Origin of the sequence: Mangrovimonas sp. DI 80 (genome assembly GCF_001975575.1) — a bacterium.
GTDB lineage: Bacteria > Bacteroidota > Bacteroidia > Flavobacteriales > Flavobacteriaceae > Mangrovimonas_A > Mangrovimonas_A xylaniphaga.
In genome coordinates this window covers 288,357-403,699 of record NZ_MSDT01000004.1, presented here as the reverse complement: position 1 = coordinate 403,699, position 115,343 = coordinate 288,357, and the positions used below count along the sequence as shown (strand labels likewise).

Annotated in this window: 101 protein-coding genes and 1 riboswitch (2 of these 102 cut by a window edge); of the genes, 57 read left to right on the top strand and 44 right to left on the bottom strand. The window is 38.2% G+C overall.

Annotated features, from left to right (window positions below; genetic code table 11):
* The 6 genes from BKM32_RS09635 to BKM32_RS09610 form a co-directional block, all read right to left on the bottom strand.
* On the bottom strand, positions 1 to 927 hold the 5' portion of the coding sequence (locus BKM32_RS09635; RefSeq protein WP_076663610.1) for an acyltransferase. It extends 204 nt beyond the left edge of the window; only the first 927 of its 1,131 coding nucleotides appear in the window; it begins with the start codon at positions 925 to 927; its stop codon lies beyond the left edge, outside the window.
* A 1-nt stretch (position 928) separates the two neighbouring features.
* Positions 929 to 2,065 (bottom strand): acyltransferase, encoded by a 1,137-nt coding sequence (locus BKM32_RS09630; RefSeq protein ID WP_076663609.1) that lies wholly within the window; start codon positions 2,063 to 2,065, stop codon positions 929 to 931.
* Between the two features lie 199 nt (positions 2,066 to 2,264).
* Positions 2,265 to 3,218 carry a MoxR family ATPase gene (locus BKM32_RS09625; RefSeq protein ID WP_076663608.1) on the bottom strand — a complete coding sequence of 318 codons (954 nt, stop codon included), beginning with the start codon at positions 3,216 to 3,218 and terminating at the stop codon, positions 2,265 to 2,267.
* 1 nt (position 3,219) lies between these two features.
* Entirely contained in the window at positions 3,220 to 4,629 is a 1,410-nt protein-coding gene (locus BKM32_RS09620) for a peptidylprolyl isomerase (protein WP_253187444.1), read from the bottom strand.
* 1 nt (position 4,630) lies between these two features.
* Positions 4,631 to 5,485 carry a peptidyl-prolyl cis-trans isomerase gene (locus tag BKM32_RS09615; protein WP_253187443.1) on the bottom strand — a complete coding sequence of 285 codons (855 nt, stop codon included), beginning with the start codon at positions 5,483 to 5,485 and terminating at the stop codon, positions 4,631 to 4,633.
* Entirely contained in the window at positions 5,486 to 7,471 is a 1,986-nt protein-coding gene (locus tag BKM32_RS09610; RefSeq protein ID WP_076663605.1) for a peptidylprolyl isomerase, read from the bottom strand.
* Positions 7,472 to 7,679: 208 nt separating this feature from the next.
* Between BKM32_RS09610 and BKM32_RS09605 the strand changes: the two genes are divergently transcribed.
* The 8 genes from BKM32_RS09605 (at position 7,680) to BKM32_RS16665 (ending at position 13,943) form a co-directional block, all read left to right on the top strand.
* Entirely contained in the window at positions 7,680 to 8,135 is a 456-nt protein-coding gene (locus BKM32_RS09605) for an SRPBCC family protein (protein WP_076663604.1), read from the top strand.
* A complete protein-coding gene (locus tag BKM32_RS09600) occupies positions 8,128 to 8,367 on the top strand; it encodes a hypothetical protein (protein ID WP_076663603.1) in 240 nt (79 codons plus the stop codon). Before BKM32_RS09605 ends, BKM32_RS09600 begins: the two co-directional genes overlap by 8 nt.
* Before the next feature lie 10 nt (positions 8,368 to 8,377).
* Positions 8,378 to 10,255: a M1 family metallopeptidase gene (locus tag BKM32_RS09595; RefSeq protein ID WP_076663641.1), complete on the top strand. Its 1,878-nt coding sequence runs from the start codon at positions 8,378 to 8,380 to the stop codon at positions 10,253 to 10,255.
* Positions 10,256 to 10,358: 103 nt separating this feature from the next.
* Entirely contained in the window at positions 10,359 to 10,784 is a 426-nt protein-coding gene (locus tag BKM32_RS09590) for a hypothetical protein (RefSeq protein WP_083702148.1), read from the top strand.
* A gap of 208 nt (positions 10,785 to 10,992) precedes the next feature.
* Positions 10,993 to 11,958, top strand: coding sequence for a hypothetical protein (locus BKM32_RS09585; protein ID WP_076663602.1), 966 nt, complete (start codon positions 10,993 to 10,995; stop codon positions 11,956 to 11,958).
* 139 nt (positions 11,959 to 12,097) lie between these two features.
* Positions 12,098 to 12,439 (top strand): hypothetical protein, encoded by a 342-nt coding sequence (locus tag BKM32_RS09580; RefSeq protein WP_053978374.1) that lies wholly within the window; start codon positions 12,098 to 12,100, stop codon positions 12,437 to 12,439.
* 164 nt (positions 12,440 to 12,603) lie between these two features.
* The gene (locus BKM32_RS09575; protein WP_076663601.1) at positions 12,604 to 13,860 is read left to right on the top strand and encodes an NAD(P)/FAD-dependent oxidoreductase; all 1,257 of its coding nucleotides are present in this window, start codon (positions 12,604 to 12,606) and stop codon (positions 13,858 to 13,860) included.
* Positions 13,797 to 13,943: a DUF4035 domain-containing protein gene (locus tag BKM32_RS16665; protein ID WP_371328832.1), complete on the top strand. Its 147-nt coding sequence runs from the start codon at positions 13,797 to 13,799 to the stop codon at positions 13,941 to 13,943. Before BKM32_RS09575 ends, BKM32_RS16665 begins: the two co-directional genes overlap by 64 nt.
* Here the strand turns inward: BKM32_RS16665 and guaB are convergent.
* The 9 genes from guaB to BKM32_RS09530 all read right to left on the bottom strand — a co-directional run bounded on the left by guaB (position 13,936) and on the right by BKM32_RS09530 (position 21,891).
* Entirely contained in the window at positions 13,936 to 15,408 is a 1,473-nt protein-coding gene (guaB, locus tag BKM32_RS09570; protein ID WP_076663600.1) for an IMP dehydrogenase, read from the bottom strand. The genes BKM32_RS16665 and guaB overlap by 8 nt on opposite strands.
* 72 nt (positions 15,409 to 15,480) lie before the next feature.
* Positions 15,481 to 16,158 (bottom strand): Insecticidal toxin complex protein, encoded by a 678-nt coding sequence (locus BKM32_RS09565; protein ID WP_253187442.1) that lies wholly within the window; start codon positions 16,156 to 16,158, stop codon positions 15,481 to 15,483.
* A 79-nt stretch (positions 16,159 to 16,237) separates the two neighbouring features.
* On the bottom strand, positions 16,238 to 17,542 hold the full coding sequence (locus BKM32_RS09560; RefSeq protein WP_076663599.1) for a DUF3570 domain-containing protein: 1,305 nt from the start codon (positions 17,540 to 17,542) through the stop codon (positions 16,238 to 16,240).
* Positions 17,543 to 17,544: 2 nt separating this feature from the next.
* Positions 17,545 to 17,757 (bottom strand): DUF4266 domain-containing protein, encoded by a 213-nt coding sequence (locus tag BKM32_RS09555; protein WP_171971859.1) that lies wholly within the window; start codon positions 17,755 to 17,757, stop codon positions 17,545 to 17,547.
* A complete protein-coding gene (locus tag BKM32_RS09550; RefSeq protein WP_076663598.1) occupies positions 17,754 to 18,731 on the bottom strand; it encodes an FAD:protein FMN transferase in 978 nt (325 codons plus the stop codon). The genes BKM32_RS09555 and BKM32_RS09550 overlap by 4 nt, the downstream gene beginning before the upstream one ends.
* Before the next feature lie 8 nt (positions 18,732 to 18,739).
* Complete coding sequence (locus tag BKM32_RS09545) at positions 18,740 to 19,177, bottom strand: thioredoxin family protein (RefSeq protein WP_076663597.1); 438 nt, start codon at positions 19,175 to 19,177, stop codon at positions 18,740 to 18,742.
* Positions 19,178 to 19,339: 162 nt separating this feature from the next.
* Complete coding sequence (locus tag BKM32_RS09540; RefSeq protein ID WP_076663596.1) at positions 19,340 to 20,203, bottom strand: hydroxymethylglutaryl-CoA lyase; 864 nt, start codon at positions 20,201 to 20,203, stop codon at positions 19,340 to 19,342.
* Positions 20,204 to 20,254: 51 nt separating this feature from the next.
* Positions 20,255 to 20,872 carry a LysE family translocator gene (locus BKM32_RS09535; RefSeq protein ID WP_076663595.1) on the bottom strand — a complete coding sequence of 206 codons (618 nt, stop codon included), beginning with the start codon at positions 20,870 to 20,872 and terminating at the stop codon, positions 20,255 to 20,257.
* Positions 20,872 to 21,891: a quinone-dependent dihydroorotate dehydrogenase gene (locus BKM32_RS09530; RefSeq protein ID WP_076663594.1), complete on the bottom strand. Its 1,020-nt coding sequence runs from the start codon at positions 21,889 to 21,891 to the stop codon at positions 20,872 to 20,874. The genes BKM32_RS09535 and BKM32_RS09530 overlap by 1 nt, the downstream gene beginning before the upstream one ends.
* A 121-nt stretch (positions 21,892 to 22,012) precedes the next feature.
* On the opposite strand from BKM32_RS09530, the gene pepT reads away from it, so the two are divergent.
* Positions 22,013 to 23,251, top strand: coding sequence for a peptidase T (gene pepT / locus BKM32_RS09525; RefSeq protein ID WP_053978365.1), 1,239 nt, complete (start codon positions 22,013 to 22,015; stop codon positions 23,249 to 23,251).
* A 77-nt stretch (positions 23,252 to 23,328) separates the two neighbouring features.
* Positions 23,329 to 23,922, top strand: a complete 594-nt coding sequence (locus BKM32_RS09520) for a YdeI family protein (protein ID WP_076663593.1) — start codon at positions 23,329 to 23,331, stop codon at positions 23,920 to 23,922.
* 77 nt (positions 23,923 to 23,999) lie between these two features.
* On the opposite strand, the gene yajC is transcribed toward BKM32_RS09520, so the two are convergent.
* The 4 genes from yajC to BKM32_RS09500 form a co-directional block, all read right to left on the bottom strand.
* Complete coding sequence (gene yajC / locus BKM32_RS09515; protein WP_053978363.1) at positions 24,000 to 24,281, bottom strand: preprotein translocase subunit YajC; 282 nt, start codon at positions 24,279 to 24,281, stop codon at positions 24,000 to 24,002.
* 3 nt (positions 24,282 to 24,284) lie between these two features.
* Entirely contained in the window at positions 24,285 to 24,767 is a 483-nt protein-coding gene (locus BKM32_RS09510; protein WP_053978362.1) for a DUF1573 domain-containing protein, read from the bottom strand.
* A gap of 68 nt (positions 24,768 to 24,835) precedes the next feature.
* Positions 24,836 to 25,780 (bottom strand): transcription antitermination factor NusB, encoded by a 945-nt coding sequence (nusB, locus tag BKM32_RS09505; RefSeq protein ID WP_240472309.1) that lies wholly within the window; start codon positions 25,778 to 25,780, stop codon positions 24,836 to 24,838.
* A 112-nt stretch (positions 25,781 to 25,892) separates the two neighbouring features.
* A complete protein-coding gene (locus tag BKM32_RS09500; RefSeq protein WP_076663592.1) occupies positions 25,893 to 26,996 on the bottom strand; it encodes a Glu/Leu/Phe/Val dehydrogenase in 1,104 nt (367 codons plus the stop codon).
* A gap of 136 nt (positions 26,997 to 27,132) precedes the next feature.
* On the opposite strand from BKM32_RS09500, the gene BKM32_RS09495 reads away from it, so the two are divergent.
* Together BKM32_RS09495 and BKM32_RS09490 are read left to right on the top strand one after the other, a co-directional pair.
* Positions 27,133 to 28,890 carry an ABC transporter ATP-binding protein gene (locus BKM32_RS09495; protein WP_076663591.1) on the top strand — a complete coding sequence of 586 codons (1,758 nt, stop codon included), beginning with the start codon at positions 27,133 to 27,135 and terminating at the stop codon, positions 28,888 to 28,890.
* Between the two features lie 76 nt (positions 28,891 to 28,966).
* Positions 28,967 to 29,368 carry a PUR family DNA/RNA-binding protein gene (locus BKM32_RS09490; protein WP_053978359.1) on the top strand — a complete coding sequence of 134 codons (402 nt, stop codon included), beginning with the start codon at positions 28,967 to 28,969 and terminating at the stop codon, positions 29,366 to 29,368.
* A gap of 101 nt (positions 29,369 to 29,469) precedes the next feature.
* Here the strand turns inward: BKM32_RS09490 and BKM32_RS09485 are convergent, their stop codons facing one another.
* The 3 genes from BKM32_RS09485 to BKM32_RS09475 are packed head-to-tail and all read right to left on the bottom strand — an operon-like array spanning position 29,470 to position 31,749.
* Complete coding sequence (locus tag BKM32_RS09485) at positions 29,470 to 30,501, bottom strand: 1-acyl-sn-glycerol-3-phosphate acyltransferase (RefSeq protein ID WP_253187441.1); 1,032 nt, start codon at positions 30,499 to 30,501, stop codon at positions 29,470 to 29,472.
* Positions 30,498 to 31,409: a bile acid:sodium symporter family protein gene (locus BKM32_RS09480; protein ID WP_076663589.1), complete on the bottom strand. Its 912-nt coding sequence runs from the start codon at positions 31,407 to 31,409 to the stop codon at positions 30,498 to 30,500. The genes BKM32_RS09485 and BKM32_RS09480 overlap by 4 nt, the downstream gene beginning before the upstream one ends.
* A gap of 4 nt (positions 31,410 to 31,413) precedes the next feature.
* Positions 31,414 to 31,749, bottom strand: coding sequence for a tRNA-binding protein (locus BKM32_RS09475; RefSeq protein WP_053978357.1), 336 nt, complete (start codon positions 31,747 to 31,749; stop codon positions 31,414 to 31,416).
* 127 nt (positions 31,750 to 31,876) lie between these two features.
* On the opposite strand from BKM32_RS09475, the gene BKM32_RS09470 reads away from it, so the two are divergent.
* From BKM32_RS09470 to BKM32_RS09455, 4 genes are all read left to right on the top strand, one after another.
* On the top strand, positions 31,877 to 32,437 hold the full coding sequence (locus BKM32_RS09470; protein ID WP_053990294.1) for a thioredoxin family protein: 561 nt from the start codon (positions 31,877 to 31,879) through the stop codon (positions 32,435 to 32,437).
* Between the two features lie 62 nt (positions 32,438 to 32,499).
* Entirely contained in the window at positions 32,500 to 35,289 is a 2,790-nt protein-coding gene (locus BKM32_RS09465) for a sugar-binding domain-containing protein (RefSeq protein ID WP_076663588.1), read from the top strand.
* Positions 35,290 to 35,327: 38 nt separating this feature from the next.
* A complete protein-coding gene (locus BKM32_RS09460) occupies positions 35,328 to 35,855 on the top strand; it encodes a DUF1572 domain-containing protein (RefSeq protein ID WP_253187440.1) in 528 nt (175 codons plus the stop codon).
* Between the two features lie 104 nt (positions 35,856 to 35,959).
* Positions 35,960 to 36,718, top strand: a complete 759-nt coding sequence (locus BKM32_RS09455; RefSeq protein WP_076663587.1) for a DUF6090 family protein — start codon at positions 35,960 to 35,962, stop codon at positions 36,716 to 36,718.
* Positions 36,719 to 36,720: 2 nt separating this feature from the next.
* Here the strand turns inward: BKM32_RS09455 and BKM32_RS09450 are convergent, their stop codons facing one another.
* From BKM32_RS09450 to BKM32_RS09440, 3 genes are all read right to left on the bottom strand, one after another.
* The gene (locus BKM32_RS09450; protein ID WP_171971858.1) at positions 36,721 to 39,990 is read right to left on the bottom strand and encodes a T9SS type B sorting domain-containing protein; all 3,270 of its coding nucleotides are present in this window, start codon (positions 39,988 to 39,990) and stop codon (positions 36,721 to 36,723) included.
* 122 nt (positions 39,991 to 40,112) lie between these two features.
* Positions 40,113 to 41,342 carry a glycosyltransferase gene (locus tag BKM32_RS09445; protein ID WP_076663585.1) on the bottom strand — a complete coding sequence of 410 codons (1,230 nt, stop codon included), beginning with the start codon at positions 41,340 to 41,342 and terminating at the stop codon, positions 40,113 to 40,115.
* Positions 41,342 to 41,818 carry a heme-binding domain-containing protein gene (locus tag BKM32_RS09440; protein WP_076663584.1) on the bottom strand — a complete coding sequence of 159 codons (477 nt, stop codon included), beginning with the start codon at positions 41,816 to 41,818 and terminating at the stop codon, positions 41,342 to 41,344. The genes BKM32_RS09445 and BKM32_RS09440 overlap by 1 nt, the downstream gene beginning before the upstream one ends.
* A gap of 37 nt (positions 41,819 to 41,855) precedes the next feature.
* Between BKM32_RS09440 and BKM32_RS09435 the strand changes: the two genes are divergently transcribed.
* From BKM32_RS09435 to BKM32_RS16470, 3 genes are all read left to right on the top strand, one after another.
* On the top strand, positions 41,856 to 42,419 hold the full coding sequence (locus BKM32_RS09435; protein ID WP_076663583.1) for an adenylosuccinate lyase: 564 nt from the start codon (positions 41,856 to 41,858) through the stop codon (positions 42,417 to 42,419).
* Between the two features lie 106 nt (positions 42,420 to 42,525).
* Positions 42,526 to 43,869 (top strand): adenylosuccinate lyase, encoded by a 1,344-nt coding sequence (gene purB / locus BKM32_RS09430; RefSeq protein ID WP_076663582.1) that lies wholly within the window; start codon positions 42,526 to 42,528, stop codon positions 43,867 to 43,869.
* 16 nt (positions 43,870 to 43,885) lie between these two features.
* Entirely contained in the window at positions 43,886 to 44,062 is a 177-nt protein-coding gene (locus tag BKM32_RS16470) for a hypothetical protein (RefSeq protein ID WP_157503292.1), read from the top strand.
* 74 nt (positions 44,063 to 44,136) lie between these two features.
* On the opposite strand, the gene BKM32_RS09425 is transcribed toward BKM32_RS16470, so the two are convergent.
* From BKM32_RS09425 to BKM32_RS09410, 4 genes are all read right to left on the bottom strand, one after another.
* Positions 44,137 to 44,682 (bottom strand): DUF4252 domain-containing protein, encoded by a 546-nt coding sequence (locus BKM32_RS09425; protein WP_076663581.1) that lies wholly within the window; start codon positions 44,680 to 44,682, stop codon positions 44,137 to 44,139.
* A gap of 4 nt (positions 44,683 to 44,686) precedes the next feature.
* Entirely contained in the window at positions 44,687 to 45,259 is a 573-nt protein-coding gene (locus tag BKM32_RS09420) for a DUF4252 domain-containing protein (RefSeq protein WP_076663637.1), read from the bottom strand.
* Positions 45,260 to 45,323: 64 nt separating this feature from the next.
* Entirely contained in the window at positions 45,324 to 45,815 is a 492-nt protein-coding gene (locus BKM32_RS09415) for a hypothetical protein (protein ID WP_076663580.1), read from the bottom strand.
* Positions 45,802 to 46,311, bottom strand: a complete 510-nt coding sequence (locus BKM32_RS09410; protein ID WP_076663579.1) for an RNA polymerase sigma factor — start codon at positions 46,309 to 46,311, stop codon at positions 45,802 to 45,804. Before BKM32_RS09410 ends, BKM32_RS09415 begins: the two co-directional genes overlap by 14 nt.
* 245 nt (positions 46,312 to 46,556) lie before the next feature.
* Here BKM32_RS09410 and BKM32_RS09405 point away from each other — a divergent pair, with 245 nt between their 5' ends.
* Complete coding sequence (locus BKM32_RS09405; protein ID WP_076663578.1) at positions 46,557 to 47,996, top strand: S41 family peptidase; 1,440 nt, start codon at positions 46,557 to 46,559, stop codon at positions 47,994 to 47,996.
* Between the two features lie 47 nt (positions 47,997 to 48,043).
* Here the strand turns inward: BKM32_RS09405 and BKM32_RS09400 are convergent, their stop codons facing one another.
* Together BKM32_RS09400 and BKM32_RS09395 are read right to left on the bottom strand one after the other, a co-directional pair.
* Positions 48,044 to 49,123, bottom strand: coding sequence for a YncE family protein (locus tag BKM32_RS09400; RefSeq protein WP_076663577.1), 1,080 nt, complete (start codon positions 49,121 to 49,123; stop codon positions 48,044 to 48,046).
* 3 nt (positions 49,124 to 49,126) lie between these two features.
* Positions 49,127 to 50,962, bottom strand: a complete 1,836-nt coding sequence (locus BKM32_RS09395) for a TonB-dependent siderophore receptor (RefSeq protein WP_076663576.1) — start codon at positions 50,960 to 50,962, stop codon at positions 49,127 to 49,129.
* Positions 50,963 to 50,993: 31 nt separating this feature from the next.
* A riboswitch (cobalamin riboswitch) is annotated at positions 50,994 to 51,218 on the bottom strand.
* 54 nt (positions 51,219 to 51,272) lie between these two features.
* Between BKM32_RS09395 and BKM32_RS09390 the strand changes: the two genes are divergently transcribed.
* From BKM32_RS09390 to BKM32_RS09370, 5 genes are all read left to right on the top strand, one after another.
* A complete protein-coding gene (locus tag BKM32_RS09390) occupies positions 51,273 to 52,433 on the top strand; it encodes an ABC transporter substrate-binding protein (RefSeq protein ID WP_371328831.1) in 1,161 nt (386 codons plus the stop codon).
* A 31-nt stretch (positions 52,434 to 52,464) separates the two neighbouring features.
* On the top strand, positions 52,465 to 53,457 hold the full coding sequence (locus BKM32_RS09385) for an iron ABC transporter permease (RefSeq protein ID WP_253187447.1): 993 nt from the start codon (positions 52,465 to 52,467) through the stop codon (positions 53,455 to 53,457).
* 13 nt (positions 53,458 to 53,470) lie between these two features.
* A complete protein-coding gene (locus BKM32_RS09380) occupies positions 53,471 to 54,265 on the top strand; it encodes an ABC transporter ATP-binding protein (protein ID WP_076663574.1) in 795 nt (264 codons plus the stop codon).
* 130 nt (positions 54,266 to 54,395) lie between these two features.
* Positions 54,396 to 56,123 carry a hypothetical protein gene (locus BKM32_RS09375; protein WP_076663573.1) on the top strand — a complete coding sequence of 576 codons (1,728 nt, stop codon included), beginning with the start codon at positions 54,396 to 54,398 and terminating at the stop codon, positions 56,121 to 56,123.
* A gap of 79 nt (positions 56,124 to 56,202) precedes the next feature.
* Positions 56,203 to 57,591, top strand: a complete 1,389-nt coding sequence (locus BKM32_RS09370) for a DNA recombination protein RmuC (protein ID WP_076663572.1) — start codon at positions 56,203 to 56,205, stop codon at positions 57,589 to 57,591.
* A 93-nt stretch (positions 57,592 to 57,684) separates the two neighbouring features.
* On the opposite strand, the gene BKM32_RS09365 is transcribed toward BKM32_RS09370, so the two are convergent.
* The 3 genes from BKM32_RS09365 to rpmH form a co-directional block, all read right to left on the bottom strand.
* Positions 57,685 to 58,074 (bottom strand): T9SS type A sorting domain-containing protein, encoded by a 390-nt coding sequence (locus BKM32_RS09365; RefSeq protein ID WP_076663571.1) that lies wholly within the window; start codon positions 58,072 to 58,074, stop codon positions 57,685 to 57,687.
* Positions 58,075 to 58,150: 76 nt separating this feature from the next.
* Positions 58,151 to 61,003, bottom strand: coding sequence for a carbamoyl-phosphate synthase large subunit (gene carB / locus BKM32_RS09360; RefSeq protein WP_076663570.1), 2,853 nt, complete (start codon positions 61,001 to 61,003; stop codon positions 58,151 to 58,153).
* A 103-nt stretch (positions 61,004 to 61,106) separates the two neighbouring features.
* On the bottom strand, positions 61,107 to 61,268 hold the full coding sequence (gene rpmH, locus BKM32_RS09355; RefSeq protein ID WP_076663569.1) for a 50S ribosomal protein L34: 162 nt from the start codon (positions 61,266 to 61,268) through the stop codon (positions 61,107 to 61,109).
* Positions 61,269 to 61,434: 166 nt separating this feature from the next.
* Between rpmH and BKM32_RS09350 the strand changes: the two genes are divergently transcribed.
* Both BKM32_RS09350 and BKM32_RS09345 read left to right on the top strand, forming a co-directional pair.
* Complete coding sequence (locus BKM32_RS09350; protein WP_076663568.1) at positions 61,435 to 61,998, top strand: hypothetical protein; 564 nt, start codon at positions 61,435 to 61,437, stop codon at positions 61,996 to 61,998.
* A gap of 181 nt (positions 61,999 to 62,179) precedes the next feature.
* Positions 62,180 to 62,860, top strand: a complete 681-nt coding sequence (locus BKM32_RS09345; RefSeq protein ID WP_123812093.1) for a hypothetical protein — start codon at positions 62,180 to 62,182, stop codon at positions 62,858 to 62,860.
* A gap of 7 nt (positions 62,861 to 62,867) precedes the next feature.
* On the opposite strand, the gene cls is transcribed toward BKM32_RS09345, so the two are convergent.
* From cls to BKM32_RS09330, 3 genes are read right to left on the bottom strand one after another with little or no spacing between them, the layout of a single operon-like run.
* A complete protein-coding gene (cls, locus tag BKM32_RS09340) occupies positions 62,868 to 64,328 on the bottom strand; it encodes a cardiolipin synthase (RefSeq protein ID WP_076663566.1) in 1,461 nt (486 codons plus the stop codon).
* Positions 64,325 to 65,266 carry a lytic transglycosylase domain-containing protein gene (locus tag BKM32_RS09335; RefSeq protein ID WP_076663565.1) on the bottom strand — a complete coding sequence of 314 codons (942 nt, stop codon included), beginning with the start codon at positions 65,264 to 65,266 and terminating at the stop codon, positions 64,325 to 64,327. The genes cls and BKM32_RS09335 overlap by 4 nt, the downstream gene beginning before the upstream one ends.
* 48 nt (positions 65,267 to 65,314) lie before the next feature.
* Positions 65,315 to 65,977, bottom strand: a complete 663-nt coding sequence (locus BKM32_RS09330) for an alpha/beta hydrolase (RefSeq protein WP_076663635.1) — start codon at positions 65,975 to 65,977, stop codon at positions 65,315 to 65,317.
* A 203-nt stretch (positions 65,978 to 66,180) separates the two neighbouring features.
* Between BKM32_RS09330 and BKM32_RS09325 the strand changes: the two genes are divergently transcribed.
* Positions 66,181 to 66,477, top strand: coding sequence for a GNAT family N-acetyltransferase (locus tag BKM32_RS09325; protein ID WP_171971857.1), 297 nt, complete (start codon positions 66,181 to 66,183; stop codon positions 66,475 to 66,477).
* A gap of 56 nt (positions 66,478 to 66,533) precedes the next feature.
* Here the strand turns inward: BKM32_RS09325 and BKM32_RS09320 are convergent, their stop codons facing one another.
* Positions 66,534 to 67,052: a hypothetical protein gene (locus tag BKM32_RS09320; protein WP_076663564.1), complete on the bottom strand. Its 519-nt coding sequence runs from the start codon at positions 67,050 to 67,052 to the stop codon at positions 66,534 to 66,536.
* A gap of 105 nt (positions 67,053 to 67,157) precedes the next feature.
* The gene (gene mtaB, locus BKM32_RS09315; protein WP_076663563.1) at positions 67,158 to 68,483 is read right to left on the bottom strand and encodes a tRNA (N(6)-L-threonylcarbamoyladenosine(37)-C(2))-methylthiotransferase MtaB; all 1,326 of its coding nucleotides are present in this window, start codon (positions 68,481 to 68,483) and stop codon (positions 67,158 to 67,160) included.
* Between the two features lie 321 nt (positions 68,484 to 68,804).
* Between mtaB and BKM32_RS09310 the strand changes: the two genes are divergently transcribed.
* Complete coding sequence (locus BKM32_RS09310; protein ID WP_076663562.1) at positions 68,805 to 70,397, top strand: ABC transporter substrate-binding protein; 1,593 nt, start codon at positions 68,805 to 68,807, stop codon at positions 70,395 to 70,397.
* Here BKM32_RS09310 and BKM32_RS09305 read toward each other — a convergent pair.
* Both BKM32_RS09305 and BKM32_RS09300 read right to left on the bottom strand, forming a co-directional pair.
* The gene (locus BKM32_RS09305) at positions 70,394 to 71,572 is read right to left on the bottom strand and encodes a GlmU family protein (protein WP_076663561.1); all 1,179 of its coding nucleotides are present in this window, start codon (positions 71,570 to 71,572) and stop codon (positions 70,394 to 70,396) included. The genes BKM32_RS09310 and BKM32_RS09305 overlap by 4 nt on opposite strands.
* 151 nt (positions 71,573 to 71,723) lie before the next feature.
* Positions 71,724 to 71,975 (bottom strand): type B 50S ribosomal protein L31, encoded by a 252-nt coding sequence (locus tag BKM32_RS09300; RefSeq protein ID WP_053978329.1) that lies wholly within the window; start codon positions 71,973 to 71,975, stop codon positions 71,724 to 71,726.
* Between the two features lie 159 nt (positions 71,976 to 72,134).
* Between BKM32_RS09300 and BKM32_RS09295 the strand changes: the two genes are divergently transcribed.
* The 11 genes from BKM32_RS09295 to purL all read left to right on the top strand — a co-directional run bounded on the left by BKM32_RS09295 (position 72,135) and on the right by purL (position 86,339).
* Positions 72,135 to 72,665, top strand: a complete 531-nt coding sequence (locus BKM32_RS09295) for a DUF4199 domain-containing protein (RefSeq protein ID WP_076663560.1) — start codon at positions 72,135 to 72,137, stop codon at positions 72,663 to 72,665.
* A gap of 43 nt (positions 72,666 to 72,708) precedes the next feature.
* On the top strand, positions 72,709 to 73,656 hold the full coding sequence (locus BKM32_RS09290; protein ID WP_076663559.1) for a glycosyltransferase family 2 protein: 948 nt from the start codon (positions 72,709 to 72,711) through the stop codon (positions 73,654 to 73,656).
* 97 nt (positions 73,657 to 73,753) lie between these two features.
* The gene (locus BKM32_RS09285) at positions 73,754 to 75,481 is read left to right on the top strand and encodes a phospho-sugar mutase (RefSeq protein ID WP_076663558.1); all 1,728 of its coding nucleotides are present in this window, start codon (positions 73,754 to 73,756) and stop codon (positions 75,479 to 75,481) included.
* Complete coding sequence (locus BKM32_RS09280) at positions 75,481 to 77,307, top strand: ABC transporter ATP-binding protein (RefSeq protein ID WP_076663557.1); 1,827 nt, start codon at positions 75,481 to 75,483, stop codon at positions 77,305 to 77,307. Before BKM32_RS09285 ends, BKM32_RS09280 begins: the two co-directional genes overlap by 1 nt.
* A gap of 292 nt (positions 77,308 to 77,599) precedes the next feature.
* Positions 77,600 to 78,142, top strand: a complete 543-nt coding sequence (locus BKM32_RS09275) for an RNA polymerase sigma factor (protein ID WP_053978324.1) — start codon at positions 77,600 to 77,602, stop codon at positions 78,140 to 78,142.
* A gap of 31 nt (positions 78,143 to 78,173) precedes the next feature.
* Positions 78,174 to 78,689 (top strand): hypothetical protein, encoded by a 516-nt coding sequence (locus BKM32_RS09270; protein ID WP_076663556.1) that lies wholly within the window; start codon positions 78,174 to 78,176, stop codon positions 78,687 to 78,689.
* Positions 78,686 to 79,129: a hypothetical protein gene (locus BKM32_RS09265; protein ID WP_076663555.1), complete on the top strand. Its 444-nt coding sequence runs from the start codon at positions 78,686 to 78,688 to the stop codon at positions 79,127 to 79,129. Before BKM32_RS09270 ends, BKM32_RS09265 begins: the two co-directional genes overlap by 4 nt.
* A gap of 192 nt (positions 79,130 to 79,321) precedes the next feature.
* Entirely contained in the window at positions 79,322 to 80,536 is a 1,215-nt protein-coding gene (locus tag BKM32_RS09260) for an RsmB/NOP family class I SAM-dependent RNA methyltransferase (RefSeq protein ID WP_076663554.1), read from the top strand.
* Positions 80,537 to 80,554: 18 nt separating this feature from the next.
* Positions 80,555 to 81,643 (top strand): endonuclease, encoded by a 1,089-nt coding sequence (locus BKM32_RS09255; protein WP_076663553.1) that lies wholly within the window; start codon positions 80,555 to 80,557, stop codon positions 81,641 to 81,643.
* A gap of 57 nt (positions 81,644 to 81,700) precedes the next feature.
* On the top strand, positions 81,701 to 82,561 hold the full coding sequence (locus tag BKM32_RS09250; protein WP_076663552.1) for a fructosamine kinase family protein: 861 nt from the start codon (positions 81,701 to 81,703) through the stop codon (positions 82,559 to 82,561).
* A 112-nt stretch (positions 82,562 to 82,673) separates the two neighbouring features.
* Positions 82,674 to 86,339, top strand: coding sequence for a phosphoribosylformylglycinamidine synthase (purL, locus tag BKM32_RS09245; RefSeq protein ID WP_076663551.1), 3,666 nt, complete (start codon positions 82,674 to 82,676; stop codon positions 86,337 to 86,339).
* Positions 86,340 to 86,638: 299 nt separating this feature from the next.
* Here the strand turns inward: purL and ppdK are convergent, their stop codons facing one another.
* Complete coding sequence (ppdK, locus tag BKM32_RS09240; protein ID WP_076663550.1) at positions 86,639 to 89,365, bottom strand: pyruvate, phosphate dikinase; 2,727 nt, start codon at positions 89,363 to 89,365, stop codon at positions 86,639 to 86,641.
* A 464-nt stretch (positions 89,366 to 89,829) separates the two neighbouring features.
* Between ppdK and BKM32_RS09235 the strand changes: the two genes are divergently transcribed.
* The 15 genes from BKM32_RS09235 to BKM32_RS16370 all read left to right on the top strand — a co-directional run bounded on the left by BKM32_RS09235 (position 89,830) and on the right by BKM32_RS16370 (position 110,522).
* Positions 89,830 to 92,544 (top strand): phosphoenolpyruvate carboxylase, encoded by a 2,715-nt coding sequence (locus BKM32_RS09235; protein ID WP_076663634.1) that lies wholly within the window; start codon positions 89,830 to 89,832, stop codon positions 92,542 to 92,544.
* Positions 92,545 to 92,732: 188 nt separating this feature from the next.
* Positions 92,733 to 93,137: an ester cyclase gene (locus BKM32_RS09230; protein WP_076663549.1), complete on the top strand. Its 405-nt coding sequence runs from the start codon at positions 92,733 to 92,735 to the stop codon at positions 93,135 to 93,137.
* A gap of 184 nt (positions 93,138 to 93,321) precedes the next feature.
* Positions 93,322 to 93,945, top strand: a complete 624-nt coding sequence (locus BKM32_RS09225; RefSeq protein ID WP_076663548.1) for a bifunctional 2-polyprenyl-6-hydroxyphenol methylase/3-demethylubiquinol 3-O-methyltransferase UbiG — start codon at positions 93,322 to 93,324, stop codon at positions 93,943 to 93,945.
* 117 nt (positions 93,946 to 94,062) lie between these two features.
* The gene (locus BKM32_RS09220) at positions 94,063 to 95,811 is read left to right on the top strand and encodes a TrkH family potassium uptake protein (RefSeq protein WP_076663547.1); all 1,749 of its coding nucleotides are present in this window, start codon (positions 94,063 to 94,065) and stop codon (positions 95,809 to 95,811) included.
* Positions 95,812 to 95,822: 11 nt separating this feature from the next.
* Positions 95,823 to 96,506 carry a TrkA family potassium uptake protein gene (locus tag BKM32_RS09215; RefSeq protein ID WP_053978314.1) on the top strand — a complete coding sequence of 228 codons (684 nt, stop codon included), beginning with the start codon at positions 95,823 to 95,825 and terminating at the stop codon, positions 96,504 to 96,506.
* 570 nt (positions 96,507 to 97,076) lie between these two features.
* Entirely contained in the window at positions 97,077 to 98,012 is a 936-nt protein-coding gene (locus BKM32_RS09205) for a mechanosensitive ion channel family protein (protein WP_371328830.1), read from the top strand.
* 155 nt (positions 98,013 to 98,167) lie between these two features.
* On the top strand, positions 98,168 to 99,544 hold the full coding sequence (locus BKM32_RS09200) for a cytochrome ubiquinol oxidase subunit I (RefSeq protein WP_076663544.1): 1,377 nt from the start codon (positions 98,168 to 98,170) through the stop codon (positions 99,542 to 99,544).
* A gap of 12 nt (positions 99,545 to 99,556) precedes the next feature.
* Complete coding sequence (gene cydB, locus BKM32_RS09195) at positions 99,557 to 100,594, top strand: cytochrome d ubiquinol oxidase subunit II (RefSeq protein WP_076663543.1); 1,038 nt, start codon at positions 99,557 to 99,559, stop codon at positions 100,592 to 100,594.
* 302 nt (positions 100,595 to 100,896) lie between these two features.
* Positions 100,897 to 102,666, top strand: coding sequence for a long-chain fatty acid--CoA ligase (locus tag BKM32_RS09190; protein WP_076663542.1), 1,770 nt, complete (start codon positions 100,897 to 100,899; stop codon positions 102,664 to 102,666).
* A 112-nt stretch (positions 102,667 to 102,778) separates the two neighbouring features.
* Positions 102,779 to 103,228, top strand: coding sequence for a MarR family winged helix-turn-helix transcriptional regulator (locus BKM32_RS09185; protein ID WP_076663541.1), 450 nt, complete (start codon positions 102,779 to 102,781; stop codon positions 103,226 to 103,228).
* Between the two features lie 6 nt (positions 103,229 to 103,234).
* Positions 103,235 to 105,643, top strand: coding sequence for a 3-hydroxyacyl-CoA dehydrogenase/enoyl-CoA hydratase family protein (locus tag BKM32_RS09180; RefSeq protein ID WP_076663540.1), 2,409 nt, complete (start codon positions 103,235 to 103,237; stop codon positions 105,641 to 105,643).
* Between the two features lie 38 nt (positions 105,644 to 105,681).
* On the top strand, positions 105,682 to 106,029 hold the full coding sequence (locus tag BKM32_RS09175) for a four helix bundle protein (RefSeq protein WP_076663539.1): 348 nt from the start codon (positions 105,682 to 105,684) through the stop codon (positions 106,027 to 106,029).
* A gap of 38 nt (positions 106,030 to 106,067) precedes the next feature.
* Positions 106,068 to 107,258 (top strand): acetyl-CoA C-acyltransferase, encoded by a 1,191-nt coding sequence (locus tag BKM32_RS09170; RefSeq protein WP_076663538.1) that lies wholly within the window; start codon positions 106,068 to 106,070, stop codon positions 107,256 to 107,258.
* Positions 107,259 to 107,333: 75 nt separating this feature from the next.
* Positions 107,334 to 109,136 (top strand): acyl-CoA dehydrogenase family protein, encoded by a 1,803-nt coding sequence (locus BKM32_RS09165; protein ID WP_076663537.1) that lies wholly within the window; start codon positions 107,334 to 107,336, stop codon positions 109,134 to 109,136.
* Between the two features lie 111 nt (positions 109,137 to 109,247).
* Positions 109,248 to 110,522, top strand: coding sequence for a DUF6265 family protein (locus BKM32_RS16370; RefSeq protein ID WP_123812092.1), 1,275 nt, complete (start codon positions 109,248 to 109,250; stop codon positions 110,520 to 110,522).
* 3 nt (positions 110,523 to 110,525) lie between these two features.
* On the opposite strand, the gene BKM32_RS09155 is transcribed toward BKM32_RS16370, so the two are convergent.
* The gene (locus BKM32_RS09155; protein ID WP_076663536.1) at positions 110,526 to 112,325 is read right to left on the bottom strand and encodes a glycoside hydrolase family 15 protein; all 1,800 of its coding nucleotides are present in this window, start codon (positions 112,323 to 112,325) and stop codon (positions 110,526 to 110,528) included.
* Positions 112,326 to 112,417: 92 nt separating this feature from the next.
* Here BKM32_RS09155 and BKM32_RS09150 point away from each other — a divergent pair, with 92 nt between their 5' ends.
* Together BKM32_RS09150 and BKM32_RS09145 are read left to right on the top strand one after the other, a co-directional pair.
* Entirely contained in the window at positions 112,418 to 114,628 is a 2,211-nt protein-coding gene (locus BKM32_RS09150; protein ID WP_076663535.1) for a bifunctional alpha,alpha-trehalose-phosphate synthase (UDP-forming)/trehalose-phosphatase, read from the top strand.
* Between the two features lie 11 nt (positions 114,629 to 114,639).
* Entirely contained in the window at positions 114,640 to 115,215 is a 576-nt protein-coding gene (locus tag BKM32_RS09145) for a YdeI family protein (protein WP_076663534.1), read from the top strand.
* On the opposite strand, the gene BKM32_RS09140 is transcribed toward BKM32_RS09145, so the two are convergent.
* Positions 115,212 to 115,343, bottom strand: partial view of a sigma 54-interacting transcriptional regulator gene (locus BKM32_RS09140; RefSeq protein ID WP_076663533.1) — the 3' portion only. 1,335 nt of this gene lie beyond the right edge of the window; only the last 132 of its 1,467 coding nucleotides appear in the window; the start codon falls outside the window, past its right edge; its stop codon occupies positions 115,212 to 115,214. The two genes, BKM32_RS09145 and BKM32_RS09140, sit on opposite strands and share 4 nt — an antisense overlap.

Genomic DNA, 115,343 nt, shown 5'->3' with positions numbered 1-115,343 from the left:
AAGTCCGTATGACAAAACGCTCAGTTTTGTAATCACTCTTTTTAGAGAGCCCTTACCTTTTATTTGTATGACAAATGGAAAACATAGTAATAAAGCAATGGCCACGAACGGCAAATAAAATACATTAAAAAAGAATTGGGAATTTTCTGGACTTAATGCTGCATAAGAAATAACAGCATGCATTCCTAAAAAAAATAGTATTCCTACAACCAAACTATAGACTCTATAATTTTGCCATTCACTTTTAAAGTATGTGGCTATATACACTGCCAAAAAACCATAATAAATAGCATCAATTCTATAGACAACTACTTTTCGCAATGCTCTACTCCACTCCTGTCCAGATTCAAGAATATTATTGACGTGAAAATAATATCTGGAAATTGTGATTCCTATTATAATTAGTACCGTAATAAAAAGAAACAGCAAATGTTTAGGAACTCGTTTTACTAAGACAATGCTAAAATATAAAAGTAATGGCCCTATTACATAAGCAAATTCCTCTATTGATAAACTCCACGATTCTGTGAAAAAATCTTCTTGTGGAGAGGCAAAATTTTGCAAGAACAAAAAATAGCAGCCAACACCCTTTATAATTTCACCATAAAAAATATAGACCAAAAATATATTTATAACTAAAATGAAATAATAATTGGGTAAGGTCCTAAACCAACGTCTTATCCAGAAATAAACAAAATCTTTAAGCTGTATTTTATTGGAGTTTATCTGCTTTAAAATAATGCCACCAATTAAAAAGCCACTTAAAACAAAAAATAAATCAACGCCTATCGTTCCAAAAAATCTAATGGCCGTAAGCAACGTGTTTTCTTGATTAGGATAAAGTAATAAAGAAGAATGTGAAACTAATACTAATAAAATAGCTACTGCCCTTATAGCATCCAAGCCAAAAATTCTCGACTTCTCCATGCTACCTTACCAGCTTAATTATTGTTCTTTTATCCCGTAAGTCCATCATAGGTTTTTCATAATATCTGTAAACCATATAAGCTACCAAAATAGTAATTGCCAAATAACCGCTACAATATAAACATAGCTCAATACGCCCCAAACCTTCTGTAGACACAAAATGCTTTAGCAGCTGCATCACTACGGAATAATGCAACAAATAAATGCTATATGAAATTATGCTAATAAAGGTAATGGCCTTCAAAAATATATTCCTAGCAGTTTTAATACTACTCATTAAAGGAAGCGTAAGCATAATGGCAATGCTATTAATTGGTAAATAAAATACATTCCAAAACAGAGGATATACCTCTATAAATATCTGTTTCCAGGATAGAATTACATTCAGTCCTAAAAATATACTTACGCCAACCCCAAACAGAACATTTTTATACTTGTTCCAAAAGTTTGGGTTAACCATTGATATAAAAGCCGCCAATACCCCATAATAAATAGCATCAATTCTGTACACCACTACAGCTTTTAAATTTAAATTCCAAGACACCATATCTACTGTTGGCCCCTTCATATAGAACCACAATTTGGTGAGGGAGAAAAATAGAATAATCCCAATAGTAGCAATTAAAAAGAAGGACGATTTGCTAACGCCTTTAAAACTTCCAACTATTACATATAAAATCCCTGGACCTAAAATATAGGCAAACTCTTCCACTGACAAAGTCCATGATTCGTTAAAAAAGAAGGGAAGTTCCCAAGCGAAATTTTGAAGAAAAAAGCCATATTTCCATACATTATTGGGCAATTCAAATCCTAAAAACAAGGCAATGGCAATATTGAGAAGAAGAACTAAATAATAATTAGGTAAGGTTCTAAACCAACGCCGGATCCAAAAATAACATAAACTTGCTCTATTAATATCTTCCAAAACAAAGCTATGGTACATCAATCGGCCAATCAAAAAACCACTTAACACAAAAAATATTTCGACACCAATAAAACCAGACAACCCCATGATATTGGAGAGTAATTGGGAAGTCTCAGGAAGTATCCATTTGATATGAGAAAACACCACCAGCATTATTGCCAAGGCTCTCATAAGGTCCAACCCAAAAATTCTTTTCTGGTAATTAATGTCCATGTAAAAGAAGTGCGTTTCTATGGAGTTAAAGTTTGAATTTACACATAATTTTCACTTTAACAAGTCAACTTTTTAACACCTCGTTCCTATTTGCGGTATAGACACTTCACACAAAAGCATAATCTTATAAGAAATAAGGCTTTTCGTGAATAGAATTATAAATACTTATAGAAGAATATACTGAAACCTTTTCTAAAAACTAAAACAAACTCTCTATAATTCGTTCGTCTGTGATCCCTTCGGCTTCGGCTTTGTAGTTTTTGATGATACGGTGTCTTAGTATCCCATTTGCAACGGCTTGTACATTTTCAATATCAGGAGAAAATTTTCCTTGGATTGCTGCGTGTGTCTTGGCAGCTAAAATCAAATTTTGCGATGCTCTTGGACCTGCTCCCCAATCCACAAACTCTTTTACCAATTCTGAAGCAGTTGATTCGTTTGGTCTGGTTTTTGCCACCATTCCCACGGCATATTCAATCACATTGTCCGCTACGGGAATTCGACGAATAACACTTTGGAATTTGATGATTTCCTCGGCTGTAAACAAAGCGTTTACTTGAGGTTTGTTGTCTGAAGTGGTTACTTTTACAACTTCTACCTCTTCCCTAAAAGAAGGATATTTTAAATTAATGGCAAACATAAAACGGTCCAATTGGGCTTCTGGCAAAGGATAAGTTCCTTCCTGTTCAATTGGGTTTTGTGTTGCCAACACAAAATAAGGCAGGCTCAATTTGTAGTGGTGTCCTGCAACCGTCACCGCACGCTCTTGCATCGCCTCTAAAAGGGCTGCTTGGGTTTTAGGTGGTGTTCTGTTGATTTCGTCTGCCAAGATAATATTGGCAAAAATTGGCCCCTTGATAAATTTGAAATGGCGATTTTCATCCAAAATCTCACTTCCTAAAATATCACTAGGCATTAAGTCTGGTGTAAACTGTATACGTTTGAAATCTAAACCTAAGGCTTGTGCAATGGTATTTACCATCAAGGTTTTTGCCAATCCAGGCACTCCCACCAACAGGGAATGACCTCCAGAGAAAATGGAAATCAAAATTTGATTTACCACTTCATCTTGACCAACAATTACTTTTGCAACTTCACTCTTTAAGGCTTTGTATTTTTTTACAAACTGTTCTACAGCTGCTACGTCAGACATATTATTTTTCTTTTTTTAACCAATTACTGTTAAACTCGCAATCTCTGTATTCACCATTAATTTTTATATAAGTTTCCTGAATTTTCTCTTCAGTCCACTTATCAATGGCTTCATATTGCTTTTGTTGTTCTGCTAGGTTTTTAATTTTCAAATAATCTCTGGCAAAATCTGCTTCATGTTCATCTATTCTATCTGTTACCGTCAAGATTTTAAATTTAATACGGTTTACACGATCTTCATCCTGAAGCACCAAACTCACTTCTCCATCTTTCAAATTTTGAATTTGAGAATATAGTTCTGGATCCATTTTTGTTAACTCAAAATTATGATCCTGTGTTCTTGGGTTGATCAATTGTCCTCCGTCTTGCTTGGTTTCCTTCTCATCACTGAATTCTCTTGCGGCATCTGCAAAAGACACTTCACCATCTACAATGCGCTTTCTTACAAGCTCTATTTCATCCTTAGCTTTCTTAATAGATTCTTCAGTTATCTCTGGACGCAGTAAAATATGTCTTACCTCATAAATCTGTCCTCTAATTTTTTCAAGATAGATGATATGGTATCCAAACTCTGTTTCGAAAGGTTCGGAAATTTCACCTTCCTGTAATGAAAAGGCAACTTCTCTAAACTCCTTTACCATTTGAGGATGCTTTTTATTCAATTCGTATTTTCCTCCATTTTTTCTAGAGGCAACATCGTCTGAATAAAACACAGCTTTGGTTGTAAAACTCGCACCGTTTTCAATAACGTCGGCTTTAAATTCCTTAAGCCTGTTAATTACCTTTTGCTTTTCTTCTTCAGAAACTTCTGGAATCACTACTATCTGACCTACCTTTAGCTCCGTACCAAATATCGGACGCTCATCTTTAGGAATCCCATTAAAATACTCACGCACTTCTTCTGGAGTCACTTCAATATCAGCAACAATCTTGTTTTGCATCTCAAATGCCAACTTTCCATTTTTGTTGATGATGAACATTTCTTCCCTTAAACTCTGCTCGCTGTCCTTATTGTAGAATTTTAACAGTTCATCCATAGACCCGTTGGTCTGCTCCAAAAACGCACTAATCTGCTGCTCGATGTTGGAACGAATTTCCAATTCATTCACGGTGATACTATCCTGAATAGCGTGATGTGTGTACAGCTTATCCTCCAACAATTTCCCAAACAACTGGCATCTGGTAATGTCTGCGGTAGATACCCCTCTAGCCTGCAACTGAACAAACTCCTTATCGATATCTGAATCTAAAACTACAAAATCTCCAACCACAGCAACCACACCATCCACTTTTTTCCGTGCGCTAGGGTCTATGGTTAGCTCCTTTTTTTCTACTTCAGGTTCTTCTATGACTTCCTGTGCATTGCCCGCCCCGTATGACATAAACGCCAAAGTGGCCAGCATAAATTTCATATTAATTGAAGATTTCAAATTGTTTGTTTTTAATAGCATCTTTGGTAATATCTTTTTCCAGCTGTTTAATGAGTTCCAATTTCCTTTTGTTCATTACAATTTGATTAATGGTTGGCTTGACGTATTCCAAGGGTGCATAATCATTTTGCAAAAGGACATCATTTATTTGCATCAAATATAGGTCTAATGAATCTTTGAGCTGTAAAAAATTAGATTTTTTTAACAGTTCTTTTTTATTCTCAGCGTATAACACAGGAACCTTGTTGATGACTTGGGAAACTTTCACCCAAACTGAATCGTTTAGCGTGTAGGACTTAAATTGAATGGAAATAGAGTCCAAATAACGTTTATCCTCATCGGTGTAACGTTTAAAGCGTTTCTCAATATCGTCCTTATTGATAGCGTTTTGCGCAATTTTAATGTAACGCAACTTCAACAACTCTTCATTAAGCTTAAAGGTTTCCTTGTTTAGATCATAAACGTTTTGTGCCTCTTCTGAAGTTACTGTAGTGTCAATATTTCTTTTCACCAAGGCATCCAAATAGGCTTTGGTAAAAAGATCTTTTTTGTACTGCGATACCAACTTGTTAAAATCCTGTTGCATTTTCTCTGGAAGGTTGGTTTGTGCCCCATCTACCAACAACAACTGTGTTGCCCATCGGTTGATAAACCCATTAACTAACAACGCACTATCCTCAGGAGGTGTGCCTTCTGCCACCAAGCCTTCTAAATCCTCTTTGTAAAGGTAAGATTCATTGACCCGGGCAATAGGAATCCTGTCGTCTGCCTTTTTAAACATATCGCAAGAGAAGACTGCAAGCAGCAACAGCAGTATGATGATACTGTATTTATTCAATTAATTCAGAATTTGAGATTTCACTTTAGCCAATACTTCTTGATCTATTTCAACATTGTAACGCTCATGCAAAGTGTTCAACCAGTTTTCTTCAATGTAATTCTGATAATCACTCACCACACTTCCTCTTGCCTCTTCAAAAGTTTTAGGACCTTTGGGATACACTTCCTCTACAAGAGCGACATGATAGGAATCGTTGAATTTATAAATCGAAGACACGCCTTTTTTGAATTCAAAATCCTCCGGAAGTGCTTGATGGGTAGTATCCATGATTCCTTTTGTAAAAATAACCTTTTGCTCGCTCTCAGTATTCAATTTAGCACTGATTTCTTCAACCGACTTATGCTCTTCCAATAAATCCTCTACTTTGGAAATGTCTCTTTTTTTAGCCGCCGAAGCCACCACCGCATCTGCCCTAACCGGCCAAACGTAATCTGCTTTATGAGATTCGTAATAGTTTTTCAACCCAACGGTATCTTTAGAAGCTGTGTTCCAAACTTCCTTTTCCATAAGGTCAAACAACAACAAACCATCTCTATATTCTCCTAAAATAAAGGCAAACTCTTCATCTTCAAACTCAAGATTACGCTCACGGTAGTCTATAAGTTTGGCTTCCAAAAAGGCCGCGTACTCAGCTGCAACCACTTCGGCATTGGCCAATTGCTTTCCAAAGTATTTTCTTTGAGAAGATACTAAATAATCCCCAAACTCTCCATAAGTATAGTCTTGTTTCCCAATGGTGATAAAGGTTTTATCCTTAGTGAAATCTGCGGGCAAAGCCCAACCGTTTTGGAAATAATCAGGGTTGATCAATCCTTCAAAATATGTCAAAGCCTCTTGGTTGTCCTTAACATTATAGCGTTGCTTTAAATTATTGGTTAGCGCCGTATTGATTATAGCCGAACGTGAATCACGCTTTACGCGCTGCTCCAATTCCAACTTAATGGTATCAAATTCTGGATTTCCTTTTTTGTCAATCAGTTTCACAATATGCCACCCAAATTCAGTTTTGAAAGGCTCTGAAATCTGTCCGTTTTCAGTCAAGCCAAATGCCACTTCTTCAAATTCAGAAGAACTTAACTGTCCTCCTTTAAACGACGGCAACAACCCTCCTTTAGCGGCTGAACTTTTATCGTCGGAAAACTGTTTTGCCACAGCCTCAAAGGACTCACCTTGCATGATTTTTTTGTAAAGCTCATTGATACGTACTTCCGGATCTAATGAATCATCCTTTTGAACTTTAGACACCATAATGTGCTCTACAGTTACCTCTCCACGAGAAGGACGCTTGTCCTCTACCATCACAATGTGGTAACCAAAACGCGTTCTGAACGGCATAGAAATATCGCCAACTTTAGTATTGTAAGCCACCGTTTCAAAATTATAAACCATTTTGAAAGCTGAAAAATACCCCAACTCTTCAGCGTAGGTTTCATGTCCCTTATAATTGATTTCCCTTGAACCAGGTGCCTTGTATTTTGTGTTCAATTCGTTGAAAACCGTTTCAAAACCATCTTTCAAGGCTCTTTCTCGCAAGGCCAACAAATCGTTGTAAACCTTCAAAGTATCACGCTCTGCTTCTTCTACTCGAAATAAAATATGCGAAGCCTTAATGTCGTAAGACATACGCTCATAAGCCTCCTTTACCAAAGCATCGGTTACCTTATTATCCGTAAGAAAATTTTTGGTCAACTGTTTTTTGTAATTACCAAACTCCCTTTTATACTGGGCATTGTCATCAAGCCCCAAACGCTTGGCTTCCTTGATTTTCAACTGATAGTTTACAAAAAGTTTTAAATATTCATCTACATCCTTTTGCGATTCGTCCTTTACCAAATCAAGGTTTTTATTATAAACCCTAATGAATTCCGAAGCCTTTACAGGATCTCCATCAACAGTAAACAATACATCATCACTTGTGGTTTGCGCACTCACAAACCCCGATACAAATAAAGAAAGGACTAAAAACTTTAGTTTTAATTTCATAGTTAAAATCAATTGGTCAATTGCAGCAAAAATAACATATTTAGCATATTTAGCAAGCTGCTTTTATGAAACGGCTGTATTCTGCAATTCGTATAAAAATGCTTTCTCTTCTCTTGTTAAAATTTCTCCATTTTCAGTTGAAAACCAGAAAAACAAATCGATTTTCAAAATATCATAGTATATTTAATTCTTAAATAAATTGCTAACAATGAAGTACTCCACAAAAATTACCGTGGCCTTACCGTTGAATGAATTTCTGCATAAATTCAACAACACCGAGAACATGAAGCATTGGCAAAAAGGCCTTATTGCTGCCGAACATATTTCGGGTACCCCAGGAGAACTTGGTTCCAAAATGAAGTTGATTTACAAATTGGGCAATCGAGTGATGGAACTTATTGAAACCATTACGCATGCCAATTTACCTTACGAATTGCATGCTACCTACACTACTCATGGTCTGCACAACATACAGGAAAACTATTTTAGTCAAACCGAAGAAGGCCATACCATTTGGACTTCGGATAACGAATTTGTGCCCTTAAGCTTTACCATGAAATTAATGACCAAATTTATGCCCAGTGCTTTTAAAAAACAATCGTTGCAATACATGGTAGATTTTAAGAACTTTGCCGAAAAAGGAACTTCTGTAGCCAATGCGTAAATTAAAATTAATCTGGGACTTCCGTGGGCCAGCCGCCCTTAAGACCGCCCAACACCATGAAATCCATTTAAAAGAGTATATTCGCATGCAAAATCTGGATATCGAGATTACGGGTGTTGAAACCTTATCTGATATGCATTCCATCGCTTTTTTGGTGATGGACGAGTCCCAGATGAAACCTATACGAGATGCACTTAAACCCCACCGTGGCCAAGTGTACCAAAATCAATAATTACCAAAACATGAAATATCCCCTTATTTTTCTATTTGCCATAGCATTGTCATGCTTTAACTGTGCTAGTGAAAAGGAACCTATTGAAACCAAAACTTTTGTAGAGGAGCCTCATTCCTTTGCCATCCCCAACAAGGCCTACATCAACCATTTAGATTTAGACATTGAAGTTGATTTTGATACGCAAACTCTAAAAGGATCGGCTAGTTATGACATTACCAACAACAATGTGTCTGAAATTGTTTTAGACAGTAAGTTTTTGAATATTAAAAGTGTCGAAGCTGATGGCAAAGAAACTTCATTCCGTTTGGGTGATTTTGATGAATTTCTGGGGCAAGCACTTCATATAGATATTAAGAACGATACGAAAACCATCAAAGTGTTTTATGAAACCACAGAACGCACCGAGGCACTGCAATGGTTGGATCCACAGCAAACTGCCGACAAAACCCACCCGTTCCTGTTCACACAAGGTCAGGCTATTTTAACCCGTACTTGGATTCCTATTCAAGATAGTCCGCAAATACGCATCACTTACAACGCCAACGTAAAAGTTCCAAATGAACTAATGGCAGTGATGAGTGCCGAAAACCCAAAAGAAAAAAATCCCGAGGGATCATATCATTTTCAAATGAAACAACCAATCTCTCCTTACTTGATAGCACTTTCCGTTGGAAATTTAGAATACAGAGCCATTAGCAACCGTACAGGGGTATATGCCGAAACCTCTATGATTGATAAGGTTCAAAATGAATTTTCCGAAATGGACAACATGCTCAAAGCTGCCGAAGCTCTTTATGGCACTTATGCTTGGGAACAATTCGACGTCATTGTATTGCCTCCTAGTTTCCCTTTTGGAGGCATGGAAAACCCAAGACTTACTTTTGCTACGCCTACCCTAATTGCGGGAGACAAAAGTTTAACTTCAGTAATCGCCCATGAATTGGCGCATTCTTGGTCCGGGAATTTAGTAACCAACTCCACTTGGAATGACTTCTGGCTGAATGAAGGCTTTACGGTGTATTTTGAAATAAGGATTATGGAAGCCCTTTATGGAAAGGAACGTGCAGATATGTTGGCCTTGATTGGACGTCAGGATTTGGAAGATGAAATTGAAGATTTGAAAGACACTCCAGAAAGCACACAATTAAAATTGGACTTAAAAAACGAGAATCCAGACGATGGCATGAACAGCATTGCATATGATAAAGGGTACCTATTTTTAAGAACCTTGGAAGAAACTGTTGGCCGAGATAAGTTTGATGTGTTTTTGAAGAGTTATTTTACAACCAATGCCTTTACAACACTAACTACAGAGGATTTTGTAAACTACCTTAACACAAAGCTACTGGAACCAAATAACCTCAAGTTCAATACAGGAGAATGGATTTATAAGCCTGGAATTCCTTCCAATGCGGCAGTAATTACTTCAGATAAATTTGACAATGCAGAACGCACTCTAGAACAATTTCTAAAATTGAATGAAGTAGATACTGCCTTGACCAACAATTGGACCACACAGGAATGGGTACATTTTATTCGCAATTTCCCAGAAACCATCACGCCAGAACAAATGGCGCTTTTAGACAACGCCTTTGACTTTACAAATTCTGGCAACTCCCATATTGCCATGGTTTGGTTTGAACAGTCCATCATTCACGATTACAGAGGTAATGATGTCGATAAAAATATTGCATCCTTTTTAACCCAGGTAGGTCGTAGATGGTATGTAGAAACCTTGTTTAAAGCCTATAAAAAAGCTGACAAAGTTGAGGAAGCTTTATCCATCTACAAGGAGACACGTGGCAATTACCACTCAGTTACGGCTAGTACCATAGACTTGTTGTTGAATTATACATCAGAAGACACAACATCACAGGTTGAATAGGTATGAGGAATTTCATTTTAAAGCAAAACTTTACATTCTCTTAACATTGAAATTGAAAGCTTCCTAGCTTTAAATAGTAAATTTACAGTTCAAGTTAACCAACATGAGGCTGTTAGCCATTCTAGCAGCCAAATACCGATTAACGACAAACTATATGAAACTGCAACATACCGAGGATTTCTTAAGGAAATTCGACTACGATTACCTCCGTCAGGATAATCAATTGATTGTAAAAATGGAACCTTCCCAACAAGTCTCCATAGATTTCTCCAATCCACAACAACCGGTTATTACCAATGAACTTACAAGATGGAATTTTTTGACCGGTGTTTTCAACATGCGAATTAAAAACGCTGTCCTGCTCAATTTTGCATTAGGGGTGATTTTAAGTTTACTATTAGCCACCCAAAATTTAGAGACAGGAATTTCCGTGTTTTTAATTTATACCATTTGGATTTCATTTTGGGCAGCTCATTACCTTTCCAAATCAAACACCTTAAAAGAAAACCTAAATCATTGGAATAACTAACTGGTTTATTCCATAAACCTGTATTTTACTTTTTTCCTACTATTGTAAGAAATGCATTTCGTCGATGATTTTTGAGCCAACCTGTTATTCCTCTGCTTTTTAACTCATTACATCAAATATAAATCTTCAGAATTACAAAAATCAATTCATTTGTTTGTAAAATCCTAACAAACAATAGTGTTTGCTAGTAACCTTAACTAAATGAATCATGAAGAACATGCCCAAAATCAACCAGTTCTTAGGGTGCTGTATGTTGGTTTCTATCCTAATGTTTTCCTGTCAATCTGAAGAATTACAGGACAACCAAATCCCTGATAACACACAATCCTTAAGCTTAGAAAAGCTAAGTTCTGTAAAGAACATCACCATGAGCACTTCTGCCATGCGTGAAGCCTACGTAGACTGCGAAACTACTTGTATTGTTGCCGGTAGCGGCAATTACTTTGTAATGGCAGACTCTGACTTTTATGAGAACGGTAACGGCAATGGATATAAAAGAAAAGAGATAAGTTATGAAGCCTATAATACCGAAACACAATTTATAATTGATGTTTATTATCAGTACACAGGAAATGCAAATTTTGATTCCTCAATAGAAATCGAAATAACTGATGTTACTATTAACGAAGAACCACAAGTAGTCAATATTTCTCCAATAATTCAAGATAATCTGGAAGGTGGAGAAATTGTATCTCTGATATACAATTTACCAATGGATTGGGAAGCTTGTGATAAAATATCATTTAGTGTTAAACAAGAAGGTCTTTCTGATGATCTTACATTAGATGCTACCTATTCTTTAATAGGTATCTGCCCTTGTGAAGAAAGCTTTAGCTATGAGGATTTAGGAGACAACACATATGTATTCACCTATTCCAACGTTGAAGCTATGGAAAATGCTGTTGTTCAATTTACTTGTCCTCACATTGTGGATTTTACACCATTAGATGGTAAAGAATATTCCGTTAATCCTGGCAATGGTCCTGGAGCGCCAACGGTTCTAACCTGGATTGGCGATTTGGAAGCTTGTTCAGAAACTACATTCGCTATTATTTTTGATGCGGACTGTAATCAAAACAATGCGAATTTTGCCAATATTTTCACCGACTTTAAAGTGAATGGAGACTCTAAAAAAGGAGAGGCTTCCAACATAAAATTTATTTGCCCTGAATAAATTCAGTACAAACTAAAATCTTCAAAGCCCTATCCTTATGTATAGGGCTTTTTTAATATCTAAAATTCATTTATACAATTTAATTCCGTAATTTTAAAAGACATAGATATTCACTCCCAAACCACAAAATTTATACTTCATGAATGATTTTGTTACCAATTGGACCAAAGACGAATTAAAGGCATACATCATGATTTTTTGTTCCCATGCCGATTTCAACGAATCCAAAGCTGAAAAAGCATACATAAAATCAAAAATAAAGGATTTAGACCTTCAGCAGATCCATCGTGAATTTGACAAGGACAACGACTATCAAAGTATTCAGAAAATTAGGTCCTCACTTTCTTCCCTTAATTACAATCCAGAAGAGCTGGAAACCTTAATAACAGAAATCAAAGAACTTTTTATGGTCGATGGCCATATTGACACCTTGGAACACAATCTGCTATTAGGATTGAAACACATTCTAAAAGATCCATAAATCGCAACTTTTTCAGCAAAACAGCTTACTATACGCACCTTAAACCATAAAATATTTGCATTTTGAAAAAAGAGCTTTGCAATGTTATTTTTATGTTATCAAATCTTCTGTAGTTTGGCCGTAGCCAATATCTTTGTAGGTACATTCAGATCATCCATTACATCATGTCCAATAAAAAAACCGTCATCATTGTTGGAGGTGGCTTTGCTGGTTTAGAACTTATCAACCAACTTGGCAACTCCAACTATAATGTAATTTTGGTAGACACCAACAATTACAATTTCTTTCCACCTCTACTCTATCAAGTCGCCGCTGGGTTTATGGAACCTTCAGCTATTAGTTATCCTTTCAGGAAAATATTACGCTCAAAGCCTAACGTTAAGTTTAGATTGGGTTCCTTGGAAAAAGTTGTCCCGCAGGAAAACAAAATAATTGTTAGCAACGGTGAGCTTTACTATGATATTTTAGTGATGGCCACTGGAGCCGAAACCAATTTCTTTGGCAATAAAAACATTGAAGAATACAGTTTGCCAATGAAAACCATTAGCGACGCCTTAGCCTTGCGAAATGTGATCTTCACCCGATTGGAACGCGCCACACGTCTTGAAAAAAGAGAAGACCGAAAAAAATTGCTATCCTTTGTCATCGCTGGTGCAGGTCCTACTGGAGTGGAACTTTCCGGAATTTTTGCTGAAATGCGCGCCCACATCCTTACAAAGGATTATCCAGAATTAAGTATGGACGACTTAGGTGAAATTTATCTCATTGACGGTCAAAATGCCGTATTGGCTGTGATGTCTGAAAAAACCCAAAAATACAGCTACAAAAAGCTGGAAGAACTTGGGGTAACCATCAAACTGAATACTTTAGTAAAGGACTTTAAGGATGATATTATATCCTTATCAGATGGCACAGAAATACATAGTCGAAACCTAATATGGGCGGCGGGAATTTCAGCCAAAACCTTTGAAGGATTTACCTCAGAAAATTATGGTCCTGGAAGACGTTTAAAAACCAACGCCTTCAATTTGGTGGATGGTTATGACAATATCTATGCGATTGGCGATTCTGCTTTGGTTTTAGGAGATCCCAACTATCCAAAAGGACATCCGCAATTGGCCCAAACAGCCATTCAACAAGCAAAGAACCTAGGCAAAAATTTATGTGCAACTACCGAATGGAAACCTTTCACCTATAAAGATCTGGGCTCAATGGCCATTATTGGACGCAACAAAGCCGTTACCGATGGCCCTGACCAAAAGTTTTTCTTTAAAGGATTTTTGGCTTGGTGTATATGGATTTTCGTCCACATCATGTCTTTGGTGAACTTTAGAAACAGAATGCGTGCCCTTTACGATTGGATTGGATATTACATCAACAAAGACCAATCTTTCCGAATGATTATCAAACCAAAAAAATAGTTCACAAACTATACTATATAAATAGAAAAAGCGCGATGAATCCATCGCGCTTTTTGTTTTATAGAATTGCCCTTACTATCTAGAATAGTTAGGAGCTTCTTTTGTAATTGTTACATCGTGAGGGTGGCTCTCATTGATTCCTGAAGCTGTGATTTTCACAAATTGTCCTTTTTCCTTTAAGGTCTCAATGTCCTTAGCACCGCAGTACCCCATTCCTGCGCGTAAACCTCCAATAAACTGGTGGATGCTCTCTACCAATTCACCTTTGTAAGGTACACGTCCTACGATACCTTCTGGCACCAATTTTTTGATATCATCTTCCACATCTTGGAAATAGCGATCTTTACTACCTTCTTTCATAGCTTCAACAGATCCCATCCCTCTGTAAGACTTGAACTTTCTTCCTTCGTAAATAATGGTTTCACCTGGGGATTCTTTAGTTCCTGCCAATAAAGATCCTAGCATTACACTATCAGCACCTGCTGCAATCGCTTTAGGGATATCTCCTGTATAACGGATACCACCATCGGCAATTACAGGAACTCCTGAACCTTTTATAGCTGCAGCAACCTCCAAAACAGCCGAAAACTGAGGGAAACCAACTCCTGCAACTACACGTGTAGTACAGATAGAACCAGGTCCAATTCCTACCTTAACAGCGTCCGCTCCTGCTTCTACCAAATATTTAGCAGCTTCTCCAGTTGCAATATTTCCAACAACCACTTCTAACTGAGGGAACTTTTTCTTTACTTCTTTCAATACCGCTACCACACCTTTGGTATGACCATGGGCTGTATCGATAATAACCGCATCAACACCGGCATTTACCAAAGCTTCCGCTCTTTCAACTGCATCCCCAGTTACACCAATAGCAGCTGCCACACGCAAACGACCGTATTCGTCTTTGTTGGCATTTGGTTTTTGGGTTAGCTTGGTGATGTCTCTAAAGGTAATCAACCCAGCCAATTTATAATTGTCGTCTACAATAAGTAGCTTTTCAATTTTATGTTCTTGCAAAATAATTTCGGCATCTTTCAAAGAGGTTCCCACTCCAGCAGTCACCAAGTTTTCACTGGTCATTACCTCAGAAATAGGACGGCTGTTTTTGTGTTCAAAACGCAAGTCTCTATTGGTCACGATCCCCTTTAAGGTACCGCTTTCATCCACGATTGGAATTCCTCCAATACTGTGTTCTTTCATGTATTGTTTTGCATCTGCAACTTTAGCCGTCAACGGAAGCGTTACAGGATCGATAATCATCCCATTTTCAGCACGCTTTACACGTTTAACTTTAGCAGCTTGTTGCACGATAGTCATGTTTTTGTGCAAAACACCAATACCCCCTTCACGTGCCATAGCAATAGCCATTTTACTTTCAGTTACGGTATCCATAGCAGCGGATACAATAGGTACATTAAGGGTAATGTTTTTGGTAAATTTTGTTTGAATGCTAACTTCTCTAGGTAAGACTTCAGAAAAGGCTGGGACTAGAAGAACGTCATCGTAAGTTAATCCTTCTCCCACAATTTTATTTTGATGTGCTATCATGATGCAATTACGGTTATAATTGCGTGCAAATATACGATTTTTAATGACATTAAACTTTTAAATGAAGTTAAATTATGGATAATACACTTTGCAATATTCTCTTAGTGTATGCAAGGCATATTCGTAGCGTTTTTCTTCCAACAAAATATCTCCTTTAAATCGGATTTGCCTAGGTACAACCATAGCATAAAACCCCTTTCCTTCGGCCATACGCTCTATGGTTTTTAAAGTGGATGGATCTACATTTTCATAGATTTCCTCCAACCACACATATTGTTCTTGTTGCAGAATTTGTTCATCCCAAACAAGTGCTTCCTTTCCTTTACATATATCTTCTGAAAAATAGAGTTTCCCTAAAGTTTCAAATGCACCGTAAAAGGCTGCTTCACTACCCAAGTAAGCATATTTCTCGATATCCTTTTTCATGAATATTTTATACGGAAATGCTTTGGTCAATCGTAATTTATTAGAAATAAAATGTGCCATTTTTGGCCAGACTACTTCATGTCCCTTTGCATCTAAAGCCTCATATAACCATTTATAAAAGTCTGTCCGTTCCCGAATGGTTTCATACTCTTTTGACAAATTATGTTTCAAGTTGAATGCATTCGCTCGTTGCCAAGTTATGGTATTGTGGTGCCTATCGGCTGTCAACCAATCGGAAGGAGCTAAAGAATCATTTCCGGTTATCTTTTCATAATCTTTAATACAAGACCATTCCTTGGCCAGAACAGTATTTCCTAGTACCAAAAACAGGATAATAAGGCAATAGTTAAAAGTCTTTTGTAGTATCAATTTGAGCTTTGATAAAACCTAAAGATACTTATTTCTAATCAATCAAAAACTTAAATCCAGTAGAGAAAATATTGGCCGAAAGTCCATCACTTCGCTTGTAGTATCCATACCTAAAATCGATACTTTTTAGTCCTGCTTTCCAAATGTGGAAAGAGGTAAAAATGTCGGTATAGTTGAACCCAACGCCGAACTGGTTACTGTTGAATTTTGAAAGGTCATAGTCTGAAGTATAAAACTCTTCGGTTGACAAATGTGCTTCATAAGGCGCAAAATAATCTGCTGCAGTTTGGGTATAATACCTATAAATTGGATACACCGTGAATTTATCGCCAATCTTGTAAGGTAGTTCAACACTGGCTGTATGTGAAGTAATTCCCCAATCATCCGAATAAAAACGGTAATAGGTTCTCAAGGTCAATTTCTCATTAAAGAAATAATTCAATCTTCCGCCAATAGGAATTTTGAATCTACTATCAGGCAAGCGTTCCACGTCATCGGCCAACTGAAAATCATCAATGAAGAAATCAGGCTGATCTGCAAAATAAACACGTTGGTGAGGTGTAGAAAGTAGTCCCTGTTGCAACACAATATCCATAAAAACGGAAGCTTGCAGATTTTTAGTGAGGATTTGCGAAAAACTTAAAGACAAACTATAAGAATTCCTACCAAGGTCATTGAACTTTTCGTATTTAAAAGGATCATAGGTTCCTGGCCCAACAATACCAGGATGAGAAAACCCTCCTCGCAATTCAATAGGATATTGAGGATTCCAAGTATCCAAAAACACATTGGCCTTCACGCCTACTTCGGTGTTTTTTTCATTGAACAAACGCGTATAATTTCCTCCAAAACCAATAGAAAAATAGTCGAACTCCGAAGCCACACTTAAATTAGCGCCTACTATTTTATTTCTATCATCGGAAGAATGGGCATAACTAAAATTTCCATTAACCCATGTATCAGATCTTGAAGCTCCTGAAGAATCCGAAAATGGACTGGCAGGTTTGTTGGAATCGAACGGATTGATGTTACTGGAAGATGCCGAAGTGTAGGCTGAAATTCCAGCATCCACGGTCAATACATCGTCACTGTTCAACGGAATGGCCACCACAAATGTTGGTGTAATATCCGTTAATTTTTCATCCCCAATTCCTCCGGAAACGGCCGCATGTTTCCCATCCTGAGCATAATAACTCATCAAAAAATCAACTTCGGTGGTTTCCAACACCCTTTTCTTATAAGTTGATGTGGGTTCAGTTTGCAATGTATCTGCTGACTGAGTTTGAGAATATCCAACAGCCACCAAAAGGAGCAAGAGTATGAGACTTATTTTTTTCATATCTAATTACATCCACAGCCTCCACCTGTTTTCCCTCCGTTAGCACCGGAAGAGCCTTCTCTGTACAACTGAAAATTGGTTTCAAAACGTTCTGCTTTTCTTGCCGACAAAGCCATTTCTGGGTCATTGATATTGACCTTTTCATATTCCTTTACCGCCGTGCAAGAGCTTAATGAGAGCATCAAAAACCCCATTAAAGACATGTACTTTATCATTGTTTTGGTTTTATTAAATTGGAGTAAAATATATTTCCCTGTTCATCTATAATGATGCATTCCACACCGTTCAACTGGTTGATAAAATCCAAACCGACTTCCTTCCCCATCACAAATACGGAAGTTGCTAAGGCATCGGCCAATTCAGCTTTTGGAGCCATCACACTCACACTTATAATCCCCGTGCTGGGATAGCCCGTCCTTGGATCGATAATATGAGCATATCTTACCCCATTGAATTTTACAAACTTTTCATAATTACCAGAAGTAACAATAGCCTGATTGTCCATTGGCAACATGGCAAACACCTTATCCTTGTTCAACGGGTTTGTAATGGCAATATTCCAAAGTTCGCCATTGGGTTGCCTTCCCCATGTATTCATATCTCCCGAGGCATTTATGATTCCAGCTTCCACACCAAGATCCTTCAAGAGTTGTTTCGCCTTGTCGGCAGCATATCCTTTTCCTATCGCGCCAAAGCCAATTTTCATTCCTTTGGTATCAAGAAAAATGGAGATATTGCTTTCATTCAATTTGATATGCTGATAACCAACTTTAGACACAGATTGGGTAATTTCCTCTTCACTTGGCATGGTTTTCATACCGCCATCAAACTTCCAAATTTTGTCCATCGAGGCATAGGAAATGTCAAAAGCACCTTGTGTGAGTTTTGATATTTCAATGGCGCGTTTAATTAAATCGAACAATTCCCTATCAACTTCTACTGGCTGTATCCCTGCATTGGCATTGATTTTTGAGGTTTGGGAATTGGAATCCCAAGAAGATATCAACTTTTCAATTCTAGAGATTTCTTCAACCGCCGCATCAATGTAGCCATCTGCCTGTTCTTGAGTTTTGGCTACCACAGAAATGTCAAAGCGACTTCCCATTAACTTCAAAGTACGTTTAAAGGTAGACTGTGCCGAAGAGAAGACAAAGGTGAAGAAAAAGCCGATGATGAAAAGTCGTTTCATTGGAAAACCTATTTCATGAAGCCTATCAGTTTTTCAACATAGGCTTCTGGAGTCGTCTTTTCGTAGCCTGTTTCTCCCAGCACTTTCCCATCTGGAGACATGACCACTACAAAAGGGAAAAAACCTTTTTTATTGTAAGTTTCAGCCAATCGTTTATTCTGTTCCTGAAGGGCTTCGTCCAATTGGTTCTGTTTCTTTCTAGGGAAATCGGCTCTTACAAGAATCGCCTTTTCCGAAGCAAAGGATTTGAACTGCTCCGTTTCCAAAATTTGTTTTTCCAACTTGATACAAGGAGCGCACCAATCGGAACCGGAGAAAATCAATACAATGGATTTGTGTTCTTTTGCGGCTTGGGATTTGGCAGCCTCAAAGTTGGTCTGCCATTCTTGCGAAAACATGCTATTTACTCCCAAAATAAATAACACCAGCAATGTTAACTTACGCATAGTAACTTAATTGTGTTTGTTAAACAGGATTAACAACGTAAAGTAATGCGCTTTATTTCAATTTGGAGGTAACAATGGTTACAATTTTAAGCAATTAAAATTGAGTTTAAATAAGAATTATAACTGCATAAGAAAATGACGGGCAGGTATTTGATGAAAAACCTAGTGATAGTATTTGAAAATTTTTGTGGCCTCGTTATGGGCACTTTCAAAACTCATGGCATTGAGGTTGGATTGCTTTTTAGCCGTAAAATAAGACAATAATTTTTCCGTAGGCATATTTCCTGTAAGCTCGTCTTTTGCCATTGGGCAACCACCAAAACCTTGAATGGCCCCATCAAAACGTCTACACCCCGATTTAAAAGCTGCATCAACTTTTTCGAACCAAGTGGTAGGCGTGGTATGTAAATGAGCGCCAAATTCTATGTTGGGATATTGTGGTATTAAATGGGAAAACAGATACTCAATACTTTCTGGATTGGAGCTTCCAACAGTGTCGCTTAACGACAAAATGTTCACTCCCATTTGCGATAAACGTTCCGTCCATTCGCTTACAATATCTACATTCCAAGGATCTCCATAAGGATTTCCAAAGCCCATACTAATATAAACCACCACTTCCTTGCCTGCGTTATTGGCAATATCAAGAATCTCATGTAAGGTCTCCACAGACTCCGCAATGGTTTTATGCGTATTACGCATTTGGAAATTTTCTGAAATGGAAAACGGATAGCCCAAATATTGGATTTCCGGATGTTGGCAAGCATCCATTGCACCGCGGGTATTGGCGATAATGGCCAATAGTTTACTGTTGGTATTGCTTAAATCTAAACGCGATAACACTTCGGCGGTATCTGCCATTTGCGGAATGGCTTTGGGGGAGACAAAACTTCCAAAATCGATGGTATCAAAGCCTACCCTAAGCAACGACTGAATATATTGAACTTTCTTTTCGGTTGGAATAAAATCCTTAATGCCCTGCATGGCATCTCTAGGGCATTCTATAATTTTAACGTAGTCGCTCATAAAAGTCAAAGATAGTAAAGTTCATGGTCTACTAAAACGTTTTCTTATAAACTAGATTAAAATGAAAATGGCGATTCCCACAAAGACAATAATCTGCAGCCATTTCAACACCAAGCCTGTATTTTTATGATGAATAAGATAATTTGAAATAGCTCCTGAAAGAATGGCTATACCGGCAAAAATCACCAAGGAAACGCCCATAAAAATAAATCCCAACACATAAAATTGCCAAACGGTTGAAAGACTATCACTAAACAAAAAACCTGGAAATAGGGCTAGAAAAAACAAAGACACTTTAGGGTTGAGAACATTCATAATCACCCCTTGTTTGTACAATTGAGACACACTCTTTTTAGGAATGCCACGGGAGTTCAATTCCAATGCCGAACTGCTTTTATAAACCTTATAAGCCAAATACAATAAATACCCCGCTCCAAACAATTTGATGGCTAAATAGATATAGTCGTTTTCCTTAATCAAGGTAGACACTCCAAAAGCCACCAAAGTGGTATGTACTATACATCCCGAAATCAATCCAGCCACAGTAGCCAAACCATATTTTTTGCCATGGGCAATGCTTTGCAGCAACACATAAATATTATCCGGTCCTGGCGAAATTGCCAAGGCCGAGGTTGCCACTACAAACGATATCAGGATATCAACATTCATTAAGCGCGATTTAAAATCGCTTTGTTGATTTTGGAAATCAGTTTTGGACCTTCATAAATGAAGCCTGTATACAACTGTACCAAACTAGCACCTGCATCCAGTTTTTCAAGAGCATCTTCTGCGGAATGAATCCCTCCAACACCAATGATCGGGAATGCCTTATTGCTTTTTTCAGAAAGAAAACGAATCACTTCTGTAGATCTTTGTGTTAAAGGTTTTCCACTTAAGCCTCCGGTTTCTTCTTTGCTTTCAGATTTCAACCCTTCTCTTGAAATGGTCGTATTTGTTGCAATAACACCTTCAATTTTGGTATCCTTCACAATATCGATAATGTCCATTAATTGCTCATCACTTAAATCTGGAGCAATTTTAAGTAGAATTGGTTTTGGACTCGACTTTTCAGCATTGAGGTCTTTCAAGGTTTTTAAAATATGCGTCAAAGGCTCCTTATCCTGAAGCGCTCTTAAGTTTGGTGTGTTTGGAGAACTTACATTTACCACAAAGTAATCCACATAATCAAACAGCGCATTGAAACAGATTTTATAATCCTCCACCGCAGTTTCGTTTGGGGTCACTTTATTCTTTCCAATGTTCCCTCCTATCAACACTCCTTTATTCTTTTTCAAGCGTTCTACAGCTTCCTCAACACCTCCATTGTTAAATCCCATTCTATTGATGATAGCAGAATCTGCTTTCAAACGGAACAAACGCTTCTTAGGGTTTCCAGGTTGTGCTTTTGGCGTTAAGGTTCCTATTTCAATAAATCCAAATCCTAAATCACCTAGCTCTTTATATAATTTGGCATCCTTGTCGAAACCGGCCGCCAAACCAACTGGATTTTTAAATTTCAACCCAAAGAGTTCGCGTTCCAATCGTTTATCTTCAACAAGATACAAGCCTCTAAAGATGCTTGGTACCAAAGGAATTTTATGAAGAATTCGAATTAAGGAAAATGTGAAATGGTGAATTTTTTCCGGGTCAAAAAGAAAAAATAACGGTCTAACGATAAGTTTATACATAATTACAAGCTTGGACTGCAAAAATACTACGCAAATGACAAATAACCTTACTATTCATTTTAGAAATTAGTAGTATTTTTGAAGACTTTATTAACATTGATTTTCATTAAAATACCCTCTCATGATAAACAAACAACACCTTATAGACAGATTTATAAGTTATGTAACGGTTGACACAGAATCGGATCCTGCATCTGAAACCACTCCAAGTACCGAAAAACAATGGGATTTGGCCAATGCCCTAGCCCAAGAACTTAAGGATATTGGAATGACCGATGTGACTATTGATGAGAACGCTTACATTATGGCAACCTTGCCAAGCAACGTAGACCATGAAGTGCCTACCATCGGATTTGTATCGCATTTTGATACGTCTCCTGACTTTACTGGTGCCAATGTAAAACCACAGATCATAGAAAACTACGACGGTAAGGACATTGTTTTAAATGCTGAAAAGGACATTATCCTGTCTCCTTCCTATTTTGAAGACTTATTGCAATACAAAGGTCAAACCTTGATTACTACGGATGGAAACACCCTTTTGGGCGCTGATGACAAGGCTGGTATTACCGAAATTGTTTCGGCTATGGAATACCTTATCCAACATCCAGAAATAAAACACGGTCCTATACGTGTGGGCTTTACTCCAGATGAAGAAATTGGTAGAGGCGCTCATAAATTTGACGTTGAAAAATTTGGAGCTGAATGGGCTTACACCATGGACGGGAGCCAAATTGGTGAGTTGGAATACGAAAACTTCAACGCGGCAGGAGCCACTGTGAAGGTAAAAGGAAAGATTGTGCACCCAGGTTACGCCAAAGGAAAATTGGTTAACTCCATGTATATTGCTACCGACTTCATCAATTCCCTACCGAGACTTGAAACTCCAGAACACACAGAAGGCTACCAAGGATTTTTCCACTTGCATGGCATGGAAGGGAAAGTTGAGGAAACCGTTTTGAAATACATCATTCGTGACCACGACAAAGGACATTTTGAAGCCCGTAAAGAAGTGATGCAAAAATTGGCCAACGAAATCAATTCTGAATACGGAAGAGAAGTCATTGAAATTGAAATCAAGGATCAATACTTCAACATGAAGGAAAAAGTAGAGCCTGTTATGCACATTGTTGACATAGCCGAGGAAGCCATGAAGCAATTGAACATTAAACCTCTTATCAAGCCTATCCGAGGTGGTACAGACGGGTCGCAATTAAGCTATATGGGCTTACCTTGTCCAAACATCTTTGCCGGAGGTCATAACTTCCATGGACGTTACGAATATGTCCCTGTGGAGAGCATGATCAAAGCTACAGAAGTGATTTGCAAAATTGCAGAACTTACTGCATTGAAAAAATAAGATTGAATAAAATTGTCTAATTTAGTAAACGGGAACCCAAAAAGTTCCCGTTTTTATTTTCTCAATTCTTATCTATTATGGCAAAAGCTACTTCTGTTGAAGCTTATATTGAAAACTCCAATTTCCCCGAAGCTTTGAATCTTCTAAGGGAGATCATCACTTCCACTGAAGTGGAAGAATCCCTAAAATGGAATGCTCCTGTGTATTCCATCGGTGGTAAAAATGTTATTGGATTGGGGGGTTTTAAAAACCATTTCGGCATATGGTTTTTCAACGGTGTATTTTCAAAAGACGAGAAACAATTGTTGGTCAATGCCCAAGAAACAACCAAAGCACTAAGGCAAATGCGATTTGAAAGCTTTGATGACATTGATAAAAATGCAGTGCTTTCTTATGTCAAAGAAGCCATAGAAAACCAAAAATTGGGAAAAGAACTCAAACCTGAGAGAAAGGGAAAAACTGTTGAAATCCCAGAGGAACTTAAAAGCCTTCTTGACAATAGTTCGGAATTGGAACAACACTTCAATGCGTTATCGCCAGGCAAACAACGGGAATATTGCGAGTATATAGCAAGTGCCAAAAGAGAAGCCACTAAACAAACCCGATTAGATAAAATTACCCCAATGATTCTACAAGGTATTGGACTGAACGACAAATACAAAAATTGCTGATTTCCATATAAGGTTATAAAAAAAGAGCCACTTCAATGAAGTGGCTCTTTTTTCTATGTTGTAAAGACGTTTTTTAATTACGCCTTTTCTTGAACTTTTTTACTCATTTCCATTGAAATGGCAGAACGCTCAAATTTTATTTTACCAGCTAGAGTTTCGATAACGCAACTATTGTCTTTATCATTCAGTTCAACAATCTTACCGTGCAAACCGCTTTTGGTAATTACCTTGTCTCCCCTTTTTAGTTCGTTAGCAAACTTCTTTTCTTGTTTAGCTCTTTTCATTTGCGGCGCAATCATAAAGAAATACACCACCGCAAACATGGCTATAAAAGGTAAAAAATTCTGTAAACCTTCCATATATTAGTGTGCTGCTGCTGGCTTAGCTGCTTCGGCAGCTGGGTCAGCTTCGATAAACGCTTTAATTTTAACCATTTCCTTACCTTTTTCTGTGTTGGTAGTCAAGGTAATAGTCTTAGAAATTTGGTTTTTCCCTTTACCGTTGAACTTCACTGTAAACTCAGCAGATTCTCCTGGTGCTAAAGGCTCTTTACTCCAGTCTTGAGGTACTGTACATCCACAAGTACTTTTGATGTTACTTACAACCAATGGAGCTTTACCAGTATTAGTATATTTGAATTTAGTTTCAACAGGAGTTCCATTTTTAATGGTACCAAAATCGTGCTCTGCTTCCTCGAAAGAAATTACAGGTAGGTCTCCAGCTACAGCATCTCTTTCTGCAGCAGCTGCTACATTTTCACTATTTACTTTACTTGCTGCATCTTCTTTACATGAAGTAAAAGCTACTAAACAAAGAGCGCTTAAACTTAATATCACTTTTTTCATTGGGATAAAATTTAATTATTAGTATTAATTGTTCCTTTTTGAGCGGTAAATGTAGTAATTATTTCTAATTACATCAATCCTCTCCCAATTTTATTTAATTTGTCCTCAGCCGTGTACTCCTTGACAATCTTATCTAAAATACCATTGATGAAGATACTACTTTTAGGTGTAGAATATTCTTTGGCAATTTCCAAATACTCATTGATGGTCACCTTTACAGGAATGGATGGGAACTTTTGAAACTCGCAAATGGCCATTTGCAACAATACGGCATCCAAACTAGCAATACGCTCTGTATCCCAGTTTTTGGTTTTCTTGGCAATGTCCTTATTGTATTTGGACACATTAAGCAGAGTTTTCTTCAATAAGTCTACTGCAAAATCCCTATCATCCAAATCTTTGTATAAATCTGGAGTGAAATAGGTATCAGGACTGTCCTTTTTCACTTTCCTTAATAACTTAAGGATGCTGGTATTTACTATTGGTAAATCGTCTACCCACGTAAGCTTCTTGTCCTCAAAATAGTCGTATAACTTTTCGTTAGGGGCAATAATATCTGAAAAGATGTTTACCACCAACTCTTTATCCTCCTTAAAGCTATCAACTGGTGAAGCCATGTATTCCTTATAAAGGTCACTTTCCAAAATGGCCTTGAAGATGATCTCTACATATTCAAAATCCAAATACCAATAGTTCAACTTTCTAGCCTCGATTTCGTCGGACAATTCTTGATTGTCTCTTAACGCATGCAATAGGCGGTTATTGACAAACTTGGAATTTGGGTTCCTTTCTTCGTCAGTTGCAAGAAGTTTCTTTTGGGTTTTGTTAAGATGGTCTTCGGCTCTTTTGTGAGTTTCTATCAGCAGTGCTAGGATTACCAAGTACAAGTCGTACATACTATCCAAGCTTTGAAGCAAAAATCGTTCATCCTTCTTTATGTCATCACTTTCGGTACCATTAAAAGCATAAATGGTTTGCATCACCTTGATACGGATATGTCTTCTGTTAAGCATATATAAGAACCTTTTATAAAAAATTAAAAGAGGCGAAAGTGTTGATTCTTTCGCCTCGCAAAAATACTATTATTTATTCATTGCTGAAACTAAAAAAGGAATTGGCTCGCAATTATTTTGCGTTTTCCTTTTTACGCGTTTCAATACGTTCTTGAGCAATTTTTAAAGCTGCCTCATGAGTTGTGATTTGGGTAGCTTTTGCTTTTTCAAGAATTTCCAATGTTGTATTGTAGATGTTTTCTGTTTTACGGATGATTTCTGGTCTTCCGTAGTTTTCCAATTCAGCATAAACGTTGATGATTCCACCTGCATTGATCAAGAAATCCGGAGCATAAACAATGCCACGCTCTTGTAACAACTTACCGTGAACACGCTCTTCTGCTAATTGGTTGTTAGCCGCACCTGCAATAATTTTTGCTTGAATACGGTTGATCGTCTCATCATTAATTGTGGCTCCTAAGGCACAAGGTGCATAAATATCCATGGCTTCGCTATAGATATCTTCTCCTGTGTAAATGGTCGCTCCATATTTTGAACTCACCATTTCCAAACGCTCAGGACTGATGTCTGTAATGGTTACTTTAGCGCCTTCATTCACCAAATGCTCCACCAAAGCTTCCCCTACATTTCCAATTCCCTGTACAAACACGGTTTTGTCTTCCAATACATCCGAACCAAATTTAAATTTGGCTGCAGCCTTCATCCCCATAAACACACCGTAAGCCGTAATAGGAGAAGGATTTCCTGCTCCGCCTTTGTCTTCTGAAATACCGGTTACATAAGGCGTTACTTCTCTTACAAGGTCCATGTCTGAAGTTGCCATTCCAACATCCTCTGCAGTGATGTACTTACCGCTTAAGGAATGTACAAACTCACCAAACTTTTTCATAAGCTCAGGAGTTTTTTGGGTCTTGGCATCCCCGATGATTACTGCTTTACCACCACCAAGGTTCAACCCAGTGATTGCAGATTTATAGGTCATCCCTCTAGACAAACGCAATACGTCGTTTAAGGCTTCCCATTCATTGCTGTAATTCCACATTCTTGTCCCTCCCAAAGCAGGTCCTAAAACTGTGTTGTGAATACCAATTATTGCTTTTAAACCAGTATCTTTGTCGTTGCAAAATACCACTTGCTCATGGTTGTCAAAAGATAATTGACCAAAAACCGGATCGACTTTCGAAAGTTCATCAGAACTTATAACGTCTGAAATCATGTAAATTGAATTAATTAAAATACGTTCTTAGCACCTCTAAAAACGCGTGCAAAATTAATCCATTATTGAATTATTAGCAAAAAATAATCGTAAAATAAAACTATCTTAAAAAAAGCTTAACAGTTCTGTTTTTTCAATGAAAGAATTACAACATCTCAATAAATACTTTTACAAATACCGCTATAAACTACTCGCTGGAATTGTTATCACCATCATTGCCCGTATTTTCTTATTGTTCACCCCTGAATTGGTGGGCTCTTCTGTAGATATCATCGATGAATATAGAAAGGGACTTGTTTCAGATATGTCCGTGGTAAAAAAAGAACTTCTAGTCAACATTCTTTACATTGTTGGAGCGGCCATTGTTGGAGGTGTTTTCACCTTTTTAATGAGACAAACCATCATCAATGTGTCGAGATACATAGAATATGATTTAAAAAATGAAGTGTACCGCCAATACCAACGTCTCTCTTTGGATTTCTACAAAAGTAATCGTACGGGAGATTTAATGAACCGTATAAGTGAAGATGTTGGAAAGGTTAGGGAATATGCAGGGCCAGCAATCATGTACAGCATCAACACCATTACTCTGTTTATAATTGCCCTATTTTTAATGTTTAAGTCGGCACCAATGTTGACTTTATATACCATCATTCCTCTTCCTGTGCTTTCCTATTTCATTTATATTCTTAGCAAAGCCATCCACAAACGCAGCACTATTGTGCAAGTTTGGTTATCTAAACTGAATACCTATGCTCAGGAATCCTTCAGTGGGGTTAGTGTTATCAAATCGTATGGCATTGAAGAGCAGATTTATGAAGGGTTCGATAAACTTTCAGCAGAAAACAGGCAAAAAAATATCGACCTGACCAAAGTCCAGGCCTTGTTTTTCCCGTTGATGATTTTGCTTATCGGCCTTAGTAACATCATCGTTATCTATATAGGTGGAAAACAATATATTAACGGAGAGATTGAAAGTTTGGGAGTTATTGCCAAGTTTATCATTTATGTGAACCTGCTTACTTGGCCTGTAGCCACCGTAGGTTGGGTGACTTCTGTGGTACAAAGGGCCGAAGCTTCACAAAAGCGCATCAATGAGTTTTTAAAACTAGTGCCTACTATAAAGAACAATACCGACAAACATGCCGATATTCAAGGTAATATTGAATTCCAGGAAGTCTCCTTTACTTATCCAGACACCAACATTCAAGCTTTAAAAAATGTTAGTTTTACTTTGAAAAAAGGGGAATCCCTTGCCATTTTGGGGAAAACTGGTTCTGGTAAATCCACCATTTTGGACCTTATCGGAAGACTTTATGATATTGATTCAGGTACGATTCTTATTGATAAAACGCCTATCGACCTTGTTAACCTTACCGATTTGCGTGATAGTATTGGTTATGTTCCTCAAGATGCTTTTTTGTTTTCGGACACAATCCAGAACAATATCAAGTTTGGAAAAGAAGACGCCACAGACGAAGAAGTTATTGCCGCGGCTAAAAATTCTGACGTACACAAAAACATTATTGGCTTCTCTAAAGGCTATGATACCATTTTAGGAGAACGAGGCATCACTTTATCAGGAGGGCAAAAACAACGTATTTCCATTGCAAGGGCAATCATAAAATCGCCAGAAATTTTGTTGTTTGACGACTGTCTTTCAGCTGTTGACACCGAAACTGAAGAGAAAATCCTCAAAAATCTTAAGCGCGTTTCCAAGGACAAAACTACCATTATTGTAAGCCATAGAATTTCCTCTGCAAAGAACGCCGATCACATTATAGTTTTGGACAACGGCGAGATCATTCAAAGGGGCAACCATGAAACTCTCTTAAATTCAGAAGGTTACTATAAAGACCTTTATTTAAAGCAGCTCACGGAAAAAGAAATATGACAAATTGTTGGTTTCTTAGCATTTTTTTTAGATTTTTGAGACATTAATAGGAACTAATTTTTTAATATAAAATCTTATGAGTGACCAAGGAATGATGGAAAAAGAGGAAATTTTTTCGAAAGTATTACGAGCAGGAAGACGGACATATTTTTTTGATGTAAGAGCAACCAAAGCGGGAGATTACTACCTAACGATTACAGAGAGTAAAAAATTCACCAATGAGGATGGATCTTTTCACTACAAAAAACATAAAATTTACTTATACAAAGAAGATTTTGCTGAGTTCAACGAAATCTTAGGAGAAATGATTGATTTTGTTATTGATGAAAAAGGAGATGAAGTAATTAGCGAGCGTCACCAAAAAAACTTTAAAAAAGACGATTACTATTCTAACGACGATGTAGAAGAAGGAGGAACAAGCTACGAAACATCGGCTTCTACAGGAAGTTTCACCGACGTCAACTTTGAAGACATATAATCATTCGATTTTTATAAAACTCTTAAAAAGCGCTACCGAAACGTAGCGTTTTTTTTATTTGCATCACTATCAAATCAATTGATTTAGTTTCTAAAAAACTCCTATAACTTGACTGCTAGAAGGGCTATAAGCAATATGCCCACGAAGTATACACCTGCGATTGGCGTTCCCAAAAGTCCTCCAACCAACAATGTGGTCAAAATTAAATACAATGGAATTAAGGTAATGGCCACTGCAAAACGAAAAGTGGATACAAATTCCCGTTCCTTGATTTTAGGAAGCAAAGCACGTTTCCAAACCAAATATGTTGGTAACAGGACACATTTTAAAAGGCCCATAAAAAAGTGCTTCGGCAATCCATCTTGTCTTCCCGTTTGCAAGTTCTTGGCATCAAAATTACTTGAGATGTATTGATTAGCAGCTATAGGATTAAGAAAATCGACATTGTTTTCTTCTAACCGTTGCAAGGTGTTTTCATAATGTTCTGAATCGATATGCGTGGTCAGCGCACACAATTCTTCATGAACTCTTGTTTTAATCTGTTGTGCCATATTAGGGCTCTTCATGGTGTCTTTGGAAGTAACTTCAATAGTTTGCCCAAAATTTAAAAAGACCCCATTGGCATAGCCTTCTGCATTTTCGTAATTGATACCAACCGGAATCAAAGACAATTTTGTGTCTGGATAGCGTTCCAACGTTTCAAAAACAATTCTTGTAAACCCTTTGCTTAAGGGACGAACCATTCGTTTTAAATTGTGGTTACCTTCAGGAAAAATCGTCACCGCATTATCAGAATGCAGTAATTTGGAACAGGTTTTAAATATTCCGTCATTTTTTGAAATGGTATTCCATCCATCTCGAACCCTATAGACGGGCAACATCCACAGGCTTTTTAAAATTTTTGCCACCAGAGGATTGCTGAAAACGCTGGCCCGGGTTAAAAAATATACAAAACGTCCATTTTTCACCGCAATAATTAAGGCATCCATTAAAGCGTTTTGATGGTTCCCCAAAAAAATAACAGCTTCATCCTTGGGAATGGATTCCTGCATTGCAACAGAGATTCTTCTGTAATAAAAAAAGAGCCCCAGTTTTATATAACTTCTTACTAAAAACAGCCAAATCTTGTTCAAACCACGCTAATTTTAGAAGACACTTTAGACCAGTATAACGACAAGGCCAAGCCCGAAATGATATGCCAAATACCCCAAAAAGCCGCCATGATGGCCATACCTCCAAGCCCATTGAAGAACGTAAATATCAAGAGTAGCCCCAATCCAGAATTTTGGATGCCAGTTTCAATAGCAATGGTTTTCTGATCTTTTGTAGACAATCCAAAGAATTTGGCAATAACAAATCCCGTAAAAATAGCCAATAAGTTATGCCCAGAACCAATATAAACCACATGCGAAATGTAATTATTGAAAACGTCCAAGTTGTTTGAAAAGGCAATTACCACAATTGCTATGAACACAATGATGGAAAGCGGTTTTAAGAATTTCGAAAGTTTTTCAGCCAATTTTACGTTTTTATAGCGCACCGCCATCCCCAATATCAACGGAATTCCCAAGAGCAACACTACCAATTTCAACAATTCAAAAGGTGCTACTTCAACCGTCTTTAAAATCTCCGCTGTGGGTGGATATAAATTCCCATACAACTGAAAATTTAATGGGGTCATGATGATGGCCATTAAAGTTCCCAAAGCTGTTAAACTTACTGATAGTGCAGAGTTCCCGTTAGACAAATGAGTCATAAAATTTGAAATATTTCCCCCTGGACAAGCCGCCACCATCATCATTCCCAAAGCAATACTAGGTTGCGGGGTCAATATTAAAATTACCAAAAAAGTTAAAAAGGGTAAAATGATAAATTGAGAAAGCACCCCTACAAAAATAGACTTAGGTTGCTTAATGACATTTTTAAAATCGTCTATGGAAATTCCCAAAGCCACGCCAAACATGACTACGGCCAAAGCTATATTGAGCACCCATAAATCATCATTATTAAACTGGATTTGGACAGTATCTAATTCTTGCATATGCTTAAGCTACAGAGGAACCATTTGTCACACGGTCTTCGGGATTCAATAATACTACATCCTTCCCGTTCACCGCTCCCAATAACAAACATTCGCTCATAAAATTGGCTATTTGCTTTTTAGGGAAATTAACAACGGCAACAATCTGCCTGTTCAATAGTTCTGATTTTGTGTATAAGGAGGTGATTTGGGCCGAAGATTTCTTGATTCCCAAGGCTCCAAAATCGATAGTAAGTTGATATGCCGGACGATGTGCTTTTGGGAAATCATTCACTTCAATTATGGTACCAACACGAAGGTCCACTCTTGCAAAATCCTCAAAAGTTATGGCTTTGTTCATCCGGCAAAAATACAAACATATTTTAAATAACCTGCTGTATTGTTTATGAACATGTTATACAAATGCAAGCCCGCTATCCTTTCAGTTTGGCTAATTTTTGAGTAATTTTGAGTTTAATTCAATTGTTATGGCCAGAACACCTTCAAACATGCTCCCTTTGGGCACCACAGCTCCTCAGTTTACACTTTATGATACCGTAAGTGACACCAATCTTTCACTCGATGATATAAAGGGCGTCAAGGGCACAGTTATTATGTTTATCTGCAACCACTGTCCTTTTGTAAAGCACGTCAATGCTGAATTGTCTAAAATTGCCAAGGACTTTACCCCAAAAGGGATTAATTGGGCTGCGATTTCGAGCAATGATGTTGACAATTATCCAGAGGATCACCCTGACTTAATGAAGGAAACAGCCATTAATGAAGGGTATATTTTCCCATACCTATATGATCAGACACAAAAAGTAGCCAAGGATTATGATGCTGCCTGTACCCCAGACTTTTATTTGTTTGATGATAATTTAAAGTTGGTTTACCGAGGCCAATTGGACGATTCAAGACCTGAAAACGGTATTCCGGTAACAGGAAAAGACCTTAGGGAAGCCATAAATGCATTGTTGAGCAATTCTCCTATTTCAGACAAGCAAAAACCAAGTATTGGCTGTAACATTAAATGGAAAAAAGCTTAATAAAATCACTTAACCTACATTCAATTAACCACAACCACCAGCCATTTTAGGCTTCATATCTTATGAAATACGCATATCTTATCCTACTCTGTGTGATTTGCTTTAACTGCCAAAACACATCCACTCCAACACAATACAGACATACATTAAATCTGGAAGGTTCATGGCAATTTGCCTTGGATACGGCCAATGTTGGTACTTCCGAAAAGTGGTTCTCAACAGATTTAAAAGACAAGGTTACCTTACCGGGAACTACAGATTCCAACAAAAAAGGCTTTGTTAAGACAGATACCACCACAATGCACCTCAACCGTCCTTTTACTTATGAAGGTGCGGCTTGGTATAGAAAAAAGGTGATCATTCCTGAAAATTTCAAGGAGCAGCATATTACTTTGTTTTTGGAACGCACAAAGCCTTCAAATGTTTGGATTGACAGCACACTTGTTGGGTCTTCACAATTATTGCAAGCTCCTCAACAGTTTGATGTGTCTTCCTATTTAAGTCCCGGGGAGCATTATATCACGCTTCAAATCAATAATGATTTAAAATTAACACCCTACGGCAACGTACACATCTATACGGATGACACCCAAACCAATTGGAATGGAGTTATTGGAAAAATGTACCTGGAAGCCTCTGCCCAAACCTATATTTCCAACCTACAGGTATTTCCAAATATTGAAAAGAAAACAATGGATGTCGCCATTGAGGTAGAAAATGGCTCAGATCAAGTTTCACTAGAACTTTTAGTGGAGAGCACCAACAATGGCGTAACTACACAATTACAACCTCAACAATTCATTCTTACCAACAAGTCCAAAAATACGGTGAGCTATGCCTTTGAAAACGACATTGCTTTATGGGATGAATATGAGCAACCACTTTACAAAGTAACAGCCATTATTTCCAACGAAAACACCAAAGATGCGCAATCTGTAACTTTTGGAATGCGCGATTTTAAAGTTGACGGAAGACATTTTGCCATCAATGGACGCCAAACATTTTTAAGAGGAAAGCACGATGCAGCCGTGTTTCCAATTACAGGTCACACACCTATGGATGTGGAATCTTGGCGAAAAATCTATAAGATTGCTAAATCTTACGGCATCAACCATTACCGTTTCCACACATACTGTCCACCAAAAGCAGCCTTTACTGCGGCAGACCTAGAAGGTATGTATCTTCAGGCCGAACTTCCATTTTGGGGAGGTTTGGAGTCTGATACTATTGCTGCCCAATTGAAAGCCGAAGGAGAAGCGATGTTGAAATCCTATGCCAACCACCCATCGTTTGTCATGTTTTCCCCCGGAAATGAAATTTGGAGCGGGCATGACAATGTTGAAAAACTAATGGTGTCTTTAAAAGATTACGACGGTCGTCCCCTGTACACCATGGGTTCTAACAATAATATAGGCTATGTCCCTCCTCGTGACTATGCCGAGTTTTTTGTAGGGGCTAGAACTCCTTTTGATGGCGATGCCAACAAAGCTCACACAAGATTAACACACGCCTTTGCCGATGCCAAGGATGGCGGGATTTTGAACACACAAACACCATCAACAAATTTCAATTTTGATTATTCGGTATCTCGTTTGGAGCTTCCAATTATCAGTCATGAAATTGGACAATACCAAATCTATCCGGATTATCAAGAAATTAAAAAATACACGGGTGTTTTAAAGGCTTGGAACCTTATTGAGTTTAAAAACAGACTTAAAAAAGCTGGTATGCTAGATTTGGATAGTGCCTTTCAAAAGGCTTCAGGTGCTTGGTCGGCTATTTGCTATAAGGCAGAAATGGAAGCCGCGCTTCGCACAAAAGATATGGCAGGGTTCCAACTTTTAGACCTTCAAGATTTCCCTGGTCAAGGAACAGCTTTGGTTGGTATTTTGGATGCTTTTATGGACAGTAAAGACGTGGTGACTCCTGAAACATGGAAACAGTCCTGCAACGATGTGGTTCTGCTACTTGAATTCCCTAAATACACATGGACGAACAGTGAACATTTCACAGCTCAATTAGATGTTGTTAACTATTCCAACAAGGCGATTACTGAAGGCGTGCAATGGAAAGTTGAAAAAGAAAATGGCTTTGTCATGAACCAAGGCAATGTTAGCGCAACATCCATTTCCAATGACGGGTTATCCAAGTTAGGAAAATTAAGTGTTGACTTGTCAAACATTGAAAAACCTGAAAGATTAAACGTTTTGGTGTCCATTCCCAATACGGAATACAGCAACTCCTATCCTATTTGGGTGTATCCTTCCAAAGAGAATATTGAAGTACCCACTTCTATTTCCATTGTTGAAGACTTGAATACATCTGCTTTGAACCACCTAAAAAACGGCGGTACGGTTTTGTATTTCCCAAAAACATCATCTGTTGAAAAGAACAGTTTCCCTGGACACTTTCCTCCTGAATTCTGGAACTATGGCATGTTCAAGAGCATTAGCGAATCCAACAAAAAACCCATTTCTCCTGGAACACTAGGATTACTTATGGATCCAAAACATCCAATATTTAATGCTTTCCCTACCGATTTTCATACCAATTGGCAATGGTTTTCAATGATCAAAAACAGTAATTCTCTGATATTAGATAATACATCCAATGATTATCGTCCGATTGTTCAAGTAATTGACAATTTGGAACGCAATCACAAATTAGGCCTCATTTTTGAATTTAAGGTTGGTACAGGAAAACTGCTGGTTTGTATGGCCCAATTGAACAAAATTGCAGACAAACCAGAAGCACGTCAATTATACCAATCCATTCTCAACTATATGGAGTCTGAAGATTTCCATCCGTCCTATGAAATATCTGCAGAAGAATTGACTTCTCTATTTCATTAGAAAACAACTAAAGGTTACCATCAATTTTGTATTTTTAAATGTCCTGTTTTTTCGAATTGGACTTAAAAAACCTGATGGTAACCTTTACTTTTATGGAACGCTCAAAACAAATTGCCAATCGGTTTAGGGAGGTGATCCTTTCTGGGGATTGGATTGCGAACACCAATTTAAAATCACTACTCTCCGATGTCAATTGGCAAATGGCCATCACACCTGCTGGGCAACTCAACACTATAGGTACTCTGGCCCAACACATCCACTACTACATTGCTGGCACTCTAAATGTTTTACAAGGAGGAGACCTTTTGATAAAGGACAAATTCAGTTTTGATTTCCCTCCTATAACTTCTCAAAAAGATTGGGAACAACGACTGAAAATAATCTTTGAAGATGCAGAAACCTTTGCTCTTGAAGTTGAAAAACTCTCCTCGAAGGATCTAGATAAAGTTTTTGTAAAAGAGGCCTACGGAACCTATGAACGTAATATTGAAGCCATCATAGAACACAGCTATTATCATCTTGGGCAAATTTCATTGTTAAAGAAATTAGTTTCTAACCATATTTAGCGTTCCCCCATTGTTTTTTTCCAACTAAGAATTCAAGCCATTTAAACGTTTCATTCAATTTTGATTAAATTAGTTGCTTATGTCTATCATTTCATTAACCAACTATGCTGAGATTCTTTAAAAACATCAGAAGAACACTTCTGGATAAAAATAAATTGGGGCAGTATTTAAAATATGCCTTGGGAGAAATTCTTCTTGTCGTTTTAGGGATTCTAATTGCGCTTCAAGTAAACAACTGGAATCAAGACCGAATTGAAAAACAACATACCTTGGATTACCTAAACGACTTGACAGTTGACATTGCATTGGATTTGGAAAACCTAGAGGACCACATCCAATTTCTGGATGATATGAGCAATAGAAAAAGAACACTTTTAAAGCAGATTTCGCATGAACATCTAAAAATGGATACCATTATCAAATTAGTCATGCCCATTTACCTCACCAAACCCATTATTGACAGAACCTACCAAAAATACAACTCCACAAACATTTCCAAACTTATTGACAATAAAGAGCTTTACAACAATATCAACACCTATTACTCCACGGTAAAAAACAGATATCTTACCCATGTTGTTTGGGATGAAAAATATACTTTGGAAGAAGCTGAGTTTTGGTATTACAATGATGAATTTGAAAGCCGATACCTAGATGAAGATTTGCCGTTTCTCCACAATGACTCCATTCAAAAAGCAGTTTTGGAGGCTCAATTAAAATCTGTAAAGGGGAGAAATTTACTCCGCACTAGTCTTTTCAGAAAAAAGCGCATCAAGACCTATGTGGTGGAAGTGAAAAATCGTGCACAGGAACTATCCAACGATATCAAGGATTATCTAGAAGCATCCGGCTATTACAACTAAACCTATCTTAAAAGGCTAAAATGCCCTCTTAAGGTTCTAGTTTGCCCATTTAAACGTATCAATTGAGCTTCAAACCAATAATCGGAAGTTGGCAATGCCATTCCATTAAAAGTCCCATCCCAACCCGTTCCTGAAGGCTTGATTACGGCCATAAGCTTTCCGTATCGATCAAAAATATTAACAGTAGATTTTTCAGAATAGGCTTCATTAAATCCTTTAATATTCCAAACGTCGTTATAGGTATCTCCATTCGGACTAAAAAACTTCGCATAACCTACCACAAATATCTCCAATTGGGCAATGCCGCAACCATTCTTATCACGAACATACAAGATATGTTCTCCTGCAGCAACCCCATCAAAATAAGGGTTGTCCTGGAAACCAGACAACTCATCACCCAACGCATATTCATAATCCCCTACACCCAAACCATTGGGATTTATAGAAACGGTATTATTATTTGAAAAATCCTGAATTGTTACATCTTCTATATCCAATTCTGCAACCGAAGATTCTATGACTGTTACCACACTCGGTTCCGATTGACAACCATATTCCGAAGTCGCAACTACCGAGTACATTCCTCCCAAAGCAACAGTAACCGAAGGTGTATTAGAAATAACTGTACCACTGCTATCTGTCCATTCATAGGTGTAACTACCATTAGGGTTTGTCACCATCAAGGTAACAGGATCTCCTTCCAAACAATAAATGACTTCTTCGTCGGTATCAAATTGAGGCAAAGTATAGACTTCCAACATCAAGTGAGGTCCAATCCCAAAACAGTCACCATTGTCATCGCTTTCAACCCGAACATACAATAATTGCGCATCAGGAGTTTCGTTTGTATAAGGTACAGAGGCATCAATTTCATTTTGTTCCAGTTGGGCATCTGCTAGATTTTGATAGTAATGAACACTTAAATTTTGTCCTGCTGGAAATTGGTCCAAAAACACTTGAGATATCTGGCTTAAATCGAATTCATAGAAACCATCACCATCGTCATCACAATACTCTAAAGTTTCCATATAACCGTCCTGAAACGAAGTTGTGGACACCTCTAATGTAATGGTTGAAACCCGAAAACACCCATTTGCGGAAACAACCCTTGCATACACTTCTTCCGAAACAGAATTATTGAATGGCACAGGATTAACCGCCTCAATGCCATCATTGGCATCGTCTAAAGTCAGGTGATACGAAATCTCAAAAGCTTCTGAACTTCCGTCAACCAAAACTTCATTAATTTCATTCAGGTTGAAATTAGTATAGCCATCCGCCAATCCGTCTTCATCACAATTTTTGAAGATCAAACTAGAGACAACGTCTGGCAAAGCATTCACCTGAATATCAAAACTCCCTTCCGAATAACACCCATCCTCCTGCAAATTGGTAACTCGAACATAAATAGTTTGAGTATTGGCAACTGTATTTTCAAAGTTGTCAGGAGCCGTGATTTCCTGAGAAAATGCCGCATCCAAAAAATATGAGAAACCATACTCTGAAGCCGGGGCTCCATCCAGAATCACAGATTCATTTTGGGTTAAATCGAAACTTGAAATACCATTAGTATCATCGCCATCCAAATTGGAATCACAAACTTCCAAAACCGATATATCATTTGGTACCTGAGGCGTTTCAAAAAGAACTACTGTCACCATAGTACGAATAGAACTTTCGCAACCATCAATAGTTTGGGAGGCATAATAGCTCATGCCATTCTCTAAGTTTTGTGAAGTAGCTAAAGGCGTCCCACCTGTTTCAGTGGCATACCATGTAACGGTAGTTCCTTCAACTTGTAAATCTGCAATAGTAGTATTCTCCAAAGTACAGAAAACCTGTTCCGCATCCGCAACTGGAGATGGAGTATCTTGAACCGTCAAGGTCACGGGAACTCTATTTTCACTTATACATCCGTTATATTGAGCTTCGGCATAAAACGTCGTGGAAACAGTAAGTTCTGGTGTTGTAAAGGAATTTCCTGTCCCCACTACATTACCACCAACCATGGCATCATACCAAAAAACAGTTCCTTGGGAAGGGGTTGCGCTAAGTACGCCACTGCCCGATCCACCACAAATAATAGCTTCACTATAATCTGTTATGGTAGGAATTTCAACTACCGTAGCAACAACAGGCTCTTTAATTCCATTAGGACATCCGTTAATGGAAGCCAATACATAATAAGTGGTTGTTACTGAAATTTCTGGCGTTGCAAAGGTCAATCCAGAAGCAATAGAAGTCCCATTTGGATCATCAAACCACAATACGGTTCCTCCTGAAGAAACGGCTTCCAATTCCACGGAACCCGAACCACAAACCGTAGCCCCAACAACATTCACAATTTCAGGAATGGTAATTTTGGTACTCGCTGAAATATCCACTTCCGGATCGCCCGGCATGCCTCCATATTCAATTATATAACCCTTTGGCTGATAATCTCCCGAAGTATCCCCTGCATTTGGCAAATCGTTCCAAGATCCTGGAACACCAACTCCCGGAGCCGTGACATGGGCATAGTCTTCATTGTTTAAATTATTGGGCTCTCCTGTGTTCCAAAAAGCATAATTGGGTGTGGAACCATTTGCTGTGCCATTCCAAAAAACGGTACCTGCCTCTGGCCCTGTCATCCATTTCCAGGTTCCTTCGGACTCTACATCACTTCCACCTATCCATCCAGCTCCAGCAGCTTGCTCTCCTGATAATTGTGCTTCTTCTGCAGACGTTATGGTGGCCAAATACCCTTGAAGCCCATAATAGGTACTGCTTTCCGCAGCAGCTTTTGCCGCAGTCCACGTGATTCCTAAATTTGGAACATACTCATAATAATGCCCGGTAGAGGGTAAAAAGTTGGCATCTCCAACGGTAAATGAGAAATACTTTTCCCCAGACACATTGGCCGTGTTGCTTTGGTACATTACATCACTAACAGCCGCAATCAAATCGGTATAAGTTGGCTCTAAAGTTCCCACTCCACTCAAGGTCAATTTTCCTTGATTGGCATCCCAACTTGTAGAAATGTTAGGGTGACTTCCTGTTAACACTAAATTATCAATACCTTGCTGATAGCCCGTAGATATTTGAATGTAGAGTGCCTCTACACTAGTATCGTCGGGATCGACAATATCAAAACTGGTGACAATGTTAATTTGCGACAAGGGGCAGTAATCCTGATCGCCTTCGGCTTCAATGGAAGGAGGCACATTACCTTGGGCAGCACAAAAAATAGGTAGAAAAACTAGGAATAGGAATATATGTATTTTTGGGATCACAAATGCTTTGTAAAAATTTACTGTAAATTTACATTAAAAATTCAGCAATTATCTCATCCCTAAAATAAGATTTAAGCAAAAACCATTAAAAAATATGGAAAAGTCTCAATGTTGTAAAAAATCTATGCATTTTTAGCCTCTATCCATTTGCTCATAAACTTGGTACTTTGCATACTGTGGTGTAATAACATGGAGCCAATAAAATTTTGTTGTCTGTGAAGAGGTAAAGTTTTTAATAGTTCCTCTACCCGATTCATTAAAGGCATTTCAAATTGGGATTTCATAAATCGCTTCCGTAAACATTCAAAACCTTGTTCTTGGCTCTGCTCCCAGAACAACTTATCATTGTACAAACACACTGCTTGGTCTGCAAATTCTTGAGGTGTTCCTGTAATAAAACCATTGGGAGGCAATTGGCCAAACATCCCCTCCGCCGCAATTGGGCTCATCACACAAGGTGTTCCGTTTAACATAGCATCTATTAATTTCCCCTTAAGTCCCGCGCCAAATTGTAGAGGTACCAAACACACTTTAGCACTTTGCATAACCTCATCGACTTCGGGAGCTACACCTTTTATCAAAAAGCCTTCTTTTTCATTATGTAACTGAAACACTTTTTGGGAGGGATAGGCGCCATAGACCTGTAATTCTGCTTTAGGTAATTGCTTTCTTATCAATGGCCAAATAGCAGTTTTTAAATGCAACACCATATTGTAATTAGGCTCATGTAAAAAATTACCAATACTCACAAAATGTTGTCGTTCCCGAAACGTAGGTAAACTTCTTAAGGTACCTTCTTGGATTTCATCGAGAAGAAACGGTAAATAATACAATAATGAAGCATCTATTTTGAAGGTATTGGTAAGCAAGTTCATTTCTACTTCTGAAATGATTAAACTTAAATCACAGCGATAGATACTGGCTATTTCCCTTTTGGCTGTATCATTGTACAGATAACTATTATCAAATTCCTTTCCTTCTTTTAAAGCTTGATGCCTTCCTCGGCGCAGGCAATGCAAATCTTCAGTATCTAAAATGCGTAAAGCGTTTGGGCATTGTTCCGCTACACGCCAACCGAATTGTTCCTCAGCCAAAAACCGATCGAACAACACAATATCGGGATGCAATTCCTTGACAAAAGTGTCAAAACTTGAGCTGTTCAGCTCTATGGCTTTTACTGTAACACCAATGCTTTCCAAATCAAAAGCATTATCGGTTTTGGCCGTTGCCGTTGCGAAAGTCATTTGGTAATCCTGATGTAGAAAACTAAAAATTAATTGCATCATTCGGCTTCCCGCTGCCGAACTTTTAGGTTCAGGCCACACGAAGCCGATAATAAGCAGTTGTTTCATTAATCGTTGCTGGTAATTTGAGCTTGGTATTGGGTGCGCAATTGCTTGGCCCAAGAGTTAAGAGTTGCTATTTGCGCTTCGGTAAGATTGGCTTCACCATGCGTCCAAGTATAGGATGGCAATGGCATTTTGCCTTCTTCAACTTCTTCTATCAATTCATCCAATTTATGATCCTTTTTCTTCACAGAATAGTCATTCCAAGCAGAGAAATTCAAATGTTTCTTACCATCTTCTACATGCTCTCCCATCCAAAAATTCACTGGCGTAATATTGTTATACCAAGGATACCTAGTTACATCACTATGACAGTCATAACAACTTTCCTTTAAAATGACTTTTACATCTTCCGGAGGATTGGTTTCAGTTAAAAAAGGCTCCAAAGAAGCAAGGTCTCCCTCATTCTTTTCAGGACCAAAAAACTGAGCCACAACAACAAGGACTAAAAGTACCAATAAGATTTTCTTGAATATTTTCATTTTAGTTATTTTTAGGATTTAAAAATAGCAATAAATAGTGACTTCAGCTCAACTCTACGACGAATTAAATTTTGTCAACCATTCCCGCGAAAAGCGCTTGTATTATGCCAATTTGGTAATTTCTAACCCTACACTTATTCCTAAATTATTGGATATTTTGTTTATGGTAGATGACAAGGTTTCGTGTAGGGCCGCTTGGGTATTGGAGTTTGTAGGTGGAGAAGATTTGGAGGCTTTGATTCCATTCCTAGATAGGTTCACGGAAGATATGGGCAAAGTGCATCTGGATTCGGCTGTAAGGCCTGTAGCCAAAGTATGTGAATACCTGATTAAAGCCTATTACGACAAAACTCCAAACCGTATCCAAACCGAATTATCCCCAACCCATAGGGAACGCATTATTGAAGTCTGCTTTGACTACATGATCAATGATCAAAAAATTGCTCCAAAGGCCTATGCCATGCATACCCTTTTTCTGTTAGGCAAGGATTACGATTGGATCCATCCGGAACTTGCAATGATCTTGGAACGCGATTTCCAATCACAAAGTGCTGGATATAAGGCACGCGCAAGGCATATTCTCAAAAAAATAAAATCTTAGATTTTGTAAAGAAAAGCCCTTCCAATTCTTCCAAAAACTTCATAATCTGCACTTCGGTCTTACACCTAAAAAGATTATCTTTGCAACTTCTAAAAAAACATACATCATGTCTTTATCACCATTAAATGCCATCTCTCCAATTGATGGGAGATACCGAAGTAAAGCAGAAGCGCTTGCTCCATATTTTTCTGAAGAAGCGCTTATTAAATATCGCGTTCAGGTAGAAATTGAATATTTTATCGCGCTTTGCGAAATCCCACTACCACAACTTGCCGATTTTGACACTACGCTATTTGATAAGTTAAGAGCTATTTACCTAAATTTCTCATCGGAAGATGCTCTTAAAATTAAAGACATTGAAAGCATTACCAATCACGACGTTAAGGCTGTTGAATATTTTATCAAAGAACAGTTTGACGCTCTTAACATTGCCAAATACAAGGAGTTTATCCACTTTGGATTAACGTCTCAAGATATCAACAACACGGCTATTCCTTTAAGCATCAAGGAAGCTATGAACGACGTTTACGTTCCTGAATATTTTAGTGTTGTAAACAAATTAAAAGAACTTGTAGAGGAATGGGCAGACATCCCTATGTTGGCGAGAACCCACGGTCAGCCAGCGTCTCCCACGCGTTTAGGTAAGGAAATTAACGTATTTGTAGTACGTCTTGAAGAGCAATTGGCCTTGTTGAACGACATCCCAAGTGCGGCTAAATTTGGCGGGGCAACAGGAAACTACAATGCCCACAAAGTAGCTTACCCAAATATTGACTGGAAAGAATTTGGAGGGGAGTTTGTACAGAAGAAATTAGGCTTGTATCACTCCTTCCCAACGACTCAAATTGAGCATTACGATCACATGGCGGCCCTTTTTGATACCTTGAAAAGAATCAACAACATTTTGATTGATTTGGACAGAGATATCTGGACGTATGTGTCTATGGACTATTTCAAGCAAAAAATCAAAAAAGGAGAAGTTGGAAGTAGCGCAATGCCGCATAAAGTTAACCCAATTGATTTTGAAAACTCTGAAGGAAACTTAGGAATTGCCAATGCCATTTTTGAGCACTTGGCAGCTAAATTACCTATTTCTCGTCTACAAAGAGACTTGACCGACAGTACGGTTTTACGTAATGTTGGAGTTCCTTTTGGACATACGCTTATTGGATTTAAATCGACCTTAAAAGGATTGAACAAACTCCTGTTGAACGAGTCCAAGTTTGCTGAAGATCTAGAAAACAACTGGGCGGTGGTTGCTGAAGCTATTCAAACTATTTTGAGAAGAGAAGCCTATCCAAATCCTTACGAAGCTTTAAAGGGCCTTACCAGAACTAATGAAAAGATTACTCAATCCTCTATTTCAAATTTTATTGATACCTTAGAGGTGTCTGAAGAAATCAAGGACGAATTAAAAGTAATCACACCATCTAATTATACTGGTATTTAATTTGACTTAACAGATTATGAGCAGAAATGTCCTATCCGTAATTTTTACTGCTGTGATTGCTGCTGGATTTTTTATCTCGGGGCTTTTTGACATTTTGGACAATTTCATGATCAAACTATTATTGTTTATCAGTTTTGGAGCATTCATCGCCTATTTCTGTGTGATGATTCTTTCTGATAAACAATCAAAATAAAATAGTATTACATCTATAAATAAAAAATCACCTTGAAATCAAGGTGATTTTTTTATGTGTTATTTTTTGTTCTTCTACTTGAACATTTCTGCAAACTTCCCAATTTCGGCATCTCCCAAATCTGCATTTTCCAACACCGATGACAATTTCATGATTTTGTTGATGTTCATGTTATCTCCCAAAACTCTAATAATGGCAAATCCTTTGTCGTCGGAATCTCCAAAAAGCACCAATTCATCTATATTGGTTTCCTCTCCAAGATACTTTACTACAAAATGTCCGTCTGTAGAATTTCCTCCTCTAATAAGCTCTTGGTATTTAGGATCCTTTAAAATGGTCTTTACCTTTGCTACTTCAGTTTCGTATTCCGTTCTGTTGGAGTCGGACACTACAAACGCCAACATATTCAATTTATCAACCGACTCATAGGCTTCTTTCTGCTCTTCGGTTAACGACGTTTCTTCTATATTCAAAAAACTAGTTGGAACATCTATAGAGGTAAAACCTGGTTTAAGTTCATTGTCTACGTAATAGGTTTGCAACGTTGGTCCTTGGCGACAGCTTAATAAAGCTATAACCAAGGCTACCAACCAAATGCTATTTTTGATTGATGGTATCATAATCTTAATTTTTCTTACCTGCTTTTTCTAAATGCTCACCTCCAGGGACATTCATGCCATTGGTCATTTTTGAAATTTGACGCAAATCGATATCTCCAGTAAGAGACAACAACACTGTTTCCACTTCACGCTTCTCACCGTTTATAGTGATATCCGCGTCTTTAGTGTATTCTGTAAGTCCGTTGATAAACATCAACAATTCCTTAACGTGGTTTTCATCCTTTCCTTCCTTCACATAGAATTTTACAGTTTGGTCTCCATCTTTAATTCTCATTAGTTCTTGCAAACTGGAACTTTTAAGATAACTGTTTACTGTTGCATTCATATCTTTGGAAACCTCCATATTATCTGTAGTAAATACTTTTAGACCTGTAATTCTTTTGGCCATATCCATAAATTGTTGAGCTTCTGGATCGTCCAAATCTACATTGACACTAGCCAACATGCTGAACATTTTTTGATTGATAATGACAGAAGTAACCCCATCTTGATCTTCATATTTATCGAAAATACTCTGACCGAATGACAGCACTGGCAATAATACCAAGGCTACCATTATTATTAAACTCTTGCCCATAGTATGTGTTTGGTTTACGTATGTGCTAAAACGCGCTAATTTTTTCATAATCTTGTTTCTTTTTCTAATTACTTAGGTTAAAAATCTTGTTTGTTGTTTCTGAAAACTCTCCTACGTAGTTCATAGACTCCACACCTTTTTCCAAATTTTGGGAGACAAGGCTCAAAGCGTTTAAACTACTTGCTCCTTTGTTAAACTTTGTAGACACTAGGTTGAGAGCTTCCACTGTTTGGTTGTAGGCCATTAGCTCATCATGGCTAAGACTCTCCAACCCTTGTTTTGTATCGGTAAGTAAATACACCGACACCATAAGAACTGCTACTGCCGCGACCGAAATCCATCTATACAATTGATATTTCTTAGGTTTTAATGGAACGTCCTTGGTAAACTGCTCTTGTTTTGTAGCGTCAAAATACTGGAACATTACCTTGTACGACTCTAATTGTGGTGGCACATCCTCTTGAGCAAAATAGGCCTTTAACTGCTCTTCTTCTCTCAAGCTGGTCTCACCATTATCGTACTTTTCCAGCAACCGCTCTATACTATTTAATACCATAACTGTGCGTATGTGTTAATTTTTCTCTTATTGTTTTCCTTGCCCTAGACAATGCCACTCTAATGGCGGTTTCATTCATGTCTACAACTTTGGCAATCTCACTAAATTCATACCCCTCAATATCTCTAAGCTGTATGATAATTTGTTGTTGTTCGGGCAACTCTTCAATGATTTTGGATACCCAACTCATGCTATCCCTTACTTCAACTTCCCTTTGCAACGCCACATTGTGATCTTGGTAATTGCTATGAACAATTTTTAGGTTTTGTGCCTGTTTGGACTTTAAACGATCCAAGCAAAAGTTTTTGGTCATGGTCATAGAAAATGCCTCTATATTTTTATACTCCGCCATTTTCTGTTTGTTGTTCCACAGCTTGACAAAAATCTCTTGAGTGGCATCTTCGGCTTCTTCCCGAGATACCAACAAGCGCTTTGCCAGTCTAAAAACCTTATCCTTTAAAGGCATTACAATATGTACAAAATCACTCTGTGTCATTGTTTGGTTTGGTCAGTCGAAAACGTTCTATTATCGCTTTCTATCCTTACGACGATATACCTTATTTTTTGTTACAGCGTAAAAACATATTTTTTCTTGAATACTGTAATCTCCTGTGTTTATTGACATTCAGAAAACAAAACACGTTATAAATTATTTTTTTAATTCACCATAATGTAAGTAAATTTAGAGCTTATTAACCTACTTTGAAGCTTATTTGATAAGCGACATCAAAAAAATAACCTATGAAGTTTTTAAAATTGAGCCTTTTGGCATTGGTCCTTTTTACAGCCACAAGCTGTTTTGACGATATGGATGACACCATTAGTTCTTCTACAACTAATGTCAAAGATTTCGTTTGGAAAGGCATGAACTTTTGGTATCTCTATAAAAGTGAAATCCCTGATCTTGCAGACAACCGCTTTGCTTCCAATGAAGAATACAATAATTATCTCAACAATTTTTTGACGCCCGAAGAATTGTTTGAAAGCTTGATTTACCAACGTGAAACCGTTGATAGATTTAGTGTTATTGTGGATGATTATATTGCTTTGGAACAAAGTTTCGATGGCACTTCCTATAGCAATGGGCTTAAATATACGCTTTATGAATTCCCAGAAAATTCTTCAAATGTCATTGGAATCATTAAAATGGTTTTAAATGACAGTGAAGCTTCAGCTGCGGGTGTACAGAGAGGGCAAATATTTAATTCGGTTGACGGTACGGTTTTGAATATAGATAATTACAGTCAACTTTTAAACCAACAAAGTTACACTTTGGGCTTTGTAGACTATAATGATAATGGCACTCCAGAAAATGAGGATGACTTTGTAGAATCTAATGGCCAGACCATAAGCTTAACCAAAGTGGTCTATAATGAAAACCCTGTTTATATTTCCAGTATTTTGGAAGTGAATGGAGAAAATGTGGGCTACTTAATGTACAATCGATTTAATAATAATTACGATAGCCACCTAAACAATGCTTTTGCCGAATTTCAAGCCAGCAATGTGCAACACCTAATTATGGATTTCCGTTACAACCCAGGTGGTTCTGTAAATACAGCTTCGCTTTTGGGAAGCATGGTGACAGGACAGTTTTCAGGCGAAAACTTCTCAAAACTTATTTACAACAGCGACCTTCAATCTCAAAATTCTACTTACGAATTTAAAGATAGCTTTAATGGTATTGGCATTAACCATCTTAACTTGAGCAAAGTATACATAATCACTTCTGCTCGTACAGCTTCGGCAAGTGAGTTGGTCATTAATAGTTTAAACCCTTATATAGATGTTGTAGTGGTGGGGGACGAAACAGTTGGAAAAAGTCAAGCCTCTATTACAGTGTACGATTCACCAAACTTTACGGCTCAAAATAGAAATCCTACACATACTTATGCCCTACAGCCTTTGGTTGCACAATCTATCAATTCACTTGATGAAGCAGTGCCTTCCAGCGGATTGGTTCCTGATATTGAAGTCATTGAAAGCGCTCTAAACTTGGGGGTTTTAGGAGACGTAAACGAACCGCTTTTGGCAGCCGCTTTAGCTGACATTCAAGGAAGTTCAGGAAGATTTGCGCCTTCGATTGAAAAACCTTTCTTAAAACCAATCGATTCTGACTTAGACAAGAATCCTTTTGAAGACTTTATGTATTTGGATGACGACCACTCTCCTTTTAAATAAAAAAATGGCCGCTAAATAGCGGCCATTTTTTATACAATATTATCTTTTTAGTTGAAGTAAACCTTAGAAGCCGCAAGACCAACTTCGATGGTATTGGTTAAGTTCCCTGTGGCCAAGTCATAAATTAACAAATCACTCAAAGAAGCAAAGTCTTTAGCATCCGTTATATAGGCCATTCCGTCTTTCACATTAAATCCGTAGGGTGACATTGCGGTTATATCTACAATTGCGGTTGTAGGTAACGCAGTATCATTTTCCGACATTTCAAAAATTTGCCCTCCCATTTGGAAGTAAATAGTTCCATTGGCATAACTCATCAAGTTTGGACTGTTACCTTCTTCAAAAGGAATCTCAAAAACTACTGTATTATTTGAAGGATCTATTCTAGTGATTGCACCTTGAGTATACCCTACTACTGCCCAGTTCTCATCATAAATTGTAGCACCTTCCGAAAGGACAATTAAATCTCCAGAATCACTCATCAAGATTTCATCTGGAGTATCATAAACTTCAATGGTTTCCACCGAATTATCAGCAGTATCTATTACCGACACAATGTTATTTATGGAATATCCACCCTTATGAGTCACAAACAATTTATCTCCAACAGCAATAATTTGCTCTGGACCTTCACCTACAGGAATCATGGTTTCTACAGAATTAGTAGCCAAATCAATAACGGCTACAAAATCATCATCACCAATGAATCCGTCTCCCCAATTGGTTACATACCCCTTACCATTAGCAAAGGCTATAAAACGCGGCAATGACAATCCTGAAGTTATGGTCACGTCTTTTTCAAACGTAAATCTATCTACAACATTAATAGTGTTGTTATCCGTTACAATATACCCTTTACCGTCGTGGAAACCCATTGATTGTACATAAACGCCTAATTCTTCCGAATTGACACCATAAAAAATGCTGTTTTCTGAATAACTGTAATCGTTGGCCACAAAGGAAACCGATCCAGAAAGACTTCCTCCTTCGGCCAATACCAAGATCCCATTTTCATATTGTCCTTCTTCAATAGGAAGTGTAACGGAGTCATCATTATCACTGCTACATGAGGTTAAAAATAGCCCTACAGATAAAGAAAGAGCTAAAAACTGAAATATATTTTTCATGTTTTAAAAATTAAAGTTTATGTAAAAGTTATAGTTGATACCAGGCATGTAGCGATTGGCCACACTTTGGTAATTTTTGTTCATTATGTTTTCAACTTGTAATCCAACAACCCAGGATTGGGAGTTTCCAAATCCGTATTCCAAACCTGCATTATGCAACCAATAACTATCCACAACATACCTAGGATTGTTGTCAGAAAGTATAAACACCTCTCCCGTAAATACAGATTGCCAGTAAACACTTAGTGCTTTATATTGATAGCCTACACTTCCAAATGCTTTATGGTATGGCACATAAGTCAACTGTTTTTTGGTTTCCTGATCTTCCGATTTTGTATAGGAATAATTAGCATTGAATGAAAATTCATGATCCCTAATACCCCTTTGGTATTCCAATCTAGTCTCCAATCCATAAGCCTCTACATGGTCTGTATTGATAGGCTTCCAATTGGAACCATTAGGCAACCATCTGATCATATCGGTTATGTCATTATAAAATCCAATGACTGAAAACGAACCATTTTTAAAGGAGATATTGTTCCCTATTTCGAATTGATAAGAAGTTTCAGGATCCAAATTAGGGTTGGCACTTCCCGCCCAATACAAATCGTTATAAGTAGGGATTCTATAATTTTTGGAAGCGTTCAGATTAAGTGTGTTTACCTTGTTGAACTCGTATTGAAGTCCCAAACTAAATAACAGGGGACTGTCGTAATTTTGAGTGATTTCCTTCCTTAAAGTAGCTTCATAAAAGAACTTTTTAATGGCCTGCTTCCACAATAAACTTCCGCCTGTAATGGTACGCTCATTTTCATGAATGCTGGAGCCTTCTCCATTGGTATGAGTAACGTCCAACACGCCTTGTAGATACGTTTCTTTGGCAATTTTATATCCCAGTTGGTACTTTCCGATAAGGGATTTTGCTTCACCAAAAGTATAAGCATCCGAAGCTATATTTCCAAAATACTTAAACCGTTCTGTGATATAGGCCAGCTTTACATTAGACCTAAAACCTCCAAAGAACACATCCCATTCCAACATATTTCGGGTATTGAAATCTTTGTATTTCGTTGGAGTTTCTGAAGGACTCTGCAAAGAAAAATGTCTATCACCATCAAACACATAGCTATAAAACTTCAAAAAGCTTTTGTAACTCAATTTATAACCTATGGTTGCAGAAAAACTGGTGTTGTAAAACTCTCCATTCAAGTTAGACTTTTCACTATCCACAAAGTCATAATCGTTTTCAGAACTTGTTCTACTCAATGAGGCATTTACACTCATTCGGTCATTGGAATACCCAGATTGATAAGCCAAATCCAAGGTTTCAAAGCTTCCATAACGAGCAAACAATCTATTGCTAAATCCTTCATTGAAATGCAGCACGTTGTTCAAGTGAATAGAACCTCCTATGGCACCACTCCCGTAAAGCACACTTCCTCCCCCACTTCGCACATCAATCTCATCAAAATTTCTAATATTGATGGTATTAAAATCCGTCTGCCCGTTAAACTGCGAATTGATATTGATGCCATTCCAAACTACTGCCGTTTGCTGCGCCGTAGTTCCCCTAAATGCCGCCGAAGACACCATTCCCAACCCATTTTCCTTGAAGTAAATGGAACTATTGAAATTTAAAACATCGGTTAAAGAGGAAGCACTTCGCACCAAAACACTGTCCTTAAGAGTAGACACCGATTGTGTATTGGAAAATGTTTTCAAATAAGTATCAGTCTTTACAACTATTTCATCTAATTGTTGCAAAGAATCCAATGACGTTTGTGTTTGGCCAGTGTAAACTGCCAGGAGAACCGAGATGTATGTAAAAACCTGTTTCATAGTGTTAAAACTTTTTTTCCCGAAAAGTTTTATATCTAGTTATGAAATTGGCAGGTCTCCTGACTTGCATTTTACTGTTTTACCTTCCCAGTTTTCACCAGTGGTTATGAAGTGAACAGTAACTCTTTTTCAAAAGAGATGCCCAATTAAAGTTGGACACTATGCTTACAGTTGCGGGAACAGCTCTGGACTTACACCAGATTCCCTTTTAATCCGTACAATTAAGTTTAACGGAACCAAAATTCTCTGCAAAAGTAAACAATTCCCCGAATGTTTTACTATAAAGCACAAATAATCCTATTTTTGACATGTGAAAAAATTGAAGCTTGTGAGACCTGTGTTTCTATTACTATTTTGTTTGGGCCTGTTTGGCTGTAAACAAGACAAACAAACCATTCCCAATCAAAAAATGGATGGAAGCCGCTCGCAATTCAAGTATGCCAAAGGGTTTTCAATTGTTCACAACGAAAACTTCAAGGTACTCACTATTACAGATCCTTGGCCTAATGCCAGCAAGCAATACAGATATGCCTTAGTGCATAGAAACCTTTTACCTAGTATCACCTTTGATGCTAATTTGTTCGATGCCATTATCCCGATTCCTATAGAGCGTATGGTAGTAACTTCTACTACGCATATTCCTGCTTTGGGATTATTGGAAGAGGAAACTTCTCTTATTGGATTTCCAGGTACGGAATATATTTCTTCCCCTAAAACTCGAAAACTTATTGATGAAGGCAACATTAGTGAACTTGGAAAAAACGAAAACCTGAACACTGAAATTTTATTGGAACTACAGCCAGATGTAGTGATTGGTTTTGGTATTGATGGAAACAACAAAACATTTGAAACCATTAAAAAAGCAGGGATTCCCGTAATTTACAATGGCGATTGGGTTGAAAGTTCGCCCTTAGCTAAGGCTGAATGGATCAAGTTTTTTGGAGTACTCTATAATAAACAGAAAGCTGCTGATTCCATATTCAACCAAATAGAATCAGACTACTTGAAGGCAAAAGAACTTGCTGCCAACGTTAAGGAACAACCTAGCGTTTTAAGCGGTGCCATGTATAAGGATGTGTGGTATTTACCTAGCGGAACGAGTCCAGAAGCCCAATTGCTGAATGATGCCAATGTTAATTATTTATGGAAGGACACTCAAACAAGTGGAAGCCTAGCCTTAAGTTTTGAATCGGTATTTTCAAAAGCAAAATCAGCCGATATTTGGTTGAGCCCTTCCTATTACAACTCCATGGAAGCTTTGCGTGAAGCCAATCCTCATTACACCGAATTTGATGCGTATATCAACAAAAAAGTATACTCCTTTGTTAACACGATGGGACCAACTGGAGGTGTTACCTACTATGAATTAGGTACGTCAAGACCCGACCTTGTTTTAAAAGATCTCGTAAAAATTTGCCACCCAGAGCTATTAGAAGACTACCAACCTCATTTTTTTAAACCTCTTGAATAGCACTTCTAGTTCATATAAACTTCCGTTTACAATTTTGGTTTTATTATTAGCCATATGTTTTGTGGTAAACATTACTTTGGGATCGGTTTCAATTCCGTTAAAGGAGATTTTCAATAGCCTTTTTGGAAACATCGAAAATCAATCTTGGCAATACATTATCCTCAATTTTAGATTACCCAAAGCCATCACAGCTATTTTAGTAGGATCTGGTTTGGGTATCTCAGGCTTGTTGATGCAAACCCTGTTTAGAAACCCCTTGGCAGGTCCATTCGTACTGGGAATAAGTTCTGGAGCAAGCTTGGGAGTTGCCCTTGTCATATTGGGAGCTGGGACTTTCGGGGGCTTTCTCTCGACGTTTTTAATTTCTAAATGGAGTATTGTTATTGCTGCAAGTTTAGGAAGTTTATTGGTGCTTCTAGCGGTATTGGCCATGTCCGTAAAAGTACGGGATACCATGGCTATTTTAATTATAGGATTGATGTTTGGGAGTATTACTGCCGCAGTTGTAAGCGTGCTTTCCTATTTTAGTTCTGCAGAGAAATTACAACAGTATATCTTTTGGGGTTTTGGTAGTTTAGGAAATCTTTCTTGGAATGAACTCCTAGTATTCTTCTGTATTTATGCTTTGGGGCTACTATTAAGTGTTACCTCTATAAAAGCTTTAAACACGCTGTTATTGGGAGAAAACTACGCCAAAAGCTTAGGACTAAACATCAAACAAAGTAGATTGGTCATTATTTTTGCCACAAGTCTTTTAGCGGGGACCATTACAGCTTTCGCAGGCCCTATCGCTTTTATAGGACTGGCAATTCCACATATGGTACGCCAAGTTTTCAATACTTCAAACCATAAAATATTATTGCCTGCCGTATTTTTGCTGGGAGCTATCATCATGCTTATCTGCGATAGTATTGCACAATTGCCGCATAGTGATTTTACCCTTCCAATTAATGCCATCACTTCTTTAATTGGGGCGCCTGTGGTAATTTGGCTCTTGGTGAGAAAACAAAAAATGATGTTCTAATTTAATACAATAAGTGGCCTTAGATACGCAACATATCATTCTTTCTACAGACAACCTCTCCATTGGATATAGTTCCAAAAAGACCCAGCATGTTGTGAGATCAGGAATCAATTTGGAATTGAAGAAAGGTCAACTTATTGGCCTGGTGGGCGCCAATGGAATTGGGAAATCCACTTTATTAAGAACCCTCACCAAGGTTCAGAAACCCTTATCTGGGCAAATTCTGCTTAATGGAAAAAATCTGTCTCATTATACGCCTGTAGATTTGGCCAAAACCCTAAGTTTGGTACTTACCGAGAAAATTGCTTCCAAGAACCTTTCAGTTTTTGAATTGGTAGCATTGGGTAGACATCCCTATACCGATTGGATAGGAAACTTGAATGAAACCGATATTGCCATTGTCAACAAAAGTCTTACTCAGATTAATATAGCGGACCTTAAAGACAAAAAGTGTTTTGAACTGAGTGATGGACAATTTCAAAAAGCCATGATTGCAAGAGCCCTTTCCCAAGACACCGATTTAATCATTCTGGATGAGCCCACTACCCATTTGGACATGTACCACAAAGCCTATATCCTGAAATTATTGCAGAGATTGGTAAAAGAAACCCAAAAGACCATTCTGTTTTCTTCTCATGAAATAGACTTAGCTATTCAGCTGTGTGACTCCATGATTGTCATGACCAATTCTGAGGTTACTTTGGACGCTCCAAAAAACTTAATTTCGAAAGGAATCTTTAACGAATTGTTTCCAAAAGATTTAATCACCTTCGATCTTGAAAGCGGAAGTTTTAGGGTGAAGAAATAAAAATCTTTCATTATTCTTATAATTTCATTACATTTAGAAAACTATAAACCAACGTTTTAAATCTGCCTTATTAATTTTCATCTACTTGTTTGGGTAATTTCTTTGCATCTAATTTTTATCCTCAATAGTCATGAAAACTAAATTAATTTTGTTGGTGTTTTCTTCCTTAGCCCTTATTATTACCTTTTTTTATTTCAACAACACCGAAGAAACATACAACTACCCTGACCAAGTTGGCCTTAACGCCATAAGTTGTACTCCAGCCAATTTTATGCTGGAAGATGTCGATTTCAGCAAGCCCATCTCCCCTCTTTTTGAAAATTTGGGGGACCATACCTATACCGTAAGTACCAAAAATGAATTGGCCCAAAAGTTCTTCAATCAAGGATTGCGTCTTACCTATGGTTTTAATCATGCTGAAGCACATCGTTCGTTCTTGGAAGCCTCCCGTCTTGATCCCAATTTAGCAATGGCCTACTGGGGACAGGCCTATGTTTTAGGCCCAAACATCAATGATCCCGCTCCAGACGATGACAGAAAAACCAAAGCCAATGAGGCTATTGCCAAAGCTGTTGAACTTTCTGGTAACAGCACCAAAAAAGAACAAGATTTAATCAACGCTTTAAATCACCGTTACGCTACCGACCTCTCTACAGAGGTTGAGGATTTAAATATCGCCTATATGGATGCCATGTCCAAAGTGTCCAAAACCTACCCAAATGATGCGGATATACAAACACTGTATGCCGCATCGGTAATGAATACGACTCCTTGGAATTATTGGGATAAATCCGGAAAACCTTCTGCCAATATTCCTGAAGCAAAGGCCGCTTTGGAAAAAGCCATCCTACTAGACCCTGACAACCCTGGAGCCCATCATTATTACATCCATATGGTTGAATTACCAAATCCTGATTTAGCTGTTCCCAGCGCAGAAAAACTAGGGTCCCTAATGCCTTCTGCTGGACATATTGTACACATGCCCTCCCATATTTACATCAGGGTTGGTCGCTATAAAGATGCCGTAACCACAAACCAAAAAGCAATTTTAGCAGATGAAGACTATATTTCCCAATGCTATGCACAAGGCATGTACCCGTTAGGCTACTACCCGCATAACATTCATTTTTTATGGTCGGCTTCAAGTTTATTGGGTGCAAGTGAAATTGCCATTGATGCCGCAAAAAAAACAGCAGAAAAAGTCCCTGTTGGCGAAATGAAAGACCTTCAATTTCTACAGAATTTTGCTTCCACACCACTATTGGCCTACACTAGATTTGGCAAATGGAATGATATCTTAACGACTCCAAAACCAAATGACAACATCAAACACTTATCACTTATTTGGCATTATTCCCGAGGAATTGCCTTCATTAAAAAACATAACATTGAAGAAGCCCAAGAAGAATTGGATGCCATTTCCCTATTGATCAAAGATCCAGAAATGGAAACCAATCTCGCTACCGGATTTGACTCTGGGACTACCATAGCAAAACTAGCCTACGAGGTGGTTGCAGGCGAATTGGAAGCGGAAAAAGGGGACTTGGATAAAGCCATCTCTCATTTAGAAAAGGCTGTGGAAATGGAAGATAATTTGGTTTACAACGAACCTTCCGAATGGCATATCCCGCCACGCCAAAATCTAGGTGCCGTTTTAATGAAAGCTAAAAAATATAAAGAAGCTGAAAAGGTTTACAAAAAGGACCTAGAAATTCTGCGCCAAAATGGCTGGTCGTTAATGGGACTGCACCAAAGCCTTATAGCCCAAGGAAAAACTGAAGAAGCTCAAACAATTTTAAATGAATTCAACCAAGCTTGGAGTGAGGCCGATATAAGAATAACAACATCTGTATTGTAAGTTTGAGATCAAGATTTCTTTAAGGAGGAAATACAATCTTCCAAGTAAAAATTTATCTTTGGACAAACTTCAATTTTAAATGAACGACAATCTAACTCTCATTCTAGTCATTGCAGGATCGGCTGGAATTGGCACTTATGTTGGCATGACCTTTACCAAATTGAAAAGTAAAGGTGAAAAAAGCACTCTGGAAGAGCGCAATGCCAACCTTGTTCAGCAATTACAGGATATCAAATTATTATCAGAAACTGAGCTCCAAAAACAATCGGAGCAATTTGGCATACAACTGAATGAACTAAAAACCTCCGTTTCTAAAATAGAAGAAGAGCGTGAAGACATTCGTCGTGAAAAAGAATTTCTGAATACCGAATTGGCGAGAAGAAATTCTGAATACGAAAATCTTCAGCGACTCAACCTTAAACGTGAAGAAGAACTTGAAGAACGCCAACAACAACTCCGAAAAGATTTTGAACTGTTGGCCACAAAAATCCTTGATGAAAAATCTGAAAAGTTCACCATTCAGAATAAGGAAAACATCAAGAATATCTTGAATCCACTTCAAGAAAAAATACATCTTTTTGAAAAGAAAGTTGAGGACACCCAAAAGGAAAGCATCAGCATGCACTCTGCTCTTAAAGAGCAGTTGTTAGGCCTAAAGGACCTTAACCAGCAAATGACCAAAGAGGCTACCAACCTTACCAAAGCTTTGAAAGGAGACAGTAAAATGCAAGGAAATTGGGGGGAATTGGTTTTGGAGCGCGTTCTTGAAAAGTCTGGTTTGGAAAAGGATCGAGAGTATTTTGTTCAGCAAAATTTCACAAGAGAAGATGGTACCAGAGTGCTTCCTGATGTGGTATTGCATTTACCGGACAATAAGCGTATGATTATTGACAGTAAGGTATCTTTAACAGATTATGAGCGTTTTGTAAATGCCGATGAGGAACACCGTCCGCAATTTTTAAAAGCCCACGTAAATTCTATCAGACGCCACGTAGATCAGCTATCAGAGAAGAACTATCACGACTTGTACGACATGGAATCACCAGACTTTGTACTTCTGTTTATTCCTATTGAACCTGCTTTTGCCGTAGCCATCAATGACGACAATTCCCTTTATAACAAAGCCTTTGAAAAGAATATTGTTATTGTAACACCATCTACGCTGTTGGCTACTTTAAGAACCATTGACACGATGTGGAACAATGAGAAGCAACAGCAAAACGCTATTGAAATTGCGAGACAGGCTGGAGCACTTTATGATAAGTTTGAAGGTTTGGTAAAAGACCTTACCGGAGTTGGAAAAAAATTGGACGATGCCAAGAAAGACTATTCTTCGGCCATGAATAAATTGGTGGATGGACGAGGCAATTTAATTACCAGCGTTGAAAAATTGAAAAAATTGGGAGCCAAAGCCAAAAAAGCACTTCCTGAAGCTATTATTAAGAGAGCCATTTCGGATGATGAATAAAAGTTGGGCTCTTAACTAGATTCCAACTTTCAAAATACTATAATAAAAAAAGCCACCTTTTCAGGTGGCTTTTTACTGGGACTAAGTAGTCCTTTATTGTTTTACAAACCTTCTGGTCTGTTTAAAATTGTCTGTTGAAACCTTTACAAGGTACACACCACTATTCCATTTTGACACATCAATTGAAGCGGTCAACGAATTCAATTCTTGACTGTACACTTTTTTTCCCAACACATCAAAAATACTCACTTGGGCGTTTTGCAAGCCCTTTGGCAAGCGAATATTCAATTTTGTAGATGCAGGATTTGGGGAAATCGTGAACTCCAAATTGTCATCCTGCAGCGCATTTAAAACTAGCATACTTTCAGATGTAAACTCATCTGGCACAGCTACTTCAAAATTGCTTGCATTATGTGCTTCAACACGATAAAACGTTAGTAGTGTGAGACATAATATTTTAAAACCTAGTAATTTTATTCTCATAATCTCATCCTATGTTAATACTAAATTACTAATTTTTTGAATACACCTACTTACCTTTCATCGAAAAAATGGTGAATTATTTACTCAAGTACATTTTTCTTCTTGAATATAGATTGTAGAATTCATCATCCTTCAAGCTATCGATAAACAAGATGCTTTCTCCTGTACTCTTCATTTCTGGTCCCAATTTTTTATTCACCTTCGGGAATTTGTTGAAAGAGAATACTGGTTGTTTGATGGCATATCCTTCCAATTGTGGATTGAAATCAAAATCAGTTACTTTTTTCTCACCCAACATTACTTTGGTTGCAAAGTTTACATATGGTTCACCATAAGCCTTTGCAATAAATGGTACCGTACGCGATGCTCTTGGGTTCGCTTCAATGATGTATACCGTATCATCCTTAATCGCAAATTGAATGTTGATCAATCCAACTGTATTCAAGGCCAAAGCAATCTTCTTGGTATGATCCTTAATTTGTTGCATTACAAATTCACCTAGGTTAAACGGTGGCAAGGTAGCATTACTGTCTCCTGAGTGAATTCCACAAGGCTCAATATGCTCCATGATACCAATGATGTATACATTTTCACCGTCACAAATGGCATCTGCTTCAGCTTCGATTGCTCCATCTAAATAATGATCCAACAACAGTTTGTTGTCTGGCATGGTACGTAATAAATCCACCACGTGCTCTTCCAACTCATTTCTGTTGATTACAATCTTCATCCCTTGTCCTCCAAGTACGTAAGAAGGTCTTACCAAGATAGGGAAATCCAACACATCTGAAATAGCAAGTGCTTCATCAGCTGTTGTGGCCACATCAAATTGTGGGTAAGGAATGTTGTTTTCTTTCAACAAGGTTGAGAAACTACCTCTATCCTCAGCTAAATCCAAAGATTTAAAGCTTGTCCCAATAATTTTGATACCGTAACGGTCTAATTTCTCTGCCAACTTCAAGGCCGTCTGACCTCCCAACTGTACAATTACACCTTCTGGTTTTTCATGTTGAATAATATCATAGATATGCTCCCAGAATACTGGTTCAAAATATAATTTGTCTGCAATATCGAAATCTGTTGAAACCGTTTCCGGGTTACAGTTGATCATGATAGTTTCATACCCACACTCGGCACTTGCCAAAACACCATGCACACAACAGTAATCAAACTCAATTCCTTGTCCAATTCTGTTTGGTCCAGATCCTAAAACAATTACCTTCTTCGTATCAGAAACAACACTTTCATTTTCCGAATATACATTTCCGTCAGTAGTTTCTACACTGTTCTCAAAAGTTGAGTAGTAGTATGGTGTTTGCGCTTTAAACTCTGCCGCACAAGTATCTACTAACTTGTAAACACGCTTGATATTCAATTCTTCTCTACGAGCATGAACTTCACTTTCCAAACACTTCAACATATGGGCTATTTGACGGTCTCCATATCCTTTTTGCTTGGCTTCAAGAAGCAAATCTCTTTCAATAGTATCAATCGTGTAGTTTGAGATTTCTTTTTCTAGGTGATATAATTCTTCATACTGCTTTAAGAACCACATGTCGATCTTGGTAATCTCATGGATTCTGCTCAATGGGATTCCCAATTGAATAGCATCGTAAATTACAAATACACGGTCCCAACTTGCATGAGTAAGCTTGTCGATGATTTGGTCATAGTTTTTATAGCCCTTTCCATCTGCTCCCAATCCATTTCTCTTGATTTCCAATGATTGGGTCGCTTTATGAAGTGCTTCCTGAAATGAACGTCCAATGGCCATTACCTCTCCTACAGCTTTCATCTGTAATCCCAAGGTACGGTCGCTTCCTTCAAATTTGTCGAAGTTCCAACGAGGTATCTTAACAACCACATAATCCAATGTTGGCTCAAACAATGCCGAAGTTGACTTTGTAATCTGGTTGCTCAATTCATCCAAGGTATAACCAATTGCCAACTTAGAAGCTACTTTAGCGATAGGATATCCAGTTGCCTTACTAGCCAAAGCAGAAGAACGAGATACACGAGGATTAATTTCAATTGCAATAATGTCCTCCTTTTCATCTGGACTTACCGCAAACTGCACGTTACATCCTCCTGCGAAGTCTCCAATACTTCTCATCATGTGGATGGCCATATCCCTCATACGTTGGAATGCCGTATCTGATAATGTCATGGCTGGAGCTACAGTAATGGAGTCTCCTGTATGGATTCCCATAGGATCCATATTTTCAATGGTACAGATAATAACAACATTGTCATTTTTATCTCGCAACAACTCCAACTCGTACTCTTTCCAACCTAATAAAGCTTTATCGATCATCACCTCATGAATAGGTGAAATTTCAAGTCCGCGGCTTAACAACTCATCAAAATCTGCTTCATCATAAACAATAGCTGCTCCAGCCCCTCCTAATGTAAACGACGAGCGAATACATAATGGAAAGCCAAATTCTTGCGCTATTTCTTTTCCTTTTAAAAATGAGGTTGCAGTAGCTTGAGGTGCCATTGGCACACCAATTTTAGCCATTAAGTCTCTAAACTGCTCTCTATCTTCTGTGATATTGATGGCGTCGATATCCACACCAATCAATTCCACATTGTATTCTTCCCAAATTCCTTTTTCATCGGCCTCAATACATAAGTTCAAAGCGGTTTGCCCTCCCATGGTTGGCAAAACGGCATCGATTTGAGGGTGCTCCTCCAAAATCTTTATAATTGATTTTGTAGTTAACGGCAATAGGTACACGTGATCCGCCATTGTAGGATCCGTCATAATGGTTGCCGGGTTCGAATTGATCAAAATCGTTTCTATTCCATCTTCTCTTAGAGATCTAAGCGCCTGCGTCCCAGAGTAATCAAATTCACATGCTTGACCAATCACGATTGGTCCCGACCCTATGATAAGTACAGAATTAATGTTTTTATTTTTTGGCATTTTTATGAGAGAATATATTTATTTACAAAAATAGTTATCAAAATGATATAAAAAAAGGCGTTGCACCTAAGCAACACCTTAATATATTAACAATTGTCAATCATTATTTCTTATGTCTTGGCTCAGAAGATACAGACAATTTTTTTCTTCCTTTAGCTCTTCTACGAGCAAGTACCTTTCTGCCATTAGCAGAAGCCATTCTTTCTCTGAAACCGTGTTTGTTTCTTCTCTTTCTTTTTGACGGTTGAAACGTTCTTTTACTCATTGTCTTATATCTTTAAAATCTTCTTTGCTTATTACTGTAACTAAGTTTTATAGCCGTTCTAAAAACTGCGTGCAAATATACAAAGACTTTTTACTTTGGCAAACCAAAAGTGAAAAATATTTTCAATAGTTTTTATTAACTTTGCAAACTTAAATTTAATTAGGTAATGTACAATAAAAATATCAAACTACTCATAGCTGCTTTAATATTTGGCTATGCCATCTATCAATTTACCGAAGGTTACATAGGAAACGGCATCATGTTGATCCTTCTTTCTCTAGTATTTGTATTCTTTTACTTTAAGAACGAATTCATTCTTTTGGCCTTCCTTAAATTAAGAAAGCAAGACTTTGAGGGTGCTAAGAATTGGCTTAATAAAATTAAGAACCCATCAAGCGCCTTGGTAAAAAAGCAAGAAGGCTACTACAATTACCTTCACGGCATCATGGTATCCCAAACCAATATGAACGAAGCCGAGAAATATTTCAAAAAAGCGGTTAGTCTTGGATTAGCCATGGACCATGATATGGCAATGGCAAAACTAAATTTGGCTGGTATTGCGTTTAGCAAACGCAGAGCACAAGAAGCCAAAACACTTTTGGGTGAAGCTCAAAAATTGGACAAGCGCGGTATGTTGACCGAGCAAATAAAAATGATGAAGGACAGCATGAAGAAAGCGCAAATGCCAAACCAACATTACGGTTCTATGCGACACGGCAGAAGACGTTAAGCCTTTAAGCCAAACCTTATAAATGTAAAAAAGCACTGTAATTACAGTGCTTTTTTTGTTCTTAATAGTTTCTAAATAGTTAATTAACAATATGTTTAAACGAATAACTTTTGGTTTTATTGTATGGTTTTGTAACTTTAGGTAACAGCTCAATAATTAAATATTGTTACATATGGTTAGAATGTTTACAATATTATTGCTTGCCTCTTCTTTATTAACCTACGCCCAGGATGATAAAGTCTACTTCAATGATGCCCTTTCCCAACATTTGAAACCCTATATAAAACAGAGCGATTTGGCCTTTGAAAACAAAGATTATGAATTGGCAGAAACTCTTTTCGATTCCCTTCTACAAAACCATTTATTGAATACTTACATACCGAATTTAAGCCTTCCCAAACTTTCGGGAGGGATTTTGGAAACTAACGAAATAGAGCATCCGTTTTTGCTAATTACCAAAACCACATGGGATTTTCCCAATGAGAAAGAAATTGAAGCCATTAACACCATTGCGCATGCCTATCGTAACCAAGTAGAAATAATCGTATTGTATTGGGGACCTCGCAAAAAAGTAAAAGACGTTACAGGCAACTACAACAAAAATGTAACACTCACCTACATTGATGAAACCGAAAACCTATCCAACTCTATCATCAAAACCTACAAGCATTCCTTTGGGGCTCCCGCTTGCTTTTTTGTATCAAGCACAAAACAATTAATGGCTTTGGATAAAAAATTCTCTTTGTTTTCTTTTGATATGGATCAGTCCAAGGAAGCTTATGTGATGGCAGAAAACCATATTAAGGAGCTAATTTTCCTATTTGAAGAATTCAAAAAAAGTCTCCTTACAGACAGACAATAAAAAACTACTATAACAAAGGCGACCATAGCCTACAATAAGCCTCCTTTGCTCTTTGATGAAATGGCCTTGCCTTCCAGCGTTCAAAGTCAACTCGCTCGGCATCCTTTAAATCTTCCATAAATTGGTTTTCCAATTGCCTACTCAACTCTTTGTTGTAAATAAGCGCATTAATTTCAAAATTAATATTAAAACTCCTGTAATCCATATTGGAAGTGCCTATGGAAGAAAACACGCCATCCACCGTAATAGTTTTAGCGTGAATGATCCCTTTGGTATAGCGATACACTTTTACATCGGCCTCCATCAAAGTTTCCAAATAGGAATTACTAGCGTATTTAGCCGTCCATGAATCTGATATTTTAGGAATCAACAGCCTTACATCTACCCCGCTTTTGGCCGCTACCTGCAAAGCGGTTATAATTTGTTCATTGGGAATAAAATAAGGCGTAGTAATATAGACATACTCATCAGCCGTATTGATGGCTGTAAAAATTGCCTCCATGATATTGGCCCAATCGGTATCTGGGCCACTGGCCGCAATTTGTACGGCAACTTCTCCGTTGGTAGCCACAGCTTCTGGAAACAAGTTCTTGGAAACCTTAAAGGTTTGGCCAGAAACAAATTCCCAATTGGTCAAAAAATGCACTTGAAGTGGCTTTACAGCTTCTCCAGTTAATTTAATATGAGTATCTCTCCAAAAATGTTTGTTTTCTTTTCGGTTGTTCAAGTAATTATCGGCTACATTAATTCCTCCTAGATACCCTACCTTTCCATCGATAATAACAATTTTCCGATGGTCTCGATAATTCATTTTACTGGTAAATTTCTTAAAAAGCACTGGCATAAAAGGATAAAACTCAACTCCGCTTTCTCTCAACTTCTTTCGGGTGACGCGAGATAATTTACTTCCAACGGAATCAAAACTAAACCTAACGGACAATCCTTTATTAGCCTTTTCACAGAGAATATCAATGATTTCAGAGCCAATATCGTCATCATTAAAAATGTAGTATTCCAAATGAATATGGTCTTCGGCCGCTTTTAAATCCTTGAACAAATAATCAAACGTCACATCTCCATTAATAAGAAGTTCAACATCATTTTTCAGGGTCAAAGGTGAGTTTTCACTCTTTTTCAAGAGATTCACCAATTTGATTTTATCCCCCAAAAAATGATCTAATTTGATCCTCTGTCCAAAATCCAATTCAAAATCCCGCTCTAAGGATTTAATAATATTTTGATTGAGAATATGCTTTCTGTTGAAGATTTTGTTCTTGCGGTACTCCTGACCAAAAAAGTAATAAACAATCAATCCTAAAAAAGGAAAAAAAACCAAGGTCAAAATATATGAGATGGTTTTGGTTGGATTGATATTTTTGGACAAAATTGTGGCTGCCGCAGAGGCAGCCAACAGGTAGTTTAGAACTAAGATTATTGTCCAAAAATTGTCCTTTACAATTTCTATCATTCAGGTTTTGACGTCTTGTAATAGCCTTCCTTAGGGATTTCTATAAAATATTCCTTTCTTGACTTATTGTTTAAAAATGGTTCTCTAAGCCAAGGATTGTGAATTTTTAAAATTTTGTAATTGATTCCAAAATCCTTAGCGAATTTTGAAAAGTCGGTAACAGCAGTGTCCACTTTTACCTTATAAGTAGGCACTTCGGTATATAAATCACTTTCCTTGAAGTTGAAACCATACTCGTTTGGGTGATTCAAAATTTCCTTAAGGGCCACGATTCTGAACAGATAACGCCCTGTTTCCTCTCCCAACAATAAATCGTAATAGTCATTAACCCCCTGTTCTTCCAACCTTTTGGCAACACCGCTAATACCTGCGTTATATGAAGCGGCAGCCAAAGTCCAAGAGCCAAACTGCTCCTTAGCATTCAAAAGATATTTACAAGCAACTTCGGTGGCCATTTCCAAATGATATCTTTCATCCACATTGTCATTGACTTCCAGTCCATTTTCACGACCTGTCGCTTGCATAATTTGCCAGACCCCTCTGGCGCCAGCTGGCGATACGGCATTAGTCAAACCACTTTCAATAACAGCCAAATATTTAAAATCGTCCGGCACACCATTCTTCTTTAAAATAGGCTCTATGATTGGAAAATATTTATTTGCCCTTTTGAACAATAACAAGCCATTAGACTGCCAATAGGTATTTACCAACAACTCCCTGTCCATACGCTCATAAATATCAGGGTTTTCCAAAGGCACCAATTCCCCAGCAAAATTTAAATTTTCGGGCACACTCAAAGCATATACGTTGTAATCTTTGGTATACCTCGAAGGTTCTGTTAAAAGTTTATCTGAAGTTGATGTTTGTGTTGCGAAAATAAATAGCCCCGATACACAAATTAAACCAAAACCTGCTAAAATATTTCTCAAAGTCCTCATAATCCTGTTTTTATATAAATTTAAAAAATTTCCTTCACTCTTTATTTGTTAGCCCAAAATTAGTTTGGGCAAATGCTCATTGAACCAACGGTATCTGTTAACGATCATTATATGGGTTCCTCCTTTTACAACAATACAGTTACCGTTGCATGAATGAGGAAAAATCCCATCCTTATCTCCATGAATGTAAATAGCATTAGGATGTGCTTCCTTTTGCTCCCATGAAATCACTTGCTTAATGGCCCAATCCCAATAGCGCTTATCCGTAACCGAAAGATACTTTTTGTACAACTCTACCCTTTTGGCCATGGTTTTGCCAACTGTATACTTACTTAAGGCATCCACATGACTCACCAATTGCGTTGGCAAAAATTTATAGGCATTTGTAAACTTTGCCAACTTCATCCTTTTGGGCAGCTCATGTCTACTCTTAACGCTAGAAACTACAATTATTTTCCTTACGGGAATAAATTTACTCATCTCCTGCACCAAAATCCCTCCAAAGGACACACCCAATAACACCACATTGGCATGTTTTATTTTGGCCACCATACGCTGCGCATAATGCGTCAAACTTTCATTATCCTCTGGCAACATCCATTCCAACCAATGGATTTGGAATTGCTCTTTTGGTAAATGAATATGTTCAAAAATTGTTGGATTTGCTGCCATACCTGGCATCATATATACGTGTATAATCTCCTCGCTCATTCCTTGTAATTCCAATCTCAAGAGTTCAACAATAAAACCTAGTTACACACCCAAAAAGCCTCCAAAAAACCTAAAGTTTTATCTCCTAAACACTTAACCTCAACAGGGCTTTAATATATGCAATAAATTTTGTAAATTTGCACTGCAAAACTACAGAAATGTTTTTTGTTTCCCCACTGACCCTTTAAAATAAATAATTAACTATGATTGATGCAGCTGAATTAATTGACAACGATTTTTTACGTCAATATGAACTAAAAATCGACAACGAACTTGCTAAGATTGAGTATTCGCTTCAAGACCGTAAAATTTTCTTGACCAAGCTTATCATTCCGGAAACGGTAGAATCTGATGAGTTTGCCGAGGACTTTTTAAAATTGGTTTTTGCGGATATCCAAGATCGAAACATTAGCGTAGTTCCAACTAGTCCAGAAATTGCGAAATTCATAAGAAGACACAGACAATACAAAAAAATGCTACCGGTAGGTATCAGGATATAACAAAAAAACCGAAGTCTTATTACAAGGCTTCGGTTTTTTGTTTGTGCTTTTCTTAATTACTGTTTGGTATAAACTTTAGTCAAATCTTTTGTTCCTACTACTTCAGCAAGTTCTGTATTGTATATTTCTATCGCATTTCCATAAACTATAGTCAGCTCTCCTCCATTCAATGTGGCAACTGTATTTTCTCCTATTTGAACAGTTCCATTGGTACTATCAAACGCATAATCCGTAGCAAAACCAATAATCCCTTCAGCGCATTCTACTTGAACTGCATAAGCGTTGCCCCCTCCTCCATTCACTTCTGAAATCATTACCGTTGGATTGAATGTATCTTCGGATGAAACTATGCCATGTACATCGAAACTTAAAGTTTCCTTATTTGAACAGGTAATTTCCTTTAAAAGATTAACGTTTGCTAGACCATCATTATTTAAGTCCATAGGCACTTCTGCTGACCAAGAGGTCAATTTCCACTTTCCTACTAAAGCATTTTTGGAAGAACTGTCCTCAGAACAAGCCACAGACAACTGTAGTATACAAATTAGGGAAATTACGGCACCAAATTGTTTCATCAAATTACAGGCAATTTTAAAATTTTTAAAAATACCGCTGAAAAAATTCCCAAGATTAAAAAATTGGATAAACTGTGAGAAAAACAGATAAAATGAAGATTCTCCTTAAACAACTAAGGCCTTAACAAACTCAAACCTTACAATACCGTCTTCTCCAATCTCCGTAAGGTTCACTTCATGCAGTGTATTGACCAATTCAGGGTTCCAAGGCGCTTTCACCTTAACATAATTATCGGTAAAGCCATGAATATAGCCTTCCTTATTTTCTCCTTCAAACAATACAGTTCTAGTAGCCCCAATCTGACTCTCATAAAAAGCTCTTCTCTTTTTAACTGAAAGCCCTCTTAACATTTTGCTGCGTTTACCGCGAACATTTTTGGACACTACTCCATCCATCAGAGCCGCTTCGGTATTGTCACGCTCAGAATAAGTGAAGACATGCAGATAGGAAACATCCAATTCATTCAAGAAATTGTAGGTCTCCAAAAAGTGTTCGTCAGTTTCCCCTGGGAACCCTACAATAACATCCACTCCAATGCAGGCATGTGGCATCACTTCTTTTATCTTATTAACTCTGTCCACATACAACTCGCGCATATAGCGACGCTTCATCTTTTTCAAAATGTCGTTGCTTCCACTTTGTAAAGGCACATGGAAATGAGGTACAAAAGCTCTAGATTTAGAAACCAACTCAATGGTTTCATTTTTAAGAAGATTTGGCTCTATAGAAGAAATACGCAAACGCTCAATCCCTTCCACCTGATCCAATTGGGTTACCAAGTCCAGAAATGTATGTTCATGACGTTTATTTCCAAACTCCCCTTTACCATAATCCCCAATATTCACACCTGTCAAGACAATCTCCTTGATGTCCTTTTCTGAAATTTCCCTTGCATTTTTTAGTACATTTTCCATAGTATCACTTCTGGAAATACCACGAGCCATCGGAATGGTGCAATAGGTACATTTATAATCGCATCCATCCTGGACTTTCAAAAATGCTCTGGTCCTATCCCCAATGGAATAACTTCCAACATAAAAATCGGCTTCTTCTATTTCACAGGAATGTACTTCTCCAAAATCGTTTTTGGTAAGGTCGTTTAAATAGTCGGTGATTTTAAACTTTTCAGTGGCACCCAAGACCAAATCTACGCCTTCCACATCAGCAAGTTCTTGAGGTTTCAATTGCGCGTAACACCCAACAGCCGCCACAAAAGCTTCTGGATTGACTTTTTGAGCTTGCTTTACAATACTTTTAAATCGCTTATCGGCATTTTCCGTAACCGAACAGGTATTGATTACGTAGATATCTGCTTTCTCAGAAAAATCAACGCGATCAAATCCTTCATCGGAAAAACTTCTGGCAATTGTAGACGTTTCCGAGAAATTAAGTTTGCATCCTAATGTGTAAAAAGCGACTTTTTTATTCATCTTCCTAAACTCTTGAAAAGGAGTGCAAAAATACAAAAAAAGAACGCTTTATCTAATTAAGCGCTCTCTTTTTTAATCTACTGACATTGAAACTCCTATTTCAAAAAACTCATTAAATTCCGAACCAACAAAGCCCCTTTACAAACATGAACTTAACTCACATAAAAGGGACCATTTATTTAATCTTTGAAAATTTTAGATGAAAATTAAAAAAGTATATTCAATATACAGTCCAAACTAAAACCCTTTGTAATTTTTTTTCATATTTTTATTTTTTAAGTTTTCACACAATACCAAATCAGTATTATCATTCATTACCAAATGAAATTCTCTCCTATTTTTTATTTATTCCTTTTTACCTTATTATTTAATTGCCAGAAAAAAGAGAGCAACAACGATTTAGTTTTCCGCTATAACGAAAGCAATATTATCGGCTCCTTGGATCCTGCTTTTTCCCGCAATGTTGGCGAAACTTGGTTGGCCAATCAACTTTTTAATGGTCTTGTGCAAACAGATGACAGTTTGAACATCCTTCCTTGCATTGCCAAAAATTGGTCCATTTCTGAAAATGGTTTGACTTACACTTTCAACTTAAGAAACGACATCTACTTTCATAAAAGTCCTCTTTTTGGAAATGATTCCACTAGAACCGTTACGGCCGAAGATTTTGTGTATAGCTTCAACAGGCTTAAAGATAAATCCATTGCATCGCCTGGCAGCTGGGTTCTGAACAAGGTCAATGACTTTAAAGCCCTTAATGACACTATTTTTGAAATTAACCTTAAGACTAGATTTCCTGCATTTTTAGGGTTGATGACCATGAAATACTGTTCGGTGGTCCCACATGAGGTCGTAGATCATTATGGTAACGAGTTCAGGTCTCACCCTATCGGCACAGGGCCATTTTCATTTAAACGATGGGAGGAAAATATCAAATTGGTTTTAAGACGGAACAAGGCTTATTTTGAATATGATAAAAATGGTGAGCAATTACCCTATTTGGAAGCTGTTTCGATAACATTTCTTCCAGACAAACAAAGTGAGTTTTTACAATTCGCCCAAGGAAAACTCGATTTCCTGAACAGTCTAGACGCTTCTTACAAAGACGAAATACTCACAGCAAAAGGGGAATTAAGACCCAATTATGCAAAAGATGTCAATATGCTTCGGGGCCCTTATTTAAACACAGAATATTTAGGCTTTTATCTAGATGCAGACATTCCAGAAATACAATCTGAGACCTTAAGAAAAGCAGTCAATTATGGTTTCGACAGAACTAAAATGATGATCTATCTGCGAAATGGAGTTGGTGTACCGGCCCAAGGCGGCATGATTCCCAAAGGACTTCCTGGTTACAAAACAGATATCGGTTTTTCCTATCAACCCGAAAAAGCCAAACAATTAGTAGAGCAGTTCAGAAAAGAGACCAACATCCAAAATCCGGAAATCACCATATCCACCACCAGCAACTATTTAAATTTTTGCGAATATATTCAAAGGGAATTAGGCAAGATTGGCATTTTGGTCAATGTGGATGTATTACCTTCCGCCACTTTAAGAGATGCAAGAAACAACGGAAAATTAGGCTTGTTTAGAGCTTCATGGGTAGCCGACTATCTGGATGCTGAAAATTATTTGAGTTTATTCTACAGCAAAACCTTTTCTCCAAACGGTTCCAACTACACACACTTTAAAAGCACCGCTTTTGATAGCCTTTACAATGCTTCCTTTGCAATCAATGATATTGAAAAACGAAAAGCACTTTACACCCAAATGGACAGTTTGGTGATGCAACAAGCCCCCATTGTCCCTTTGTATTATGACGAAGTTATTAGGTTTACACAAAAGGGCGTTTCGGGATTGGGTATCAATCCCGTAAACCAATTGGATTTAAGAACAGTGAAAAAGAATTAAAACGATTTTCTGTATTTCTTAGTCATCTCAAATATATGCTCCAAAATAGCAGCGTCTTGTTCCGTAAATTCAATATTACGTCTTGACATCACAACATTAGCCACCTCAAATGCTTTTTTGGTTACAAATGTTGTAAATCCTGAACTCCCTCCCCAAGCAAAACTTGGAATGAAATTTCTTGGATAACCACTACCAAAAACATTGGCACTCACCCCAACAACAGTTCCAGTGTTAAACATGGTGTTGATACCCGACTTGCTATGATCTCCCATCATCAACCCACAAAACTGTAATCCTGTTCTAGCAAAACCTTCAGTTTCATAGTTCCAAAGACGGACTTCGGCATAGTTATTTTTTAAATTGGAATTATTGGTATCGGCTCCAAGATTACACCATTCTCCTAACACCGAATTCCCTAAAAAGCCATCATGCCCCTTGTTGGAATAGGCAAATAGCACCGAATTATTGATTTCCCCTCCAACCTTACTATAAGGCCCAACCGTGGTAGGTCCATAAATTTTAGCACCCATTTTTACGGTGGCACCTTCACATAAGGCAAATGGCCCGCGAATGATAGAACCTTCCATAATCTCGGCATCCTTTCCAATATAAATTGGCCCGTTGGTAGCATTTAAGGTTACAAATTCCAATTTGGCGCCTTCTTCAATAAAAATCCTATTCGCCTGAATGGTATTGTTTGAAGACGGAATTGGCTGAGATTCCTTTCCTTTGGTCAACAATTCAAAATCTTCAGAAATAGCTTCGCCGTTTTTAGCAAAAATATCCCAGGTATGTTCTATTTTCAAGACGTCATCTTCAAACTCAATGGCTTCATAGGTTTCAAAATCTACTTCTTCTTGAGTATCTGTGGTAAAAAATGCCAACACATCTTCCCCCTTAAAAATGGCTTGGTTTTCTTTCAAGCTTTTCACCATCTCAACTAATTCCGCATTTGGCAGATAGGATGCATTGATCATGACATTCTCCTCCATTTCTACCATTGGAAATTTATCAGAAAGATATTCTTCTGTCAAAGTTGTGGTGGTGTACCCCAAAAATTTTTCCCATTTTTCACGAATGGTTAAAATACCAACCCGAATATCGGCCACCGGACGCGTATAGGTAAATGGCAACAAATTGTTGCGAAAAGGACCATCAAAAAGAATATAGTTCATTTGGAATGAGTTAAAGATTAATTAGGCGAAAGTGCAAAGATCTCATAGAGAATCCGCCCAATAGCCACATCAAAAGTACCATATTTAGCCAAAACAAAAAAGCCTTTGGGACATTCCCAAAGGCTTTATATGTATAAAAAGACGCTTTAAATTACTTTTTGAATTTTGCGTATTTGTTTTTGAATTTATCAATACGTCCAGCGGTATCAACCAATTTGGATTTACCAGTATAAAATGGGTGAGACGTTCTTGAAATCTCTAACTTAATCAATGGATACTCAACCCCATCCACTTCTAAAGTTTCGTTAGTAACTGCCGTTGACTTTGTTAAAAATACGTCCTCGTTAGACATATCTTTAAATGCTACAAGTCTATAATTTTCTGGATGTATACCTTTTTTCATCGCTAAAGCTATTTTATCGTTTCATTTTTTCGAGCTGCAAATTTAAGCATTTTTTACTTATGTACAATGTTTTTTTAATTTTTATTGCAGTAAATTTATGTAACGATTTACTATATTTGATTACTAACCCTAGTGTAAACTAAAAAAATCATCATTATAATGGAAAAATCTATTAAGTCCTCTGCCCTAAATTACGGACTTTACCTTGGCGCTACGCTTGTATTGGTAACCGTGCTTTCTTATGCTATTAACCTTGAACTTTTGACTAAATGGTGGCTTGGAATCATTTTATTTTTAGTCATTTTGGTTTTTGGAATTGTCTCTACAGCAAGATCCAAAGGATTACTAAAAGGGTTTATCTCGTTTAAAGAAGCATTTTCCTCCTATTTCATTACCATAGCTGTAGGCTTTATAATTAGTACACTTGTTAGTATTGTACTTTTTAATGTTATTGATCCAGAAGCTTCTGAAATCCTAAAGGAAAATGTCATGGAAAGCTCTCGCCAGATGATGGAAAATTTTGGAGCTCCACAATCTGAAATTGATAAAGCAATGCTACAAATGGAAGGCGAAAATCAATTTGCAATGGGCAACCAATTAAAATCGGTAGCGTTTCAATTGGTATTCTATTCAATCATCGGGCTTATCGTTGCATTGGCCATGAAACGCAATGATCCTAACGCAGCTTAAATAATTTCTTTACTTTTGGACGTAGAATTTTGAATTACACTCCATGGATATATCAGTAGTTATACCACTACTTAACGAACAAGAGTCTTTAACAGAACTACATGATTGGATTGCACGCGTTATGCAATCCAATCATTTTTCTTATGAAATCCTTTTTATTGATGATGGAAGTACAGATCAATCCTGGCAAACCATTGTAGGACTTTCTAAAAAAGATCCTAATGTAAAAGGAATCCGTTTTTTGAAGAATTTTGGCAAATCTCAGGCACTACATGCCGGTTTTTCTAAGGCTGAAGGAAACGTGATCATCACCATGGATGCCGATTTACAAGACAATCCAGAAGAAATACCTGAACTCTACCAAATGATTGTTCAGGACGACTACGATATGGTATCTGGATGGAAAAAGAAACGCTACGATTCCGTCCTTACCAAAAACATGCCTTCCAAACTCTTTAACTGGGCGGCAAGAAAAACCTCGGGTGTCAGCTTAAATGATTTCAACTGTGGCTTGAAAGCCTACAACAAAAATGTGGTAAAAAACATAGATGTTAAAGGTGAAATGCACCGTTACATTCCTGTTTTGGCAAAAAATGCAGGCTTTTTGAAAATTGGCGAAAAGGTAGTTCAGCACCAAGCAAGAAAATATGGCACCACCAAATTTGGCATGGACCGTTTTATTCACGGCTTTTTAGACTTAATAACCATTTGGTTCATTTCCCGATTTGCGCGACGCCCAATGCACCTTTTTGGCGCTCTAGGGGTTATCATGGTTACTATTGGATTTATCTTTGCACTTTATTTGGGTATCGACAAGCTCTTTATCCACCCACAAGGCAGATTGATTACCGAACGTCCTCAATTTTACATCTCCCTAACCACCATGATTATGGGAGCACAGTTTTTTGTAGCAGGTTTCTTGGGCGAAACCATCCTTCAAACCAAAGAAGACAAAAAACGCTATTTAATTAAAAGCGAACTCAACCTATAGAAAGAAAGCAATTTAACTTTCTAAAAACCATTTCATCAACTCAAAAGCATCTCATAAAATGTATGAAATGCTTATTTTTGTGATATAATATTAGCTTATGAACACTTTAGAACCTCAATTACAGGAACGCATCCAAATGTGGTTAACTTCAACCTTTGATGCCGATACCCAGGAACATATCAAATCTTTAATGGACAGCAACCCCAACGAACTTAAGGAATCCTTTTATAAGGATCTTGAATTTGGCACCGGAGGTATGCGTGGTATTATGGGCGTTGGTACCAACCGTATCAATAAGTATACCCTTGGAAAAAATACGCAAGGATTGAGCAACTACCTGTACAAATGCTTCCCTAATCAGCCTATTAAAGTGGTTATTGCCTACGACTGTAGACATAACAGTAAAACTTTGGCAAAAGTGGTTGCAGATGTGTTCTCTGCCAATAATATTGAAGTATACCTGTTTGAGGATTTACGCCCTACGCCTGAACTTTCCTTTGCTGTGAAACAACTAGGATGCCAATGCGGAATTGTTTTAACAGCATCACACAACCCTCCTGAATATAACGGCTACAAAGTATATTGGGAAGATGGAGGTCAATTAGTTCCTCCTCAAGACCATGAAACTATCGAAGAAATCAATGCATTGGATTACTCTGAGGTTAAATTCAATGCCAACGAAGATTTAATTCATTATATCGGAAAAGATATTGACGATGCCTTTGTAGATGCAGCGGTTGCCAATGCTAGTTTTACCAGTCAGGAAGCCAAAGACAATTTATCGATTGTATTTACGCCATTACATGGAACGTCCATTACCACAATTCCGGAAACTTTAAAACGTGCTGGCTTTACAAATGTTCATATTGTGGAAGCTCAAAGTGAACCAAATGGAGACTTCCCTACGGTGGCCTCCCCTAACCCGGAAGAACCTGAAGCCTTAAAAATGGCCTTGGAATTGGCTGAGAAAGTTAATGCGGATATCGTAATAGGAACCGACCCCGATAGTGACCGTTTAGGAGTTGCCGTTAGAGATTTGGAAGGCAATATGGTATTATTGAATGGAAACCAGACCATGATCATGATGACCGAGTTTCTATTGAAACAATGGCATGACAAAGACCTTATCAAAGGAAAGGAATTTATAGGTTCCACGATTGTTTCTACCCCTATGATGCAAAACCTGGCCGATGCTTTTGGAGTTTCGTATAAAGTAGGACTTACAGGTTTTAAATGGATCGCCAAAATGATCGTCGATTTCCCTGAACTGAAATTTATTGGTGGTGGTGAGGAAAGTTTCGGATTTATGGTTGGGGATTTTGTTCGCGATAAAGATGCGGTTACCTCTACCCTACTAGCTTGTGAAATTGCCGCGTATACCAAAGCGCAAGGCGGTTCCTTCTACCAAGGGTTAATTGAAGCTTATGTGAAATATGGATTCTTTAAAGAACGCTTGATCTCTTTAACTAAAAAAGGAATTTCTGGCGCTGAAGAAATCAAACAAATGATGGTTGATGCCCGTGAAAATCCATTGAAAGAAGTGAATGGTTCAAAAGTAGTAACTGTGGACGATTACCAATTATCCACTTCAAAAGATTTAATACTAGGCACTGAAAGTCCTATCGACATTCCAAAATCAAATGTATTGATCTACACTACTGAAGACGGTAGCAGAATAGCCCTAAGACCTAGTGGCACAGAGCCTAAAATCAAGTTTTACATTAGCGTAAACACGACCTTGGACAATGTGTCAGAATTCAAAGCTGTGGAACAAAAATTGGAATCGAAAATCGATGCCATTTTAAAGGCCATGAAACTCAATTAATGGAATACCTAAAAAAACTGTCGCAATTCATACTTCCTTATAAGAAGTATGGATATCTTAATATTTTCTTCAATGTGCTTTACGCTCTGTTCAGTACACTGGCCATGGTGTCCTTAATGCCCATGATCAATGTATTGTTTGGAGAAACTAAAAAACTCACCGTAAAACCTGTGTACCAAGGTATCAAGCATCTAAAATCTTACGGTGAGGATTACCTTAATTACTTTGTAACAACAACCAATGCCAATGAAGGGCCAGAGCGCACTTTATTGTATATGATTATTTTGATCATTAGCTTGTTCTTACTTAAAAACCTGTTTAATTATCTAGCCTTGTTCTCTATAACATTTCTTAGAAATGGGGTCCTGAAGGACTTAAGGAATGCCATTTACGACAAAGTAATCACCTTACCTATATCTTTCTATTCTGAAAAGAAAAAGGGAGATATCATTGCGCGTATTTCAGGAGATGTGAATGAAGTAAAAAACTCACTATTGGCCGTATTGGAACTTATTATAAAGGAACCTTTAACCATTGTGTTTGCAATTATCACCATGTTTACTATTTCCACAAAACTCACTGTTTTTGTGTTTTTGTTCATTCCGGTAGCAGGCTTGATTATTTCTAGAATTGGAAAAAGTTTAAAACGCAAATCCAATAAAGTACAAACCGAACAGGGTGTATTCCTGTCAACCCTTGAGGAAACTCTAAGTGGACTTAAAGTCATCAAAGGATTTAATGCCGAGAAACGCTTTAATGACAAATTTCAAGACTCTACAAATCGCTTTTATCATTTTTCAAACACCTTACTGAATCGCCAAAACTTGGCCTCTCCTACGAGTGAATTTCTAGGAATCGTTACCATAGCAGCATTGTTATGGTATGGAGGTAGTATGGTTCTTATAGAAAATACTCTCTCCGGAGGTGCTTTTATCACCTATATGGCTTTGGCCTATCAAATTTTGACACCAGCGAAAGACATTAGTAAAGCAAGCTACAAAGTAAAGGCAGGAAATGCCGCCGCCGATCGTGTGTTGGAAATTTTGAATACAGAATCGCCTTTACAGGATAAGGCAAATGCCAAAGTTAAAAATGAGTTTACCACAGCAATCGACATTAATAATATCTCCTTTAAATATGAAGATGACTGGGTTTTGAAAGACTTTTCAATTACTGTGCCTAAAGGAAAAACTGTGGCATTGGTAGGACAGTCTGGAAGTGGAAAAAGTACCATTGCCAATTTGGTGACCAGATTTTATGATGTCAACAAAGGTAGTATTACTATAGACGGCGATGATATTCGCGACCTTAGCAAGCATTCATTAAGAGGCTTGATTGGATTGGTTACCCAAGACTCTATCCTTTTCAATGATTCTATTAAAAACAACATGCTTATTGGTAAAGAAGACGCCACTGATGAAGAGATTATCGAGGCCTTAAAAATTGCCAATGCTTGGGAATTTGTAAGCACACTTCCGAACGGTATTGAAACCAATATTGGAGATTCTGGGAACAAACTTTCTGGTGGCCAAAAGCAACGTCTTAGCATCGCTAGGGCCGTTCTAAAAAATCCTCCAATTATGATTTTGGACGAAGCCACTTCAGCATTGGATACTGAAAGCGAACGTTTGGTGCAGGACGCTTTGGAAAAAATGATGATGCACCGTACTTCTATTGTCATAGCCCATAGGTTATCTACCATTCAAAATGCCGATGAAATTATTGTGATGCAAAAAGGACAAATTGTAGAGCAAGGTTCCCACGAAGAATTGCTTGCCAAACAAGGCGCTTATAAAAAGCTTGTGGAAATGCAGAGCTTTGATTAACAAACAATAACCTTATAAATCCAGAAAAGGATGCAACAGTTGTCGCATCCTTTTCATTTTTATTACCAAATTTGGGGACATTGGTAACAGGTTTATAGGTTAGGCTGATGTAAACTTATAACATTTTTACATACAATACAAGAAAAAAATGCATTTTATCGTGTTTTATTGCATTTCATCGATTCGTGCACGGCGTAAATAATTAATACTCAATTAATTACACAAATATCGTATTTCACCAAAATTCCATTAAACTTTTCCTAATTTGTGATGTCTAAGCAATAAACAACAGGTGATAAGCGAACAAGACCTCATAGTTCAATTAAAATCAGAACGCACCAAGGAACAGGCATTTAAGGAATTACTGTCTCAATACAAGGAGCGTTTGTACTGGCACATCAGGAAAATTGTCATTTCCCATGATGATGCCGACGATGTTTTGCAAAACACCTTTATTAAAGTTTACAAAAACATTCATAACTTTAAAGGAGAAAGCCAATTGTTTTCATGGATGTACCGTATTGCCACCAATGAATCTATTACCTTTCTCAACCGAAAAGCAAAGTTTTTAAAAGCTTCAAGTGAAGAAATTCAGCAACAGGCCATAAACAATCTAAAAGCCGATGTGTATTTTGAAGGTGACGAAATCCAGTTGAAATTGCAAAAAGCCATAGCCTTGCTACCACAAAAGCAACAGCTCATCTTCAACATGAAATATTTTGATGACATTACTTATAGGGAAATGGCAGACATTTTAGAAACTAGTGAAGGTGCCCTGAAAGCATCCTATCATATTGCTGTGAAGAAAATAGAAAAATACCTAAGCTCAAATTAAACCTTTTTGGTATAATTTAGTCCAATTAACAATGAAAGACAACAAATTACATCTTAATAAATCTGCGGGACACCAAGTTCCTGAAGGCTATTTTGATAAGGTCGAAGACGCTATTTGGAATCAAGCAAATTTGTCCAGCAAAATAACTACTCCCGGATTTAAAGTGCCCTCTAATTATTTTGAGTCTTTTGATGCCAAAGTTTTAAGAAAAGTACAGGCCCAAGAACTCGCTAACCCTAAAATTAAACCATTTTGGACGCGGCAAACCACTTTTTATGCAGCCGGAATTGCGGCCAGCATCATCTTACTTTTGGGTTTATTCTTGAATTCCAAAGACAGTCTGGATTTTAATGACCTAGAAACAGTTTCCATTGAAAGCTATTTATCTGAAGAAGAATTTACAGATCAAGACCTAGCAGCTTTGACCACTGAGGACTATCTGCTTTTTGATGGGTTTAACGAAACCAACATCCCAGATGCAACCATAGAAAATTATCTTATAGAACATTCGTCACTGGACGATTTGGAATACATATCAGAACCATGAGACAATTCACTTTAACAGTACTTCTCTTTTGTCTGAGCTTTGGCATACAAGCCCAAGAACCAGACAGAGAGAAAATCAAGACCTTAAAAATTGCCTTCCTAACAGAACGCTTGAACCTCACCAAAAAAGAGGCCCAAGAATTTTGGCCAGTTTACAACACTTTTGAAGAAAGCAACAACCAACTTAGGCATGAAGCATTCACTAAACGTAGAAATGCCAATTTGGAAAGTTTAACGGAATCCGAGGCCAAAGCCCTACTAAATGAAATTGCAGCTATTGAAGACCAACGTCACCAGTTGAAGACAAAATTTCTCAAGGATTTACGGGAGATTTTATCTGCCAAGAAAATTTTACTCCTCAAACAATCCGAAGATGATTTCAAACATCAAATGTTTGAGGAATTCAAAAAACGTCGTCGTGAACAACATGGGAAACCATAATAAAAAGGAAGCCAAAATGGCTTCTTTTTTTATTTAGAACATTACACAGCACCAGGAATGTGTTTTACTTAAAATTCTTATGACAATTCGTAGCTTTTAAACTACCTTTGCATGTTTTTATTTTTTAAATCCGGCAACTGTTAAACTATTGCATTAAAACCAATTAGCCAACAGGGCCTTGAACATTACAATATGCGCTTACACAGAAACCTATGTTTTGCAACCGTAGATGGTTTATTACAGATATTCAATGAAGGACTTTATGCAGATAAAGTAATCCAACAGCTTTTAAAACGCGACAAGCGTTGGGGAAGCCGTGACCGTGCCTTTGTGGCCGAAACCACTTACGATATTGTACGTTGGAAGCGCCTGTATGCCGAAATCGCCAACGTAAAAGAACCGTTTGACAGAGATGATATTTGGCGTCTGTTTGCTGTTTGGGCTACCTTGAAAGGTATTAGATTGCCAGATTGGAAATATTTTGAAAACACCCCACAACGAAAAATCAAAGGACGTTTTGATGAACTTTCCAAAATTAGAAAGTTCCGCGACTCCATTCCTGATTGGATGGACGAACTTGGTGTTCAGGAATTAGGCGAAGCAGTTTGGACCAAAGAAATTTCAAAACAAAACGAACAGGCCGATGTAATTTTAAGGGTGAACACTTTAAAAACGAACAAGAAAGACCTTCAACTTCGCCTTCAGTCTGAAAATATAGAAACTGAGTTTTTATCAGACTACACTTCTGCCTTAAGGCTTAAGGAACGTGCCAATGTTTTTAAAACTGAGGCCTTTAAAGATGGATGGTTTGAGGTTCAGGATGCTTCTTCTCAATTGGTTGCGCCATATCTAGATGTTGCCCCTGGCATGAAAGTTGTTGATACCTGTGCAGGAGCTGGTGGAAAAACATTGCACATTGCTTCCCTTATGGAAAACAAAGGCCAAATAGTTGCCATGGACATTTACGAAAGTAAATTGAAAAAGCTCAAGGTTAGAGCAAAACGCAACGGTGTGCACAATTTGGATTTAAAAGTTTTGGATTCTACCAAGCCTATCAAAAAGCTTTACGGAAAAGCTGATAGAGTATTAATTGATGCGCCGTGTTCTGGTCTAGGAGTAATGAGAAGAAATCCAGATTCCAAGTGGAAATTGGAACCTGAATTCATTGAAAATATCAAAGTGACCCAACAGGAAGTATTGCAACAATATTCCAAAATGGTAAAACCAGGAGGAAAATTGGTATATGCCACCTGTTCTGTACTACCATCGGAAAACCAAAACCAAGTGGCAGCTTTTTTGAAGTCGGAAAACGGTAAAGATTTCAAATTAGTAAAAGACAAAAAGATTTTGGCCTACGAATCTGGATTTGATGGTTTTTATATGGCTCAATTGGAGAAAAACAAATAATAATCGAAACGTGCGTTTATGAAACATAACTACCTACTGCTTTTATTTTTCATGACTTTCCGTTTGTTTGCTCAAATCCCTGAAGGATATTATGATGCAGCCGAAGGGCTCGATGGGTATACTCTTAAAACAGCACTTAAAACCATTATTGATGATATTGACGATAGTAGCGGCCAAGCCTTTCACGATACTTCCGTAACCTATAGTCAACTTTGGACTTTGTATCAAACCTCAGATGTGAGAACAGACGGTAAAGTCTGGGATGTTTATAGCGATTGTGATTTTGAATTTGGCATCGACCAGGACAATGGCACTGGTGGCACAGTAGAATGTGATAAATACAACCGTGAACATACCTTTCCTCGAAGTTGGTTTGGCAATAACCAAAACCATCCCATATTTGCCGATGCGTTTCATATTCTACCAACCGACAAAAAGGTCAATGCCGAACGCGGTAATTTGGCTTTTGGAGAAGTTTCTTCGGCAAGCTACACGTCTCTAAACGGTAGTCAAAGAGGCAGCACTGACCTTTCTGGACCTGTAGGAGAAGTTTTTGAACCTGTAGACGATTATAAAGGGGATATTGCCCGTGGTCTATTTTATATTGCTGTTCGTTACCAAGAAGATGTGGCTTCATGGGAAACCAATGACACAAATGGTAACAGCATGCTTGACGGCACTAGCAATAAAGTATTTGAACAATGGGCTTTAGACCTGCTTTACAGTTGGCATATCAACGACCCTGTAAGCACCAAGGAAATAGATAGAAACAATGCCATTTTTGAGCATCAGGACAATAGGAACCCATTTATTGACCACCCAGAATATGTAAGTGCTATTTGGCAGGAAGAATTATCAGTAAATGAATATCAAACTAACGTAGAGCCTAGCTTCTACCCCAACCCAGTAAATGGCAATACACTTTATATAGATACTTCTTTTGATTTGGAAATTCAAATCTATAGTGTTTTAGGTAAACTGACTCTTGAAAAACAGGTATCCAACACTGAAAATAAAATTGATATTTCCAAGCTAAACAGCGGCATCTATCTGGTTAAATTGCAGTATCAAAATCAGTCAGTCACCAAAAAGCTTATCAAACAATAACTTCATAAGAATTTGTAATTTTAAGGTCATCTATCAACAGATGACCTTTTTTATTGCATGGAAACCAATATCATCACCTACCTATCAGAACAATTAAATGAATCCATTTTGGACTTTCAATCCATTTCAGGAGGTGATATTTCTCAGGCTTATTTATTAAGAACCAGGGGCAATTGCTATTTCCTAAAAGCCAACAAGAGTCCCAAAGCTCTCGATATGTTTCAAAAGGAAGCCTTGGGACTGAAGCTCATTGCAGAAACCAACACCATTTCCACTCCAGACGTATTACATTGTAATAAACTTGAAGACACTTCTCTTCTACTCATGGAATATATACCTACAAAAACTCCTTCTTCCAAAGATTTTAAAACGCTTGGGGAAGAATTAGGAAACTTACACAAGGTATCCAGCAACTCGTTTGGATTTGATAGTGACAATTATATAGGAAGTTTGCATCAAAGCAACAAACCAACTGACACTTGGATCGAATTCTACGTAAATGAACGACTGTTTCCACAATTACAACTCGCTATTCAAAACCAATTACTTTTAGAGTCAGAATGTCCTTCAAAAGAACAAATGATAGCAAAACTTGCTACCTTCTTCCAAAATGTAGTCCCCTCACTTTTACATGGGGATTTATGGAGTGGTAATTACCTGATTTCACAAGATGGCACACCTTATCTTATAGACCCTGCGCCTTACTACGGACACCTTGAGGTAGACATTGCCATGAGCAAATTATTTGGTGGTTTTGCCCCAGAATTCTATACAGCTTACTTCAAACAACATCCCGAAACTTCCCATACCCAAGACAGAATTTCTATTTACCAACTCTATTACTTATTGGTTCACCTCAATTTGTTTGGAAAGAGCTACTATAGTTCTGTTAGTCATCTCTTGGAAAAGTACTTTTAAGCACCACTTATTAACCCTTTGAAAATAGCAATAAGCTTTCCTAAAAAATGCCACTTAAATGACTAAAAAAGTGTATTTTTGCATTTTTAAATTACAACCTAATACATCAACAATGATTCATTTCTTTGGAAACGTAAACAGTAAGGTTTTTGCTGTTCAAACAACAAAAGAATTATCAACAGAAACCATTTCTAAATTAACATGGTTATTTGGCAACCAGCCTAAAATAGAGCAAGCATCGTTGGATGCTTTTTTTGTTGGGCCAAGAGCAGCGATGATTACGCCTTGGAGTACCAATGCGGTGGAAATCACTCAAAACATGGGGATTTCAGACATCATTCGAATTGAGGAATTCGAAGCTGTTTCTGAAGATTTCAAAGGATATGATCCTATGATTTCTGAAAAATTCAACGGATTACACCAAGAATCATTCACAATAGATATCAAGCCAGAACCTATTCTGGATATTGAAGATATTGCGGCTTACAACATTCAGGAAGGACTTTCTTTAAGTGATGAAGAAGTGGCATACTTAGAAGGTGTTTCTGAAAAAATTGGTCGCCCATTAACCGATTCTGAAGTATTCGGTTTCTCACAAGTAAACAGTGAGCACTGTCGTCACAAAATTTTCAATGGAACATTTGTTATTGATGGTGAAGAAAAACCGACGTCATTATTTAAAATGATTCGTAAAACGTCGGAAACGAATCCTAACGATATCGTTTCAGCATATAAAGACAACGTGGCTTTTGTAAAAGGGCCTGTTGTTGAACAATTCGCTCCTAAAACAGCTGATAAACCAGATTTTTACGAAACTAAAGAATTCGAATCTGTTATTTCATTAAAAGCAGAAACCCACAACTTCCCTACAACCGTAGAGCCATTTAATGGTGCTGCTACAGGTTCCGGAGGTGAAATTCGTGACCGTTTAGCTGGTGGTAAAGGATCTTTACCTTTAGCTGGTACTGCGGTTTACATGACGTCTTACTCGCGTTTGGAAGAAAACCGTCCTTGGGAACAAGCTATGGAAGAGCGTAAGTGGTTATACCAAACCCCAATGGATATCTTAATCAAGGCTTCTAACGGAGCTTCAGATTTTGGTAACAAATTCGGTCAACCGTTAATCTGTGGTTCGGTATTAACGTTTGAGCACGAAGAAGACGCAAGAAAACTAGGTTTCGACAAGGTGATTATGCAAGCCGGAGGTATTGGGTATGGCAAAGCCGACCAGGCTTTAAAAGCAACACCTACTGTTGGTGACAAAGTAGTTATCCTTGGTGGGGAAAACTACCGTATTGGTATGGGTGGTGCTGCGGTATCAAGTGCTGATACCGGAGAGTTTGCATCAGGTATCGAGTTAAACGCGGTACAACGTTCGAATCCTGAAATGCAAAAACGTGCTGCCAATGCAGTTCGTGGTATGGTTGAAAGCGATGAAAACTACATTGTTTCTATTCACGATCATGGTGCTGGTGGACACTTAAACTGTTTATCGGAATTAGTTGAAGAAACGGGTGGACACATCGATTTAGATAAATTACCTGTAGGTGACCCAACATTATCAGATAAAGAAATTATCGGGAACGAATCTCAGGAACGTATGGGACTAGTCATTGCCGAAAAACATATTGAAACCTTACAAAAAATTGCTGATCGTGAGCGTTCGCCAATGTACACTGTTGGAGACGTTACGGGGAATCACCGTTTCACTTTTGAGTCTAAGACCAACGGACACAAACCAATGGATTTAGCCATGGATGATATGTTTGGAAGTTCTCCAAAAACATACATGCACGATAAAAAAGTAGCTCGCAATTATGCCGATGTTGCTTATAATAAAGAAAACTACTACGATTATTTAGACCAGTTACTACAATTAGAAGCGGTAGCATCTAAAGACTGGTTAACCAATAAAGTAGACCGTTGTGTTGGTGGAAAAGTAGCCAAACAACAATGTGTTGGACCATTACAAATTCCATTAAACAACGTTGGTGTGATGGCCTTAGATTATAAAGGTAAAGAAGGTATTGCTACTTCTATCGGGCACTCACCTGTTTCAGGATTAATTAATCCGGTTGCAGGAAGTAGAAACTCGATTACAGAAGCCTTAACTAACATTATCTGGGCGCCATTAAAAGACGGATTACAAAATGTGTCTTTATCGGCAAACTGGATGTGGCCTTGTAAAAATGAAGGTGAAGATGCACGTTTATATGAAGCTGTTGAAGCGGTTTCAGAATTTGCAATTGATTTAGGTATCAACGTGCCAACCGGAAAAGATTCGCTATCCATGAAGCAAAAATATCCTAACGAAGAGGTTATTGCTCCTGGTACGGTAATCATTTCGGCTGCTGCAAACTGTACAGATATTAATAAGGTAGTTGAGCCTGTATTCCAAAAAGGTGCTGGTGATGTGTATTACATCAACTTATCTCAAGACAGCTTTAAATTAGGTGGTAGTTCATTTGCTCAGGTGGTTAACAAAATTGGTAACGATACACCAAATGTTCAATCTGCCGCATACGTTAAAACCGTATTCAACACGATTCAACAACTCATTCTTGACGGACAAATTGTTGCTGGACATGATGTGGCTTCTGGTGGATTAATCACTACCTTATTAGAATTATGTTTTGCTGATAACAATTTAGGAGCTGAATTAGATATTACCGCTTTAGCTGAAAACGATTCATTTAAAGTATTATTTGCTGAAAATGCTGGTTTAGTAATTCAGTCGAAAGATACTTCAATCGAAACTGTATTATCTGCTGCTAATATTGATTTCTTCAACATTGGTAAAGTAACAGAAAGCGATGTATTAAGCATCATTAACGGAACGGATGTATTCACCATGACGGTATCTCGTTTACGTGATATGTGGTACAAAACATCGTTCTTATTAGATCAAAAACAAACAGCTAACGGTTTAGCACAAGACCGTTACGACAACTATAAAAATCAACCATTACAGTACACGTTCCCAAGTCAATTTACAGGGAAACTTCCTATAATCGATGCAAGTAAGCCAAGACCAAAAGCAGCGATTTTACGTGAAAAAGGAAGTAACTCTGAGCGTGAAATGGCAAACGCGATGTACTTAGCCGGATTTGATGTAAAAGATGTTCATATGACGGATTTAATTTCTGGTCGTGAAACATTAGAAGACATTCAGTTCTTAGGCGCTGTTGGTGGATTCTCTAACTCTGACGTTTTAGGTTCTGCTAAAGGTTGGGCCGGAGCCATCAAATACAACGAAAAAGCGAACGAAGTGATTAAAAACTTCTTTAAGCGTGAAGATACGTTATCTGTTGGTATTTGTAACGGTTGTCAGTTATGGATGGAGTTAGAATTAATTAACCCAGAGCACGAGGTTCACGGTAAAATGGTTCACAACAATTCCCACAAACACGAAAGTTCATTTACTTCAGTGAAAATTCAGGAAAACAACTCGGTGATGCTTTCAAGTTTAGCTGGAAGTACTTTAGGGGTTTGGATTTCTCACGGTGAAGGTAAATTTAACTTACCAGAATCTGAAGACCAATACCACATTGTTGGTAAATACGCTTACGCGGAATACCCTCACAATCCAAACGGCTCAGATTTCAACACGGCTATGATGTGTGATAAAACAGGGCGTCACTTAGTAACGATGCCACATATTGAGCGTTCTACATTCCAATGGAACTGGGCACATTACCCAAGCAACAGACAAGATGAAGTTTCGCCATGGGTAGAAGCTTTTGTTAACGCCAGAGAGTGGGTTGAAAAACATCAATAAGAATTACAATTTTTCATAAATAAAGCGGTCAAGAACAACTCCTGGCCGCTTTTCTTTTTAGTAACAATAAACCCCTTATTTTCATTTTGTCGAAGGAAAAATCCTATTTCTCCCTTATAGATACTTCAGTGTCACATTTCCTCTATATAAAAAAGAGCAATGGAACGAGATAGAATCTCTCATCAATCATGTATTTCACAAAATATGGCATAAAAAAAGCGGTCAAGAATACATCCTTGACCGCTTTCCATTTAATTAAAAACCAATATTAAATTTATTAAACAAATCTACTTAAACATTTATGCTGATTTAATGGCAGCTTGAGCTGCAACCAATCTTGCTATTGGCACTCTAAATGGTGAACAACTCACGTAGTTCATTCCAGTGTTGTAGCAGAACTCTACAGAGCTTGGTTCTCCACCGTGCTCACCACAGATACCCACTTTTAATTGTGGTTTTACGCTACGACCTCTTTCGGTTCCCAGTTGTACTAGCTGTCCTACCCCTTCTTGATCCAAGACTTCAAAAGGATCTACTTTCAAAATTCCTTTTTCAATGTAGATTGGCAAGAACTTACCAGCATCATCACGAGAATATCCAAAGGTCATCTGAGTCAAGTCGTTGGTTCCAAAGGAGAAGAAATCGGCATGCTCGGCAATTTTATCGGCCATTAGGGCTGCTCTAGGCACTTCTATCATGGTACCGATTAAATAGTCTACTTTATCATTACGTTCTTCAAAAATGGTATTAGCCGTATTTCTGATGATGTTTTCCTGAGCTACAAACTCTTCAACTGTTCCAATTAAAGGCACCATAATTTCAGGTTGACAAATAATGCCACGTTCTTTCAAGTTCAATGCTGCTTCAATGATGGCGCGGGTTTGCATTTCGGTAATCTCTGGATAAGTGTTTCCTAATCTACATCCTCTATGTCCAAGCATTGGGTTAAACTCTTCCAATTCAGCCACTTTATTTTTAACTGCGGTTAACGAAATGTGCATTTCTTCAGCCAATTCTTTTTGGGTCGCCAATTGGTGAGGTACAAACTCGTGTAATGGTGGATCCAATAAACGGATGGTTACAGGAAGGCCTTCCATAGCTTCAAAAATTCCTTCGAAATCCTCGCGTTGCATTGGTAACAGTTCTTGTAGTGCTTGCTTTCTACCTTTTACGGTATCGGCCAAAATCATTTCACGCATGGCTTTGATTCTGTCTACTTCAAAGAACATATGCTCAGTTCTGGTAAGTCCAATACCTTCTGCTCCGAAACCTCTCGCTATTTTAGCGTCTTTTGGTGTATCGGCATTGGTACGCACTTTCATTTTAGCATATTTGTCGGTAAGGCTCATCAATTCTGCAAATTCCCCGCTCAATTCAGGTTCTACAGTTTCTACTTTACCTTCAATTATATTACCTGTTGAACCGTTTAGAGAGATCCAATCCCCTTCATGGTATTCATGACCATCAACAGTTAAGGTTCTTGTTTTGTAATTGATTTTTAAAGCGCCTGCTCCTGAAATACAACATTTACCCATACCACGGGCTACCACTGCCGCGTGTGAAGTCATCCCTCCGCGAGCCGTTAAAATACCTTTGGCAATGTGCATTCCTTCCAAATCTTCCGGAGAAGTTTCAATACGCACCAAAATACTGTTTTTGAACTTGGCTGCTTCATCGGCAAAGAACACTATTTTTCCAGTAGCCGCTCCAGGAGATGCTGGCAACCCTTGTGCAATTACATGGGCACTTTTTAAAGCTTTAGGATCAAATACTGGGTGTAGTAATTCATCTAGCTTGTTTGGCTCTATATGAAGTAACGCTTCTTTTTCATTGATTAGGCCCTCTTTCAATAAATCCATAGCAATTTTCACCATTCCAGCTCCTGTACGTTTTCCGTTTCTGGTCTGTAAAATCCATAACTTGCCTTCCTGGATGGTAAATTCCATATCTTGCATGTCTCTATAATGCTGTTCCAATACTTCTTGGTAACCATCGAGTTCAGCAAAAATGCTAGGCATTACTTCTTCTAAAGAAGGATATTTTTCTGCTCGTTCTTCTTCTGTAATTTGAGCTAATTCTGCCCAACGTTTAGATCCTAATAAGGTAATTTGCTGTGGTGTTCTAACACCTGCCACTACATCTTCTCCTTGGGCATTGATTAAATATTCACCATTGAAGACATTTTCACCGGTACCGGCATCACGGGTAAAGCACACCCCTGTCCCTGAGTTATTCCCCATGTTTCCATACACCATAGCCTGAACATTTACGGCAGTTCCCCAGTCGGCTGGATATCCGTGCATGTTTCTGTAGTAAACGGCTCTATCTCCATTCCAACTATTAAACACCGCTATAATGGCTCCCCAAAGTTGTTCCCATGGATTGGTTGGGAAACTGTGACCAGTTTGTTTTCTTACGGCATCTTTAAAGTCGTATACCAAATCCTTTAAATCCTGAACGGTAAACTCTGTATCCAATTGAATACCGCGTTTTTCCTTAAGGTTTTCCATGATTTCCTCAAACGGATCGATATCTTCTTTAGACACCGGTTTCATGCCTAAAACCACGCCTCCATACATTTGTATAAAACGACGGTAAGAATCCCATGCAAACTGTTCGTTATTGGTTTTTTTAGCCAAGCCCAATACCACTTCGTCATTCAAACCTAAATTCAAAACCGTATCCATCATCCCTGGCATGGATACTCTGGCACCAGAACGTACAGACACCAATAATGGGTTTTCCTTGTCTCCGAAGCCACTTCCCATCAAAGATTCAATATTAGCAATAGAAGCTTCTACCTCCTCCTTAATCATATCAACAACAGTATCCTTACCCAGTAAATTATACTCCGTACAAACTTCTGTGGTGATTGTAAAACCTGGCGGCACCGGAATACCAATAGCACTCATTTCTGCTAAATTGGCCCCCTTACCTCCTAAAAGGTTTTTCATTGTACTATTGCCATCTGCCGATTTATTTCCGAACCGGTAGACTCTAGTTTTTGTTGCTTCCATTATTTCCATAATATTAATCTTTAAGAAAATTTAACACTTCTTTGTGAGTATAAAAGTACTCATTACCAGTAGCTCAATAAATGATTTATATCATACAATGGAAGATATTAATTACTTATATCTATTTGAAAACAGTCTAATAATCAATATGAATCAAATTGATATTCCGTGAAGAAATTTCTATTGTTAGGGTTTAATTTTTAAAGAAGAATAGGGTTTAGATACAATCAACTTCTAAGTTGGTATAAAATTCAGATTAAGTACTAATTCTCATTTCAGATGACATTATCAAACAAACACAATTTATTAACCTGAAAATCAAATAAGTATCACGCATAATTCCTTATCTTTAATCGCTGAACTACAAATTGGTTTCTCGTCCTTCATTAGGCTCATATTATTCTTGCAAACCATTATTAACAGCTATATTTAAGAACAAAACCAAACATAACACCAATACAAATAAGTACAAAATGACAAAAGTATCACTCCAACAAAAGGGATTTGAGAAGATAAAACTTGATTTCCAATATCTATTGTCCGTCTTCAAAGAGATGCTGGCATCCATAGGCGAATCAGATTTAGTAGACATTTTACCTTTCGATAAATTAGATGCAGCTGCAAAAACATATAGTTCAAATGAAAAGATGACCCAAGCCATTGGCATCTGTTTTGAACTTTTAAACTTAGCTGAAGAAAATGCCGCCACTCAATACAGAAGAGAATCTGAAACAAAATTCGGTATTGAAACAACACGCGGTTCTTGGGGAGAAACACTGCATCAATGGAAAACCGAAGGATTGGATGAGCAGAAAATTTCCGAAAAGTTACGAGAAATACTCGTCATGCCCGTTTTAACGGCCCACCCTACTGAGGCCAAACGCCTAACGGTGTTGGACATCCACCGTGAGCTTTACCTGCTCTTGGTTAAAAGAGAAAATCCCAATTGGTCAACTTCGGAACAAGCCCAATTAAAGCAGGAAATGATCAGTTTAATGGAGCGCTGGTGGTTTACGGGTGAAATCTATTTACAAAAACCCCGCCTTGAAGACGAAAGAGGCAACCTAATGCACTATTTTGTAAATGTCTTCCCTGAAGCAGTTAGGTTGACAGACCAACGCCTGCAGCATGCGTGGACCACCATGGGGTATGCTCCAGAGCTACTGGATTGGCCAGAACATTTCCCAGTAATTAAGTTTGGCAGTTGGGTTGGTGGCGATCGTGACGGCCATCCTTTTGTAACCCCAGAATTCACGGCCTCCACCTTACGACTGCATCGTCAAGCCATCCTTAAGGTCATACAAGAACAGCTTTTTGATCTCGCGGCAGAACTGAGTATTTCCAGTTATATCACGTCTGTTCCAAAGGGCTTTTTAAAGGATATAGAAACCATGGCCAAATTATTTGGTGAAGAAGGCCAAAAAGCGGTGGATAGAAACCCGTCTGAGCCTTTCCGTCAATATGTCAACTTATTATTGGTTCGCTTGAACCACACCATTGAAGACAACTACACCTTGGGAGAAGCGGGATATTTTGAATCTTCAAATGATTTGTTATCAGAACTCCAAAAACTGAGACAGGTATTAATAGATTTAGGAGCCAAACAAATGGCCAAGCAATGGTTATTCCCTATTGAACGTCTTATTCAATGTTTCGGTTTTCATTTGGCGAAGTTGGATATCAGACAAAACAGTACCTATCATGAAAAGGCTATTAGTCAGATGTTGGCTGCTTCGGGTTATGAAGATTCCAATTATGGAGAATGGAACGAAGACAAACGTTTGGACTTTCTAAATAATGAGCTTACCAGCAACCGTCCTTTTTTGGTGAGCGGCACTTCTTGTGGTCTTGAAGCTGATAATGTTTTAGGATACCTTCGGGAAGTAAAACTATATGTCGACTTATATGGCACGGAAGGTATCGGTTCCATCATTGTGAGCATGACGCGGTCCTTAAGCGATTTACTTTTGGTTTATTTATTTCTGAGAGAAGTTGGATTGAAAGATGCTAGACTTATGGTGGCGCCACTTTTGGAAACCATTGACGATTTAAATGCTGGACCCGACATTTTAACGTCCTACCTAAACCACCCTGTTGTGAAACAGCAACGGGTGAATTCAGATAGTTTTACACAAGAAGTCATGTTGGGCTATAGTGATAGTAACAAAGATGGAGGAATCCTGACCAGCCGTTGGAACATTTACAAAGCCGAAGAAAATCTCACAAAAACAGCTGAAGCCTTAGGTGTAAAAGTCTGCTTTTTCCATGGACGTGGAGGGACCATTAGCCGAGGGGGTGGAAAAGTCCACCGATTTTTAGACAGTATGCCTCCAGGATCCTTAAGTGGCCACATTAAAATGACGGTGCAAGGAGAAACCATTGCCAATCAGTTCGCCAACCGCCTCACGGCAACCTATAATCTGGAAATGTTTATGGCGGGAACCGCCAGGCAAACCATGAAAACAGCTCCCAAAACCAAAGACACCGAACTTTACAACATCATGGACACTTTGGCAGATATGAGCAGAATAAATTACAGAAAACTACTAGATCATCCTAAGTTCATGGACCTATATTCCCATGCCACACCTATTGATGTCTTGGAACTAAGCAAAATTGGCTCAAGACCTGCTCGTAGGACAGGGCAACGCACCTTGAATGACTTACGCTCCATTCCTTGGGTATTTAGTTGGAGCCAATCCAGATTCAATCTTAGTGGTTGGTTTGGATTAGGAGCTGCTTTGGATGAATTTCAACAAGAACACCCAAAAGATTATGAGCGATTGAAAAAACTTGCCGAAGACTGGCCATTTTGGAAATACCTTCTCATCCAGATTGAATCCAACCTAATGGATTCGGATATAGACATTATGAAAAAATTTGCGGAGCTCATTGAAGATGCGCAAACCAAAGAAGAGCTGATAGAACTTATTATCAACGACTACCATTCTTGTCTTCAGGAAATAGACGACATTTTGGGAGAGCCTGTAGCAACAAGACGAATCTCTAAAATGGAGGATATGAAATTAAGAAAGTTGGCCCTAAAATCTTTGAGTGAACTTCAAGTAGATTACCTCAAAAAATGGCGAACTATTCGCGAAACCGATGCAAAACAGGCCGATCACTACCTTGTACAACTATTAATCCTAATAAATGCCCTGTCTACAGGCTTGAAAGGAACAGGTTAAATTGATTTTTAGTTGCTCATAGGCACTAGTTGTAAGCCATTTTAAAACGACCTTATATCATTGACAGGAATAACAAGTAAAATATCAATTAAATAAAAACTCAAATGAAAAAATCTTTCTTCTCAATTTTGCTTCTTACAGCAAGTAGTCTTTTTTACAGTTGTAGTTCAAATACACAACAAACTAACTTGGAAGCAAATCGTGATGTCGTAAAAAAATATCATGAAGTGTGGAGTAACGGACAGGTGAATGAATTAGGCAAAATATTAGCACCAGATTTTGTCTGCCATTTTATTGACGGAATTGAGTGGAAAGGAATTGAAGGAGCCAATAGTTCTATTACAAGTCATAGAAAATCCTTTCCCGACTGGAATGAAGAAATCGTTGATATGATAAGCGAAGGAGACAAGGTGGTAACAAGATTTAAATCTACAGGAACTCAACTGGGAGCGTTTAATGGACTTGACCCGACCGGAAAGAAAGTTACCATCTATGAAACTGCTATTTACAGAATAGCAAACGGTAAAATAGCAGAGCAATGGGGGTTTCCTGATGCACTAAGTTTGAACAATCAACTTGAAACAAAAAACTAAAATTGACAAGTAAAAAACGGCATAAAACACTGTTCATGGCTTGTGAAGTACTTGTAAAAAAAATAAATTCGTGAACCCAACCAGGCTTTTCGTCTCCGTCGGATGCAGCATTAAAACTGCCCGCCACGAGTTATAGCCAAACCGGCAAACTATATTGCCACTATCAAACCTAACAAGATTAAAAATGACCGACACTTGGTTACAACTCTGGAATGATCGCTATAGAGATCCAGCCTATGCCTATGGCACCAGTCCAAATGAATTTCTAGAACATCAACTCCAAAAACTGGAACCCGGAACTATCCTTTTTGGAGCTGAAGGAGAAGGCCGAAATTCGGTTTATGCAGCAACCCTTGGTTGGAAGGTCCATGCCTTTGATATTAGTATTGAAGGCAAACAGAAAGCCCTAAAACTGGCCGAAGAAAACCATGTTTCCATAGACTACCAAGTTGGACTTTTACCTGAATTAGACTTCACAAACGAACACTTTGATGCCATTGCTTTGGTGTATGCCCATTTTCCAACAAATATAAGATCGGAGTACCACCAACTACTTGAAAAAAAGTTAAGAAAAGGAGGGTATATTATTATGGAAGCCTTTAGTAAAAACCACTTGGAATATCGTAACAGAAACCCTAAAATTGGTGGCCCTGGAGATTTGGCATTATTGTTTTCAAAAGAAGAATTGAAATCGGATTTTCCCAACTATGAAATTTTAGAATTGGAAGAAACAGAAGTAACGCTACATGAAGGGCTTTACCACAATGGTATCGGTTCTGTGATACGGTTTGTTGGCAGAAAAAAATAGCTCTCAAAACCCAAGATACTTTTTCATTAGTTCACCGTCATAAGGGTGTCATTATTTTATGGATTGAAACTAGTTTCATTCTTATGAATAAAGTAAGGAATAACCTATTTTTGTTGCATGAACCACAACTTGAAAAACCTTTACGCAACTGCATTTTGGGCAAGCGTTTTAGGAATGTTTGCCTTTCTTTTTGACTTCGGTTTCCAAAAAGCTACTCTCACACAACAGATTATAGATGCTTTTTACTTTATTGTCATTGCCTTAGGCGTGGTTTCAACCTTTGCTAGGTACTTTGAAAATCCGCTCCTTTTAAAGCGTAAAGTTGCCATTTTCGATGTGATTTCTGTGGCTTTCAGTCTTTACATATTCTATATGTACCTCTTTGTTGGAGAAGCTTTTAAAACAGATTTAATTTTAGAAAACCCTCTTTGGGTGGTTTTGGCGGTTATTTTATCTTTTATCAGGGAATTTTCGGAACAAAAATTAAACCTCACCAGAACCTTTTTCAACCCAGCTCAGTTATTCATCTTAAGCTTTTTAACTATCATTCTCCTTGGAGCCCTACTTCTCATGTTACCCAAAGCCACTTATAATGGCATCTCTTACATCGATGCCCTGTTTACTTCCACAAGCGCGGTTTGTGTTACGGGATTGATTGTGGTAGATACAGGGACCTACTTTACACATTTTGGGCAGTCCATCATTCTATTTTTAATACAAGTTGGCGGGTTGGGCATCCTAACATTTGCCAGTTATTTCAATTACTTTTTTAAAGGTGGTAGTACTTATGAAAATCAGTTAACGCTTAGTGAAATGACCAATTCCCAAAAAATTGGGGATGTATTCAGTACCTTGAAAAATATTATAGTCATTACAACGATTGTGGAATTGGCTGCGGCAACACTTATCTTTTTTTCTTTGGACAAATCCTTGTTCGATCGATTTTCAGATCGTGCCTTTTTCTCAATATTCCATGCTATTTCCGCTTTTTGCAATGCGGGTTTTTCAACCTTGAGCAACAGTATTTACGATACCGGTTTTAGATTTAATTACAGTCTACAATTAGTGCTTATCGCTACGTTTGTGTTGGGAGGATTGGGATTTCCAATTGTGGTGAACATTGTTAATTTGATCAAGCATAAAATCATCAACCTGTTCAGTTTCAATTCCAAAGTCAAAACCTACAAACCTTGGGTTCTAAACATCAACAGTAGAATTACCTTGGTTACGACCATGTCTCTTACCCTGGTTGCCTTTGTGTTGTTTTTCATTTTGGAATACCACCATACTTTGGCAGAACATTCCCTATACGGAAAACTGGTGAATGCCCTATTTGGCGCAACCACTCCAAGAACTGCAGGTTTTAATGCCGTAGACATGAAGGCCTTGGCCTTTCCAACCGTGATGATCACTTTTTTACTGATGTGGATTGGAGCTTCCCCCGCCTCCACGGGTGGTGGTATTAAAACCAGTACTTTTGCCATTGCCACACTTAATATTTTGAGTTTAGCCAAAGGAAAACAGCGTATTGAAGTATTCCGCAGAGAAATTGCGGATATTTCCGTAAAAAGGGCCTTTGCCACCATTGCACTATCCCTAATTGTGATAGGTACTGGCATCATGCTCATTACGGTTTTCGATCCCCAGCAAGGTCTGTTGAATATTGCTTTTGAAAGCTTTTCGGCCTACAGTACGGTTGGTTTAAGTTTGGGCATTACTGGAAGTTTGAGTACTCCTAGCAAACTTATTGTTGTTGCCATTATGTTTATTGGTAGGGTTAGTATGCTCTCCATTATTGTGGCCGTTTTCAAAAAAATTAAACATAAAAACTATCGCTACCCAAGCGAAGAAATTACAATTAACTAAATAGATTAGTCATGAAATATATTGTTGTTGGCTTAGGAAATTTTGGGGCGTCATTGGCCGAAAAATTAACTTCTCAAGGCAATGAGGTCATTGGCATTGACAGCCGAATGACCAAAGTAGATTTGTTCAAAGAACGAATTTCCCATACTATTTGCATGGATGCAACAGACGAATCCACCGTATCGGGGCTTCCGCTTAAAGACACCGATGTGGTGATTATTGCCATTGGTGAGGACCAAGGCGCCAATGTCATGGCTACCGCTTTATTTAAGAACTATCAAGTGAAGCGTTTGATAAGTCGCGCCATTGACCCTTTACATGAAAAAGTACTCATTGCCATTGGTGTGGATGAAATTGTTCACCCAGAAGAAGAAACCGCCGAACGTTGGGCCAAAAAATTATGTTTGACCAATGTGGTAGACTCCTTTGAATTGAGCCAGGATTTTAGCATCATTGAAATTGAAGTCCCTAATAAATATGTTGGAAAAACCATCAAGGAAATTGGGCTGCGGTCTAAATACAATATTTTGGCTTTAACAACCATCAAAAAAACAGAGGTTAAAAGTGTGGTTGGAAAAACACGAAACGAAGATAGGGTTCAAGGGGTTGCTTCTCCAGATACTGTTTTAGGTGAACATGATATTTTAGTGATCTATGGAGCCAATAGGGATTTGAGAAACTTCACCAATCAATAACAATGCTGTTTGCATTGAGCCTGTTATATAAAGTTTTGATATGTATTTAGTTTCTCCAATTTCATCAAAACTTTTATTAATTTTAAAGAACTTAAAGCACTCCTATTCCCACTAAATGAATAATGACGTCATAGAACACATCTTTAAATTAAAAAAGGAACTTAAAAGAATGCGCCTTTTATTAATCCTTTTCACCTGGGTTCACATAGGCTACGTCATTCTAATGTTTTTAAACAATGATCAAAATATACTTACTCCAATCATCTTAATTATCAATATTGCATTCTATTCAATTTTTATAAGCTTTATTTGGAGAAGAATGCCGATAAGTAATTTTTCAAAACTAACAGAAACTGTGCTCATTTGTATTTTTGGAATATTTGAACTTTGGCTTTGGCTACAATTTGATATAACCGTGAAAAAAATAAATACAGTAGCCAGTCATAAATCCTTATAAAACTAATTTAGTGCCCTTCCACCTCCTCATAACCTACTCACTATAAAGCCTTAAACTTTGCTTTTCTGCTTTTCTTGACTTAATTTCATAGTGTTGTTAATCAACTAGGGGCCTTGCCCTCCATTTCGTCTATGGTTGCTATAGAAAACATCAAACATTGGATCACGGAACACCCCAGCTTGTCTAGTTTTCTGAAATTTTTCCTTTGGATTACGGCCATCTTTCTATTAATGCATTGGGCACGCATCTTTTTAAAGAAAAACCTTCCCGATAATTCTGTAAAGTACAAATCGCAAAAAGGCATCGAAATTATCGGCTACATTCTTATTGGCATTCTCGCCATTTCCTACTTTACGGGCAACATTAAAGATTTCGGTTTGGCCGTTGGGCTCCTTACAGCAGGGATTACCATTACCCTGCAAGAGCTTATTTTGAGTATTGCTGGCTCTTTTTACATCTTTTTTGTACGCGTTTACAAACCGGGAGATCGTATTGAAATACACGGTATCAAAGGCGATGTCATTGACATTGACAGCATTTACACCACCATGATGGAAATTGGTGAATGGGTTTCGAGCGACAACTATAGTGGACGGATTGTTAAATTGAGTAATGCCTTTGTTTTTAAAGGCCCCGTTTATAACTATTCTAGAGATTTTCCTTTTGTTTGGGATGAATTCAACCTGCCCATCAAATATGGATCGGATATTGAATTGGCCAAACAACTAGTAATTTCCGTGGCCCAAGACCTTCTTTCCGAATATGTCTCAGCCTCCAAATCCAACTGGAAACAGGTGGTTGGCAAATATTATATTGAGGATGCACAAGTAGACCCCACTCTGGCCATTACCCTAACCGACAATTGGATTCAATTCAACCTTCGCTATATTGTGGATTACAAAAAACGGCGTTCTACAATGCATCTTCTAAACAATGAAATCAACAACAGAATACAACAAACCAATGGTAAAGTCCTTTTGTCATCCAGTACTATTGAAATTGTAAACATTCCAACTGTGAATATTTCTGACACATCCAATAAACAATAGCCACTTTCCTTTAGCAGAAAAGGAACAGGACATAACGAAATACCTTCGCTTTCCTATCCCAAAATTTCTTAACTTTATAACTCATTGTAAAACAAGAGAACATCTCTTGTATCTGGACTCCTTTTGATTAACCATCATAAAAACGGATCACACATATGGATACCGAAATACTCGCTAGAATCCAATTTGCATTTACCATTGCCTTCCATTATATCTACCCTCCCCTCAGTATTGGTTTAGGCTTGTTACTTGTAATTTTTGAAAGTCTTTATGTGAAGACCAAGCGTCCAGAATATCATATTTTGGCAAAGTTTTGGACCAAGATTTTTGCCCTTACCTTTGGAATTGGGGTGGTTACAGGTATTGTAATGGAATTTGAATTTGGCACCAATTGGGCCGTCTATTCAAGATATGTTGGAGATGTGTTTGGTAGCGCTTTGGCTGCCGAAGGGATTTTCGCCTTTGCCTTGGAAAGTGGCTTCTTGGGAGTCCTCCTATTTGGTTGGAACCGCGTTAAGCCGTGGGTGCATTTGGTTGCTACCATAGGCGTATTTTTTGGTTCCATGTTTTCGGCCGTTTGGATTGTTGTGGCCAATAGTTGGCAACAAACGCCCGCAGGATATCACATTGTTGGAGAAGGTTTGCAGGCCCGCGCCGAAATCACCGATTTCTGGGCCATGGTATTCAATCCCTCTAGTGTGGATCGCTTAACCCACGTATGGTTGGGAGCCTTTTTGGCCGGTGCCTTTTTGGTATTAAGCGTACATGCCTATTACTTAATAAGAAGGCGTTATGTAGACATTTCCCGAAAAGCCTTTAGAATTACCTTAGTGGTTGCCACTGTATTTTCATTGGGACAATTGTTTACAGGGCATAATTCGGCGGAAGGCGTTGCACACAACCAACCTGCAAAATTGGCCGCTTTGGAGGGACATTTTGAAGCCTCGGCCCCTGCTGATATGTACATATTTGGATGGGTAGACAAAGAAGCTCAAAAAGTAAGCGGTCTAAAAGTTCCCGGTGGTCTTTCTTTTTTATTGGATTACGATTTTAATACCCCCGTAAAGGGATTGAATGCCTTTCCTGAAGATGAGCGACCTCCGCAAGTGAATGCTGTGTTCCAGTTCTATCATATTATGGTGGCCATTGGCATGACCCTTATTGCCTTGACGCTTTATGCCTGCTTTTTATGGTGGAAGGGCAAGCTTTTTAGACGACGCTGGTTGCTTTGGGTATTTGTGTTTGCAGTATTCCTACCTCAAATAGCCAATCAAGTGGGGTGGTTTGCTGCCGAAATGGGCCGGCAACCTTGGGTAGTATATGGATTGCTTCGTACTTCCGATGCCTTTTCCCAATCGGTTACGGATAATCAAATTCTCTTTTCCTTGATTCTCTTTTTATTGGTATACACCCTATTGTTTATCCTGTTCCTTTACCTACTGAACAAAAAGATCAAACATGGTCCGTATGACGAATCAGAAACCGATGACCGTCCGTTGACCAAAGAAATTTCACAAGCAATAACCGGTTAAATCGCTAACAATATGGACACATTTTTAGGCATAGATTATCCCACTTGGTGGTTTTTGGTTGTAGGAGGCTTGTTTTCTGGGTATGCTATTTTGGACGGTTTCGATTTTGGTGCGGGGGCTTGGCATCTTTTCTTCAAAAAAGAATTGGACCGAAGAGTGGCTCTCAATGCCGTTGGACCTGTTTGGGACGGCAACGAAGTTTGGCTGGTCATTGGCGGCGGTGCCCTTTTTGCTGGCTTCCCATTAATGTACGCGACCTTTTTCTCGTCGCTCTACATTCCATTTATGCTCTTTTTAGTGTTTATCATTTTTAGGGCTATTGCCATTGAATTTAGAGGAAAAGAACCTATGAAATGGTGGAAAACCCTTTGGGATACCTGTTATAGTATTTCCAGTATTATGTTGGCTTTTTTATTGGGAGTGGTTTTGGGCAATGTACTTCAGGGCATTCAAATAGGAGAAGATTATCTATATCAAGGAGATGGCCTTTTGGAATTTTTGAATCCCTATGCCATCATGACCGGACTAACAACTTTGTCATTGTTTATGGCACATGGAGCCATTTATCTATTATTAAAAACGGAAGGCAAGATGTTTGAGCAGCTCACAAAACTCCTAAAAAAAGGGATGATATTTTTTATGGTTTGTTTTGGCATTACCACTTTATACACCCTTATTTACATACCTCATCTTTCTGATGATTTCAAAAGTAATCCCAGTTTGTTCGTGGTGCCTTTAATGGTGTTTTTAAGCATTGCCAACCTACCTAGGTTAGCCTCAAAAAAGCGATATAAACTAGCCTTCTTTTTTTCGTCGTTGACCATTGCACTGTCTTTGGTTTTGGTGGCCATTGAATTATACCCTAATTTGTTGATGTCCTCCATAGACGACAAATACCATATAGATATTTACAATGCGGCATCCTCTACCAAATCCATGCAAATTATGCTCACCATTGTAGCCATTGGAACTCCTTTGGTGTTGGGATATACCTTATTTGTCTATAGAACATTTAGAGGGAAAGTGACCTTGGATGAGACCAGTTATTGAATAATGCCCCTTTCCTACCTGATTTTAATATTGATATTGTTGTTCCCTTTAAACAAGATAATATCATGCATAACTCAATTAACAAAAACATTGCCTTCCTTGCCTGACCAGAACTTAGGCTTACTCATTATTTCTACTAAACAATTCTTAAGGAATCAGCCAAGATGTTGAGATTTTTATTAAGTTTGAAAATAAATAGCTTAATTATTGTAAAATTCAAAAATAAAGCAGTGCAAAAGGTTCAATTTGAAAATCTGCATTTATTTTTTATTTTGCGACACTTCAATTTTCTTAAACATTAAATGACAGAAATAACACGACTTTTTGATTTTCCATATTACCAATTGGAACAATACAATCTTGAGGATGCCCTCATTACCAAATATGACGGTACATGGGAGGCCACGTCTACTAAGGATTATTTAGATAAGGCCAATGCAATAAGTAGAGCCCTAATTCGCTTGGGAGTGCAAAAAAATGACAAGATTGCGGTTATTTCCTCCAACAATAGAACCGAATGGAACATTATGGATATTGGTGTGCTACAAGTGGGAGCACAAAACATCCCCATATATCCTACCATTTCCCCAGAAGATTATGAATATGTATTGAACCATAGTGAAGCCATCTATTGCTTTGTGTCCGATGAAGAGGTTTTGGACAAGGTCAATACTATTAAGCATAACACCAAGGTAAAAAAAGTCTACTCCTTTAACCGAATTAAGGGCTGTAAACACTATTCCGAGTTATTGAAATTAGGTGAGGACGATAGCAACCAAGCTGAAGTTGAGGAACGAAAAAAGGCGGTCCAACCTAATGACTTGGCAACCATAATCTATACTTCCGGTACTACTGGGAGACCTAAAGGCGTCATGCTTTCGCACCATAATATTGTGAGCAATGCCCTAGACTCCATTCCTCGTTTGCCAATATCCGGTAAAGGGACCAGAGTGCTCAGCTTTTTACCTATTTGCCACATTTTTGAGCGTGTCTTGATATATATCTACCAATATATGGGAGCCAGCATTTATTATGCGGAAAGTATTGAAAAGATGAGCGACAATATGAAAGAAGTAAAACCTCATTTAATGAGTGTAGTGCCAAGACTTTTGGAAAAAGTGTATGATAAAATCTATGCCAAGGGTCAAGAATTGTCTGGTATCAAACAAAAGCTCTTTTATTGGGCTATTGAACTGGGAGAACAATGGGAACCTTACGAAAAAAATGGTGCTTGGTACGAATTTAAGTTAGGCATTGCCCGAAAACTTATTTTCAGTAAATGGAAAGAAGCCCTAGGCGGTGAACTTGATACCATGGTATCTGGTAGTGCACCTTTGCAACCAAGATTGGCACGTATATTTTGTGCAGCAGGCCTACAGGTTATGGAAGGGTATGGCCTTACCGAAACTTCTCCTGTTATTGCCGTTGGAAAATATGAAGGCCATATGTTTAAAATTGGAACCGTGGGTAAACCAATTGAAAATGTAGAGGTAAAAATTGCTGAAGACGGAGAGATTCTTGTCAAAGGTCCAAATGTTATGATGGGCTACTATAAAGATCCCGAAAAAACGGCCTCTGTAATGACCGGTGACCATTTCCATACGGGAGATAAAGGTGAAATTGATGCAGAAGGCTTCCTGAAAATTACTGGACGTAAAAAAGAAATGTTCAAGACCTCAGGAGGGAAATACGTCATCCCCACTCTTTTGGAGAATGAATTGAAACAATCCCGTTTTGTAGAACAAGTAATGGTTATTGGTGAAGGCGAAAAAATGCCAGCTGCCTTAATTCAATTAAACTTTGATTTTGTGAAGGAATGGGCCAGACGTAAACACAAATCTATTGGTACTACCAACACAGAAATCTGCAGCAACCAAGACGTGATTGATCGCATTCAAAAAGTGGTTGACCAATGTAACCAGCAATTTGGTAAATGGGAACAAATAAAACGTTTTGAACTCACTCCTGATGTTTGGTCCATTAGTGGCGGACAACTCACCCCTACTCTTAAAATGAAACGGGATGTTATCAAGGGCATTTACAAAGACTTATACGATAAAATCTATAATTAATTTCTTACAATTAAAGACACCTCACCACAAGGTGTTTTTTTATGTTAATTTTTTTATTTATTATGCATGCATAATAAATAATTATTATATTTGAGAGAACGAAACACTATTCATGAAAGACAAAACCATAGACTATGTCCTGAGAACCACTTGGTTGGCAGTAAACAAAATGTATAATGATGAAGCTGCAAAATTTGAGACAACTATGGCCACAGGTTTTACCCTATTAAGCATCGACCCAGAAAAAGGAACACCATCTACCTCATTGGGCCCAAAAATGGGTATGGAGGCCACTAGTTTGTCACGCATTTTAAAAACCATGGAAACTCGTGGACTCATAGAACGAAAACCTAACCCCGACGATGGTCGTGGGGTGTTGATTCACCTTACCCCCTTCGGGAAAGAAAAAAGAGAACTGTCCAAAGATCGTGTACTCACCTTCAATGAGGCGGTAAAAAAACATGTCTCTCCAGAAAAAATGGCCCATTTCTATGAAGTGGCCGAAACGATCAACGACTTAATTTCCAATAAAAAAATATTTAACCAAAACGAAAGATCATAATTTAAAATGAGCAAACGTATCATAAAAAAAGTGGCCGTTATCGGCTCTGGAATTATGGGAAGCGGCATTGCTTGCCACTTCGCCAATATTGGCGTTGAAGTCCTGCTTTTGGACATCGTGCCCAGAGAACTTAACGACATCGAAAAAACTAAAGGCCTCACACTAAACGATGCTGTCGTGCGCAACCGTTTGGTAAACGATGCCTTAAAGGCGGCCCTAAAATCGAAGCCATCCCCTATATATCACCAAAGTTTTGCAAACCGCATCCAAACTGGAAATCTTGAGGATGACATTGCCAAAGTGGCCAATGTCGATTGGATAATTGAAGTGGTTGTAGAACGTTTGGACATTAAAAAATCGGTTTTTGAAAACCTTGAAAAACACAGAACTCCTGGAACCTTAATTACGTCCAATACCTCTGGGATTCCTATTCATTTTATGAGTGAAGGCCGAAGTGAAGACTTCCAAAAACACTTTTGCGGAACACACTTCTTCAATCCAGCGCGCTATTTAAAATTGTTCGAAATCATTCCTGGACCAAAAACTTCGCCTGAAGTCTTGGAATTCCTAAATGGTTATGGCGAACAATACCTAGGAAAAACTTCGGTAGTTGCTAAAGATACGCCGGCCTTTATAGGTAACCGAATCGGGATTTTTGGAATCATGAGTTTGTTCCACCAAGTTAAGGCACTCGGTTTGACGATTGAAGAAGTTGATAAACTTACCGGACCTGTTATTGGAAGACCTAAATCGGCCACCTTCCGTACGGTAGATGTGGTTGGCTTGGATACCTTAGTACATGTAGCCAATGGTCTTTACGAGAATTGCCCAAATGATGAAGCCCATGAGCTATTCAAACTTCCAGGCTTTATTAACACCATGATGGAAAACAAATGGTTGGGAAGCAAAACAGGCCAAGGGTTCTACAAAAAAGTAAAAGCCGATGATGGCTCAAGTGAAATCCTTTCCTTGGACTTGGACACTTTGGAATACCGTTCTAAAAAATCGGCAAAATTTGCCACTTTAGAACTTACCAAAACGGTTGATAAAGTTATTGACCGCTTCCCCATTCTGGTATCTGGTAAAGATAAGGCAGGTGAATTCTACAGAAAGAACTTTGCGGCCATGTTTGCCTACGTATCCCATAGAATCCCCGAAATCACCAAGGAACTTTATAAAATAGATGACGCCATGAAGGCCGGCTTTGGTTGGGAACATGGTCCGTTTCAAATTTGGGATGCCATAGGCCTTGCCAAGGGTATTGAATTGATGCAACAAGAAGGATTGGAACCTGCACCTTGGGTTAGCGACATGCTTTCCTCTGGAAGTACTTCTTTCTACACAGTAAAAGATGGCGCCACCTATTGTTACGATATCCCTTCCAAAACCCAACTTAAAGTTCCTGGACAGGATGCCTTTATCATTTTAGATAACATCCGAAAATCAAATGAAGTCTTTAAAAACTCAGGCGTGGTGATTGAAGATTTGGGTGATGGAATATTGAACTGTGAATTCCAAAGCAAAATGAACACCATAGGTGGTGATGTGTTGGCAGGAATCAACAAAGCCATTGATCTAGCTGAAAAAGATTTTGATGGCTTGGTGATTGGTAACCAAGGAGCTAATTTCTCTGTAGGTGCCAACATTGGTATGATTTTTATGATGGCAGTAGAACAGGAATACGACGAATTGAATATGGCCATCAAGTATTTTCAGGATACCATGATGCGTATGCGCTATTCTTCCATTCCAACCATTTCAGCCCCTCACGGCATGACTTTGGGTGGTGGCTGTGAGCTGTCACTTCATGCCGATAAAGTGGTAGCTGCTGCCGAGACGTATATGGGACTTGTGGAATTTGGGGTAGGTGTCATCCCTGGTGGTGGTGGTTCCAAGGAAATGACTTTGAGAGCTTCGGATACCTTCAGAAAAAATGATGTGGAATTGAATGTCCTACAAGAATATTTCATGGCTATTGGTATGGCAAAAGTATCTACTTCTGCCTATGAAGCCTTTGATTTTGGCGTGCTCCAAAAAGGTAAAGATGTGGTCGTGGTCAATAAAGACCGACAAATTGCCACCGCTAAAGCCTACGCCCGACTTATGGCGGATCAAGGTTACACCCAACCTATCAAACGCAATGATGTGAAGGTGCTAGGAAAACAAGCTTTAGGTATGTTCTTGGTAGGAATTGACTCCATGCAGGCTGGTCATTATATTTCGGAACACGACAAAAAGATTGCGACAAAACTAGCCTATGTGATGGCAGGAGGTGATTTATCAGAAGCGTCATTGGTTAGCGAACAATATTTATTGGATCTAGAACGTGAAGCCTTCCTAAGTCTTTGTACCGAACGTAAAACGTTAGAACGCATTCAACATATGCTAAAAACAGGAAAACCATTGCGCAATTAATTGCTCAGTATTGAGACATTAGAATTAAGTAGTTAGACATGCATAACATTCAAGAATTAAAAATTTGGCAGAAAGCAATGGAATTGTCCAAAGCCACTTACATGCTTTGCTTGGATATGCCTACTGACGAAAAATTTGGATTGACATCTCAAATAAAGCGAAGTGCTATTTCTATTCCTTCAAATATCGCTGAAGGTGCAGGAAGAAATTCCAATAATGAATTTAAACACTTCTTAAGTATTGCGAACGGTTCAACATATGAATTGCAGACACAATTACTTTTAATATCAGAATTAAATTTACTCAACAAGAATAACGTACAACCCCTTATTGAGTTATGTATTGAAATTCAAAAAATGAATTATTCGTTTCAGCAAAAGCTCTGAATCTTAATACTAAAATCTCAATACTCAATACTAAAAATATGAAAACCGCATATATAGTAAAAGGATATAGAACCGCTGTAGGGAAAGCCCCTAAAGGAGTGTTCCGTTTTAAAAGGCCGGACGAATTGGCTGCGGAAACCATACAGTACATGATGGACCAACTCCCTGAATTTGACAAAACCCGTATTGACGATGTCATTGTTGGAAACGCCATGCCAGAGGCCGAGCAAGGTCTTAATATGGGTCGCTTGATTTCCCTCATGGGATTGAAAATTGAAGACGTACCGGGTGTGACTGTCAACCGTTATTGTGCCTCCGGAATAGAAACCATCGGTATTGCCACGGCAAAAATACAAGCAGGCATGGCCGATTGTATTATTGCCGGTGGAGCCGAAAGCATGAGCTACATCCCTATGGGTGGCTACAAACCAGTGCCGGATTATGCTGCCGCCAAAGCAGGGCATGAAGACTACTATTGGGGTATGGGATTAACGGCAGAAGCCGTTGCAAAGCAGTTTAAAGTCTCCAGAACAGATCAGGACGAATTTGCCTTTAACTCCCATATGAAAGCCTTAAAAGCGCAGGCAGAAGACCGCTTTCAGGATCAAATTGTCCCCATTAATGTAGAACAGGTTTATATCGATGAAAATGGCAAAAAGGCCTCAAAAACCTATACTGTTACCAAAGATGAAGGACCAAGAAAGGACACCAATCTAGACGCTTTATCTAGGTTAAGACCTGTATTTGCTGCCGATGGTAGCGTGACTGCAGGAAACTCTTCACAAATGAGTGATGGCGCTGCTTTTGTAATGGTAATGAGTGAAGATTTGGTAAAAGAACTCAACTTGGAGCCTATTGCCCGCTTGGTCAATTATGCCGCTGCGGGTGTCGAACCTCGTATAATGGGAATTGGGCCAGTAAAAGCCATTCCAAAAGCTCTGAAACAAGCAGGTCTAAAACAAGAAGACCTCAGCCTTATTGAGCTTAATGAAGCATTCGCATCCCAATCCATAGCCGTAATCCGCGAACTGGAATTGAACCCAAGCATCGTCAATGTCAATGGTGGAGCCATTGCACTTGGACACCCACTAGGATGTACAGGAGCCAAACTTTCCGTGCAATTGTTTGACGAAATGCGCAAACGTGATATGAAAGGCAAGTACGGTGCTGTAACCATGTGTGTGGGAACAGGGCAAGGTGCCTGTGGAATTTTTGAATTTTTAAATTAGAATTGAGATATGAGATGTGAGTAGTGAGAAGCTTAGCCTCAATACTCAATACTAACTACTAAAATCTTTAAACATATGGAAACTACAGAAAAAGATATTTTAAGAGGTGGTCAGTTTTTGGTTAAGGAAACCAACTGTGACGACGTGTTTACTCCGGAAGATTTTTCAGAGGAACAACTAATGATGAAGGAAGCGGTTATGGAATTCAACGACCGTGAAATCATCCCCAACAAACCTCGTTTTGAGGCCAAGGATTACGCCCTAACCGAAGAGGTAATGAAAAAAGCTGGAGAACTTGGCTTTTTAGGGGTGGCAGTTCCCGAAGAATATGGTGGACTTGGTATGGGCTTTGTCTCTACCATGCTAACTTGCGATTATATTTCCAGTGGAACGGGATCTTTCAGTACGGCTTTTGGAGCTCATACTGGGATAGGTACTATGCCTATCACGCTTTATGGAACCGAAGAACAAAAACAAAAATATGTTCCTAGGTTGGCTACAGGGGAATGGTTTGGCGCCTATGCCCTTACGGAACCTGGGGCTGGTAGTGATGCCAATTCAGGAAAAACGACGGCTCAACTTTCAGAGGACGGGAAAAGCTATAAGATCAACGGACAAAAAATGTGGATCTCCAATGCGGGGTTCTGTAATATGTTCATTGTATTTGCACGTATAGAGGACGACAAATACATTACCGGATTTATTGTTGAAAACGACCCTAATAATGGAATTTCCCTAGGGGAAGAAGAGCACAAATTGGGCATCCACGCTTCTTCTACACGTCAAGTGTTTTTTAGTGATACGGTAGTGCCTGTAGAAAATATGCTTGCTGGACGTGGGGAAGGTTTTAAAATCGCCATGAATGCCTTAAACATTGGTCGTATTAAATTGGCTGCCGCTTGTTTGGATTCACAGCGACGCATTACCACCACTGCAGTACAATATGCCACCGAGCGTAAACAGTTCAAAACGCCTATTGCTAATTTTGGCGCTATTAAATTGAAAATAGCTGAAATGGCCACAAATGCCTATGTAGGCGAATCGGCCTGTTATAGAGCAGCTAAAAATATTGAGGATCGCATTGCCCTAAGAATGGAAGCCGGAAATTCCCACCAAGAAGCCGAGCTTAAAGGTGTCGAGGAATATGCCATAGAATGTTCTATTTTGAAGGTTTCCGTATCGGAAGATGTGCAAAACTGTGCCGATGAAGGGATCCAAATTTTCGGAGGTATGGGATTCTCTAAAGACACGCCAATGGAAGCTGCTTGGAGAGATGCCCGTATTGCCCGTATTTATGAAGGAACCAACGAGATTAACCGAATGTTATCGGTGGGTATGCTGATTAAAAAAGCCATGAAAGGCCATGTAGACTTATTAGGTCCTGCCATGAAGGTTCAAGAGGAACTTATGGGCATTCCTTCGTTTGACACACCAGATTATTCAGAATTGCTTTCAGAAGAAAAGGCTATGATTGCCAAACTGAAAAAGGTGTTCTTGATGGTTGCTGGAGCTGCAGTTCAAAAATTTGGGCCAGACTTGGAAGCACATCAACAATTGCTGTTGGCAGCCTCTGATATTTTGATTGAAATCTACATGGCGGAATCGGCTATTTTAAGAGCTGAGAAAAATGCCAAGCGCTTTGGTGAAGAAGCCCAAGCTTCACAAATTGCCATGGCTAAACTGTATTTGTACCACGCCGTAACCACGATAGAGCAAAATGGACGTGAAGGTATTATTTCATTTGCACAAGGAGATGAGCAACGCATGATGTTGATGGGACTGAAACGTTTCACCAAATACGCAAACTACCCAGACATTGTTGCGTTACGCAATAGTATTGCCGAAAAGGTAACTGCCGAAAATAAATACTGCTTCTAAATATGTTCTGACTAATTCAAAATTTTAAGTTTACAGAAGCAGAAAAGCCAATTCATTAATTTGAATTGGCTTTTTTAATTTACCTATCTTTAAAATTTCAAGATATAAAATATGAAACCATTTTTAATTGCATTTATAGTTTGTTTCAGTCTGAACATTATAGCCCAACCCAACACCGATGTATTTCTGTTTGATCTTGACCAGTCCTCGGGTAAATTGGAACTTTCCAATATCAAAAATATTTCCAACAAAGAAGGTTATGACAACCAACCGTCGTTTCTAGATAACTACACCTTAGTCTTTTCTTCCACTAGAAATGGTCAAACCGATATAGCCCAATACAATTTGAAAACAGGTGAGACAACTTGGCTTTGTAACACCGAAGGCAGTGAATACTCCCCCATTAAAATCCCTGGTAAAAAAGCTGTTTCTGCAATCAATTTAGGATTGGATAGCAGCCAAAAATTATACAGCTACAGTTTGAATGATGACTCCTCGGAAGTTCTTATAGATAATTTACTGATTGGCTATCACGTATGGCAGGATAAAAACACGCTTTTTTTGGCCATTTTAGAGCCAGATATGCTTTCGTTGGTGGAATACAACCTAAACCATCACAAAGCAGATAGAATCCAAAGGAATATTGGGCGCTCCCTACTCAACATTCCCAACTCCAATTTAATAAGTTACGTTTCCAAAGAAACTCCACAATGGGAAATCCGTTCGTTTAATCCAAAAACAAACAAATCCTCTCTTATTGCCCAAACTCTTCCCGAAATTGAAGATCTTGTTTGGTTAGAAGATGGGAGCATCCTAATGGCGAAAGATGACAACATCTATCACCTAAATCCTAAACAAGGAAAAGAATGGGTTCAAATTGCAAATTTAAAAGAGTCAAACCTTCACAACATTACCAGAATGGCGATTAGTCCAGACGGTACAAAGCTGGCGGTTGTAGCAGAAAATACTACCACACTTCTCGAACCCAAACTAGATAATATTGCATGGATTACTGGCAACTGGAAAGGCGAAGCCTTTGGAGGACAAACTGAAGAAAACTGGAGCGAACCTTCGGGAGGCTCTATGATGGCTACTTTTAAACTTATCAACGATGGTAAAGTCACTTTTTATGAAATCGAAATCATCCGTGAAGTCAATAACACCCTGATTCTTCAACTAAAACATTTTAAAACTGACTTAACTGGCTGGGAAGAAAAGGACGAAACGGTAGATTTCCCCTTAAAAGAAATCACCCCTACAAAAGTTGTTTTTGAAGGGATGACCTTTGAAAAAATTAGCGACACCGAAATGAATGTCTATGTTGATATCCACAACAAATCTGGTGAAGTGGAAACTGTGAAATTCAATTATAAAAAATCCAACTAAGGCTTAACGCATCTTATCCAACACGCGCTCATAATCGGTGACATTGGACAAGTTGATGGCGGTTTCTATCAAGGCTAAATGCGAATAGGCCTGAGGGAAATTACCCAACAAACGTTTGGTTTTAAAATCGATATCCTCACTGAACAATCCTAAATGGTTACTGTAGGACAATAATCTATCAAACCATTGTTTTGCTTTTTGCACCTCTCCTATTTTATACAGACTATTAATGAACCAAAACGTACAAATGGTAAAAGAGGACGATGGTAAGCCAAAATCGTCCATGTTTTTATAGCGATACAGCAACCCATCATTACTCAAATCGCGCTCAATAGCATTTACAGTACTGATGTATTTCGGGTCCCTTGCGTCAATAAAACCATAAGGCTCCATTAACAACACGGACGCATCTAGATCGTGAGAACCATAAGACTGTGTAAAAGCCTTGGCTTCTTCACTCCAAGCCTTATCCATGATGTCCTGTTTAATTTCTGAAGCTATCTTTTTCCATTTGGTGACTTTGTTCTGTTTGTTCAATAACTCAGCCACCTTGATGGCCTTGTCTACGGCCACCCAACACAGCACTTTGGAAAAAGTAAAATGCCTGTCTTCTGCCCTAAATTCCCAAATCCCCTTATCGGCTTCTTTCCAGTGACGGTTCACCACCCAAACAATTCCTTTAGTAATGGTCCAAATCTCTTCGGTATGCTCTATATCCATAGAAAAATTGACAAACTGTTGGTGAATCACATCCATCAAGATCCCGTAAATATCATTCTGTTTCTGCTTATAAGCTGCATTACCCACACGTACCGGAGTGGAATTTTTATATCCGCTTAAATGCCCCAAAGTAACTTCCGTGAGCATTTTCTCCTTATTGATGCCGTACATGATCTGTAGCTTCTCATCCTTATCTGGAATCAAATCCATAATGAACTTCAAATACCGCTTGGCAATATTTTTATGGCCCAACTTCGACACTACTTTTATAACCATAGAAGCGTCCCTAATCCAACAGAACCTATAATCCCAATTACGCACTTCTCCTATAGTTTCTGGTAAAGACGTAGTAGCAGCCGCCAATACAGCCCCCGTTTTGTCATAGGTCAGCAATTTCAAGGTTAAGGCGCTTCTAGAAATTTCCTTTTGGTAACGTTTGTATTTTGGAGTCCGGTCCATCCAATTCAACCAATATACTTTGGTGCGCTGATGTTCCAAATACATACTCTCTACCGTAGTTTCAAATACCTTTTCATTATATCCCACCAAAAAATAGCCATCTTCTGTAAGCTCTATTGGCTCTCCGTTGACGATCTTTTCCTTATCAAAATTGGAATATAGAAACAGGGTGTCAAACTTATCTCCATAAGTTAAACTCACAATAAAATGTTCCTTAATGTACATTTCGGTGACACCTTTGGCATATTCCAATTTGGGATTGTACAGCACTCTAAACGTTGGTTTCCCCGAAATATATTGAATGTACCTAATGATTTCCGGTGGCGACTGATAGCCTCCGTGAGCTTTGTAATAACGTGGCATAAAATCATGCACTTCAAATACATCATTGCCACTACTAAAGGCGGTTACCAAAATTGTAGTATTCTCAATATATTTTTGGGTAATTGTATAGGATTCATCCACCAAAATCTCGAAACTTCCCCCAATACTTTCATCCAATAATTTCGCGAATACCGAAGAGGAATCGAATTCCGGAAGGCAACACCATTCTATAGCTCCTGTTTTAGAAACCAATGCAGCACTTCTGCAGTTCCCTATGATACCGTAGTCTAAGTTGTTCATTAATTCTTTTTTCTTTTTTGATATGGAAAACGTTCAATTTTTCATTAAATTAACAAAATTCACAGTATAAACAATTTTATAAATCAAAATTCATGAGTAAAACCATCATCGTATCCAACAGACTACCATTGCAGGTTAAAATAGAACAGAATTCCCTGAACATTGTCCCGAGCGTAGGAGGACTTGCTACAGGAATGAAATCGGTTCATGCAGATGGCAATGGCATTTGGATAGGATGGTCTGGATTGACCCAAGAGGAATTGGACGAGGACCTTTCAAAAGAAGTCGATAAAGCCATTAAGAAAGAAAAATGTGTGGCCGTCCCGCTAAACGAAGAAGATGTTGAGAATTTCTATTATGGATTCAGCAACAAAACCCTTTGGCCTCTTTTCCACTACTTCATGGAATACACCGAATTTGAAAAAGACCAATGGGACTCCTACATCGAAGTGAACCAAAAATTTGCCGATGTGGTAGTGGAGAACCTTGAAGATGGCGATACGGTTTGGGTACATGATTATCAATTATTACTGCTGCCTGAACTGATCAGGGACAAAAAACCCAATACTACCATTGGGTTCTTTTTGCACATCCCCTATCCTTCCTATGAAATCTTCAGAACCTTCCCTTGGCGTGAAGAGCTCTTAAAAGGGATGTTGGGAGCTGATTTACTAGGCTTTCACACGTATGACTATGAACGCCACTTTTTAAGTTCGGTAAAACGTATTTTACGTTTGGATGTGAAATTCAATAAAATTACCTACGGCGATCGTACGGTGAAGGTAGACTCCTTCCCAATGGGAATTGACTATGCCAAATTTCACGATGCAGCCCTTAGGCACAACCAAATGGGACCCAACGAAAAATCGGAATTGCAACGCCGATTAGATGACCATATCGAACAATCCCCTGACGCAAAAATGATTCTGTCCATAGACCGATTGGACTATACCAAAGGAATTCCAAACAGATTACGTGCCTTTGAATATTTCCTAAACAAATACCCTGAATTCAAAGAAAAAGTACGGTTGATCATGTTGGCCGTTCCCTCCCGCTCCAATGTCCCACAATACCAACGTTTAAAGCGGGAAACCGATGAGTTGGTAGGGCGTATCAATGGAGAGTTCTCTACGGTAAGCTGGACGCCAATTTGGTACTTTTACAGAGCCATGCCTTTTGAAAATCTAATCGATCTATACACGTCTTCCGATGTGGCCATTATTACCCCGCTCCGTGACGGGATGAATTTGGTAGCCAAGGAATATATCGCCACAAGAGTGAATGAAGATGGCGTGTTGATTTTAAGTGAAATGGCAGGAGCTTCCAAAGAAATGAACGAAGCACTGCTCATCAACCCCAATAACTTCGAGGACATCGCCAACACCTTAAAACAGGCTCTGGAAATGCCTTTGGAAGAACAGCACAAACGCACCAAAATTCTTCAAAAACGACTCAAACGTTACACCGTAGAAAAGTGGGCCGATGAATTTATGAAGTCTCTTAATGCAACCAAAGTAACCGAATCTGTTGCCGTGGCACAGCGCCTTGATGACAACTTACAAAAAGAGATGTTCGCCGATTATAAAAAAGCAAAAAAGAGACTCCTGTTCTTGGATTATGATGGCACCTTGGTTGGCTTTAAGGACAATCCGAAAGATGCCAGTCCAGATGACCAATTATATGCGCTTTTGGATACATTAAGTGAACAAGAAAATACAGACTTGGTAATCATAAGTGGACGGGACCAAAATACCTTCAACAAATGGTTTGGAAATAAAAATTACAATCTTATTACAGACCACGGTGTATGGCTCAAGCGTCCCGATAAAAACTGGGAAGCCTTGGAGCATCTTAAAAACGATTGGATGGAAAACGTAAGGCCAATCTTGGAAACCTTTGTAGACCGCACCCCTGGAACCTTTATTGAAACCAAACAATACTCTTTGGCATGGCACTATCGAAAAGCCGATCCTGAATTGGCACAAATTCGTACCATGGAATTGAATACCGTCCTTACAGGATTGATTTCCAACGACAACCTCAGCGTACTTTCCGGAAACAAAGTCATCGAAATAAAAAGCAGTAATGTCAATAAAGGGCGTGCTTGCTTACGATTGATTCCAGAAAATACCTACGACTTTGTTTTTGCCATTGGAGATGACTGGACCGATGAATATATGTTTGAGGAATTGCCAAAATCGGCATATACTGTGAAGGTAGCTTCCAAAACCACCAAAGCCAAATACTACATCAAGGATACCGACGAAGTAAGGGTACTACTAGAAAAGTTTATAGCCAATTAAGTCCTTTGCTCATGTCTCATATTCCGGAACTCTATTTTAAAACCCATGAAGAATGGAGGGAATGGCTCTTGGGCAACCACTCCCAATACAAGGGTGTTTACCTTATTTTTTATAAGGTAGGACATGACAATGACAGTATGCGTTGGGAAGAAGCCGTAAAAGTGGCCATTTGTTTTGGTTGGATTGATTCCACCGTAAAAAGTTTGGGAGAAGGCAAACGACGACAATACTTCACCCCAAGAAATCCTAAAAGTGTATGGAGTGCCGTGAACAAAAGCTACATCGAAGAGCTTTTGGAAGCCGACCTAATGCATGAAAGTGGATTGAGAACTATAGCAATTGCCAAGGACAATGGCAGTTGGATAAGTTTGGACGATGTTGAGAATGGCATCATCCCTAAAGATCTTCAAGAAGCTTTCGAGCAACATCCCAAAGCCTTTGAAAATTACCAAAACTTTGCACCTTCCTATAGAAAAAGCTATTTGTATTGGTTGAACCAAGCCAAACGTGAAGCCACTAGGGCCAAACGTATTTCAGAAATCGTACAACTGTGTGGTGACAATATTAAAAGTCGTGGAGGCTATTAAATACCTCCGAAAAAACTACCATAAGGATCTTTAAATTGTATGCCTTCAGTGAAACGGTATTTGCTCAATTGTTTAAATTCAACCAAAGCCCACAGTACAAACTCCTTCAAAAAATACGTATCAGATGC

Excerpts from the sequence above, each read along its gene's own strand:
- BKM32_RS09370 (WP_076663572.1), top strand. The coding sequence starts at position 56,203 with ATGAACGACAATCTAACTCTCATTCTAGTCATTGCAGGATCGGCTGGA.
- BKM32_RS16470 (WP_157503292.1), top strand. The coding sequence starts at position 43,886 with ATGAGCAGAAATGTCCTATCCGTAATTTTTACTGCTGTGATTGCTGCT.
- BKM32_RS09590 (WP_083702148.1), top strand. The coding sequence starts at position 10,359 with ATGAGGCTGTTAGCCATTCTAGCAGCCAAATACCGATTAACGACAAAC.
- BKM32_RS09620 (WP_253187444.1), bottom strand. The coding sequence starts at position 4,629 with ATGAAATTTATGCTGGCCACTTTGGCGTTTATGTCATACGGGGCGGGC.
- BKM32_RS09190 (WP_076663542.1), top strand. The coding sequence starts at position 100,897 with ATGACAGAAATAACACGACTTTTTGATTTTCCATATTACCAATTGGAA.
- BKM32_RS09310 (WP_076663562.1), top strand. The coding sequence starts at position 68,805 with ATGAAATTCTCTCCTATTTTTTATTTATTCCTTTTTACCTTATTATTT.
- ppdK (WP_076663550.1), bottom strand. The coding sequence starts at position 89,365 with ATGGAAATAATGGAAGCAACAAAAACTAGAGTCTACCGGTTCGGAAAT.
- BKM32_RS09555 (WP_171971859.1), bottom strand. The coding sequence starts at position 17,757 with ATGATAAAGTACATGTCTTTAATGGGGTTTTTGATGCTCTCATTAAGC.
- BKM32_RS09470 (WP_053990294.1), top strand. The coding sequence starts at position 31,877 with ATGGCCAGAACACCTTCAAACATGCTCCCTTTGGGCACCACAGCTCCT.
- BKM32_RS09345 (WP_123812093.1), top strand. The coding sequence starts at position 62,180 with ATGTTTACAATATTATTGCTTGCCTCTTCTTTATTAACCTACGCCCAG.
- BKM32_RS09155 (WP_076663536.1), bottom strand. The coding sequence starts at position 112,325 with ATGAACAACTTAGACTACGGTATCATAGGGAACTGCAGAAGTGCTGCA.
- BKM32_RS09580 (WP_053978374.1), top strand. The coding sequence starts at position 12,098 with ATGAATGATTTTGTTACCAATTGGACCAAAGACGAATTAAAGGCATAC.
- BKM32_RS09285 (WP_076663558.1), top strand. The coding sequence starts at position 73,754 with ATGAACACTTTAGAACCTCAATTACAGGAACGCATCCAAATGTGGTTA.
- carB (WP_076663570.1), bottom strand. The coding sequence starts at position 61,003 with ATGCCAAAAAATAAAAACATTAATTCTGTACTTATCATAGGGTCGGGA.
- purB (WP_076663582.1), top strand. The coding sequence starts at position 42,526 with ATGTCTTTATCACCATTAAATGCCATCTCTCCAATTGATGGGAGATAC.
- BKM32_RS09625 (WP_076663608.1), bottom strand. The coding sequence starts at position 3,218 with ATGTCTGACGTAGCAGCTGTAGAACAGTTTGTAAAAAAATACAAAGCC.
- rpmH (WP_076663569.1), bottom strand. The coding sequence starts at position 61,268 with ATGAGTAAAAGAACGTTTCAACCGTCAAAAAGAAAGAGAAGAAACAAA.
- yajC (WP_053978363.1), bottom strand. The coding sequence starts at position 24,281 with ATGGAAGGTTTACAGAATTTTTTACCTTTTATAGCCATGTTTGCGGTG.
- BKM32_RS09405 (WP_076663578.1), top strand. The coding sequence starts at position 46,557 with ATGAAGTTTTTAAAATTGAGCCTTTTGGCATTGGTCCTTTTTACAGCC.
- BKM32_RS09415 (WP_076663580.1), bottom strand. The coding sequence starts at position 45,815 with ATGGTATTAAATAGTATAGAGCGGTTGCTGGAAAAGTACGATAATGGT.
- BKM32_RS09600 (WP_076663603.1), top strand. The coding sequence starts at position 8,128 with ATGCGTAAATTAAAATTAATCTGGGACTTCCGTGGGCCAGCCGCCCTT.
- BKM32_RS09560 (WP_076663599.1), bottom strand. The coding sequence starts at position 17,542 with ATGAAAAAAATAAGTCTCATACTCTTGCTCCTTTTGGTGGCTGTTGGA.
- BKM32_RS09420 (WP_076663637.1), bottom strand. The coding sequence starts at position 45,259 with ATGGGCAAGAGTTTAATAATAATGGTAGCCTTGGTATTATTGCCAGTG.
- BKM32_RS09145 (WP_076663534.1), top strand. The coding sequence starts at position 114,640 with ATGTCTCATATTCCGGAACTCTATTTTAAAACCCATGAAGAATGGAGG.
- BKM32_RS09180 (WP_076663540.1), top strand. The coding sequence starts at position 103,235 with ATGAGCAAACGTATCATAAAAAAAGTGGCCGTTATCGGCTCTGGAATT.
- BKM32_RS09300 (WP_053978329.1), bottom strand. The coding sequence starts at position 71,975 with ATGAAAAAAGGTATACATCCAGAAAATTATAGACTTGTAGCATTTAAA.
- BKM32_RS16370 (WP_123812092.1), top strand. The coding sequence starts at position 109,248 with ATGAAACCATTTTTAATTGCATTTATAGTTTGTTTCAGTCTGAACATT.
- BKM32_RS09330 (WP_076663635.1), bottom strand. The coding sequence starts at position 65,977 with ATGAGCGAGGAGATTATACACGTATATATGATGCCAGGTATGGCAGCA.
- BKM32_RS09270 (WP_076663556.1), top strand. The coding sequence starts at position 78,174 with ATGAAAGACAACAAATTACATCTTAATAAATCTGCGGGACACCAAGTT.
- BKM32_RS09295 (WP_076663560.1), top strand. The coding sequence starts at position 72,135 with ATGGAAAAATCTATTAAGTCCTCTGCCCTAAATTACGGACTTTACCTT.
- cydB (WP_076663543.1), top strand. The coding sequence starts at position 99,557 with ATGGACACATTTTTAGGCATAGATTATCCCACTTGGTGGTTTTTGGTT.
- pepT (WP_053978365.1), top strand. The coding sequence starts at position 22,013 with ATGATAAACAAACAACACCTTATAGACAGATTTATAAGTTATGTAACG.
- BKM32_RS09350 (WP_076663568.1), top strand. The coding sequence starts at position 61,435 with ATGTACAATAAAAATATCAAACTACTCATAGCTGCTTTAATATTTGGC.
- BKM32_RS09535 (WP_076663595.1), bottom strand. The coding sequence starts at position 20,872 with ATGAATGTTGATATCCTGATATCGTTTGTAGTGGCAACCTCGGCCTTG.
- BKM32_RS09495 (WP_076663591.1), top strand. The coding sequence starts at position 27,133 with ATGAAAGAATTACAACATCTCAATAAATACTTTTACAAATACCGCTAT.
- BKM32_RS09445 (WP_076663585.1), bottom strand. The coding sequence starts at position 41,342 with ATGAAACAACTGCTTATTATCGGCTTCGTGTGGCCTGAACCTAAAAGT.
- BKM32_RS09410 (WP_076663579.1), bottom strand. The coding sequence starts at position 46,311 with ATGACACAGAGTGATTTTGTACATATTGTAATGCCTTTAAAGGATAAG.
- BKM32_RS09480 (WP_076663589.1), bottom strand. The coding sequence starts at position 31,409 with ATGCAAGAATTAGATACTGTCCAAATCCAGTTTAATAATGATGATTTA.
- BKM32_RS09400 (WP_076663577.1), bottom strand. The coding sequence starts at position 49,123 with ATGAAAAATATATTTCAGTTTTTAGCTCTTTCTTTATCTGTAGGGCTA.
- BKM32_RS09200 (WP_076663544.1), top strand. The coding sequence starts at position 98,168 with ATGGATACCGAAATACTCGCTAGAATCCAATTTGCATTTACCATTGCC.
- BKM32_RS09185 (WP_076663541.1), top strand. The coding sequence starts at position 102,779 with ATGAAAGACAAAACCATAGACTATGTCCTGAGAACCACTTGGTTGGCA.
- BKM32_RS09175 (WP_076663539.1), top strand. The coding sequence starts at position 105,682 with ATGCATAACATTCAAGAATTAAAAATTTGGCAGAAAGCAATGGAATTG.
- BKM32_RS09375 (WP_076663573.1), top strand. The coding sequence starts at position 54,396 with ATGAAAACTAAATTAATTTTGTTGGTGTTTTCTTCCTTAGCCCTTATT.
- BKM32_RS09630 (WP_076663609.1), bottom strand. The coding sequence starts at position 2,065 with ATGGACATTAATTACCAGAAAAGAATTTTTGGGTTGGACCTTATGAGA.
- BKM32_RS09605 (WP_076663604.1), top strand. The coding sequence starts at position 7,680 with ATGAAGTACTCCACAAAAATTACCGTGGCCTTACCGTTGAATGAATTT.
- BKM32_RS09500 (WP_076663592.1), bottom strand. The coding sequence starts at position 26,996 with ATGATTTCAGACGTTATAAGTTCTGATGAACTTTCGAAAGTCGATCCG.
- BKM32_RS09540 (WP_076663596.1), bottom strand. The coding sequence starts at position 20,203 with ATGAGCGACTACGTTAAAATTATAGAATGCCCTAGAGATGCCATGCAG.
- BKM32_RS09215 (WP_053978314.1), top strand. The coding sequence starts at position 95,823 with ATGAAATATATTGTTGTTGGCTTAGGAAATTTTGGGGCGTCATTGGCC.
- BKM32_RS09320 (WP_076663564.1), bottom strand. The coding sequence starts at position 67,052 with ATGAAACAATTTGGTGCCGTAATTTCCCTAATTTGTATACTACAGTTG.
- BKM32_RS09455 (WP_076663587.1), top strand. The coding sequence starts at position 35,960 with ATGCTGAGATTCTTTAAAAACATCAGAAGAACACTTCTGGATAAAAAT.
- BKM32_RS09510 (WP_053978362.1), bottom strand. The coding sequence starts at position 24,767 with ATGAAAAAAGTGATATTAAGTTTAAGCGCTCTTTGTTTAGTAGCTTTT.
- BKM32_RS09150 (WP_076663535.1), top strand. The coding sequence starts at position 112,418 with ATGAGTAAAACCATCATCGTATCCAACAGACTACCATTGCAGGTTAAA.
- BKM32_RS09335 (WP_076663565.1), bottom strand. The coding sequence starts at position 65,266 with ATGAGGACTTTGAGAAATATTTTAGCAGGTTTTGGTTTAATTTGTGTA.
- BKM32_RS09465 (WP_076663588.1), top strand. The coding sequence starts at position 32,500 with ATGAAATACGCATATCTTATCCTACTCTGTGTGATTTGCTTTAACTGC.
- BKM32_RS09490 (WP_053978359.1), top strand. The coding sequence starts at position 28,967 with ATGAGTGACCAAGGAATGATGGAAAAAGAGGAAATTTTTTCGAAAGTA.
- BKM32_RS09255 (WP_076663553.1), top strand. The coding sequence starts at position 80,555 with ATGAAACATAACTACCTACTGCTTTTATTTTTCATGACTTTCCGTTTG.
- BKM32_RS09225 (WP_076663548.1), top strand. The coding sequence starts at position 93,322 with ATGACCGACACTTGGTTACAACTCTGGAATGATCGCTATAGAGATCCA.
- BKM32_RS09265 (WP_076663555.1), top strand. The coding sequence starts at position 78,686 with ATGAGACAATTCACTTTAACAGTACTTCTCTTTTGTCTGAGCTTTGGC.
- purL (WP_076663551.1), top strand. The coding sequence starts at position 82,674 with ATGATTCATTTCTTTGGAAACGTAAACAGTAAGGTTTTTGCTGTTCAA.
- BKM32_RS09290 (WP_076663559.1), top strand. The coding sequence starts at position 72,709 with ATGGATATATCAGTAGTTATACCACTACTTAACGAACAAGAGTCTTTA.
- BKM32_RS09250 (WP_076663552.1), top strand. The coding sequence starts at position 81,701 with ATGGAAACCAATATCATCACCTACCTATCAGAACAATTAAATGAATCC.
- BKM32_RS09260 (WP_076663554.1), top strand. The coding sequence starts at position 79,322 with ATGCGCTTACACAGAAACCTATGTTTTGCAACCGTAGATGGTTTATTA.
- BKM32_RS09305 (WP_076663561.1), bottom strand. The coding sequence starts at position 71,572 with ATGAACTATATTCTTTTTGATGGTCCTTTTCGCAACAATTTGTTGCCA.
- guaB (WP_076663600.1), bottom strand. The coding sequence starts at position 15,408 with ATGATAGCACATCAAAATAAAATTGTGGGAGAAGGATTAACTTACGAT.
- BKM32_RS09575 (WP_076663601.1), top strand. The coding sequence starts at position 12,604 with ATGTCCAATAAAAAAACCGTCATCATTGTTGGAGGTGGCTTTGCTGGT.
- BKM32_RS09585 (WP_076663602.1), top strand. The coding sequence starts at position 10,993 with ATGAAGAACATGCCCAAAATCAACCAGTTCTTAGGGTGCTGTATGTTG.
- BKM32_RS09165 (WP_076663537.1), top strand. The coding sequence starts at position 107,334 with ATGGAAACTACAGAAAAAGATATTTTAAGAGGTGGTCAGTTTTTGGTT.
- BKM32_RS09530 (WP_076663594.1), bottom strand. The coding sequence starts at position 21,891 with ATGTATAAACTTATCGTTAGACCGTTATTTTTTCTTTTTGACCCGGAA.
- BKM32_RS09550 (WP_076663598.1), bottom strand. The coding sequence starts at position 18,731 with ATGAAACGACTTTTCATCATCGGCTTTTTCTTCACCTTTGTCTTCTCT.
- BKM32_RS09440 (WP_076663584.1), bottom strand. The coding sequence starts at position 41,818 with ATGAAAATATTCAAGAAAATCTTATTGGTACTTTTAGTCCTTGTTGTT.
- BKM32_RS09425 (WP_076663581.1), bottom strand. The coding sequence starts at position 44,682 with ATGATACCATCAATCAAAAATAGCATTTGGTTGGTAGCCTTGGTTATA.
- BKM32_RS09325 (WP_171971857.1), top strand. The coding sequence starts at position 66,181 with ATGATTGATGCAGCTGAATTAATTGACAACGATTTTTTACGTCAATAT.
- BKM32_RS09460 (WP_253187440.1), top strand. The coding sequence starts at position 35,328 with ATGTCCTGTTTTTTCGAATTGGACTTAAAAAACCTGATGGTAACCTTT.
- BKM32_RS09170 (WP_076663538.1), top strand. The coding sequence starts at position 106,068 with ATGAAAACCGCATATATAGTAAAAGGATATAGAACCGCTGTAGGGAAA.
- BKM32_RS09610 (WP_076663605.1), bottom strand. The coding sequence starts at position 7,471 with ATGAAATTAAAACTAAAGTTTTTAGTCCTTTCTTTATTTGTATCGGGG.
- BKM32_RS09365 (WP_076663571.1), bottom strand. The coding sequence starts at position 58,074 with ATGAGAATAAAATTACTAGGTTTTAAAATATTATGTCTCACACTACTA.
- BKM32_RS09395 (WP_076663576.1), bottom strand. The coding sequence starts at position 50,962 with ATGAAACAGGTTTTTACATACATCTCGGTTCTCCTGGCAGTTTACACT.
- BKM32_RS09520 (WP_076663593.1), top strand. The coding sequence starts at position 23,329 with ATGGCAAAAGCTACTTCTGTTGAAGCTTATATTGAAAACTCCAATTTC.
- BKM32_RS09235 (WP_076663634.1), top strand. The coding sequence starts at position 89,830 with ATGACAAAAGTATCACTCCAACAAAAGGGATTTGAGAAGATAAAACTT.
- cls (WP_076663566.1), bottom strand. The coding sequence starts at position 64,328 with ATGATAGAAATTGTAAAGGACAATTTTTGGACAATAATCTTAGTTCTA.
- nusB (WP_240472309.1), bottom strand. The coding sequence starts at position 25,780 with ATGCTTAACAGAAGACATATCCGTATCAAGGTGATGCAAACCATTTAT.
- BKM32_RS09475 (WP_053978357.1), bottom strand. The coding sequence starts at position 31,749 with ATGAACAAAGCCATAACTTTTGAGGATTTTGCAAGAGTGGACCTTCGT.
- BKM32_RS09595 (WP_076663641.1), top strand. The coding sequence starts at position 8,378 with ATGAAATATCCCCTTATTTTTCTATTTGCCATAGCATTGTCATGCTTT.
- BKM32_RS09220 (WP_076663547.1), top strand. The coding sequence starts at position 94,063 with ATGAACCACAACTTGAAAAACCTTTACGCAACTGCATTTTGGGCAAGC.
- mtaB (WP_076663563.1), bottom strand. The coding sequence starts at position 68,483 with ATGAATAAAAAAGTCGCTTTTTACACATTAGGATGCAAACTTAATTTC.
- BKM32_RS09280 (WP_076663557.1), top strand. The coding sequence starts at position 75,481 with ATGGAATACCTAAAAAAACTGTCGCAATTCATACTTCCTTATAAGAAG.
- BKM32_RS09545 (WP_076663597.1), bottom strand. The coding sequence starts at position 19,177 with ATGCGTAAGTTAACATTGCTGGTGTTATTTATTTTGGGAGTAAATAGC.